Source organism: Buttiauxella sp. B2 (genome assembly GCF_006376615.1).
Taxonomy (GTDB): domain Bacteria; phylum Pseudomonadota; class Gammaproteobacteria; order Enterobacterales; family Enterobacteriaceae; genus Buttiauxella.
Genome location: NZ_VEXQ01000006.1, coordinates 1 through 115343 on the forward strand (window position 1 = coordinate 1; position 115343 = coordinate 115343).

Annotated in this window: 106 protein-coding genes, 1 other RNA gene, 1 pseudogene and 1 other annotated feature (1 of these 109 running past the window's edge); of the genes and pseudogenes, 56 read left to right on the plus strand and 52 right to left on the minus strand. The window is 48.9% G+C overall.

The window, feature by feature from the left end; all coding sequences use genetic code 11:
• Positions 1–1638 (plus strand): Ig-like domain-containing protein (locus FH968_RS08930; RefSeq protein WP_189389044.1); only part of this gene is annotated, 1638 nt, incomplete at its 5' end.
• 347 nt (positions 1639–1985) lie between these two features.
• Here the strand turns inward: FH968_RS08930 and FH968_RS08935 are convergent.
• The 4 genes from FH968_RS08935 to FH968_RS08955 form a co-directional block, all read right to left on the minus strand.
• Entirely contained in the window at positions 1986–2888 is a 903-nt protein-coding gene (locus FH968_RS08935; RefSeq protein ID WP_139878802.1) for a LysR family transcriptional regulator, read from the minus strand.
• 535 nt (positions 2889–3423) lie between these two features.
• Entirely contained in the window at positions 3424–4020 is a 597-nt protein-coding gene (locus FH968_RS08945) for a LuxR family transcriptional regulator (RefSeq protein ID WP_139878803.1), read from the minus strand.
• An 857-nt stretch (positions 4021–4877) separates the two neighbouring features.
• Positions 4878–5753 carry a LysR family transcriptional regulator gene (locus FH968_RS08950; protein WP_139878804.1) on the minus strand — a complete coding sequence of 292 codons (876 nt, stop codon included), beginning with the start codon at positions 5751–5753 and terminating at the stop codon, positions 4878–4880.
• Positions 5754–5798: 45 nt separating this feature from the next.
• The gene (locus FH968_RS08955) at positions 5799–6725 is read right to left on the minus strand and encodes a LysR family transcriptional regulator (protein ID WP_139878806.1); all 927 of its coding nucleotides are present in this window, start codon (positions 6723–6725) and stop codon (positions 5799–5801) included.
• A 740-nt stretch (positions 6726–7465) separates the two neighbouring features.
• Here FH968_RS08955 and FH968_RS23850 point away from each other — a divergent pair.
• Positions 7466–7591: pseudogene (locus FH968_RS23850) on the plus strand (hypothetical protein); the annotation flags it as partial.
• Positions 7592–7651: 60 nt separating this feature from the next.
• Here the strand turns inward: FH968_RS23850 and FH968_RS08965 are convergent.
• Positions 7652–8254 (minus strand): peroxiredoxin C, encoded by a 603-nt coding sequence (locus FH968_RS08965; RefSeq protein WP_139878810.1) that lies wholly within the window; start codon positions 8252–8254, stop codon positions 7652–7654.
• Between the two features lie 200 nt (positions 8255–8454).
• On the minus strand, positions 8455–9036 hold the full coding sequence (gene acpH, locus FH968_RS08970) for an ACP phosphodiesterase (protein WP_139878812.1): 582 nt from the start codon (positions 9034–9036) through the stop codon (positions 8455–8457).
• 103 nt (positions 9037–9139) lie between these two features.
• On the opposite strand from acpH, the gene queA reads away from it, so the two are divergent.
• The 7 genes from queA to FH968_RS09005 all read left to right on the plus strand — a co-directional run bounded on the left by queA (position 9140) and on the right by FH968_RS09005 (position 15929).
• Positions 9140–10210 carry a tRNA preQ1(34) S-adenosylmethionine ribosyltransferase-isomerase QueA gene (queA, locus tag FH968_RS08975; protein WP_139878814.1) on the plus strand — a complete coding sequence of 357 codons (1071 nt, stop codon included), beginning with the start codon at positions 9140–9142 and terminating at the stop codon, positions 10208–10210.
• A gap of 81 nt (positions 10211–10291) precedes the next feature.
• The gene (gene tgt / locus FH968_RS08980) at positions 10292–11419 is read left to right on the plus strand and encodes a tRNA guanosine(34) transglycosylase Tgt (protein ID WP_139878816.1); all 1128 of its coding nucleotides are present in this window, start codon (positions 10292–10294) and stop codon (positions 11417–11419) included.
• A gap of 21 nt (positions 11420–11440) precedes the next feature.
• Positions 11441–11773 carry a preprotein translocase subunit YajC gene (gene yajC, locus FH968_RS08985; RefSeq protein ID WP_064556985.1) on the plus strand — a complete coding sequence of 111 codons (333 nt, stop codon included), beginning with the start codon at positions 11441–11443 and terminating at the stop codon, positions 11771–11773.
• A gap of 27 nt (positions 11774–11800) precedes the next feature.
• Complete coding sequence (gene secD / locus FH968_RS08990) at positions 11801–13648, plus strand: protein translocase subunit SecD (protein WP_139878818.1); 1848 nt, start codon at positions 11801–11803, stop codon at positions 13646–13648.
• A 10-nt stretch (positions 13649–13658) separates the two neighbouring features.
• Positions 13659–14630, plus strand: a complete 972-nt coding sequence (gene secF / locus FH968_RS08995; RefSeq protein WP_139878820.1) for a protein translocase subunit SecF — start codon at positions 13659–13661, stop codon at positions 14628–14630.
• 141 nt (positions 14631–14771) lie between these two features.
• Positions 14772–15137, plus strand: coding sequence for a VOC family protein (locus FH968_RS09000; RefSeq protein ID WP_139879002.1), 366 nt, complete (start codon positions 14772–14774; stop codon positions 15135–15137).
• A gap of 72 nt (positions 15138–15209) precedes the next feature.
• Positions 15210–15929 carry a YafY family protein gene (locus FH968_RS09005; protein WP_139878821.1) on the plus strand — a complete coding sequence of 240 codons (720 nt, stop codon included), beginning with the start codon at positions 15210–15212 and terminating at the stop codon, positions 15927–15929.
• Positions 15930–15961: 32 nt separating this feature from the next.
• Here the strand turns inward: FH968_RS09005 and FH968_RS09010 are convergent, their stop codons facing one another.
• On the minus strand, positions 15962–16846 hold the full coding sequence (locus FH968_RS09010; protein ID WP_139878823.1) for a nucleoside-specific channel-forming protein Tsx: 885 nt from the start codon (positions 16844–16846) through the stop codon (positions 15962–15964).
• A 379-nt stretch (positions 16847–17225) separates the two neighbouring features.
• Positions 17226–17786, minus strand: coding sequence for a DUF3251 domain-containing protein (locus FH968_RS09015; RefSeq protein WP_139878825.1), 561 nt, complete (start codon positions 17784–17786; stop codon positions 17226–17228).
• Positions 17787–17937: 151 nt separating this feature from the next.
• On the opposite strand from FH968_RS09015, the gene nrdR reads away from it, so the two are divergent.
• The 6 genes from nrdR (at position 17938) to pgpA (ending at position 22023) form a co-directional block, all read left to right on the plus strand.
• A complete protein-coding gene (gene nrdR / locus FH968_RS09020; RefSeq protein ID WP_139878827.1) occupies positions 17938–18387 on the plus strand; it encodes a transcriptional regulator NrdR in 450 nt (149 codons plus the stop codon).
• A gap of 5 nt (positions 18388–18392) precedes the next feature.
• A complete protein-coding gene (gene ribD, locus FH968_RS09025; protein ID WP_139878829.1) occupies positions 18393–19508 on the plus strand; it encodes a bifunctional diaminohydroxyphosphoribosylaminopyrimidine deaminase/5-amino-6-(5-phosphoribosylamino)uracil reductase RibD in 1116 nt (371 codons plus the stop codon).
• Between the two features lie 79 nt (positions 19509–19587).
• Complete coding sequence (ribE, locus tag FH968_RS09030; protein ID WP_139878830.1) at positions 19588–20058, plus strand: 6,7-dimethyl-8-ribityllumazine synthase; 471 nt, start codon at positions 19588–19590, stop codon at positions 20056–20058.
• A gap of 20 nt (positions 20059–20078) precedes the next feature.
• Positions 20079–20498 carry a transcription antitermination factor NusB gene (gene nusB, locus FH968_RS09035; RefSeq protein WP_139878831.1) on the plus strand — a complete coding sequence of 140 codons (420 nt, stop codon included), beginning with the start codon at positions 20079–20081 and terminating at the stop codon, positions 20496–20498.
• A gap of 54 nt (positions 20499–20552) precedes the next feature.
• On the plus strand, positions 20553–21530 hold the full coding sequence (gene thiL / locus FH968_RS09040) for a thiamine-phosphate kinase (protein WP_139878832.1): 978 nt from the start codon (positions 20553–20555) through the stop codon (positions 21528–21530).
• Positions 21517–22023 (plus strand): phosphatidylglycerophosphatase A, encoded by a 507-nt coding sequence (pgpA, locus tag FH968_RS09045; protein WP_139878833.1) that lies wholly within the window; start codon positions 21517–21519, stop codon positions 22021–22023. The genes thiL and pgpA overlap by 14 nt, the downstream gene beginning before the upstream one ends.
• Positions 22024–22074: 51 nt before the next feature.
• Here pgpA and FH968_RS09050 read toward each other — a convergent pair whose 3' ends face one another.
• The 4 genes from FH968_RS09050 to xseB all read right to left on the minus strand — a co-directional run bounded on the left by FH968_RS09050 (position 22075) and on the right by xseB (position 26181).
• Positions 22075–23049: an aldo/keto reductase gene (locus tag FH968_RS09050; RefSeq protein ID WP_139878834.1), complete on the minus strand. Its 975-nt coding sequence runs from the start codon at positions 23047–23049 to the stop codon at positions 22075–22077.
• Between the two features lie 55 nt (positions 23050–23104).
• Positions 23105–24967: a 1-deoxy-D-xylulose-5-phosphate synthase gene (gene dxs / locus FH968_RS09055; protein ID WP_139879003.1), complete on the minus strand. Its 1863-nt coding sequence runs from the start codon at positions 24965–24967 to the stop codon at positions 23105–23107.
• A 71-nt stretch (positions 24968–25038) separates the two neighbouring features.
• Positions 25039–25938, minus strand: a complete 900-nt coding sequence (ispA, locus tag FH968_RS09060; protein WP_139878835.1) for a (2E,6E)-farnesyl diphosphate synthase — start codon at positions 25936–25938, stop codon at positions 25039–25041.
• On the minus strand, positions 25939–26181 hold the full coding sequence (gene xseB, locus FH968_RS09065; RefSeq protein ID WP_034493701.1) for an exodeoxyribonuclease VII small subunit: 243 nt from the start codon (positions 26179–26181) through the stop codon (positions 25939–25941).
• 191 nt (positions 26182–26372) lie between these two features.
• Between xseB and thiI the strand changes: the two genes are divergently transcribed.
• Both thiI and FH968_RS09075 read left to right on the plus strand, forming a co-directional pair.
• Positions 26373–27824 carry a tRNA uracil 4-sulfurtransferase ThiI gene (gene thiI, locus FH968_RS09070; protein WP_139878836.1) on the plus strand — a complete coding sequence of 484 codons (1452 nt, stop codon included), beginning with the start codon at positions 26373–26375 and terminating at the stop codon, positions 27822–27824.
• Between the two features lie 66 nt (positions 27825–27890).
• A complete protein-coding gene (locus FH968_RS09075) occupies positions 27891–28700 on the plus strand; it encodes a GntR family transcriptional regulator (protein WP_223271305.1) in 810 nt (269 codons plus the stop codon).
• A 26-nt stretch (positions 28701–28726) separates the two neighbouring features.
• On the opposite strand, the gene FH968_RS09080 is transcribed toward FH968_RS09075, so the two are convergent.
• The 5 genes from FH968_RS09080 to panE form a co-directional block, all read right to left on the minus strand.
• Positions 28727–29452: a glucosamine-6-phosphate deaminase gene (locus FH968_RS09080; protein WP_139878837.1), complete on the minus strand. Its 726-nt coding sequence runs from the start codon at positions 29450–29452 to the stop codon at positions 28727–28729.
• A gap of 9 nt (positions 29453–29461) precedes the next feature.
• Positions 29462–30778, minus strand: coding sequence for a 6-phospho-beta-glucosidase (locus tag FH968_RS09085; protein ID WP_139878838.1), 1317 nt, complete (start codon positions 30776–30778; stop codon positions 29462–29464).
• A 14-nt stretch (positions 30779–30792) separates the two neighbouring features.
• Positions 30793–32061: a PTS sugar transporter subunit IIC gene (locus FH968_RS09090; RefSeq protein WP_139878839.1), complete on the minus strand. Its 1269-nt coding sequence runs from the start codon at positions 32059–32061 to the stop codon at positions 30793–30795.
• A gap of 270 nt (positions 32062–32331) precedes the next feature.
• Positions 32332–32922, minus strand: coding sequence for a protein deglycase YajL (yajL, locus tag FH968_RS09095; RefSeq protein WP_139878840.1), 591 nt, complete (start codon positions 32920–32922; stop codon positions 32332–32334).
• Positions 32882–33796, minus strand: coding sequence for a 2-dehydropantoate 2-reductase (gene panE, locus FH968_RS09100; RefSeq protein WP_139878841.1), 915 nt, complete (start codon positions 33794–33796; stop codon positions 32882–32884). The genes yajL and panE overlap by 41 nt, the downstream gene beginning before the upstream one ends.
• A gap of 138 nt (positions 33797–33934) precedes the next feature.
• On the opposite strand from panE, the gene FH968_RS09105 reads away from it, so the two are divergent.
• Positions 33935–34426, plus strand: a complete 492-nt coding sequence (locus FH968_RS09105) for a YajQ family cyclic di-GMP-binding protein (protein WP_064516617.1) — start codon at positions 33935–33937, stop codon at positions 34424–34426.
• A gap of 14 nt (positions 34427–34440) precedes the next feature.
• On the opposite strand, the gene FH968_RS09110 is transcribed toward FH968_RS09105, so the two are convergent.
• The 8 genes from FH968_RS09110 to FH968_RS09145 form a co-directional block, all read right to left on the minus strand.
• On the minus strand, positions 34441–35805 hold the full coding sequence (locus FH968_RS09110) for an MFS transporter (RefSeq protein WP_139878842.1): 1365 nt from the start codon (positions 35803–35805) through the stop codon (positions 34441–34443).
• 147 nt (positions 35806–35952) lie between these two features.
• Positions 35953–36840, minus strand: coding sequence for a heme o synthase (gene cyoE, locus FH968_RS09115; RefSeq protein WP_139878843.1), 888 nt, complete (start codon positions 36838–36840; stop codon positions 35953–35955).
• An 11-nt stretch (positions 36841–36851) separates the two neighbouring features.
• Positions 36852–37181 carry a cytochrome o ubiquinol oxidase subunit IV gene (locus tag FH968_RS09120; RefSeq protein WP_139878844.1) on the minus strand — a complete coding sequence of 110 codons (330 nt, stop codon included), beginning with the start codon at positions 37179–37181 and terminating at the stop codon, positions 36852–36854.
• Entirely contained in the window at positions 37181–37795 is a 615-nt protein-coding gene (locus FH968_RS09125) for a cytochrome o ubiquinol oxidase subunit III (RefSeq protein WP_139878845.1), read from the minus strand. Before FH968_RS09125 ends, FH968_RS09120 begins: the two co-directional genes overlap by 1 nt.
• Positions 37785–39776, minus strand: a complete 1992-nt coding sequence (cyoB, locus tag FH968_RS09130; protein WP_139878846.1) for a cytochrome o ubiquinol oxidase subunit I — start codon at positions 39774–39776, stop codon at positions 37785–37787. Before cyoB ends, FH968_RS09125 begins: the two co-directional genes overlap by 11 nt.
• A gap of 19 nt (positions 39777–39795) precedes the next feature.
• The gene (gene cyoA / locus FH968_RS09135; protein ID WP_139878847.1) at positions 39796–40743 is read right to left on the minus strand and encodes a cytochrome o ubiquinol oxidase subunit II; all 948 of its coding nucleotides are present in this window, start codon (positions 40741–40743) and stop codon (positions 39796–39798) included.
• Between the two features lie 473 nt (positions 40744–41216).
• A complete protein-coding gene (ampG, locus tag FH968_RS09140; protein WP_139878848.1) occupies positions 41217–42692 on the minus strand; it encodes a muropeptide MFS transporter AmpG in 1476 nt (491 codons plus the stop codon).
• A 48-nt stretch (positions 42693–42740) separates the two neighbouring features.
• The gene (locus FH968_RS09145; RefSeq protein WP_139878849.1) at positions 42741–43319 is read right to left on the minus strand and encodes a lipoprotein; all 579 of its coding nucleotides are present in this window, start codon (positions 43317–43319) and stop codon (positions 42741–42743) included.
• Positions 43320–43629: 310 nt separating this feature from the next.
• On the opposite strand from FH968_RS09145, the gene bolA reads away from it, so the two are divergent.
• The 9 genes from bolA to FH968_RS09190 all read left to right on the plus strand — a co-directional run bounded on the left by bolA (position 43630) and on the right by FH968_RS09190 (position 54198).
• Positions 43630–43947, plus strand: a complete 318-nt coding sequence (gene bolA / locus FH968_RS09150; protein ID WP_139878850.1) for a transcriptional regulator BolA — start codon at positions 43630–43632, stop codon at positions 43945–43947.
• A 356-nt stretch (positions 43948–44303) separates the two neighbouring features.
• Positions 44304–45602, plus strand: a complete 1299-nt coding sequence (gene tig, locus FH968_RS09155; protein ID WP_139878851.1) for a trigger factor — start codon at positions 44304–44306, stop codon at positions 45600–45602.
• 321 nt (positions 45603–45923) lie between these two features.
• The gene (gene clpP / locus FH968_RS09160; RefSeq protein WP_064516635.1) at positions 45924–46547 is read left to right on the plus strand and encodes an ATP-dependent Clp endopeptidase proteolytic subunit ClpP; all 624 of its coding nucleotides are present in this window, start codon (positions 45924–45926) and stop codon (positions 46545–46547) included.
• 130 nt (positions 46548–46677) lie between these two features.
• A complete protein-coding gene (gene clpX, locus FH968_RS09165) occupies positions 46678–47952 on the plus strand; it encodes an ATP-dependent protease ATP-binding subunit ClpX (RefSeq protein WP_139878852.1) in 1275 nt (424 codons plus the stop codon).
• Between the two features lie 252 nt (positions 47953–48204).
• Positions 48205–50559 carry an endopeptidase La gene (lon, locus tag FH968_RS09170; RefSeq protein WP_139878853.1) on the plus strand — a complete coding sequence of 785 codons (2355 nt, stop codon included), beginning with the start codon at positions 48205–48207 and terminating at the stop codon, positions 50557–50559.
• A 210-nt stretch (positions 50560–50769) separates the two neighbouring features.
• On the plus strand, positions 50770–51042 hold the full coding sequence (gene hupB / locus FH968_RS09175) for a nucleoid-associated protein HU-beta (protein ID WP_034457998.1): 273 nt from the start codon (positions 50770–50772) through the stop codon (positions 51040–51042).
• 233 nt (positions 51043–51275) lie between these two features.
• The gene (ppiD, locus tag FH968_RS09180) at positions 51276–53147 is read left to right on the plus strand and encodes a peptidylprolyl isomerase (protein WP_139878854.1); all 1872 of its coding nucleotides are present in this window, start codon (positions 51276–51278) and stop codon (positions 53145–53147) included.
• Between the two features lie 163 nt (positions 53148–53310).
• A complete protein-coding gene (locus FH968_RS09185) occupies positions 53311–53676 on the plus strand; it encodes a helix-hairpin-helix domain-containing protein (protein ID WP_139879005.1) in 366 nt (121 codons plus the stop codon).
• A 123-nt stretch (positions 53677–53799) separates the two neighbouring features.
• The gene (locus FH968_RS09190; protein WP_139878855.1) at positions 53800–54198 is read left to right on the plus strand and encodes a YbgC/FadM family acyl-CoA thioesterase; all 399 of its coding nucleotides are present in this window, start codon (positions 53800–53802) and stop codon (positions 54196–54198) included.
• A gap of 54 nt (positions 54199–54252) precedes the next feature.
• On the opposite strand, the gene queC is transcribed toward FH968_RS09190, so the two are convergent.
• Positions 54253–54948 (minus strand): 7-cyano-7-deazaguanine synthase QueC, encoded by a 696-nt coding sequence (gene queC / locus FH968_RS09195; protein WP_139878856.1) that lies wholly within the window; start codon positions 54946–54948, stop codon positions 54253–54255.
• Positions 54949–55137: 189 nt separating this feature from the next.
• The gene (locus FH968_RS09200; RefSeq protein ID WP_139878857.1) at positions 55138–56841 is read right to left on the minus strand and encodes an SgrR family transcriptional regulator; all 1704 of its coding nucleotides are present in this window, start codon (positions 56839–56841) and stop codon (positions 55138–55140) included.
• Positions 56842–56942: 101 nt separating this feature from the next.
• Between FH968_RS09200 and cof the strand changes: the two genes are divergently transcribed.
• Positions 56943–57764: an HMP-PP phosphatase gene (cof, locus tag FH968_RS09205; RefSeq protein ID WP_139878858.1), complete on the plus strand. Its 822-nt coding sequence runs from the start codon at positions 56943–56945 to the stop codon at positions 57762–57764.
• A 39-nt stretch (positions 57765–57803) separates the two neighbouring features.
• Here cof and FH968_RS09210 read toward each other — a convergent pair whose 3' ends face one another.
• Complete coding sequence (locus FH968_RS09210) at positions 57804–58850, minus strand: PLP-dependent cysteine synthase family protein (protein WP_139878859.1); 1047 nt, start codon at positions 58848–58850, stop codon at positions 57804–57806.
• Between the two features lie 115 nt (positions 58851–58965).
• On the opposite strand from FH968_RS09210, the gene FH968_RS09215 reads away from it, so the two are divergent.
• From FH968_RS09215 to amtB, 5 genes are all read left to right on the plus strand, one after another.
• Positions 58966–59427, plus strand: coding sequence for an Lrp/AsnC family transcriptional regulator (locus FH968_RS09215; protein ID WP_189389047.1), 462 nt, complete (start codon positions 58966–58968; stop codon positions 59425–59427).
• A 75-nt stretch (positions 59428–59502) separates the two neighbouring features.
• Positions 59503–61281 carry a SmdA family multidrug ABC transporter permease/ATP-binding protein gene (locus tag FH968_RS09220; RefSeq protein ID WP_139878861.1) on the plus strand — a complete coding sequence of 593 codons (1779 nt, stop codon included), beginning with the start codon at positions 59503–59505 and terminating at the stop codon, positions 61279–61281.
• On the plus strand, positions 61274–63052 hold the full coding sequence (locus tag FH968_RS09225; protein WP_139878862.1) for a SmdB family multidrug efflux ABC transporter permease/ATP-binding protein: 1779 nt from the start codon (positions 61274–61276) through the stop codon (positions 63050–63052). Before FH968_RS09220 ends, FH968_RS09225 begins: the two co-directional genes overlap by 8 nt.
• Before the next feature lie 253 nt (positions 63053–63305).
• Positions 63306–63644, plus strand: a complete 339-nt coding sequence (gene glnK, locus FH968_RS09230) for a P-II family nitrogen regulator (protein ID WP_002891893.1) — start codon at positions 63306–63308, stop codon at positions 63642–63644.
• Positions 63645–63676: 32 nt separating this feature from the next.
• Positions 63677–64963: an ammonium transporter AmtB gene (gene amtB / locus FH968_RS09235; protein WP_139878863.1), complete on the plus strand. Its 1287-nt coding sequence runs from the start codon at positions 63677–63679 to the stop codon at positions 64961–64963.
• Between the two features lie 60 nt (positions 64964–65023).
• On the opposite strand, the gene tesB is transcribed toward amtB, so the two are convergent.
• The gene (gene tesB, locus FH968_RS09240) at positions 65024–65884 is read right to left on the minus strand and encodes an acyl-CoA thioesterase II (RefSeq protein ID WP_139878864.1); all 861 of its coding nucleotides are present in this window, start codon (positions 65882–65884) and stop codon (positions 65024–65026) included.
• A 216-nt stretch (positions 65885–66100) separates the two neighbouring features.
• On the opposite strand from tesB, the gene FH968_RS09245 reads away from it, so the two are divergent.
• Entirely contained in the window at positions 66101–66676 is a 576-nt protein-coding gene (locus tag FH968_RS09245) for a YbaY family lipoprotein (protein ID WP_139878865.1), read from the plus strand.
• Positions 66677–66703: 27 nt separating this feature from the next.
• Here FH968_RS09245 and FH968_RS09250 read toward each other — a convergent pair whose 3' ends face one another.
• A complete protein-coding gene (locus tag FH968_RS09250; RefSeq protein ID WP_139878866.1) occupies positions 66704–67015 on the minus strand; it encodes an MGMT family protein in 312 nt (103 codons plus the stop codon).
• Positions 67016–67187: 172 nt separating this feature from the next.
• On the opposite strand from FH968_RS09250, the gene ffs reads away from it, so the two are divergent.
• An RNA gene (ffs, locus tag FH968_RS09255) (signal recognition particle sRNA small type) lies at positions 67188–67284 on the plus strand.
• A gap of 198 nt (positions 67285–67482) precedes the next feature.
• Here the strand turns inward: ffs and FH968_RS09260 are convergent.
• On the minus strand, positions 67483–69459 hold the full coding sequence (locus tag FH968_RS09260; protein WP_139878867.1) for an alkyl/aryl-sulfatase: 1977 nt from the start codon (positions 69457–69459) through the stop codon (positions 67483–67485).
• 259 nt (positions 69460–69718) lie between these two features.
• Here FH968_RS09260 and FH968_RS09265 point away from each other — a divergent pair, with 259 nt between their 5' ends.
• A complete protein-coding gene (locus tag FH968_RS09265; RefSeq protein ID WP_139878868.1) occupies positions 69719–70357 on the plus strand; it encodes a helix-turn-helix domain-containing protein in 639 nt (212 codons plus the stop codon).
• 99 nt (positions 70358–70456) lie between these two features.
• On the opposite strand, the gene FH968_RS09270 is transcribed toward FH968_RS09265, so the two are convergent.
• Entirely contained in the window at positions 70457–71887 is a 1431-nt protein-coding gene (locus FH968_RS09270; protein ID WP_139878869.1) for a PLP-dependent aminotransferase family protein, read from the minus strand.
• 91 nt (positions 71888–71978) lie between these two features.
• On the opposite strand from FH968_RS09270, the gene FH968_RS09275 reads away from it, so the two are divergent.
• The 3 genes from FH968_RS09275 (at position 71979) to FH968_RS09285 (ending at position 73897) form a co-directional block, all read left to right on the plus strand.
• Positions 71979–72593, plus strand: coding sequence for a YitT family protein (locus FH968_RS09275; RefSeq protein WP_139879006.1), 615 nt, complete (start codon positions 71979–71981; stop codon positions 72591–72593).
• A 35-nt stretch (positions 72594–72628) separates the two neighbouring features.
• The gene (locus FH968_RS09280) at positions 72629–73447 is read left to right on the plus strand and encodes an N-acetyltransferase (protein WP_139878870.1); all 819 of its coding nucleotides are present in this window, start codon (positions 72629–72631) and stop codon (positions 73445–73447) included.
• A 96-nt stretch (positions 73448–73543) separates the two neighbouring features.
• Positions 73544–73897 carry a DUF1428 domain-containing protein gene (locus FH968_RS09285; RefSeq protein ID WP_139878871.1) on the plus strand — a complete coding sequence of 118 codons (354 nt, stop codon included), beginning with the start codon at positions 73544–73546 and terminating at the stop codon, positions 73895–73897.
• A gap of 68 nt (positions 73898–73965) precedes the next feature.
• Here FH968_RS09285 and norW read toward each other — a convergent pair whose 3' ends face one another.
• Together norW and norV are read right to left on the minus strand one after the other, a co-directional pair.
• Positions 73966–75099 carry an NADH:flavorubredoxin reductase NorW gene (norW, locus tag FH968_RS09290; protein ID WP_139878872.1) on the minus strand — a complete coding sequence of 378 codons (1134 nt, stop codon included), beginning with the start codon at positions 75097–75099 and terminating at the stop codon, positions 73966–73968.
• Entirely contained in the window at positions 75096–76535 is a 1440-nt protein-coding gene (norV, locus tag FH968_RS09295; protein ID WP_139878873.1) for an anaerobic nitric oxide reductase flavorubredoxin, read from the minus strand. Before norV ends, norW begins: the two co-directional genes overlap by 4 nt.
• A gap of 217 nt (positions 76536–76752) precedes the next feature.
• Between norV and norR the strand changes: the two genes are divergently transcribed.
• A complete protein-coding gene (gene norR / locus FH968_RS09300; protein ID WP_139878874.1) occupies positions 76753–78267 on the plus strand; it encodes a nitric oxide reductase transcriptional regulator NorR in 1515 nt (504 codons plus the stop codon).
• A gap of 1 nt (position 78268) precedes the next feature.
• On the opposite strand, the gene FH968_RS09305 is transcribed toward norR, so the two are convergent.
• Positions 78269–79840, minus strand: a complete 1572-nt coding sequence (locus FH968_RS09305; RefSeq protein ID WP_139878875.1) for an EAL domain-containing protein — start codon at positions 79838–79840, stop codon at positions 78269–78271.
• 129 nt (positions 79841–79969) lie between these two features.
• On the opposite strand from FH968_RS09305, the gene FH968_RS09310 reads away from it, so the two are divergent.
• Complete coding sequence (locus FH968_RS09310; protein ID WP_139878876.1) at positions 79970–80692, plus strand: GntR family transcriptional regulator; 723 nt, start codon at positions 79970–79972, stop codon at positions 80690–80692.
• Here the strand turns inward: FH968_RS09310 and FH968_RS09315 are convergent.
• Entirely contained in the window at positions 80680–81879 is a 1200-nt protein-coding gene (locus FH968_RS09315) for an enolase C-terminal domain-like protein (RefSeq protein WP_139878877.1), read from the minus strand. The genes FH968_RS09310 and FH968_RS09315 overlap by 13 nt on opposite strands.
• Positions 81880–82161: 282 nt before the next feature.
• Here FH968_RS09315 and FH968_RS09320 point away from each other — a divergent pair, with 282 nt between their 5' ends.
• Entirely contained in the window at positions 82162–83535 is a 1374-nt protein-coding gene (locus FH968_RS09320) for a PTS transporter subunit EIIC (RefSeq protein WP_139878878.1), read from the plus strand.
• A gap of 33 nt (positions 83536–83568) precedes the next feature.
• On the opposite strand, the gene FH968_RS09325 is transcribed toward FH968_RS09320, so the two are convergent.
• Genes FH968_RS09325 through FH968_RS09340 form a run of 4 tightly spaced genes read right to left on the minus strand, consistent with a single transcriptional unit; the run spans position 83569 to position 86878 of the window.
• Positions 83569–84240, minus strand: coding sequence for a methionine ABC transporter permease (locus tag FH968_RS09325; protein ID WP_139878879.1), 672 nt, complete (start codon positions 84238–84240; stop codon positions 83569–83571).
• The gene (locus FH968_RS09330) at positions 84225–85016 is read right to left on the minus strand and encodes a methionine ABC transporter ATP-binding protein (RefSeq protein ID WP_139878880.1); all 792 of its coding nucleotides are present in this window, start codon (positions 85014–85016) and stop codon (positions 84225–84227) included. Before FH968_RS09330 ends, FH968_RS09325 begins: the two co-directional genes overlap by 16 nt.
• A complete protein-coding gene (locus tag FH968_RS09335; RefSeq protein WP_139878881.1) occupies positions 85013–85822 on the minus strand; it encodes a MetQ/NlpA family ABC transporter substrate-binding protein in 810 nt (269 codons plus the stop codon). Before FH968_RS09335 ends, FH968_RS09330 begins: the two co-directional genes overlap by 4 nt.
• Positions 85823–85840: 18 nt before the next feature.
• Positions 85841–86878: an isopenicillin N synthase family oxygenase gene (locus FH968_RS09340; protein WP_139878882.1), complete on the minus strand. Its 1038-nt coding sequence runs from the start codon at positions 86876–86878 to the stop codon at positions 85841–85843.
• Between the two features lie 316 nt (positions 86879–87194).
• Between FH968_RS09340 and ykgO the strand changes: the two genes are divergently transcribed.
• The gene (ykgO, locus tag FH968_RS09345) at positions 87195–87335 is read left to right on the plus strand and encodes a type B 50S ribosomal protein L36 (RefSeq protein WP_120063973.1); all 141 of its coding nucleotides are present in this window, start codon (positions 87195–87197) and stop codon (positions 87333–87335) included.
• A 40-nt stretch (positions 87336–87375) separates the two neighbouring features.
• On the opposite strand, the gene FH968_RS09350 is transcribed toward ykgO, so the two are convergent.
• The 6 genes from FH968_RS09350 to acrA all read right to left on the minus strand — a co-directional run bounded on the left by FH968_RS09350 (position 87376) and on the right by acrA (position 94320).
• Positions 87376–87834: a YlaC family protein gene (locus FH968_RS09350; protein WP_139878883.1), complete on the minus strand. Its 459-nt coding sequence runs from the start codon at positions 87832–87834 to the stop codon at positions 87376–87378.
• Between the two features lie 102 nt (positions 87835–87936).
• Complete coding sequence (maa, locus tag FH968_RS09355) at positions 87937–88503, minus strand: maltose O-acetyltransferase (RefSeq protein WP_139878884.1); 567 nt, start codon at positions 88501–88503, stop codon at positions 87937–87939.
• A gap of 271 nt (positions 88504–88774) precedes the next feature.
• Positions 88775–88993, minus strand: a complete 219-nt coding sequence (locus FH968_RS09360; RefSeq protein WP_034493744.1) for an HHA domain-containing protein — start codon at positions 88991–88993, stop codon at positions 88775–88777.
• A 29-nt stretch (positions 88994–89022) separates the two neighbouring features.
• Complete coding sequence (tomB, locus tag FH968_RS09365) at positions 89023–89397, minus strand: Hha toxicity modulator TomB (protein WP_139878885.1); 375 nt, start codon at positions 89395–89397, stop codon at positions 89023–89025.
• 551 nt (positions 89398–89948) lie between these two features.
• Positions 89949–93098 (minus strand): multidrug efflux RND transporter permease subunit AcrB, encoded by a 3150-nt coding sequence (acrB, locus tag FH968_RS09370; protein ID WP_139878886.1) that lies wholly within the window; start codon positions 93096–93098, stop codon positions 89949–89951.
• A 22-nt stretch (positions 93099–93120) separates the two neighbouring features.
• Entirely contained in the window at positions 93121–94320 is a 1200-nt protein-coding gene (gene acrA, locus FH968_RS09375; RefSeq protein WP_139878887.1) for a multidrug efflux RND transporter periplasmic adaptor subunit AcrA, read from the minus strand.
• A 143-nt stretch (positions 94321–94463) separates the two neighbouring features.
• Here acrA and acrR point away from each other — a divergent pair, with 143 nt between their 5' ends.
• Together acrR and mscK are read left to right on the plus strand one after the other, a co-directional pair.
• Positions 94464–95102, plus strand: coding sequence for a multidrug efflux transporter transcriptional repressor AcrR (acrR, locus tag FH968_RS09380; protein ID WP_139878888.1), 639 nt, complete (start codon positions 94464–94466; stop codon positions 95100–95102).
• A gap of 132 nt (positions 95103–95234) precedes the next feature.
• Positions 95235–98615, plus strand: a complete 3381-nt coding sequence (mscK, locus tag FH968_RS09385; protein WP_139878889.1) for a mechanosensitive channel MscK — start codon at positions 95235–95237, stop codon at positions 98613–98615.
• A gap of 3 nt (positions 98616–98618) precedes the next feature.
• Here mscK and rsmS read toward each other — a convergent pair whose 3' ends face one another.
• Genes rsmS through priC form a run of 3 tightly spaced genes read right to left on the minus strand, consistent with a single transcriptional unit; the run spans position 98619 to position 99597 of the window.
• On the minus strand, positions 98619–98774 hold the full coding sequence (gene rsmS, locus FH968_RS09390) for a pleiotropic regulatory protein RsmS (protein WP_139878890.1): 156 nt from the start codon (positions 98772–98774) through the stop codon (positions 98619–98621).
• Positions 98775–99023, minus strand: coding sequence for a hypothetical protein (locus FH968_RS09395; protein WP_139878891.1), 249 nt, complete (start codon positions 99021–99023; stop codon positions 98775–98777).
• Positions 99024–99060: 37 nt separating this feature from the next.
• Positions 99061–99597, minus strand: a complete 537-nt coding sequence (gene priC / locus FH968_RS09400) for a primosomal replication protein PriC (protein WP_139878892.1) — start codon at positions 99595–99597, stop codon at positions 99061–99063.
• Between the two features lie 57 nt (positions 99598–99654).
• Here priC and FH968_RS09405 point away from each other — a divergent pair, with 57 nt between their 5' ends.
• The 4 genes from FH968_RS09405 (at position 99655) to FH968_RS09420 (ending at position 103166) form a co-directional block, all read left to right on the plus strand.
• The gene (locus FH968_RS09405) at positions 99655–100032 is read left to right on the plus strand and encodes a DUF454 family protein (RefSeq protein ID WP_139878893.1); all 378 of its coding nucleotides are present in this window, start codon (positions 99655–99657) and stop codon (positions 100030–100032) included.
• Positions 100033–100181: 149 nt separating this feature from the next.
• Positions 100182–100733, plus strand: a complete 552-nt coding sequence (gene apt / locus FH968_RS09410; protein ID WP_034458083.1) for an adenine phosphoribosyltransferase — start codon at positions 100182–100184, stop codon at positions 100731–100733.
• Between the two features lie 99 nt (positions 100734–100832).
• Entirely contained in the window at positions 100833–102749 is a 1917-nt protein-coding gene (dnaX, locus tag FH968_RS09415) for a DNA polymerase III subunit gamma/tau (RefSeq protein WP_139878894.1), read from the plus strand.
• Positions 102082–102146 (plus strand) — a sequence feature (DnaX frameshifting element). It overlaps the preceding gene by 65 nt.
• A gap of 87 nt (positions 102750–102836) precedes the next feature.
• Complete coding sequence (locus tag FH968_RS09420) at positions 102837–103166, plus strand: YbaB/EbfC family nucleoid-associated protein (RefSeq protein WP_034458087.1); 330 nt, start codon at positions 102837–102839, stop codon at positions 103164–103166.
• A gap of 39 nt (positions 103167–103205) precedes the next feature.
• Here FH968_RS09420 and FH968_RS09425 read toward each other — a convergent pair whose 3' ends face one another.
• On the minus strand, positions 103206–104111 hold the full coding sequence (locus FH968_RS09425; RefSeq protein ID WP_139878895.1) for a LysR family transcriptional regulator: 906 nt from the start codon (positions 104109–104111) through the stop codon (positions 103206–103208).
• A gap of 110 nt (positions 104112–104221) precedes the next feature.
• Here FH968_RS09425 and FH968_RS09430 point away from each other — a divergent pair, with 110 nt between their 5' ends.
• The 6 genes from FH968_RS09430 to FH968_RS09455 all read left to right on the plus strand — a co-directional run bounded on the left by FH968_RS09430 (position 104222) and on the right by FH968_RS09455 (position 111305).
• Positions 104222–105091 (plus strand): pirin family protein, encoded by an 870-nt coding sequence (locus FH968_RS09430; RefSeq protein ID WP_139878896.1) that lies wholly within the window; start codon positions 104222–104224, stop codon positions 105089–105091.
• 107 nt (positions 105092–105198) lie between these two features.
• Complete coding sequence (recR, locus tag FH968_RS09435; protein ID WP_139878897.1) at positions 105199–105804, plus strand: recombination mediator RecR; 606 nt, start codon at positions 105199–105201, stop codon at positions 105802–105804.
• 234 nt (positions 105805–106038) lie between these two features.
• Complete coding sequence (gene htpG / locus FH968_RS09440) at positions 106039–107913, plus strand: molecular chaperone HtpG (protein ID WP_139878898.1); 1875 nt, start codon at positions 106039–106041, stop codon at positions 107911–107913.
• Positions 107914–108079: 166 nt separating this feature from the next.
• On the plus strand, positions 108080–108724 hold the full coding sequence (gene adk / locus FH968_RS09445) for an adenylate kinase (RefSeq protein WP_139878899.1): 645 nt from the start codon (positions 108080–108082) through the stop codon (positions 108722–108724).
• A gap of 250 nt (positions 108725–108974) precedes the next feature.
• Positions 108975–109937: a ferrochelatase gene (hemH, locus tag FH968_RS09450; protein WP_139878900.1), complete on the plus strand. Its 963-nt coding sequence runs from the start codon at positions 108975–108977 to the stop codon at positions 109935–109937.
• Positions 109938–110000: 63 nt separating this feature from the next.
• Positions 110001–111305, plus strand: a complete 1305-nt coding sequence (locus tag FH968_RS09455) for an inosine/guanosine kinase (protein WP_139878901.1) — start codon at positions 110001–110003, stop codon at positions 111303–111305.
• A gap of 66 nt (positions 111306–111371) precedes the next feature.
• Here FH968_RS09455 and ybaL read toward each other — a convergent pair whose 3' ends face one another.
• Complete coding sequence (ybaL, locus tag FH968_RS09460; protein ID WP_139878902.1) at positions 111372–113048, minus strand: YbaL family putative K(+) efflux transporter; 1677 nt, start codon at positions 113046–113048, stop codon at positions 111372–111374.
• A 222-nt stretch (positions 113049–113270) separates the two neighbouring features.
• Positions 113271–114479, minus strand: a complete 1209-nt coding sequence (locus tag FH968_RS09465) for an MFS transporter (RefSeq protein WP_139878903.1) — start codon at positions 114477–114479, stop codon at positions 113271–113273.
• A gap of 189 nt (positions 114480–114668) precedes the next feature.
• Here FH968_RS09465 and ushA point away from each other — a divergent pair, with 189 nt between their 5' ends.
• On the plus strand, positions 114669–115343 hold the beginning of the coding sequence (gene ushA, locus FH968_RS09470; protein ID WP_139878904.1) for a bifunctional UDP-sugar hydrolase/5'-nucleotidase UshA. 978 nt of this gene lie beyond the right edge of the window; only the first 675 of its 1653 coding nucleotides appear in the window; its start codon is at positions 114669–114671; its stop codon lies off the right edge, out of view.

Consider the following 115343-nt stretch of genomic DNA (forward strand, 5'->3'; position numbering starts at 1 on the left):
ACCGATGCTCAGGGCGTGGCGAAAATGACGCTGACCAGCACAACGGCAGGCACCAGCACGGTGACGGCCAGCATAAACGGCAGCAGCCAGAGCGTGGCGGCGACCTTTGTGGCAGACGGCAGTACGGCGCAGATAGCCACCGGAAACCTGACGCTGACCACTGACGGCGCAGTCGCGAACGGCATGGACACGGATGAAGTGCAGGTGAAAATCACCGATGCGAACGGTAATCCGCTGGCAAATCAGACGGTGAGCTTTGCCGCCAGCAACGGTGCCACTGTGGGTGCCACACAAACGACCGATGCCGCCGGTATGGCAAAAATGACGCTGACTAGCACAACGGCGGGTACCAGTGATGTCACCGCCAGCATTAACGGCAGCAGCCAGAGCGTGACGGCGACCTTTGTGGCGGACAGCAGTACGGCGCTGATTACGGCTGGAAACATCGCGCTGACTATTGATGGTGCAGTCGCGAACGGTACGGCAACAGATGAAGTGCAGGTGACGGTAACGGATGCGAAAGGTAATCCGCTGGCAAATCAGACGGTGAACTTCAGTGCCAGTAACGGCGCGGTGATTGGCGCGACACAAACGACCGATGCTCAGGGCGTGGCGAAAATGACGCTGACCAGCACAGTGGCAGGCACCAGCACGGTGACCGCCAGCATTAACGGCAGCAGCCAGGGCGTGACGGCAAACTTTGTTGCGGATGTTTCTACCGCGACCATTGAGAACGGTGCGATGACAGTGGTGACCAACGATGCCATTACTGATGGTATCGCCACAAACAGTGTGAAAGTGATGGTGACAGATGCCAATGGCAACCCGCTGGCAGGCCAGACGGTGAGTTTAACCGCAGATAACGGCACTGTTGTAGGGACTATTGATCCAACCGCAGCAGATGGTTCAGTCACTGTATTGTTAACCAGCACTACCGCGGGCGGCGGAGCAAGCCAGATAACTGCGACCATCAATGGCCAAAGCCAGACGGCTCAGGTGGCATTTGTCGGGAATCCGGTGTTGCAGTCTGCAGGTTTTGATAACGGTCAAGTCTACTGGCCAGCCGGAGAAAATACCGGCAGCGTGACCCTGGTACTGACAGACAGCAATAATGGCAAACCTATACCAGACGCCGATGTGAGCCTGGCTGCGGATAACGGAGCAACCTTTATCTCCAGTGGATCCAGCGCCGCTTCAGCGACGACCGACATCGATGGTAAGGCAGTGATGACAGGTGTGTATCTCCCTAACACGGGACCAGCACAACTCAATACCTTTGCATTTAACCTGAACGCCACTTACCAGCAGGCTTCGGTTGATACAACGATTCAGGCAAGTGGGCTAATGTTGCTGACGAGTGCTGATGGGGCTACTGCGGGTAGTGGTCACGATGGGATGTGGATAATGTTGCGTGATGCTCAGGGTCATTTTGTGCCAAATACGAAGATGTATGTCTCAGTAGACGGTGGTGCGACCTGGGCGTATGGCGACAATGGAACCTCGGACCGCTCGACCACAAACAAAAACGGTACGGTATCGGCGAATATTTATTCCAGCACCGCGGGGGCAATTCATGTTCAGGCATCGATGAATGCCGATATGAGTAATGCGATTACGAGCACTGTAACCTTTAAGTAAATCTTTTACTGATTGACATTTTTCAATCTTAAAACGCCTGATAAATATCATCAGGCGTTTTTTCTTTTGCAATATTACAGTATTTACAATGTAAGTTAGGTGTTGTGAATAATGACCCGGAGATTCGAATTTCTTGGACTGGACCAGAATATGATCCATTTATCATCAGGAGTAACCGTCTTCAGGTCGGCTGCATTTTCTGGCAGTCGGCAGGTTTTTCTGGGTAATACCGGGTAACTGTGTATTGAGGGAATACTCGTTCGGTTTTACTAAGACGATAATTATGGAGCATCTGCCACAGCAGCATCGGTGGCATCATTCACGTTCAGGGATGCCGGTTTCATTATTTAATTATCCTCGCTAAATGATTTTTGAATAAATGAAACCAGGTTTTGGAATTTAGGGTTTCTGGCGTGAGAGTGGTGGTAATGCAGATAACACTCATAGCTCATTCTTAATTCAGATGGTGGTGTAATACATTTAACAGGGAAAATAGACTCTATTTTATGCCCTATCATCTTTGGCATAAATGCCAGGATGTCATTATAGGCACACAGTGTAATAATGCTTAAAGAACTATAGGATATAAGAGAGCACTTCTGTTCACGAAACATTTTCCCGAATGCCATCGACTGCTCGGCTTCATTCGTGAAAAAGTGCATGCCCCGGCCCCATATAACATGCCGCGCTTCGTTCCATTCATCTATTGTTATCGTATCTCTAATTGTCGGGTGGTCCTTTCTGACCATAATCCCAATATCACAGGAAAACAATTTCAGCTGATTTATTGAACGGTCGGAAGGTAGACGGGTACCGATATCAATATCCACTTCTTTATTCCGTAGGCTGATGAGTCTCTCTTCTTCTTTTGCCTCCTGCCGGACGAAATTTACTTTTGCGGGTAATTCAGGGCTGTTAAGTAAATCCATAGAAAGCAATAACTCAAGTAATGAGTAGGTCATGATAGAGAGAGTTCGTTCGTCTAGCGAACTCTCTGAGTCATTCATATTGAATTCATTAATAATATTCTGGTAACGCTGGCTGAGTTCCTGCGCAACAGTATCTGCTTCCATCCTACTACGGGTACGAATGAACAACGGCGATCCCGTCACTTTTCTTGCTTTATTAATCAGGTAGCTAATGGCTGCAGGTGTTACTTTGAGTATCTCTGCTGTCCGGGTGACACTACCACAGGTTATGAGAACATGAATGGCTCTGAGTACTTTGATATCCAGTTGGTTTATCGTCATCTTTTGTCCTTTAGGTTGTTATCCCTTATACACTTAATTCCGTTGCCTTGTTTCGCTCTGGTCGTGATAAAAGCCTGTCATAATACTACTGAAATAACCACAGGATTCTAAGCTGATCATTATTGCGTACCTGCACAGTATAGCGGGTTTCTTAACAATGTGTTCAGCGTGGCTCTCCTTGTGAATCATGGCATTAAGGCTGGATTTGTTAATTAATCTTTCGCGTTTTCTATATTGTTATATATCAGCCTGGGAATGACTATTGGTAACGGGCGGAGCAGGGGGAAACGTTGCTCGCAACCAGCCCGAATGACACGGCCATTGCCGGACATACGATAGCAACGGTGTCATTCTAGTGATCAATAATGTGAGGGAGTTTGAACGGGTGCAGGGACTGAGGCTGGGGGGAGAAAAATAACACTCGGGAGCAGGTCGCGTTACGCTAAATCTGCTGGGTTACCTACCTATAAATCCACCAGTTTTTGAGGATTATATTGGCAATGTATAAATTACTACGATAAGAAAAGTAATTTTGTTATATATTGAATGTTTCAAAAAGCCATATTTCTCTAATGAATTTCAATAAATTAACGTTGGTTGCTATACCAAGTTTTCGCATGACGTTGCGTTTATAAAGGCTGACTGTTTTTGTATTTACTTGAAAAGATTCTGCTATCTCATTTATTGGCATGCCTAACGCAATGCATGTCATGTACTGACGTTCACGCATAGAAAACTTCATGCCATTACTATATTTACATGCGTGAGGACTGCCTTGATTAATGTTCTTGGATATTACTTTTTCTATTTTATTTAACATGCCTTGCAAGCTTTCATCTTTGTCAAAAATACAGTGGTGATAATGAACGCACTCTTTGCAATGGAGTGGTTCATGATTAATATTCCTGGCGGCAATGTAAAATATTTTTTTGTGGCTATCCTTGGCTCTAAGTGAGATGTTTTTTTTAATGGCTAAAATAGAAAAATCTTGAATGATAACGTCTGCATCCTCTAATGAATCAATATACCTGTGATTTGTAGCATATCCAAATAGAGTGTCTAACCCAGTCTGGATCCCGAGAGTAAAAAACTCGTCATCATAGTCAATAGCGATAGATATCGATTTCTTCATAACATCCTCCAGAAAAAAGCTATGCAGTAATTATGATTTTTCGTTAAGTTTAAAAATCATAAGTAAAAGTTTAATGGTTGAGTTTAAATTTTCACATGTATCGTTTTTAATATATAAAACGAGGCGCATCTATAAAATAAAACACTTGCCTGCCTACTAATTTGTAGACTACTTTTAAGGAGAAATACAATCAAGTTGAATAATTAAAATATTCATTTTAATTTATTGAAATAATAGAGGTTTATTGGGAGTGAGCGGTGTTTTTACATGGTGGGTATATCGTATAAAATATTTACTCATGGTTTTTGTGAGTTACCATTTCATTCTTTCTGGAGTGTTGTCGTTAGCACTATGAACTCAGCGATAGTCAACGAAATCAATTTGTCGGTAGTATTGTTATGTTTAGGCATTCCTGTCATTTACCGGATTATGCTAATAACACATACCAATAGCTCAAGAGGACATATTTCATTCGCATTGAGCAAACACTTACTGGCCTGAACAAGGAGGCATTAAAAAATAGGGTGGCTTGTATAGAGTATATTTAAAAATTTATCTTGTTGCATTTAAATATAGTATAGAAATGCGCTCAAAGGCGCATAACATAAGATATTTACCAGATGATGGGTTGTTGTTTTAAGTGTTTTGTAAGATGTGTATAGAACGCCTGTAAAATAAGAGGTATGTAAATATAATCTATTGCATTTTATGTCGAAGGTAATACATTTAAGTTGAGTGTTTATTTTTAATGAATAAGGCGATAACAGAGTTAGTTAGAATGTCACAAAAAGAACCCGCTCAGGTGTTAATGACTAAACTGACTTCTCTTATCTATAGCGCCAGATACATAAGGTGAGTTATAAATTCTGTAGACGTTTTGAAATATCTTTCATTCCAAGGCGTTGTATTTTCCCCTGTAGCGATGGGTGATAATGAATATAACAGTTAAACTCCATTTCTAATCCATTTGGTAGATCAAAAGATTTGAGTGGAAAAATTGACGCCAGGGGTTTTATAAATATTTCGGGCATGATCATGATATGATCACTGGCTGAGCAAAGTTGCACAAGCGTCAAAAGATTGGCACTTTCACAAACTATATTTCTTTGTTTTAATAACATGTTTGCTGGCTCATACCCTTGAATATAATTATTCGTCGTACCAGAGTTTCTCTGCCAGAGAAGATGACTATTATTCTCCCAGTCACACTTCGTAAATTTATTTTTTATCGTCGAATGATCTTTTCTGGTCATTACACAAAATTTTGAATGAAGGAAGTGTGATCTATGGATTGATGCCCCTTCAGGAAGCATGCCCCCAATATCAATATCCACTTCACGCCTGCGTAACCGGGTTAAACGCCCATCTTCAGATAAATCCATCGTTTGGAAGTATGTGATAATATTATTAACGCCTTCAGGAAGGCTACTAAAGTACCATGACAAAAGCAATTCCAATGGTGAATATGTTGTCACCACCATTTTATCAAAACCACCACCTAGAGCACTAAGATTATGGTATCTTTCCTGAAGCACATAGGCATGTGGCTCGGGTATGAATCCTTTCCGAGTGAGGTTAAAGAGTTTATCTCCTGTCTTTAATCGAATTTTTTTGAGTATATAACTGATTGCAGAACTACTAATACCCAGACTTTCTGCTGCTAATGATGCCCTTTTTAGTTCAATAAGAGAGTTAACCACCTTCAGCTCTTTTACTGTTAAATCATCATTCATTTTTTAACCTTATTTTTAATACTCGATATGCCAGTAATATGAAATTTAGCTTTTATTTTCGTAATTATCTCTTGGATTTATTCGAGTCAATAAATTTGCCAATGTTTCAATTAATTCATGTTCTTCCCTTAGTTGCGAGTTGTAATTAAGAAAACAGTCATGAAGGATATCGAGTTCGGGTGGGGCGGGTACACATTTCACAGGGAAATGTTCTGTAAGCATTGGGATGAAATAGTCGGGTATCATCATAATATGATCAGTCTGCGAGCAGCACGCTATCATATTGATTAAACTGCATGAAACGATATTGGTGCTACCTTTTGCAATATGGTTATTTATCTCTACAGAATCAAGAATGCTCTTGCTGTAAAAGTCACAAATTTCTGACCACCGAATATGCTTCCCTTGGTACCAGTCGTCCAGGGTAAATTTATTACCAAATTGCGAATTGTTTTTCCCCATTAACACTGAAACACTTGAGGTGAATAGTCTGACGGATGTAATTTCTGGATCTGCTGGGAGCTTCGAGCCGATGTCTATATCGATACTACGATTTTTTAATTTATTCAATCGATGCTCAACATTTGACACAAAGGGTTTAAATTGATATCGCCAAGGTGGGGTAATTTCTCCGGGTCTAAAAAGAGTGTTTGTCAGCATCATTTGCATTACGGAAGTGGTATGACAATTGATGTGCTCTCTTATCTTTTCGACAGGTGCATCTGCTTTCATCTCGTAATTGTGTAAATATTCTTGATATCGTCGGCCTAGTTCAAGCGCTGTTGTATCTGGACGCATTCCAGACTTTGTTCTCGCAAAAAGATGCGATCCGCTAATTTTTCTCGCGATATTGAGATTGTAGCTTATTGTACCAGTAGACAGGCCTAGTTTCTTGGCCGTTTTGGTAACTGTTCCACAAGATATCAATGTATATATGATTCTCAGTACTTTCAATTCAATTTGAGTATGCATGTGCAGGTGTCGCTTATGTTCTATTCATTTGAGAGGCAATCTCTACCCAAACCATATACTGAAAACAGAAGTACTCCAGAGAGGGTTACCCTGGTGGATATAATGGGGGTTTGTTGTGTCTTATTATTGATATCAGTATGCTGCGCTAATAACAACTCTGAGCATTAAAGTTTAACGTCGCGCTATATAATAAATTCGAGTCAGAGCATACAGTTACGAATCAAATATAATTTTTTTAAAAACTAAAATTAAATTAATTAAAATTAACATTCTGGAAATTCAAAAAATGACAATTACGACTTCCCCTCTCATAAAATATATCAACATCTAAATGATTGAGAAATTATAAAAATAAAAAAAGAACTAAAGTCAAACTTTCTCATCAATACGCACGCTGCAAAGACTGATACCATGCCTGGGGTTATTCCTCATGAACCGGCAAGTGTGCGTTATTGTGAGTCCTGTGTTTGTGCTTGCGCGATAATGTGTCCCACTGATTTTTTGTCAGTGTGGCTCAGAACTCACTGTTTAATGACGCTGAAAACTCATCGCCAGAGTTGCTGGCAGCCTTGCTCCGCGAGCTGACCGGAAGGACCTGAAGTTACCCCCACTGGGTACTCGTGGACGACAATTTACTTGATGGCATCAGGGGTACTTAAAGCGGTATGCAATGTTTGGCGACAACACCAGTCTGTCGTGTGATGTTGCTCTGGAGTTGTGGACGGTTGGTGGCGCAGGGTCAACTGTGTCACGGGAGTTGTCACGTGCATGGGCACCAGCATGATGCGGCGCGTAAATCGGTTATTCCAGTTTCTGACGAAGGAGCATTCTGGGGTGTGATGGGGTGTTCTTGTTTTACTTTTTAACCGTAGGCCAAAAACAGAAAAGGCCGCTTTCGCGACCTTTTCTTCAAAACGTTTAAGCGATTACAGCTTAGAAACGTTTTCGCTCAGGTATTTAGCAACGCCGTCTGGAGACGCGTTCATACCTTCTTTACCTTTTTCCCACTGAGCTGGGCACACTTCGCCGTGCTCTTCGTGGAATTGCAGCGCATCAACCATACGCAGCATTTCATCAACGTTACGGCCCAGCGGCAGGTCGTTAACAACCTGGTGACGCACGATACCGGCTTTGTCGATCAGGAAAGAACCGCGCAGAGCAACGCCTGCATCTGGATGTTCGATGCCATAAGCTTTCTGAATTTCACGCTTAATGTCAGCAACCATCGCGTATTTCACTTCACCGATGCCGCCTTTATCAACAGGGGTCTTACGCCATGCGTTGTGAACGAATTCGGAGTCAAAAGATACGCCGACAACTTCTACGCCACGTTTCTGGAATTCTTCGTAACGCTTGTCGAACGCAATCAGTTCAGACGGGCACACGAAAGTGAAGTCCATTGGCCAGAAGAACACAACGGTGGTTTTACCATTGGTGTGTTCTTTGAAGTTGAAGTTATCAACGATTTCGCCACTGCCGAGTACGGCTGCAGCTGTAAAGTCAGGGGCTGGACGTGTAACCAGGACCATATGTACTCCTGTTAATTTTGTTAAAGTGAGTGTTAACGCAACGGGGGCAGTATAGGGGCGGAAATCCCTCTAACTCAAGCATGCTGCGCCGATTAATCAGATAGGATTTACCTATCAAAAAATGAATATTCACACAGCAGCGATCAAAAATAGCCCTTTTTTATAAAAGGGCAAGAATTTAATCGTCAGCCTGAGATCAGCTACAAATTCTTTTGTTCGGCCAACGTCATCATGCGTGGATAGAACTGCCAGAACAATACTTCAAGTGCGTCATAATGCGTATCAAGATCAATCCATGAGGCTCGCAAAGCATCGAGTTTTGGTCTACGGCTAGCCATGCCATTGAGAACATTAGCAATAAATGCCATGTCGCTATATCGCTCCAACCAGCGTTCATCCCACATGTATTGATTAAGGTTGATAAAGGGCTGTGGGGTATCCGGTATGAACGGTTCGATGTTCGCGCGTGCATGTGCCACAAATTCTGGAAGCGAGATGTTGGGGCTAAGAGTCTGCCAATGGCGTGAAACGAAGTGATCCCACATTACATCCAGCGTAATCGGTGCGACGCGACGAGTCTCTGGGCGAAACCACTGGCGTGCAATCGCCACTTCTGGCAAACCATCAGTCAGTACATCCACGCGACGGTGCATGCGAATACCCGCCACCACATCGCCAGAAAAGCTTTCATCCGGATTGCCACGGACAAAATCCGCCAACAAATTCCCCAGAAGTGAGCTGTCAGAAAGGCTTGCGAGATGTAAATGGGCGAGAAAATTCATAGTTACTTTGTCCGTTAATGGTTTTGCGGCGGCTTATTCCTTGCAGGGAAAGGCCCCTGGCACTAGACTGTAGCGCCTCTTTTTAAGTCTTGAGTTCTTTACCATGCGCGTTGCTGATTTCTCCTTTGAATTACCTGACTCCCTGATTGCTCACTATCCGCAGGCAAGCCGCAGTTCCTGCCGTTTGCTGTCGCTCGATGGGCCGACGGGCAAGCTTGCGCATGGCACTTTCACCGATTTGCTCGATAAGCTCAACCCTGGAGATTTGCTGGTCTTTAATAACACCCGAGTGATCCCAGCGCGCCTTTTTGGCCGTAAAGCAAGCGGTGGCAAGATTGAAGTGCTGGTCGAGCGCATGTTGGATGACAAACGCATCCTGGCCCATATCCGCGCTTCTAAAGCCCCGAAACCGGGTGCTGAATTATTGTTGGGCGATGATGAAAGCGTACATGCCACGATGGTTGCGCGCCACGATGCGCTGTTTGAAGTGCAGTTTGAAGATGAACGCAGCGTACTCGATATCTTAAATAGCATCGGCCATATGCCTCTGCCGCCGTATATCGACCGCCCTGATGAAGAGTCAGACCGCGAACTGTATCAAACAGTTTATAGCCAGAAGCCAGGTGCCGTTGCGGCTCCAACAGCGGGCCTGCATTTTGACGAGCCTCTGTTGGAAGCGCTACGCAACAAAGGAATTGAGCACGCGTTTGTTACGCTGCACGTTGGTGCAGGAACATTCCAGCCCGTGCGCGTAGATAGCATTGAAGACCACATCATGCATTCTGAATACGCGGAAGTGCCGCAAGAAGTAGTCGATGCAGTTTTAGCCTGTAAGGCGCGTGGTAATCGTGTTATTGCGGTGGGGACGACATCGGTTCGCTCGCTGGAAAGTGCAGCACAGGCAGCAAAAAATGACCTGATTGAACCTTTCTTTGGTGACACGCAGATCTTCATCTATCCAGGCTATCAGTACAAAGTGATTGATGCGTTGGTGACCAACTTCCACCTGCCAGAATCGACTCTGATCATGTTGGTATCTGCGTTTGCTGGTTATAAAAACACCATGAATGCTTATAAAGAAGCGGTAAGCTCCGAATATCGCTTTTTTAGTTACGGGGATGCGATGTATATCACGTACAATCCGCAGGCGATTAATGAGCGCCCAGGCGCGTAATCACTAAATTCTGCGCCGCCGGATAACCCGACGGCGTTTTTGTCTTAACCATCAGACTGTTTCTCTGATGCTGGAGGAAATGTGAAATTTGAATTAGATACCACTGACGGACGCGCTCGTCGTGGCCGCCTGGTGTTCGACCGCGGCGTAGTTGAAACGCCTGCTTTCATGCCTGTTGGCACTTACGGCACCGTAAAAGGGATGACGCCGGAAGAAGTTGAAGCCACTGGCGCGCAGATTATTCTGGGTAACACTTTCCATTTGTGGCTGCGTCCTGGTCAGGAAATCATGAAGCTGCATGGTGACTTACATGACTTCATGCAGTGGAAAGGCCCAATCCTGACCGACTCCGGCGGTTTCCAGGTATTCAGCCTCGGTGACATTCGTAAAATTACCGAAGCCGGTGTGCATTTCCGCAACCCAATCAATGGCGACGCGATTTTCCTCGATCCAGAAAAATCGATGGAAATTCAATACGATCTTGGCTCTGACATTGTGATGATCTTTGACGAATGTACGCCATATCCTGCTGACTGGGATTATGCGAAACGCTCAATGGAGATGTCTCTGCGTTGGGCTCAGCGTAGCCGCGATCGCTTTGATTCCCTTGAGAATAAAAATGCGCTGTTCGGCATTATTCAAGGTAGTGTTTACGAAGATTTACGTGATATCTCGGTAAAAGGTCTGGTAGATATTGGCTTTGATGGCTACGCTGTCGGCGGCCTGGCGGTAGGCGAACCGAAGGAAGACATGCACCGTATTCTGGAACATGTCTGCCCACAAATCCCGACCGACAAGCCTCGTTACCTGATGGGTGTAGGCAAACCGGAAGACCTGGTTGAAGGTGTTCGTCGCGGTATTGATATGTTCGACTGCGTTATGCCAACTCGTAATGCACGTAATGGTCACCTTTTCGTCACCGATGGCGTGGTGAAAATCCGTAATGCGAAGTATAAAGATGATACTTCTACGCTGGATTCTGAGTGTGATTGCTATACGTGTCGCAATTATTCACGTGCCTACTTGTATCATCTTGACCGTTGCAACGAAATACTCGGTGCGCGGCTCAACACTATTCATAACTTGCGCTATTACCAGCGTTTAATGGCAGGTTTACGCAAGGCCATTGAAGAGGGTAAATTAGAGCACTTCGTGAGTGATTTTTACGAGCGAATAGGTAAACCAGTTCCACCTTTGAATGTTGATTAATTTAATAATGAGGGATTTTTAATGAGCTTTATCATTTCTGATGCGGTTGCTGCAACAGGTGCTCCGTCGCAGGGTAGCCCGTATTCTTTGATTCTTATGCTGGTGGTTTTTGGTCTGATCTTCTATTTCATGATCTTGCGTCCACAGCAAAAACGTACCAAAGAACATAAAAAGCTGATGGACTCCATCTCTAAAGGGGATGAAGTGCTGACTACTGGTGGTCTGGTTGGTCGCGTAGTGAAAGTAGCTGAAACTGGCTACATCTCTATCGCGTTAAACGACACCACTGAAGTGGTTATCAAGCGTGATTTCGTAGCTGCCGTTCTGCCGAAAGGCACTATGAAGGCGCTGTAATATTCGTTTTTCCCTAAGGGAACTACCGTGCTAAACCGCTATCCTTTGTGGAAGTACATCATGCTGATCGTCGTGTTTATCGTCGGTCTGCTATACGCACTTCCCAACCTATATGGTGAGGATCCGGCAGTTCAGATCACTGGCGCGCGCGGCGTCGCCGCCAGTGAGCAAACGCTGATCCAGGTCCAGAACGTATTAAACGAAGATAAAATCACCGCTAAGTCTGTGGCCCTGGAAGAGGGTGCAATTCTTGCACGCTTTGACAGCACAGATACGCAACTGCGCGCTCGTGAAGCGCTGATGAGCGTGCTTGGCGACAAATATGTTGTGGCACTTAACCTTGCTCCGGCTACGCCTCGCTGGTTAACCGCTATTTCCGCACAGCCGATGAAACTCGGTCTTGATCTGCGTGGTGGCGTGCACTTCCTGATGGAAGTTGATATGGATACCGCTCTGGGTAAACTCCAGGAGCAGACCATTGATAACCTGCGTACCGACCTGCGCGATAAGGGCATTGTTTACACCAACGTACGTAAAGCTGATAACTATGGTGTAGACGTTGTCTTTCGTGACAGCAAAGCGCGTGATGACGCTATCTCTTATTTATCTCCACGCCATCGTGATCTGGTAATTTCCTCTCAGGGCAGCAACGCTATGCGTGCTGTAATGACGGATGCTCGCCTGAGCGAAGCGCGTGAATATGCTGTTCAACAGAACATCAATATCTTGCGTAACCGTGTAAACCAACTGGGTGTTGCTGAGCCTCTGGTACAGCGCCAGGGTGCGGATCGCATCGTCGTTGAACTGCCAGGTATTCAGGATACAGCGCGTGCAAAAGAGATTCTTGGCGCGACTGCAACACTTGAGTTCCGTTTGGTTAACACCAACGTTGATGCTTCTGCTGCGGCTTCCGGCCGTGTGCCAGGTGATTCCGAAGTGAAACAGACCCGTGAAGGTCAACCGGTTGTCCTGTACAAACGTGTGATTCTGACCGGTGACCATATCACTGACTCGACTTCCAGCACCGATGAATTCAACCAAGCTCAGGTGAACATTTCACTGGATAGCGCTGGCGGTAACATCATGTCTAACTTCACTAAGGACAATATCGGTAAACCGATGGCGACCTTGTTTGTGGAGTACAAAGACAGCGGTAAGAAAGATGCAACCGGTCGTGCAGTACTGATGAAAGAAGAAGAAGTTATCAACGTGGCAAACATTCAGTCACGCTTAGGTAACAGCTTCCGTATCACCGGTATCAGCAACCCAGCTGAAGCACGCCAGCTTTCTCTGCTGTTACGTGCAGGTGCATTGATTGCGCCAATTCAGATTGTTGAAGAACGTACTATCGGCCCAACTTTGGGTATGGAAAATATCCAGCAAGGTCTGGAAGCGTGTCTGGCAGGTCTGGCCGTTTCAATCCTGTTCATGCTGTTCTTCTATAAGAAGTTTGGTTTGATTGCGACTTCAGCATTGCTGGTTAACCTGGTAATGATTGTCGGGATTATGTCTCTGATACCAGGCGCGACATTGACCATGCCGGGGATTGCGGGGATCGTGCTAACCCTTGCCGTAGCCGTCGATGCCAACGTACTGATAAACGAACGTATTAAGGAAGAACTTAGTAACGGGCGTTCGGTGCAGCAGGCCATCCACGAAGGCTACCAGGGTGCGTTCAGCTCTATTTTCGATGCCAACATTACGACGCTTATCAAGGTCATCATCCTGTATGCCGTAGGCACCGGGGCAATTAAAGGCTTTGCGATCACGACCGGTATTGGTGTGGCGACGTCAATGTTTACCGCAATCGTCGGTACCCGTGCCATCGTAAACCTGTTGTACGGCGGCAAACGCATCAACAAGCTGTCTATCTGAGGAGTGCGTTGTGGCACAGGAATATACTGTTGAACAATTAAACCACGGCCGTAGAGTCTATGACTTTATGCGCTGGGACTTCTGGGCATTCGGTATTTCCGGACTCCTGTTGATCCTTTCCGTGATTATTATCGGTGTGAAAGGCTTCAACTGGGGTCTGGATTTCACCGGCGGTACGGTCATAGAAATCTCGCTGGAAAAACCAGCGGACTTGGACCAGATGCGTGAAGCATTGCAGAAAGCGGGTTTTGCTGATCCGCTGGTGCAAAACTTCGGTAGCAGCCGCGATATCATGGTGCGCATGCCACCTGCTCAAGGGGAAACCGGTGGGCAGGTTTTGGGTAGCAAAGTCGTTAGCGTGATTAACGACGCAACCCAGCAAAACGCGGCAGTAAAACGTATTGAATTTGTTGGCCCAAGTGTGGGTGCGGATTTGGCGCAGAATGGTGCGATGGCCTTGCTGGTCGCGCTGATTTCTATTCTGGTTTACGTCGGGTTCCGCTTTGAATGGCGTCTGGCTGCGGGTGTGGTTATCGCACTTGCGCACGACGTTATTATCACTATGGGCGTGCTGTCGTTGTTCCACATTGAAGTCGACTTAACTATCGTCGCCTCTTTGATGTCGGTTATCGGCTACTCGCTTAACGACAGTATCGTAGTATCTGACCGTATTCGTGAGAATTTCCGCAAGATTCGCCGCGGCACTCCTTACGAGATCTTCAACGTGTCGTTGACCCAGACGCTACACCGTACGTTGATCACTTCCGGTACCACTTTGGTTGTGATTCTGATGCTGTATCTGTTCGGTGGCGCGATGCTGAAAGGCTTCTCGTTGACGATGCTTATCGGTGTTTCCATCGGTACAGCTTCTTCTATCTACGTAGCGTCTGCATTGGCGCTGAAGCTGGGCATGAAGCGTGAGCACATGTTGCAGCAAAAAGTAGAAAAAGAAGGCGCGGATCAACCGTCAATTCTGCCTTAATAGTCAGGTCGTTTACTGATAATAAAAACCGCAGCCATGGTGCTGCGGTTTTTTTTCGTCTGAGGAAAAGTCTCCTGACAGTATGCTGTCAGGAGTGGCCAGGTAGACTCAATGATGAACATCACCATTGAGGCGTTAAACATGAACACTATCATCAATTGGTTTGAAATCCCGGTACAGGATCTGGAACGTGCGACGGCATTCTATGAGGCTGTTTTTACCACTAAATTTCATCGTGAAACGATGTCCGGCATGGAGATGGTAATCTTCCCACATGAAAAACCTCATCCTGGGGGAGCATTACTGAAAGCCGACACCTTTAAACCTTCTACGCAAGGTTCCGTGGTCTATCTGCATGCACCTGACTTGAACACCATGCTTGAGCGAGTGGTTAAAGCTGGCGGGGAATGTGTCTTTGGCCCGCAGGAACTTCCGGATGATATTGGTACTTTTGCACTTATCGTCGATAGTGAAGGGAACCGTGTTGGCTTACATCAACCTGCTTGAGTACGGATATATACTGAACGATAAACGCCTGCCGGTTAGTCCGGCAGGTAAAACTCCTGCGAAAATCATGCCATGAGCCGAAGAGCAGACCGCCTTTTTCAAATAGTACAGATCTTGCGTGGACGACGTTTGGCTACGGCAGCGCTGCTTGCCGAGCGGCTTGAAGTTTCTGAACGGACTATCTATCGCGATATTCGTGACCTTTCTCTCTCCGGTGTTCCCATTGAAGGGGAAGCGGGCTGCGGCTACCGTTTGTTGCCGGGTTACGATTTACCAGCCCTGATGTTTACGGCTGGCGAAGTTGAAGCGCTGGTGGCGGCGATACGCTTAGTACAGACATGGAGTGGTGAAACACTTGCGCAGGATGCCGGTACAGCTGAGGAAAAACTGATCGGAGTTTTGACTCCGCAGCGCCGTGCGGTGGCGGAGCGTTGCCGCATTCTTTCACCTGATTTTAATAAATATCCGCAGGTGAAAATTTGGTTTGATGTTTTTCACACCGCCATTGGCAAGCTTCAGGTACTTCATATCAGTTATGAAGATGAGAAGGGGCGAGTGTCGCGTAGGAACGTACATCCGTTAGGACTAACTTTTTGGGGCGAAGTTTGGTTGCTGGTGGCATGGTGTGAATCGCGTGAAGATTACCGCAGTTTTCGACTGGATCGTTGTTTGTCGGTGACTCCCACAGGGCAATATTTCTATGAACGGCCCGATCGTTCTCTGGCTGATTTCATTAAAGTGCAGAAAGATGAAGGCTGTTTACCTGAAACAAAAAAGCCGATCGGCAAATAGCAGATCGGCTTTTTTACTGATTCAGACGATTATCAGAAGTTGTAACCTACAACCAGATAACCACCCCAACCGGTAGAACGAACGCTGAAATCACCGTCACCGAAGTTCAGGCTAGCGTCGTCGGCCCACTGACCACCGTTGTGCCAGTAACGTGCAACCACTGCATAATGGAAGTGATCGTAGTTCAGAGACAGAATATGGCTGGAAGCGATGGAGTTGCTGGTGCGAGCATGTTTCCCGTTGTTATCGTAGAAATTGTCGTCGCCCAGATCTGAACCCCAGTCAAAGTTAGTGAAACCGATATAGCTCAGGTTACCGCCCCACAGGGAAGTAATTGGCACGAAGTATTTCACTTTGAAGCGGTAGCCATCCCACTCGTTTTCGTTGGATGCGCCATAGTTCTGCCACTGGTATTTCGCATACACGTTCATGGACAGGCTCATTGGCAGGCCAGTGTCGATGTCGGTACCCAGACCCATGTACCAGGTGCTCTGGCGGCCATCTTTGTTGTGACCCATATCGTAGATATAGTTGTTGGCAACATACCATTCTTTGAACGGACCGAAGGCCAGGCTGGTGTCGGTCAGTTTATCGATAGAGAAACGCGGTTCAATTTCCATAAACAATGGCGAACCGTTGTTCCAGATGCCTTTAGCGGTGCTGTTCCCACCGAAGAATACTGGCGCATCCATGTAACCATAGAAATCGAACCAGTCTTTCTTAGCAAATGCTTCGTATTCCAGGTAGGTATCGTTACGGATTTGTGGTCCGAAACGGGTGTGGTAGCTGCCCACAACGTTAACGCTTTGATGCCACCAATCAGAGAGGTATTCAGTATTTTTTACATCTTCGGCGTGAGCCGCGAAAGTGCCTGAAAGCGCCAGGACGGCGCTAGCCGCCAAAATAATTTTTTTCATATTTTATGCCACTGTTTTTACATGATTCCCGTGAGGGTAGGAGGTGAATGGTCACCTAACGTCATCAACCATTAAGTTGGTTTCTTATTGACGCGCCTATTATAGAAATCCTTGCTCACAAAAATATGTTTCATTTCACATTATCGCCAAGTGCGTAATCGATTGCGTTCACGTTTGCGCACATTAAAAACGGGCGAGATTCTACCTGCTTAATGAATTTAAGCAAATGGATGGTCAGTTGTTACAGATATATGTGATTAAGATCGCTAGATTTATTGGCTAGTAGAGTGTGTGTCCATCGCATTACATTCGATGAGTTGTAACAAAAATCGCAGATGTTACTGAGAGTTACCCCCGCAGGTGTGGGGGTAACTGGTTATTATCGGGCAGGTAATGCCTGAGAAGGGTCGACTGGTTGGATGTCGTGAATGCGCACAAAACCCAACTGCGTTGGCGAAAGAACTGAAAGTAGCAATGGAATGCTTATGTCACTCGGTGCTAATACACTCGCAGGGGCATTGAATTGCTGCGACTGTACGTTCACTTCTTGATAGTTATCTGTGGTGCCTTGAATTTGGCCCCATTCTACTTTGCCCGTGAAAGCTGGCAGCGGATCGTTGGACTCACCTTTGATAATTAGCATTGCGCGGCTACCATTCGCTTGCGCGGTAATACTACTCAAGGACATCTGTAAATTGCCAAGCTGGCTATTCAGTCGCGCTGGTGTTTTAGAACCGGGTAACAGATAAACACCGGTTGTTGATTTGGCGTTCAGCGCATTTTGCTGAGTCAGCTTGATGGTTTGGTCAGTGAGCTGTGTCATTTCTTTATTCAGTGAGCCCACTTCGCTACGCATTTGGTGCACCTCAGTTTGTTGGGCGCAGGCACTGAGGCTTACCAGGCTGGTAACCAGGAGAATTCTTAGGTAACTCTTTGTCATCGCTAATTTTTCCTTAAAGTATCTTCCTGATTTAAGCGTAGCTCTTCACTCATGAAAAGTCATATTTCTCGGGATGTGGTGGCGTTGCCTTTGTACTCCTGCCACTTCGCGGTAAACTATTGTTCAATTGAATAATCCTTCAGGACGCGCCATGCATTGCCCATTCTGTTTCGCAGTAGACACGAAAGTGATTGATTCCCGGCTTGTCGGCGAAGGATCATCCGTGCGTCGCCGCCGTCAGTGCCTGGTTTGTCATGAACGCTTCACGACTTTTGAAGTGGCTGAATTAGTTATGCCACGCGTAGTAAAAAGCAATGATGTTCGTGAACCGTTTAACGAAGACAAGATGCGTCGCGGTATTTTAAAAGCACTGGAAAAACGCCCGGTAAGTTCAGACGATGTAGAGATGGCGGTTAACCACATTAAATCCCAGCTACGTGGTACAGGTGAGCGCGAAGTACCCAGTAAAATGATCGGTAATTTGGTCATGGAACAGCTTAAAAAACTCGATAAAGTGGCTTATATCCGCTTTGCATCGGTGTATCGCAGCTTTGAAGATATCCGCGAATTTGGCGAAGAAATTGCCCGCTTACAGGACTAATGCCGATGACGCTTGATGAGAAATTTATGGCTCGCGCAATGCAACTGGCAAAGCGTGGCCGCTTCACTACCATGCCAAACCCGAATGTTGGCTGCGTAATTGCCAAAGATGGCGAAGTCGTCGGTGAAGGTTTTCACTTTCGTGCTGGAGAACCGCATGCGGAAGTACATGCTTTGCGCATGGCTGGGGAAAAAGCGCGTGGTGCAACGGCATATGTCACTCTGGAACCTTGCAGCCATCATGGACGTACGCCGCCTTGCTGTGATGCATTAATTGCCGCGGGTGTTACGCGTGTTGTTGCCGCAATGCAGGATCCGAATCCGCAAGTCGCAGGGCGTGGTTTGTACCGCCTGCAACAGGCTGGCCTTGAAGTAAGCCACGGCTTGATGATGAACGAAGCCGAGGCTATTAATCGCGGATTCCTGAAATGCATGCGCACCGCTTTCCCGTATATTCAGCTAAAGCTTGGGGCATCGCTGGATGGGCGAACCGCAATGGCGAGCGGCGAAAGCCAGTGGATTACTTCACCTGAATCACGACGTGATGTGCAGCGTTTGCGTGCGCAAAGTGCTGCGATTCTTAGCAGCAGCGCAACGGTTCTTGCAGATAACCCTTCATTAACTGTTCGTTGGAATGAATTAGACAGCCAGACTCAGACTGTTTACGCCGAAGAAAACTTACGTCAACCCACGCGCATTATTCTCGACCGCGAAAATCTGGTTACGCCGCAGCATAAAATTGTCGCGCAACCGGGGCAAACCTGGCTTGCACGCTGTAAGGCCGATGAGCAAACGTGGCCGGATGGTGTTGAGCAATTTATCGTGCCTGAACATAACGGACATCTTGATCTGGTCGTGATGATGATGTTGCTGGGTAAACGCCAGATAAACTCCATTTGGGTGGAAGCGGGCGCAACCCTTGGCGGCGCATTGCTTCAGGCGGGCCTGGTCGATGAACTGATTGTTTACGTAGCACCGAAATTATTGGGCAACGATGCGCGGGGTCTTTGTAACCTGCCAGGGCTTGAGAAATTAGCCGATGTGCCCGAATTTAGCTTTAGCGAAGTCCGCCAGGTAGGCCCGGATTTGTGCCTGCATTTGACGCCGCGATACGCCAGCTAGTAAAACGATCGCTGCCGCACAAAGATTATGATAAAATCCGCCCCCCTGCGGGGCTAAACAGAACCCGTAAAGGAAGATTATGAACATTATTGAAGCAGCCGTTGCTACTCCAGACGCTCGCGTCGCCATCACCATTGCGCGTTTTAACAACTTCATCAATGACAGCCTGCTCGACGGTGCGATTGACGCCCTGAAACGTATCGGCCAGGTTAAAGATGAAAACATCACCGTGGTCTGGGTTCCGGGTGCTTATGAACTGCCACTGGCGGCAGACGCACTGGCGAAAACCGGTAAGTATGACGCAGTGATTGCGCTGGGTACGGTTATCCGTGGCGGCACAGCTCACTTTGAATATGTTGCTGGCGGTGCTAGCAATGGCCTGGCACATGTTGCTCAGGAAAGTGGTATTCCGGTCGCCTTTGGCGTGCTGACCACTGAAAGTATTGAACAAGCCATCGAACGCGCTGGCACAAAAGCCGGTAACAAAGGTGCAGAAGCTGCACTGACCGCGCTTGAAATGATTAATGTATTGAAAGCCATCAAGGCCTGATTTTTTGTAAGGGGAAATCTGTGAAACCTGCTGCTCGTCGCCGTGCCCGTGAGTGTGCCGTTCAGGCGCTATACTCCTGGCAGTTATCTCGAAATGACATCGCTGATGTCGAATACCAGTTCCTGGCGGAACAGGACGTCAAAGACGTTGACGTTAACTACTTCCGCGAACTGTTGGTCGGGGTGGCTACTAACAGCGCGTATCTGGATGGGCTGATGAAGCCTTACCTGTCTCGCCAGCTCGAAGAGTTGGGTCAGGTAGAAAAAGCGGTTCTGCGTATCGCACTGTTTGAACTGTCTAAGCGTGATGACGTGCCATATAAAGTGGCGATTAACGAAGCCATCGATCTTGCGAAAACCTTCGGTGCCGAAGACAGTCACAAGTTCGTGAATGGTGTGCTTGATAAAGCTGCTCCGCAAATTCGTCCCCGCAAAAAGTAATCTTCTGGCCGGTTAATTCCGGCCTGTTCTTTATTTAATTCAGAGGCATAACGCATGGCATGCGGTGAGTTTTCCCTGATTGCCCGTTATTTTGATCGCGTAAGAAGTTCCCGTCGCGATGTGGAAACCGGAATTGGCGATGATTGTGCATTGCTGACGGTCGCCGAGAAGCAGCTATTAGCGATAAGTACCGATACGCTTGTTTCGGGCATCCACTTCCTGTCGGACATCGATCCTCGCGATCTGGGCTACAAAGCTCTGGCGGTGAATTTAAGTGATTTGGCTGCCATGGGTGCCGATCCTACCTGGCTGACGCTGGCCATTACCCTTCCTGAAGTCGATGAAAGCTGGCTTGAAGCTTTCAGCGATAGTCTGTTTGAACAACTCGACTATTACGATATGCAGCTGATTGGTGGCGACACAACGCGTGGCCCACTTTCCATGACGCTTGGCATTCATGGTCTGGTGCCTGTTGGTCGTGCGCTCAAACGCAGTGGTGCGCGTCCTGGTGACTGGATTTATGTGACAGGTACGCCTGGCGATAGCGCCGCTGGTCTGGCTATCTTGCAAGATAGTTTAACTGTTGAAGATCCCACGCAAGCTGCATATTTGAAAAAGCGCCATTTGCGACCAACACCGCGAATCTTGCATGGCCAGGCCTTGCGTGATTTGGCGAGCAGTGCAATTGATCTTTCTGACGGGCTAATTTCCGATTTGGGTCATATCCTTAAAGCAAGTGAGTGTGGTGCACGTGTTGATCTCGGCGCTTTACCATATTCTGAAGCCGTGAAAGCTAACGTCGACACTGATCGTGCGTTGCAATGGGCGCTTTCCGGTGGGGAAGATTACGAGCTGTGCTTCACCGTGCCCGAACTAAACCGTGGTGCGCTGGATGTTGCCATCGGTAATCTTGGTATTCCGTTTACCTGTATCGGCCAGATAGGGCCTGCGTCTGAAGGGCTACAGTTCATGCAGGATGGCAAACCGGTAACGCTGAATTTAAAAGGATACGACCACTTTGCTCCGCTCTAAAGATGTGGCTAAAAGCCGTCTAAAGCTCAGCAATCCCTGGCATTTACTCGCTACGGGTTTTGGTAGCGGATTAAGCCCGATTATGCCGGGAACAGTGGGATCGCTTGCTGCAATCCCATTCTGGTATGGCATGACGTTTTTGCCATGGCAGCTTTATTCACTGGTGATAATGGTCGGTATTTGCATCGGGGTTTATCTTTGCCACCAAACCGCACGCGACATGGGTGTTCATGACCATGGCAGTATCGTGTGGGATGAATTCATTGGCATGTGGATAACCCTGATGGCGCTGCCAACCAATGACTGGCGTTGGGTTGCCGCAGGTTTTGTTATTTTCCGTATTCTCGATATCTGGAAGCCGTGGCCGATTCGCTGGTTTGATCGCAACGTTCATGGTGGTATGGGCATTATGGTGGACGACATCATCGCGGGCGTTATCTCTGCGGGGATTATTTATCTGATTGGTCACCATTGGCCGATTGGAATTATTTGACCCTCACACCGACCCTCTCCTTGAAAGAGAGAGGGGCCGGTGTATGTTGCATTACTTAAATCCGACCTTTTCATGCGGCTGGTAAATCGTTTCCAGCTCGGCAATCTCTTCCGGTTTTAGTGTTAAATCCACCGCGCCCAGTAAATCATCCAGTTGATGTTCACGAGAAACGCCAATAATTGGTGCAGCAATGCCCGGTTTACTCAGTAACCATGCCAGTGCAACTTGTGCGCGGGTTACCCCTCTGTCATCTGCAACATTCGCCAGCCGCTCGGCAATCAGCGCATCGTTGTCTTTGCTTCCTTCGTACAAACCTTTGCCTACTTCATCGGATACTGAACGTGCCGTGGTCTCACCCCATGGGCGGGTCAGTTTACCACGGGCAAGCGGGCTCCATGGGATCACTGCAACCCCTTGCTCGTAGCACAGTGGCAGCATGTCGAGCTCTTCTTCTCGATAAAGTAAGTTGTAGTGATCCTGCATGGTGACGAATCGCGCCCAGCTATGTTGATCCTGTAATGCCAGTGCTTGTGCGAACTGTGCACTGTGCATTGACGATGCGCCGATATAGCGCGCTTTGCCCGCTTTCACCACGTCATTGAGCGCTTCAAGCGTTTCTTCAATTGGCGTGTTGTAGTCCCAACGGTGGATTTGCAGCAAATCGACATAGTCGGTTCCCAGGCGTCGCAGGCTGTCATCTATCGAACGCATAATTTGTGCCCGTGAAAGACCTTCGGGCAGGTCACCTACTTGAAAGTAAACCTTGGTGGCAAGGACAGCATCTTCGCGACGCATGAAGTCTTTGAGGGCGCGCCCGACAATCTCTTCGCTGCTACCGTCGGAGTAGCTATTGGCGGTATCAAAGAAATTAATGCCGTTATCGATGGCGTGTTTGATGATAAGGCGGCTGCTTTCTTCGGGAAGGGTCCAGGCATGATTGCCACGGTCTGGCTCACCAAAGGTCATGCAACCCAGGCAAAGGCGGGAAACCTTGAGGTCTGTTCTTCCTAACATGTTGTATTGCATGGTTCCACTCCTGCTAATTAAGGTTCTTTAAGCATAGCAGGAGTGGAGGAGTGGATTACTTGAGCCAGTCGCGGATCTTTGTTTCCATACCTTGTGCATCGAGGCCGATAGCTGCACGAGCTTCTTCCTGAGTACCTTGCGGAATAAAGTAATCCGGCAAACCGATATTCAGCACTGGAACCATTTTACGGTTTGCCATCAGAACTTCATTAACACCACTACCCGCACCACCGATTACGGCATTTTCTTCAATGGTGACCAACGATTCGTGGCTGGCAGCCAGCTCCAGAATCAACGCTTCATCAAGTGGTTTCACAAAACGCATATCGATCAGTGTAGCGTTAAGCGATTGCGCAACGGCTTCGGCTTCCGGCAACAATGTACCGAAGTTCAGCAGCGCGATTTTTTCACCGTCACGCTTCTTCACGCCTTTGCCGATTGGCAGAGATTCCAATGGCTGCAGTTCAGCGCCTGTACCATTACCACGCGGATAACGCACAGCAGATGGGCCTGCGTTGTAGTGATAACCCGTGTGTAGCATCTGGCGGCATTCGTTCTCATCACTTGGTGTCATGATGACCATTTCAGGAATGCAGCGCAGGAAGGAGATATCGAACGCACCTTGGTGGGTTTGCCCGTCGGCTCCAACAATGCCCGCACGGTCGATGGCAAATAACACGGGTAGCTTTTGGATAGCCACATCGTGAATCACTTGATCGTATGCACGTTGTAGGAAGGTCGAATAAATCGCGACAACGGGTTTGTATCCACCAATCGCCAGACCCGCTGCAAATGTGACAGCATGCTGTTCGGCGATAGCAACATCAAAATACTGCGTAGGGTATTGGCGTGAAAACTCCACCATGCCCGAACCTTCACGCATTGCAGGTGTAACTGCCATTAATTTATCGTCTTTTGCGGCGGTTTCGCATAACCAGTTACCGAAGATTTTCGAGTAGCTTGGCAGGCCACCAGCAGCTTTTGGCAGCGTGCCACTTTGTGGGTCAAACTTAGGCACCGCATGGAAGCTAATAGGGTCTTTTTCAGCTGGTGCGTAACCACGACCTTTCTTGGTCATGATGTGCAGGAACTGCGGGCCGTTCAGGTCACGCATATTCTTGAGCGTATTCACCAGACCGACGACATCATGCCCATCGACAGGACCAATGTAGTTAAAACCTAGCTCTTCAAACAGCGTTCCTGGCACTACCATGCCTTTCAGGTGTTCTTCGGTACGCTTTAGCAGTTCTTTAATTGGCGGCACACCGGAAAAGACTTTCTTCCCGCCTTCACGCAGCGAAGAATAGAGTTTGCCGGAAAGCAGCTGTGCAAGGTGGTTGTTTAGCGCGCCCACATTCTCTGAAATTGACATTTCATTGTCGTTGAGAATCACGAGCATATTTGGGCGGATATCACCGGCATGGTTCATGGCTTCAAACGCCATACCCGCAGTGATTGCGCCATCGCCAATCACACAGACTGTGCGTCTGTCTTTGCCTTCTTTTTCGGCGGCGACGGCAATACCAATTCCTGCGCTAATCGAGGTGGACGAGTGGCCCACACTCAATACGTCATATTCACTTTCTGCGCGCCATGGGAACGGGTGCAAACCGCCTTTCTGGCGGATAGTGCCAATTTTGTCACGACGGCCAGTAATGATTTTATGTGGGTAAGCCTGATGACCGACATCCCAGATTAGCTGGTCGAACGGGGTGTTATACACATAGTGAAGTGCCACGGTCAGTTCTACCGTGCCAAGACCAGAGGCAAAGTGCCCGCTGGAACGGCTTACGCTATCGAGCAAGTAGCGACGTAACTCGTCACAAAGTTTCGGTAAGCTCTCTTTTGGCAACAGGCGTAGCTCAGGGGCTGATTCCACCAGTGCGAGGGTCGGGTATTTGGCAATATCAAAACTCATTAGAAACTCATCGTGGTGTTTACCCTTCATCCTTCAAGCCTCTGCCTGAATGCCAAAGGGTAAGTTAATAATTATTTATCACGTTGGATTATATAACTCGCTAACGCTTCCAGTGCGGTAGTGTCTAGCGACTGGCTAGCCAAGCCTTCCAGCGCTCGGAGAGAATCCTGATAGAGATCCCACGCTTTGGTTTTGGCATTTTCTAGCCCCAACAGTGCTGGGTAGGTGCTTTTACCCAGTTGCTGATCGGCGCCCTGGCGTTTACCCAGTGTAGCGGTATCGCCAATAACGTCGAGAATATCGTCCTGAACCTGGAATGCGAGCCCGATGCTTTCAGCATAGCGGTCGAGCAATGGCAGGGCAGCGCGGCCTACATCACCTGCACTCAACGCGCCCAGACGAACAGCGCAACGAATTAGCGCCCCTGTTTTATGGCGATGAATGCGCTCAAGGTTTTGCAGATCAACATGCTTACCTTCCGCTTCTAGATCTAATGCCTGGCCGCCGCACATTCCGGCAACGCCACTGGCTGTAGCCAGTTCTTTCACCATCAATAGCCGGTCAGCAATGGCGACGCCAGCCATTGGAGCATCACTTAGTATAGAAAATGCCAACGTTTGTAGGGCGTCTCCGGCCAAAATAGCACTGGCTTCACCGAATTTAATATGACACGTCGGTTGCCCGCGACGAAGGTCATCGTCGTCCATGGCCGGTAAATCATCATGGATCAAGGAATAAGCATGGATGCATTCTACTGCCGCAGCAGGTGCATCCAGTGTTTCTTGCGCTATGCCGAACATTTCTCCGGTCGCGTAGACCAGGAATGGGCGCAGTCTCTTGCCACCAAATAGTGCGCCATAGTGCATGGCCTCAACCAGAGGAGTGTTCTGAAACGGTAGCGGCGCTAAACAACGCAGCAGCGCATCGTTGGCCCGCACGGCTCGGGCCTGCAACTGATGGTTAAAATCCATTTACTCGTTATCCGGGGTAAAAGGCTTGAGTGGGGCATCTTCGCTATCGTTTAGCAGGATTTGCACGCGTTGTTCCGCTTGTTGCAGTTTCACCTGACCCTGGCGTGCCAGTTGCACACCACGTTCAAATTCATTTAACGCTTCTTCGAGCGCTAAATCTCCGCTTTCAAGACGAGTAACAATCTGCTCAAGCTCCACAAGCGCAGTTTCAAAGCTGGCCGGGACTTCGGTTTTTTTCGGCATAGTGAATGTCTGACTCTAATAATTTTTGCGACTCTGCCATGGTAGCGGAGTCATTTGTGTAACGCTATGGCAAGCTGTTAGTGATATACTTTTGCGCCTCGGATGTAACGGCGCTATTGCCGCTGCAATTCTTTAAGTCTTTCAGCCCGCATGATTCATCATGCCTGGCTCACCAACGAATCATAGCCGCCATGAAGTTTATCATTAAATTGTTCCCGGAAATCACAATCAAGAGTCAATCTGTGCGCATACGCTTTATTAAGATGCTCACCGGGAACATTCGCAACGTTTTAAAACACTACGATGAAGATCTGGCGGTTGTTCGCCACTGGGACAACATTGAAGTTCGCGCCAAAGATGAAAATCAGCGTATCGCCATTCGTGAAGCGTTGACCCGTATTCCAGGTATTCACCATATTCTGGAAGTAGAAGATGTGCCGTATACCGATTTGCACAATATCTTCGAACAGGCGCTGGAGCTTTATCGCGAACAACTGGAAGGCAAAACCTTCTGCGTGCGTGTTAAACGTCGTGGTAAGCATGAATTCAGCTCGATTGAAGTTGAACGCTATGTGGGTGGCGGCCTGAATCAACACATTGAATCAGCGCGCGTAAAACTGACGAAGCCGGATGTTACTGTCAATCTGGAAATCGAAAACGACCGCCTGCTGTTGGTGAAAGGTCGCTACGAAGGTATCGGCGGCTTCCCTATTGGCACCCAGGAAGACGTGTTGTCGTTGATTTCAGGCGGTTTCGACTCGGGCGTTTCCAGCTATATGCTGATGCGCCGTGGTTGCCGCGTGCATTACTGTTTCTTTAACCTCGGTGGTGCGGCGCACGAAATCGGTGTTAAACAAGTTGCGCATTATTTATGGAACCGCTTTGGTAGCTCCCACCGTGTGCGTTTCGTTGCTATCAACTTTGAACCCGTCGTTGGCGAGATCCTTGAGAAAGTCGAAGACGGGCAGATGGGCGTGGTGCTCAAGCGTATGTTCGTACGTGCAGCTTCGCGTGTTGCGGAACGCTATGGCGTGCAAGCGCTGGTGACCGGTGAAGCGCTGGGCCAGGTTTCCAGCCAGACGCTGACCAACTTGCGTTTAATCGACAATGTTTCCGATACCCTGATTCTGCGCCCGCTCATCTCTCATGATAAAGAACACATCATCGATTTGGCGCGTGAAATTGGTACTGCTGACTTTGCCCGTACCATGCCGGAATACTGCGGTGTTATCTCAAAAAGCCCAACTGTGAAAGCGGTGAAGGTGAAGATTGAAGCAGAAGAAGCCAACTTTGACTTCTCGATTCTGGATCGCGTAATTGAAGAAGCGACCAACGTTGATATCCGCGAAATCGCCAATCAGACCAAAGAAGTGGTGACGGAAGTTGAAACTGTTGACGCATTTGGCCCAAATGACGTGCTGCTTGATATCCGTTCTATTGATGAGCAAGACGATAAGCCATTCAAACCAGAAGGTGTGGAAGTGGCATCAATACCATTCTATAAACTGAGCACCACATTTGGCGATTTGGATCAGAGCAAAAACTATTTGCTGTGGTGCGAACGTGGTGTGATGAGTCGTTTGCAAGCGCTGTATCTGTGTGAGCAAGGCTTCGCAAACGTGAAGGTTTATCGTCCCGAGTAAGCAATAAAACCTTCTCATAAATGAGAAGGTTTTATTTGTTCCCTCTCCTGCTGGGAGAGGGCTGGGATGAAGGCATCAGGCCGCCAGGTTTACTCCTTCTTCCTGCGGCATCCGGTCGCACAAAATCTCTGCGAGATAACGATGCAAAAAGTGCACAAGTACATTGAGATTAAGGAACGCATAAAAAGCGGTATCCTCAATCAAATCTACAAGAAGGGTGAAAGCATTCCCTCCGAGCGCGAGCTAGCAAGCCAATATGGCGTAACTCGTGTGACGGTGCAGAAAGCGGTGGATAGCCTGGTTCAGGAAGGGTTTATCGAGCGCATTCATGGCAAAGGGATGTTCGTGCTGAAAAACAGCGCCACCAACGTGTACCTTTTGAACAATGAGACCAGCGACAGCATTCTCGGTTTTTCCCGTGAGTTTCAGGGGCGAGTGAAAGTCAGCAGCCAGCTTTTGGCGTTCAACGTCATACAAGCTGATGCCACTTTGGCGCAACATCTGGAAATTTCAGTCGGGGAAAACGTCTGGTTTATCCGCCGTATTCGTTTGCTCGACGGTAACCCAGTGCTGGTGGAAGACTCTAATATTCCGCAAAGCGTGATTGCGACGATCCCGGAAGCTATCCTCAAAGAAAGCTCTTTGTACGGCTATATCGAAGAATACACCGGTAAGAAAATCAAAGACGCCGACTCGATTATTGAAGCCGCACTGTTTGATGAAGAGCTTGCGCCGCTGCTTAATGTAGCCTGCGGGCAGCCAATGCTGAAAATTACCGAAGTGACCCGCCTGGCTGATAAAACGGTGTTTAACTATTCCATCAGCTACAACCGGGCCGACATTTTCCGGGTCAAAAACCTGCGAATCGAACGCTAGCAGGCACTAAGGTGCCTGCCTGGTTTTCACTCTAGTGCGTTGGCCGCGGCTTTATCGACATACAAACTCGCCTGCGTTACTGTTTTCACCAGTGTCGACGGAATATCGCGACTCGCTGGGTGATTCACGGTTTGCGCGACAATCCCCGCTTTCTTCTCACCGCTCGCCATCAGCACAATCTTTTTCGCGGCCAGAATAGTTTTCAGTCCTAGCGAAATCCCCTGTTGCACGTTGCGTTGCGTGTCGAAATACTTCACTGAAACTGCCTGAGTGACCGCATCCAGATCAATCACATGACAGGTGTTGTCCAGCGAAGCACCTGGTTCGTTAAAACCGATATGCCCGTTCATGCCGATACCGAGCACGATACAGTCTATTGGCCCATGCTGGTCAATATAACGATCAACGCGCTGGCATTCTTCTTGTGGGTGAGTGGTTAACCCGTCGAAAAAGCAGATTTGCTTGTCACGCAGCGTCAGCTTATCGAAGAAATGGTGCCAGACCATCTCGCGACAACTCCCTTTATCCGCTTTACTGAGCCCTAACCATTCATCGAGGCCGAGAAACTGGGTGTGTGAAAAATCTACATGACCTTGTTTTTGCGCTTCGACCAATGCCGCAAATACTCCCAGCGGCGTATCACCACCCGCGATGCAGATAAGCGCGTTGGGTTTCGCGTTCACACAGTTAATGACGTTTTGTGCCACCGCCTGACACAATTGCGGGTAGTCTGGGAAAATATGGGTTTTCATGGCTACTCCTTAGCTTTTACGAGGGTATTGAGGCAAATAACGCTGATTCACTTCTAGATATTCATCGAGAATTTTCTCGGCCAGCGTCGCCGACGGTACCAACGGATTAATGGTCAGAGCCATTAGCGCAGTGTTGTAATCACCGGTTATTGCCGCTTCCACCGTTAACTCTTCATAGGCCTTCACGCTCTGGATCAACCCACGAATTTTGACCGGCAAACGTCCGTAAGCCAAAGGATGAGCACCATTACGATCGATAACCGCGTTGGTTTCCAGCGTTACGTGATCCGGCAGATCCGGTGTTGTGCCATTGTTCACGGTGTTCACAACGTGAATCTCTTTTTTATCATTGTAAATCGCGCTGATGATTGAACAGGCAGTATCGGAATACCAGGCCCCGCCGCGTTTTTCCAGCTCTTTCGGTTTATGAGAAAGGTGCTCGTCCTGATAGAGTTCAAAAAGACGGTGCTCAATCTCACGAGTTTGCTCGCCGCGGGTGCCTTTGGTACTGGCATCTTTCTGCGCGGCTTCGATCATTTCACGGGTCAGGAAGAAATACTTCAGATAGGAAATCGGATACATGTGCAGTGCTTTGGCAAAGCGCGAGGAGAAGCCGATATCCGGAATGTTTTTCAGCGAGTTGCTGGCACTGCCCTGAGCCAGTTTGGCCATGAAATCATCGGTGTAATCTTCACCCGTAATGAAAATTTTATCGGCGAAGATCAGATGGTTCAGCCCGATGATGCGTGCGTAAACGTCTTTTTTCTCTACCTCGTAGGCTTTCGCAATATCCATCAGCATGCTGTTGGCGCCGCTGCAAATGCCGATGCTTTTGATGTTCGAATGGCGAGTGATGGCTTCAGTCACGATTCCTGCCGGGTTGGTGAAGTTAATCAGCCAGGCGTCCGGGCAATATTTTTCCATATCGCGACAGATATCCATCAGAACCGGAATGGTGCGCTGGGCTTTCATAAACCCGCCCGGGCCGGTGGTTTCCTGGCCGAGCACGCCGTATTTCAGTGGGATTTTTTCATCGTTAATACGCGCATCAAGGAAGCCTACGCGCAGTTGTGTAGTGACAAAGTCGGCATCCTTCAGCGCTTGCGCGCGGTCGAGCGTCAGGTGAATGTTCATCGGGATGCCAGCTTCTTTCACCATCCGCTGCGCCAGCTTGCCGACGATTTCCAGTTTCTCTTTGCCTTCCTCAATATCCAGGAGGTAATAGTCGGTAACCGGGAGTTCATCGTAACGCTTAATAAAGCCGTCGATCAGCTCTGGGGTATAGCTTGAGCCACCGCCAATGGTGACAATTTTGAGCTTTTTCATCAGATATCCTCTTTTTACAATACAGAGTCAGTATTCAATACGGAGTCATTTGCGCTCTGTTCTTCATGGCGCTCTTTTATGAGCTGTTGGCGCTCAAGCAGTTTGAAGAACGGAAAGTAGATGGCGACAGAAATGGCGATGGTACAGGCGGACCAAATCACCGCTGGGATATTGCCGCCCGTCACAAACCAGGCAGCGAAAATCGGCGGCATAGTCCATGGGATTTGCAGAACCGGGCGACCAATAATATCGAAGTACATCAGGCTGTAGGTGGAAATGCACAGCAGCATCGGGGTGAGAGTGAACGGGATCATCAACAGCGGGTTGAATACAATTGGACAGCCAAAAATCACCGGCTCATTGATACAAAATACCCCTGACGGGAGCGACAGCTTGCCGACCGATTTATACAATTTGCTGCGCGAACGCAGCATCGCCAGCACCAGACCAAGAGTTGCACCCGTGCCACCGATGCACATAAAGACAATGTAAAATCCGTCAGCGGTAATATGCGGTATGGGTTGATGGTTTAAATAAGCCTGGGTGTTTTCGGCAATGTATTTCAGGAAAATCGGGCTGGTGATGCCGGACAAAACGTTATCGCCGTGAATGCCGCAGCACCACAGTAGCGAAATCAGGAAAATGAGTACCAGCATACCCGGCAGAGAACCAAGACCACTGACCAGCGGGCTGAGAACTTGGGTAAAGAATTCATTGATATCAAAGCCGAGCATCACTCTGACAAACCACACCAGCGTAATCGCCACTGCGGCGGGAATGAGGCTGGCAAAAGATTGCGCCACTGCGGGTGGAACACCATCCGGCAGCTTAATCACGATTTCATGGCCGATGAACCAGCGGATGATATGCACCGTCAGCACGGCCAGAATGATGGCGGAGAACAAACCCGCGGCACCAAGATTATCGACATTCAGCTGATATTTATCGTTAAGCTGTGCCAGCAAGAACACCACCAGGGTGACGGCGCTACAGGTTATCGCATTCAGCTTGTACTCTTTGGCCAGGTTATAGCTGATACCCACCGCGGAAATTAAGCCTATTGCGCCAAAGGTGACAGCAACGGGTGCGCTGATTTTATCGGCCCATGGGCCTAGCCATTCACTCCAGCCAGGAATGGGTAAATTGGCGATGATTAAGAAAAGACTGCCGGTGATGGTGAACGGTAGTGTCAGGGCTATCCCGTTACGTACCGCCACCAGAATTTTGTTTTCGCCAATCCGGATAAGGACAGGGATAATCTTGCTCTCAATAAAAGTAATCACGGATTACTCCTCTGTATGAGGTTTTTATTCCCCCGTGAGGTGCATTGCCGGGAGGTATTATTTTTTAGGTATAATTAACTGGTCTAGTCCAGTTTAAAATGAGTTTTCCACGGAATACTTTTTCTGTCAAGGCAGTGGTTTTGGTAGATGGATGAGTTAATTTATTGAAAATAAAGGTTTTACAGATCGAGGTGAGTCAGGGGGGAAGAAAATTAATAGCGGAAATGTGAGCGCCGCCACGGGCGTGGCGACGATAAAGTCACTTAAACGTTACTCGTAGTAATTGTAAATCCCGGGAGCCATCACTAACTGCGAGGCAACTTCATAGGCTTTTTCGCGGCCAACTAGCAGATCGATAATTTTCAAACTGAAGTCGATGCTGGTCCCCGGCCCTTGGCTGGTCAGCAGGTTAAATCTCGGGTCCCAGACGACGCGTTTATCTTGCCACTGTGTGTCAGGAATCGTGGCTTTCAGGCCTGGAAAACCCGTCATATTGGCGATGGGGAATAGCTCGTGTGGAACGAGTACCGTACCTGCTGCGGCACATATGGCAGCAACAATTCGGCCTGATAAGTGGAACTGACGAACAGTTTCAACTAACAACGGGCTATCGCGAAAACACTCCGCGCCTTTTAAGCCGCCAGGTAAAACGATGATATCGAACTCACCGTCTGCCACTTCAACCAGAGGGGCGTCCGCGAGTAGTTTTACCCCGCGTGAGCAGGTAATTACCAGGTTCCCGTCACTGGCAACACTGGCTGTAGTGACGCTGATTCCACCACGAACCAGAAGATCAATAGTAGTTACGGCTTCTGTTTCTTCAGTTCCAGGTGCCAGGCAAACCAGTGCTCGAGCGCTCATATTCATTCTCCTTACGTTTTATCTGCTCGTACAAACGGCTGTTTACAGGTAAAGAGAGACCGTGGGAACGCGCGCGTTGTAGTAAATAACCAGTAATGTAATCAATCTCGGTATGACGTTGAGCCCGTACGTCTTGTAGCATCGAGGATATGTTTGCGGCTGTACTTTCGATAACATCGCCAACATACAGGAGTAGCATTTCAGACGAGGTATGATGCCCTTCACGCTCCATGACTTGGGCAACCTCAAGGCAGATCTCGCTCACTTCATCATGATGATGACGTAACTCACCGTTCGGGCAATTGTAGAGAGCAGTGAGTGGGTTTATCACACAGTTTACCGCCAGCTTTTTCCAGTTTGCAGCCATAATGTTGTTGTGCCAGGCCATATCAGGCAGAGCGCGATGCAGTACATCGGCGAGGAAACTAAAATCGTTACCCGCCGCGTTAGCTGGCCCAATGTGTGTGGTGCCATTCGCGACATGAATAATAAGATTTCCATCGCGACGCGCCGCATGTGTAGTGACACCTGATAAAAGCGGTTGTCGTAACGAGAGCAATTCTTCAAGCGTGCCCATACCATTATGCAGTAGCAGAATCGGGCAGTTGGTCGGAAGTCTTGTTGCCAGCATTTTCACCGAACCAGAAACCTGCCAGGCTTTAAGTGTCACCAGTAATAATTCGCTACTGGCGAGAAAATCAGGGTCGTTAGCGGTAATGGTTTGATTGAACACACTACCATCGGTATCGACCACGTTGACATGGCAAAACGGCTGCGGCACTCGCAACCATCCCTGAACCTCATGTCCTTGCTTATAAAGCGATGCCAGCCAAAGTTGGCCGAGTGCACCGCAACCCAGCACGGTGATTTTCATTTTGCCTCCCCATCCGCGTAAAGCCGCAGATGTTTTGCTTAATCTATATTATACAGGGCTCTCTACTGCTTTAACGGGTTGTTTTGCGCGGCCCAGCAGGTATTATGCAACGCAACAAAAAGAGAGGGAGAAGAAAGCATGCCATCTTTTGACATTGTGTCTGAAATTGATATTCAGGAAGTGCGTAACGCGATTGAAAACGCGGAACGTGAGGTTGCTACTCGTTTTGACTTCCGTAATGTACCGGCAACGTTTGAACTGAATGAGAAAAATCAGTCCATTAAAGTTGCCAGTGAATCTGACTTCCAGGTCAACCAACTGTTGGATATTCTTCGTGCCAAGCTGCTCAAGCGTGGCATCGAAGGGGCTTCAATTGATGTGCCAGAGGAATTTGTGCACAGTGGTAAAACCTGGAGCGTGGAAGCGAAACTCAAGCAAGGTATTGAATCGACTATCGCCAAGAAAATTGTGAAGCTGATTAAAGACAGCAAGACCAAAGTTCAGGTGCAGATTCAGGGCGAAGAGCTGCGCGTAACTGGCAAATCCCGTGACGATTTACAGGCCGCGATGGCGCTGGTTCGTGGTGGGGATTTGGGGCAACCGTTCCAGTTTAAAAACTTCCGCGATTAAGTTTTAAGGGGCGTTTACGCCCCTTTCACCAACTGCTCAATCTCAAATCGATTGGTTAACTTACTGTCTATCTTCACGTAAGCGCTACGTTCCTGCGCAATAATATTGACGTCGCTCACACCATGTTGAGCAAGTAAACGCTGTTTCAGTGTTTCGTCGTTTGCCACATCTTCCGGTAACTCAATACGCAAGCTTGCCACATAAGGCGGTTCAGTCATGGTGCTGCTAACCAGTAACCACACCATTGCCAGTAAAGCACCGGCCAGGAAGACGGTCTGTGAATCAAATAAGCCGTCAATCCATCCGCCTAATGAACCGCCAATAGCCACACCTAAAAACTGGCTGGTGGAATAAATCCCCATCGCCGTACCTTTATAACCCGCTGGAGATTCTTTGCTGATAAGCGACGGTAAAATAGCTTCCATAAGGTTAAAGGCGAGGAAGAATAGCTGAACGCCCAATACTAGTTCCCAGAAATGTGGGCCAGAACCCCACAACACAATTTCTGCAATCAGCAACAGTGCAACGCAGCCAACAAACACACGCTTCATACGGCGTTTTACTTCCGCATAAATGATAAACGGCACGACTGAAGCAAAGGCGATAAGCATGGTACAAAGGTAGATTTTCCAGTGCTCAGCGGCCGGGAATCCTGCCTGTTCAAGCTGGCCGGGAAGGGCAACAAACGTCGACATCAGCATAATGTGCAAGCACATAATGCCGAAGTTCAGCTTCAGTAATTTCGGTTCTGCCAGAACTTTACTAAAGCAACCCTTCACCATGCCGGACTCGCGGTTTAGCACATGGCTTTTAGTATTTGGCACAACCCAAAGGGTGATTAAAATGCCACAGGCCGCCAGAATCGCAATCATCCAGAACAGCGCGTTTAAACCCAGGCTGTGCGTAATGATTGGACCAAGCACCATGGCGATGGCAAAGGTGATACCAAAACTTACACCAATAAATGCCATGGCTTTGGTGCGGTTTTGTTCCCGCGTTAAATCAGAAAGCAGTGCCATTACGGCTGCAGCAATCGCACCGGAACCTTGCAACGCACGGCCAAGAATTACACCCCAAATAGAATCAGAAAGAGCAGCAATCACGCTACCGAGTACGAAAATCAGTAAACCGCCAATGATAAGTGGCTTACGACCAATACGGTCGGAAAGCAGACCAAAGGGAATCTGGAAGATAGCCTGCGCCAGGCCGTAAATGCCGATGGCAATACCAATCAGTGCTTCGCTTGCGCCTTGTAGCGCCATGCCGTAAGTAGTAAGAACCGGCAGCACCATAAACATGCCGAGCATGCGCAGTGAAAATACCGTACCTAAACCCCACGTCGCACGTAATTCGACGGGCGTCATTTTGTAATCGTTCATTACCACCTCAGATAAAAAGCAGACCTTAGTGTAGTGCGTGGGCAGGGGAGGGTAAATGGTTGGTTGTTTAATAAATATTACAGTGTGGAATGGCTGATGACACTATTAAAAAAGGGCGCATTTGCGCCCTTTTGGAAGGTTCACGACTTACCAGACGTAAGTCAGCAGATTTTGCGAATTTGGTACCATGAAATCGACCGACATCATCACGCTTAATGACGTGATCGCGACAATGGAAAAGACGAACAATTTGCGCGCCCAGACTTTATCGTCTTCCACTTTATACCCACGTAATGCCATGCCCAACCACCAGACGCTAACTGCTGCGGCAACAACCAGATATTTATATCCAGCGTAACCACCCAGAGTCAGCATCAGCGTAGCGACGGCAAACGCGATGATATACAGCGTAATGTGGTTTTTCGCGACCGAAATCCCTTTAACTACTGGCAACACAGGAATGTTAGCCGCCTGGTAATCTTTAAAGCGGAAGATGGCAATCGCGTACGAATGCGGCATCTGCCACAGGCTAAAGATAGCCAGCAGGATCAAGGCACCGGTATCAAACTCACCGGTCACAGCACAGTAACCAATTACTGGAGGTGCTGCGCCTGAAAGGCTGCCAATTAGTGTGCCGTAAACGGATTTACGCTTCATGTACAGGCTATAAACGCCGACATAAACCACAAAGCCCATCACGCCTAACCACATGGCTAGCGGATTGGCACCAAACCACAACAGCATGAAGCCAGCAATACCCAACAAGGTGGCGTATACCAGCGAGGTTTTCGGCGCAATCAGGCCTTTGACCAGAACCCTGTTTTTGGTTCGCTCCATCTTGCGGTCGATATCGCGGTCGATGAAGTTGTTATAAACACAACCCGACGCCACGACCAACGACACCCCCACGAGAGTGGAGATAAACAGGGAATAATCAATGCTGCCCTTTGAGGCCAGTAAAAATCCCCCAATGACAGAAATTAAATTGCCGAAAATAATTCCTGGTTTCGTTACTTGCAGGTATTGCTTAATCATACACGCCGCTCTTAGTGAACCATCATGTTCTGGTTGAGGTTCCACATAATCCAGATAGAGCCGACCACCAGAATGGCAATTATCAGCGCGGTAAAGACAAAGGCTACCAGGTTCCAACGTTCCTCAGAAGAGGTGTTCATGTGCAAGAAGCACACCAGGTGAACCAGAATCTGTACCACTGCGCTAACCAGTACCACGCCAAGAATCACAGCGTGGGATGCCGTTCCTGTCATCACCATCCAGAACGGGATTGCCGTCAGGATGATCGACAGGATAAAGCCGGTCAGATATGTTTTAACGCTACCGTGGTGGGCGCCGCCATGTTCAGTTGAATGACTCATTACATCGCCCCCATCAGATAGACAACAGAGAATACACAGATCCATACCACATCCAGGAAGTGCCAGAACAAGCTCAAGCACATCAGACGAGTACGGTTAGCGCTGGTCAAGCCGCGACGATAGACATGGAACATCATCAGCGCCATCCAAACCAGACCAGAAGTTACGTGTAGACCGTGAGTCCCTACCAGTGCAAAGAAACCTGACAGGAAGCCGCTGCGATCCGGGCCGTAACCTTCAACAATCAGATGATGGAATTCATAGATTTCCATCCCGACGAAGCCCGCACCAAACAGGAAGGTCAGCGCCAGCCAGGAGATAACCTGGCTCTTGTTGCCTTTGTTCATGGCGATGATTGCCATGCCGTAAGTGATGGAGCTGAATAACAGCAGGGCAGTTTCAACCAGCACAAATGGCAGTTCGAAAATGTCTTTCCCTGCCGGGCCGCCGGCAGTGCCGTTCACCAGAACGGCATAGGTAGCAAACAAGCAACAGAACAGAATGCAGTCGCTCATCAGATAGATCCAGAATCCAAAGACCTTGTTGGATCCTGCATCGTGATGCCCATGCTCGCTTGCGTGGGCGTTAGCGTGAGTGAGAGTTTCAGTTGACATTTTTCAGCCCTGCTTTGGTAATTTCTTCGAAATGCTGGTTTTCCAGTTTTTCGACTTCCGCAACCGGAACGTAGTAATCCACATCTTCATCGAAGCTTTTCGCAATCCAGGTGATGATGATGCCAGCAAAGCCAACAATCGCCAGCCACCAGATGTGCCAGATCATTGCGAAACCAAACACGGTAGCAAATGCAGCAATAACGATGCCTGCAGCGCTGTTACGTGGCATATGAATTTCTTCATAATGCGTTGGCTGTTGGTACGCTTCGCCTTTCTCTTTCATTTCCCAGAACGCATCACGCTCGTGAACGTGTGGCAGATGGGCAAAGTTGTAGAACGGAGGAGGGGAAGAAGTTGCCCACTCCAGCGTACGGCCACCCCATGGGTCACCAGTCAGGTCACGGTTCTGCTCGCGGTCGCGAATAGAAACGTAGAACTGAATCAGCTGCGACAGAATGCCCAGTGCAATCAAGCCTGCACCACAAGCTGCAACAACCAGCAGAGTGTGGAACTGTGGATCAATTTGCTGGCTCAGACGACGGGTCATACCCATGAAACCCAACACGTACAGCGGCATAAATGCGACGAAGAAGCCGATGATCCAGAACCAGAAGGCGCGTTTGCCCCAGGTTTCGTTCAGCGTGAAGCCGAAAGCTTTTGGCCACCAGTAAGTCAGGCCAGCGAAGCAACCGAATACTACACCACCGATAATAACGTTATGGAAGTGAGCAATCAGGAACAAGCTGTTGTGCAGTACGAAGTCAGCACCCGGAACGGCCAGCAGAACACCGGTCATGCCACCAATAGAGAAGGTGACAACGAAGCCAATGGTCCAAAGCATTGCGGAGTTGAATACAATACGGCCCTGATACATGGTGAACAGCCAGTTGAAGATCTTCACCCCAGTTGGGATGGCGATAATCATGGTGGCGATACCAAAGAAGGCGTTTACGTTCGCGCCGCTACCCATCGTGAAGAAGTGGTGCAGCCAAACGATGAACGACAGTACGGTAATCGCGATGGTCGCCCACACCAGAGAGGTGTAACCGAACAGGCGTTTTTTCGAGAATGTCGCAACCACTTCTGAGAACACACCAAACACCGGTAGCACCAGGATATAAACTTCCGGGTGGCCCCATGCCCAGATGAGGTTGATGTACATCATCATGTTGCCACCCATATCATTGGTAAAGAAATGGGTGCCAAGGTAGCGGTCAAGGGTTAACAGTGCGACGGTCACAGTAAAGATTGGGAATGCCGCGATAATCAGTACGTTGGTACACAGCGAAGCCCAGGTAAATACCGGCATTTTGAACATTGTCATGCCAGGCGTACGCATATTCAGGATAGTAACGAAGAAGTTAATACCCGTTAATGTCGTACCGATACCCGAGAGCTGTAGTGCCCATATCCAGTAGTCGACGCCGACCCCCGGACTATACTCAATACCCGACAATGGCGGATAAGCTACCCAACCAGTCTGTGCGAATTCACCTACCCCAAGAGACAGGTTAACCAGCACCACACCGACAACGGTGAACCAGAAGCTCAAGTTGTTCAGGAACGGGAAGGCAACGTCACGCGCACCAATCTGTAACGGCACGACAATGTTCATCAGGCCGATAACAAATGGCATCGCCACGAAGAAGATCATGATTACGCCGTGGGCGGTAAAGATCTGGTCGTAGTGATGAGGTGGCAAGAAGCCTGCTTCTCCGGCGGAGGCCAGAACTTGCTGGCTACGCATCATGATGGCATCGGCAAAGCCACGCAACAGCATGACGATGGCAAGAATCACATACATAACGCCGAGGCGTTTGTGGTCAACCGAAGTGAACCACTCTTTCCATAAATATTCCCACTTACCGAAGTAAGTGATAGCTGCAACTAGCGCCAGTCCCCCGACGATAATTGCGGCCACCGTAACCATGACAATGGGTTCATGGTATGGGACTGCATCCAGTGTAAGTTTTCCGAACATCGTATTATTCCTCGGCCCCTTAGTGAGAGGTTTCCGCGTGACTCATGTCCATGCCTTCCATTCCTTCATGTGCTGCGTGCTCACCTTCAGGTTGGGCCATGTCCATGCTCTTTCCGTGCCCCATGAATTTGTTAATAACATCTTTAAACAAATCAGGTTTAACAGCGGAGAAGTATTCGACTTTGTTGTATTCGCTAGGTAGCGCCAGCTTCTCGTAAGTTGCCATATCGTTCATGACTTCAGGAGATTGTTTCGCTTTGGCAACCCATTGGTTAAAGGTGTCCATATCTGGGGTGGCAATAGCCTTGAATTTCATCCCAGAGAAACCTTTACCGCTGTAGTTAGACGAAATACCGTCGTAGGTGCCTGCTTCATCAGCAATCAGGTGCAATTTAGTTTGCATACCTGCCATTGCGTAGATTTGGCTACCCAGGCGCGGAATAAAGAAGGAGTTCATCACCGAGTTAGAGGTGATTTTGAATTCCACCGGGGTGTTGGCCGGGAAGGCAATTTCATTAACCGTAGCGATACCTTGCTCTGGGTAGATGAAGAACCATTTCCAGTCCATAGCGATAACTTCGATGGTCACCGGCTTCGCATCGTGAACCAGCGGTTTGCTAGGCTCAAGAGCGTGAGTGGTTTTCCAGGTTAGTACCGCGAGGAAGATAACGATAAGGATAGGAATCGTCCAGACCACAGCTTCAACTTTGTTCGAGTGCGACCAGTTGGGGCTGTATTTGGCGTTTGTGTTTGAAGCACGATACTTCCAGGCAAAACCGATAGCCATTGCGATGGCGGGGATAACGACTATCAACATCAGCCCGATAGCTGTCAGTATCAATGAACGTTGTTCCAGTCCAATTTGTCCTTTGGGGTCCAGAAGGGCAGAATCACAGCCACTAAGTAAAAATGTGCCTGTAATTAATGCCAACCATCCCAAACTTTTATTGTATTTCCTGAGTCTCATTTAACGACCTCAATTCCGGGGAGCTCTAATTGTCGTTTAAAGTGTGGAGGCATTTTACGGGAAGGTTACATTACTGTAAACATGAATGGCGTAGTGTCAGTGTGGTGTTACTGGGTTCTGCCAACAATGTCACATAGAATGCAACAAACTGTAAAATCTCGAGATAGCCCGCAGGCTGGCTGGGTTATAACGAAAACCCATGTTGCTATAAATAGTGCAGGATAATTGGTATAACCAATCATTTTGCTAAACATATATTTAACAAATTAGCATCAATTGATAAACCAATTGGTATACAAATTAAATTAATAAAAGGCTGAATCGGTTAAGGGTAAGGTGAAAATAATTTTCCTGCTAATAATGTAAAAAAAGAGTCCTCGTCTCGGTAAATAATTCACAGTAAAAATAACTGTGTGGTAATTGAACAATATAGTTACGCAGCGCAACTTATTATTCTTATTTATCTGGCTCGTTTACACCAAAGCTGTTTTCCGCAGCGCCAGATAATCAAGCAATCCACCGAACATAATTCCACCAATTGCAAACAATGCGCCCCATTCCAGGAACTGGATATTGAATGCCCAGTTTGTCAGACCTATGGCATTTGTAATCAGTACAATCAACCACACGGCGAGAAGTGCGCAACCTAACATTAATGCCCGAAGGGCAATGCGATAGGCCGATGAAAATTCGCTTCGTGGAATAAAACTGTCGTTATTCTGGGTGTATTCCAGCGTCGTTTTGCATACCAACAGCAACAAGATGCCGGGAACGGCAGCAACAACGGAGAATAAGTAAAACGTCGGCCAACCTTGCGCTTCAACAAACCAACCGGCAATTGGACCCACATAAACGCGGCCAACTGCGGATAACGCCGAGAGCAATGCAAATTGGGTGGCGGAAAATGATTTATTACACAGTGTCATCAGCAAAGCGACGAACGCAGCAGTACCCATACCACCACAGAGATTTTCAAAGAAAACGGCAGTTGCCATGCTGAACATATGCTTATCGGTTACCGAGATAATCCAATAACCCGCATTGGATACACCCTGTAAAATGCCAAAAATAAGCAATGCGCGGAACAGTGACAGGCGCTGCATGAGAATGCCACCATAGAGTGCGCCAATAATTGTCGCAATCAGCCCCAGCGTTTTGTTCACTACGCCCACTTCGCCAGCATCAAAACCTACGCCGCGAATCAAAAACGTGGTCGTCAAACTCATGGCAAATGCATCACCGAGTTTGTACAGCACGATAAGCAACAAGATTAGCCACGCATTGTTTCGGCCAAAGAAATCACGCAGTGGGGCAACGACGGCTTGCTCAAGACTTTTGGGTGCTGGTATTGCGTCTGTGGGTTCAGGGGCAAATAAAGTCGCGATAATACAAGGCAGCATTAATGCGGCCATTAACCAGTACATGCCTTGCCAGCCGAGATATCTGTCTGCCAGCCAAAGCGCGAGACCTCCAGATACTAGCATCGCCAGGCGGTAGCCCAGCACGCTGATAGCAGCTCCCGTTCCGCGTTCTTCTGCGGGTAAAATATCGGTTTTCCAGGCATCAAAAACGATATCTTGCGAAGCAGAGCAAAAAGCAATGATTACCGCGAGTGCTGCCATCCAACGCAGTTGCGAGCCAGGTTCAAGAAAACCCATGCCAGCAATGGCTATCAGCAACAAAATCTGGGTGATCAGTAGCCAACCACGACGGCGCCCCAGCAACGGCGGCGTGTATCTGTCCATCACAGGCGACCACAGGAACTTAAACACATAGGCCTGCCCAACAAGCGAGAAGAAGCCAATGGTCTTAAGATCGATGTTCTCAACCGTCATCCAGGCTTGTAGTGTGCCGGAGGTGAGGGCGAGAGGAAGGCCGGAGGCAAAGCCTAAAATCAAAAGGATGGCTGATTTAGGCTGCTGAAAAAGACGTAGATAGTGGTTGGACATACTCTGCTCTACAGCCAGCCCGCCTGACGCGGGCTGGTGGGGTATTGATTAACGCGCGTTCGCTTTAATAAAGTCGTGAACGCTGGTGTCCTGAGCCATATCAGCAATTGTATCGGTCAGTACGGAGTTCACCGCATTGGCAATATTCTTGTTGGTGGCCTGGAACGCACCTTCTACGTTGTAGTTGGAACGGTAGTTTTTGGTCATCTTGTTACCGTTTTTCGCCGTCGCAATAATCACGATATCTGCTTTGGTGGCGATGTTGTAACGCACGCTGCCTTGAGACACGTCAGCATACAACTGGTTTACGATGATTTGCAGGTCAACCGGGCTGTTTGGCCCAACCATATAGCCACGGGCGGTCATCTGCTTTTCCAGCACTTCTTGCAATAAGAAGCGCAAATCGCGAGATGGAGTCAGTGTAACTAGTTGGTTATCACGAGTGACTTTAGCCAGAGCCTGGTCTGTACGTTGGTCAGCACCGTTGATGCTAACAGTCACACCCATCAGGCTTGGGTCTTGCTGTGGCAAGCTGATAGTTGGTGAAACATCAATGGTCGTTGGTGGTGTTGCACAGCTGGCCAGCATAAAAATGGCGACCAACGGGAAGATTAATTTTTTTAACATGTTCGCTATCTCAATGTACTCAAAGGGCAGGCAGATAAAAAATCACGCCATCATAACACTGCGGTTGCCCAGGGGAAGTAGTTAACGCACGTAATTTCATCGCGTTGCGCTTTTCCTGAGCAGTTGCAACGCTATCTGACCATTTTGTTCTCAATAAGTGCAGTAATCACATTAAGCTACAGAGGCTTGGGTAAGAAATCAGGACGAAAGCTAAATTATTGTTGGAATTCCGTTATTAAAACGGCTAAAAGCGGCTAACATTTAAAGGGATGAGTGGCATCTCTACTCTACGCAGTCGAGGAGAAAGTTCATGATGATGCGCGAGCAAATAGAATCAAAATTAAGGGCAGCGTTTGAACCCGTGTTCCTGGAAGTCGTGGATGAAAGCTATCGTCACAATGTCCCGGCGGGTTCAGAGAGCCATTTCAAAGTGGTTCTGGTCAGCGATCGTTTTGCGGGTGAGCGTTTCTTAAATCGTCATCGTATGATTTACGGTAATTTAAGTGCGGAACTCTCTACCACAGTACATGCGCTGGCTCTCCATACCTACACCATAAAGGAATGGGAAGGGCTGCAGGATACGATTTTCGCCTCCCCACCTTGCCGTGGAGCAGGGTCAATCGCCTGAAGTTAACGTTCAGGCTTGCAACAGAGGGAGCTTTTCCTTTATGTTGCGGTATATGAATCGTGTTTTATAAAACGGCCTGCGGGCCGTTTTGTTTTGTCTGAAATAGCCCTCGTTGTCCCAGGGCTTGGGCAATAAATCCAAAAGAACTGTGAAAAGGGCCGCAGCAACACTATGTTGCCGTTCTCGACTCACCTTTGTGATGCCGCTATAATGCTGCGTCTTATTTTTCGGAATGTCTTCGGGACGATTCTGACGACAGGGAATGTGATTCTGATTCAGAAGGCATCCCGGTTCTGTGGAGCACAAATGAGTGCTTCCAGAGTTGACCGAGCACTGTGATTTTTTGAGGTAACAAGATGCAAGTTTCAGTTGAAACCACTCAGGGCCTTGGCCGCCGTCTCACGATTACTATCGCTGCAGACAGCATCGAAAACGCTGTAAAAAGCGAGCTGGTCAACGTGGCAAAAAAAGCCCGTATCGACGGTTTCCGTAAAGGAAAAGTGCCGATGACTGTAATCGCACAACGCTATGGCGCATCTGTTCGCCAGGACGTGTTGGGCGAATTGATGAGCCGCAACTTTGTTGACGCGATCATCAAAGAAAAAATCAATCCAGCTGGCGCACCAAACTACGTTCCAGGCGAATACAAACTGGGCGAAGACTTCACCTACGCGGTTGAGTTTGAAGTGTACCCGGAAGTTGAGCTGCAAGGTCTGGAAGCAATCGAAGTTGAAAAACCGGTTGTTGAAGTGACTGACGAAGACGTTGATGCAATGCTGGACACCCTGCGTAAACAGCAGGCGACCTGGAAAGACTCAGACGCTGCTGCAACTGCAGAAGACCGCGTAACCATCGACTTCACTGGTTCTGTAGACGGCGAAGTATTCGAAGGCGGCAAAGCGTCTGATTTCGTACTGGCAATGGGCCAGGGCCGCATGATCCCAGGTTTTGAAGACGGTCTGGTTGGTCACAAAGCTGGCGAAGAGTTCACTATCGAAGTGACCTTCCCGGAAGATTACCACGCTGAAAACCTGAAAGGTAAAGCGGCTAAGTTCGATATCGTTCTGAAGAAAGTTGAAGAACGTGAACTGCCAGAATTTACTGAAGAATTCATCAAACGTTTCGGCGTTGAAGATGGTTCTGTTGCGGGTCTGCGTACCGAAGTTCGTAAAAACATGGATCGTGAGCTGAAAGGCGCTGTGCGTAACCGCATCAAGTCTCAAGCTATCGACGGTCTGGTTAACGCGAACAATATCGACGTTCCTGCTGCACTGATTGACAGCGAAATCGACGTTCTGCGTCGTCAGGCTGCTCAACGTTTTGGTGGCAACGAGAAACAAGCGCTGGAACTGCCACGTGAGCTGTTCGAAGAACAAGCTAAACGTCGTGTAGTTGTTGGCCTGCTGCTGGGCGAAGTGATTCGTACCCATGAGCTGAAAGCTGACGAAGAACGCGTTAAAGGCCTGATCGAAGAAATGGCTTCTGCCTATGAAGATCCGGCTGAAGTTGTTGAGTTCTACGGCAAAAACAACGAACTGATGGACAATATGCGTAATGTTGCCCTGGAAGAACAAGCTGTTGAAGCTGTTCTGGCTAAAGCGAAAGTGTCTGAAAAAGCCACTACCTTTAGCGAACTGATGAATCAACAAGCGTAAGCATAATTTTTGGCATCATCGCCAAAATATTGCTGCATCAAGCCCGACACCTACAGGTGGCGGGCTTTTTTTATCAGTGACCCTATGAAAACCCATCAATAAAACGCAGTTTCAGGGTTAGCGTATCAAGAAAAGGTTGTTATGCTTGAAACAGGGAAAGCTCATCCCCATAAATACGGGTATGACTTGAAATTAGGATCCCTGACTGATAATCCGTCCAATTAAGGTTGCGGGGCGCGCGAGGAGCGTAGTCTTCTTTTAGCGTCTCAAGTAGAATCAGTGCATCAGGTATCGAAGGCTTAATTATTCCAGGAGACGGAAATGTCATACAGTGGCGAAAGAGATCAATTTGCACCCCATATGGCCCTGGTGCCGATGGTTGTTGAACAGACATCGCGTGGCGAGCGTTCATACGATATCTATTCCCGTCTGCTCAAGGAACGTGTCATTTTTATGACAGGCCAGGTCGAAGACCATATGGCTAATCTGATCGTAGCGCAGATGCTGTTTCTGGAAGCAGAAAACCCAGAAAAAGACATCTATCTCTACATCAACTCACCGGGTGGCGTGATTACCGCCGGTATGTCTATCTACGATACGATGCAATTTATTAAACCAGATGTCAGCACTATCTGTATGGGGCAGGCCTGTTCAATGGGTGCCTTCTTGCTGACTGCTGGAGCTAAAGGTAAGCGTTTCTGCTTGCCAAACTCACGAGTAATGATTCACCAGCCACTGGGTGGCTACCAAGGACAAGCAACGGATATCGAAATCCATGCTCGCGAAATCCTAAAAGTGAAAGCTCGTATGAACGAACTCATGGCGCAACACACGGGCAAATCTCTTGAAGAAATAGAGAGAGACACCGAGCGTGACCGTTTCCTCGCAGCAAACGAGGCGGTAGAGTATGGCTTAGTTGACTCAATCCTGACTCACCGTAGCTAACTCCCGATAACAGTGGGCTGTATACTATAGTTGTAGTTGCGGCTTATAGCGCGCTTACGATTGGCTGCGCCGTAGAATGGCATTTGTGCCGTCCTGTAGGGTGCAAAGAAACAGAAAAGAGGTTTTACTGATGACAGAAAAGCGCAAAGACGGTTCAGGCAAACTGCTGTACTGCTCTTTTTGCGGCAAAAGCCAGCATGAAGTGCGTAAACTGATTGCCGGGCCGTCAGTGTATATCTGCGATGAGTGTGTCGACTTATGTAACGACATTATTCGCGAAGAGATTAAAGAAGTCGCACCGCACCGCGAACGTAGTGCGCTACCGACTCCGCACGAAATCCGTCACCATCTTGATGATTACGTCATTGGTCAGGAACAGGCTAAAAAAGTCCTGGCGGTTGCGGTTTACAACCATTACAAACGTCTGCGTAACGGCGATAGCACCAACGGTATCGAACTGGGCAAAAGTAACATTCTGCTCATTGGGCCGACGGGCAGCGGGAAAACCCTGTTAGCTGAAACCCTGGCGCGTTTGCTGGATGTTCCCTTCACTATGGCTGATGCCACAACGTTAACTGAAGCGGGTTACGTGGGTGAAGACGTAGAAAACATCATCCAGAAACTGCTACAAAAATGTGATTACGATGTGCAAAAAGCACAGCGCGGAATCGTGTATATCGATGAGATCGACAAAATCTCCCGCAAATCTGATAACCCGTCCATCACTCGTGATGTATCTGGTGAAGGTGTGCAGCAGGCGTTGCTGAAACTTATCGAAGGTACAGTTGCTGCGGTTCCACCTCAAGGTGGTCGTAAACATCCACAGCAAGAGTTCTTACAGGTTGATACCTCTAAGATTCTGTTTATCTGTGGTGGCGCATTCGCAGGCCTTGATAAAGTTATCGCTAATCGCGTCGAAACCGGTTCTGGTATCGGTTTTGGTGCGACTGTAAAAGGCAAATCTCAGAAAGCGACCGAAGGGCAGTTGTTAGGCCAGGTAGAGCCGGAAGATTTGATTAAATTTGGTTTGATCCCAGAGTTTATTGGCCGTTTACCAGTCGTTGCTACTCTGACTGAACTGAGCGAAGACGCACTGATTCAAATCCTGAAAGAGCCGAAAAACGCCCTGACCAAACAATACCAAGCGTTGTTCAATCTGGAAGGTGTTGATCTGGAATTCCGCGACGAAGCGTTGGATGCGATTGCTAAGAAAGCCATGGCTCGTAAAACCGGTGCTCGTGGCCTGCGTTCTATCGTTGAAGGCGCCTTGCTGGATACGATGTACGACCTTCCATCTATGGAAGATGTCGAGAAAGTGGTGATTGACGAATCCGTCATTGATGGTCAAAGCAAACCATTATTAATTTATGGTAAGCCGGAAGCGCAACAAGCATCCGGTGAATAATTCGCCAAAATAACCAGTCGGTTAGTATAAAAAGGGGGATTTATATCCCCCTTTTGTTTTTCCTTCATTCCTGGCATTGAATGCTCGGGAAACATCCCCATATACTGAATTACTTGTTGGTGATGCCATGATTCCTGTCATCCTTCAAGCTCAGGTGCGTGAGTTTATCTCCCCTGGGAACTTAGAGAATGAAGGGTATAAACAGAGGACGTCGCCCCATCACCAGGCGGACCTTAACTAAGAGAGAGCTCTATGAATCCTGAGCGTTCTGAACGCATTGAAATCCCCGTATTGCCATTGCGCGATGTGGTGGTTTATCCGCACATGGTAATTCCACTGTTTGTCGGGCGAGAAAAATCCATTCGTTGCCTGGAAGCGGCCATGGATCATGATAAACAAATCATGCTGGTGGCACAGAAAGAAGCCTCGACAGATGAGCCAGGTGTAAATGACCTGTTCTCAGTGGGAACCGTCGCATCCATATTGCAAATGCTGAAACTGCCAGACGGCACCGTAAAAGTGCTGGTTGAAGGGTTACAGCGTGCGCGTATCACCACGCTTTCTGATAACGGTGACCATTTCTCAGCTCAAGCTGAGTACCTGAATTCGCCGGCTATCGAAGAGCGCGAACAGGAAGTGCTGGTACGCACCGCGATTAATCAGTTTGAAGGCTACATCAAACTGAACAAAAAAATCCCGCCAGAAGTGCTGACATCGTTGAACAGCATCGACGATCCTGCTCGTCTGGCTGACACAATCGCTGCACATATGCCATTGAAACTGAATGACAAACAGTCCGTTCTTGAGATGTCCGATATTAACGAACGTCTTGAATATCTGATGGCAATGATGGAGTCCGAAATCGATCTGCTGCAGGTTGAGAAGCGTATTCGCAACCGCGTTAAAAAGCAGATGGAAAAAAGTCAGCGTGAGTACTATCTGAATGAGCAAATGAAAGCGATTCAGAAAGAACTCGGCGAAATGGACGACACGCCAGATGAAAACGAAGCGCTAAAACGCAAAATCGACGCGGCTAAAATGCCGAAAGAAGCGCGTGAAAAAACCGAAGCTGAACTGCAAAAACTGAAAATGATGTCGCCAATGTCTGCGGAAGCAACCGTGGTACGTGGTTACATTGATTGGATGGTGCAGGTTCCATGGAATGCGCGCAGTAAAGTGAAAAAAGATCTGCGCCAGGCTCAGGAAATTCTGGATACCGATCACTACGGCCTTGAGCGAGTGAAAGATCGTATCCTGGAATACCTCGCAGTCCAGAGTCGTGTGAACAAGCTCAAAGGGCCAATTTTGTGCCTGGTTGGGCCTCCTGGTGTGGGTAAAACCTCGCTGGGCCAGTCCATCGCTCGAGCGACTGGACGTAAATACGTGCGTATGGCATTAGGTGGCGTGCGTGATGAAGCTGAAATTCGTGGTCACCGTCGTACTTATATCGGTTCCATGCCCGGCAAGTTGATTCAGAAAATGGCGAAAGTGGGCGTTAAAAACCCATTGTTCCTGTTGGATGAAATCGACAAAATGTCTTCTGACATGCGAGGCGATCCGGCTTCTGCACTTCTGGAAGTTCTTGATCCAGAACAGAACGTGGCGTTTAACGACCACTATCTGGAAGTCGATTACGATCTAAGTGATGTGATGTTTGTGGCTACGTCTAACTCCATGAATATTCCAGCACCACTGCTGGATCGTATGGAAGTCATTCGTCTGTCCGGTTACACCGAAGATGAGAAGCTGAACATCGCCAAACAGCACCTGTTGACCAAACAGATTGAGCGTAACGCGCTGAAAAAAGGTGAGATCACGGTACACGATAGTGCAATTAGCGGCATTATTCGTTACTACACCCGTGAAGCTGGCGTACGTAGTCTGGAACGTGAAATTTCCAAACTGTGTCGAAAAGCGGTTAAACAGCTGCTGCTAGATAAAACGCTCAAGCACATCGAAATTGACGGCGATAACCTGAAAGATTTCCTTGGTGTGCAACGTTTTGACTATGGTCGCGCAGACAGCGAAAACCGTGTGGGTCAGGTGACTGGCCTTGCGTGGACAGAAGTAGGTGGTGACCTGCTGACTATCGAAACCGCTTGTGTGCCGGGTAAAGGCAAGCTGACTTACACCGGTTCTTTGGGTGAAGTTATGCAGGAATCTATCCAGGCAGCGTTGACCGTGGTGCGTGCGCGTGCAGAGAAATTGGGCATTAATGCCGATTTCTACGAAAAACGCGACATCCACGTTCACGTACCGGAAGGTGCGACACCGAAAGACGGTCCAAGTGCCGGTATTGCGATGTGCACCGCGCTGGTATCTTGCCTGACAGGTAACCCTGTTCGTGCAGATGTGGCAATGACTGGTGAAATCACATTGCGTGGCCAGGTTCTGCCAATCGGTGGTTTGAAAGAAAAACTGCTAGCGGCACACCGTGGCGGCATTAAGACTGTTCTGATTCCTGATGAAAATAAGCGTGATTTGGAAGAAATTCCGGACAACGTTCTCGCCGACCTGGATATCCATCCGGTGAAGCGCATCGAGGAAGTTTTGGCTCTTGCCTTACAGAATGAGCCTTACGGAATGCAGGTTGTAACCGCAAAATAGTGACCTGACGCATATTCGGTTAATAAAATCAGAGCTGGCTAGTGAATTGTCACTTGCCAGCTTTTTTTTGTATCGCTACTTTAGATCGCTGGCGATGCGTGTCATTCACATCGGATGTTGTAAGGGCATGACAGGCCTGATATAACTGCTGCGCGGTCGCACTTTGAAGGATACTGGTGCGATATAAATTATAAAGAGAGGAAGAGAAGAGTGAATAAATCTCAACTGATAGACAAAATTGCCGCAGGTGCTGATATTTCTAAAGCCGCGGCTGGACGTGCATTAGACGCTGTGATTGCTTCTGTTACTGAATCTCTGCAATCCGGGGAAGATGTGGCACTGGTTGGCTTTGGAACCTTTGCTGTTCGTGAACGTGCTGCCCGTACCGGTCGTAACCCACAAACAGGTAAAGAAATCACCATCGCTGCTGCAAAAGTACCAGGTTTCCGTGCTGGTAAAGCGCTGAAAGAAGCTGTTAACTGATTTAGCGTCCGTTTTTTAGGGCAAGGCAAGTAAAGTTAGGTCAGGGCGCATCGTTAGATGTGCCTTTTTTTATGGCTGATGGCTAATTTTGCGCATGTTTGATGCTTTGAACCCATTTTCTTGTCACAATACCCGCTTGCGCGCAGCGGCACAGCAGTACGCGTTTTCAGGGATGCCCATATAGCGACTGCGCAGGGTTTACCATTCACACTACAGTGGAGTGTTGTTACACCATGATGGACAATTTACGTACGGCGGCAAACAGCCTCGTAATCAAGATAATTTTCGGGATCATTATCGTGTCATTCATTTTGACTGGCGTGAGTGGTTACCTGATTGGCGGTAGTGCCAACTACGCCGCAAAAGTGAATGGTCAGGAAATCAGCCGCGGTCAGTTTGAAAATGCCGTTGCAAGTGAGCGTAATCGCCAGCAGCAGCAACTTGGCGAGCAGTTCTCGGTACTGGCTGGTAATGAAGGCTACATGAAGCAGATGCGCCAGCAAGTGCTGTCACGCATGGTTGATGAAGCGTTAATGGACCAATATGCCAAACATCTTGGCCTTGGCATTAGCGACGAACAAATCAAACAAGCCATCTTTAAAGAACCCGCATTCCAGAACAACGGCAAATTTGATAACGCGCGTTATACCTCTATTCTCAACAATATGGGTATGACTCCCGATCAGTACGCACAGGCACTGCGCAATCAACTGACCACACAGCAACTGATTAATGCCGTTGTGGGTACTGATTTCATGCTGACCGGTGAAACTGATGAACTGGCAGCCCTGGTATCACAGCAGCGAGTGGTTCGTGAAGCCACAATTGATGTGAATGCTCTGGCCGCGAAGCAAGAAGCTTCCGAGCAGGAAATCAACTCAAGCTACGAGCAAAACAAAAACAACTACATTGCGCCTGAGCAATTCAAAGTCAGCTACATCATGCTTGATGCAGCTTCCCAGAAGGTTGAAGTGGCGGATACTGATATCCAGGCATACTACGACCAGCATCAGGACGAGTTCACTCAGCCGCAGCGTAACCGCTACAGCGTGATTCAGACCAAAACTGAAGCCGAAGCTAAAGCGATTCTTGATGAGCTGAACAAAAACGGTGATTTTGCTGCACTGGCAAAAGAAAAATCTGCTGACATCATTTCCGCCCGCAAAGGTGGTGATATGGGTTGGTTGGAGCCAGGTACGACTCCTGACGAGCTGAAAAACGCCGGTCTGAAAGACAAAGGTCAGCTGTCTGGCGTTATCAAATCTTCTGTTGGATTCTTAGTGGTACGTCTCGACGACATTCAGCCAGCGCAAACCAAGCCGCTGTCGGAAGTGAAAGACGCCATTGCTGCGAAAGTGAAACAAGAAAAAGCGGTCGATGCATATTATGCGCTGCAACAGAAAGTCAGCGACGCGGCAAGCAACGACAACCAGTCTCTGGCTAGTGCAGAGCAGGTAGCCGGTGTTAAAGCGGTTGAGACTGGCTGGTTTGGTCACGATAACTTACCTGCTGAGCTGAACTTCAAACCTGTTTCAGATGCCATTTTCAATGGTGGACTGGTTGGTGTTGGTGGTACTCCGGGTAGCAACTCTGACATCATCACCGTTGATGGCGACCGTGCGTTTATCATACGTATTGCTGAGCATAAAGCTGAAGCTGTTAAGCCTTTAGCTGAAGTTCGTGACCAGGTTATCGCACAGGTGAAACGCCAGAAAGCTGAGCAACAAGCGAAGCTGGATGCTGACAAACTACTGAACGCACTGAAGTTGGGCAAAGGTGTTGATGAAATGAAAGCGGCTGGTTTGAGCTTCGGTGAAGCGAAAACGCTGACCCGTACAGGTCAGGACCCAATCAGCCAGGCTGCGTTCAATCTGCCATTACCAGCTAAAGACAAACCAGTCTACGGTGTGGCTAATGACATGCAGGGCAACGTTGTATTGTTAGCGCTGGATGAAGTTAAGCCTGGTGATATGCCAGCAGAACAGAAAAAAGCAATGGTTCAGGGGATCACCCAGAACAACGCCCAAATTTCTTTCGAAGCGTTGATGGCTAATCTGCGCAAAGAAGCAAAAATTAAGATGGGCGATAGCATCGACCAGCAGTAACAATCTTCGGCGTTTCTCGCAGTTCACTGTAACGCTATGCAACATTCAAAGGCCGCTTTCGCGGCCTTTTCCACATTTGAAGTTTGCTATTTGTTCCTGTTTTTTTCTCCCGTTACGGTGGCTTCGCTGTCAACACACAAGGAGGAACAGCATGAACATAGGAATCAAAAGTGGATTAAAAGCAATGTGCATCGCCGTATCACTAATCGCAACAAGCGCTTGTATCCCAGCAACTGCCGCCCCTGCCGTTGTCAAAAACGATACGGCACAACAGCACAATGATAAAACCCCAGTAACCCCGGTGACTGCCGCCAAACCAAGCGATGCTGATGATGGCGTGGTGAGTATTAACACCGGCAGCGCAGAAGCATTGGCACAAGCAATGAATGGTGTTGGCTTGAAAAAGGCACAGTCGATTGTGAGCTATCGGGAAGAATACGGCCCATTCAAAGCGTTGGAACAGTTGCAGGAGGTGCCAGGGATTGGCAGTGCGTTGGTAGAACGCAATTTGCCTCACATTAAGCTTTAACGCTTGATGCTCATGGCTCGCGTAGTCTAAAAAGTTTGCTATGCTGAATGACAGGTCATACCAGTTTGGTGTGGCCTGCTTACCTCACCTGAATATTAAAACTAAAGATAGGGTTTTAGCGCTATGCAAACACAAATCAAAGTTCGGGGTTATCATCTTGATTTTTATCAGCATGTTAACAATGCTCGCTACCTTGAATTTCTCGAAGAAGCCCGCTGGGAAGGGCTGGAAAATGCGGCTGGTTTCCAATGGATGACGGTAAATAACATCGCGTTTATTGTCGTGAATATCAATATTAACTATCGCCGTCCGGCGGTGCTGGGCGATGTCCTACGCATTGACAGTTCTTTGCAGCAACTTAATGGGAAAAGTGGCGTATTAAGCCAGGTTGTGAAACTTGAACCGGAAGGTGAGATCGTAGCAGATGCGCTGTTAACCTTCGTTTGCATTGATTTAAAGACACAGAAATCAGTTCCTCTGGAAGGGGAACTACGTGAGAAGTTAGTACAGATGATGGAATGATTGAAGTGATATGGAAGAAAGGGGCGTGGCAGTCATAGACACCACGCCGCTGGATTACTTCAGGCCAGTTTTCTTTTTCATTGCTGCCATTACCGCAGGTTGATCCGCGAGATAATGATTTAGGCCGTTAGAACGCAGGTTGCAGGCAGCACATTCTCCACAACCGTCCCCCTGAATACCGTTGTAGCAGGTTAGGGTTTCCTTGCGGATCAGATCCAGTTGCTGCCAGTAGTCAGCCAGCGCCCACGTCTCTGCTTTATCAAGCCACATCAGGGGTGTCTCAAAACGGACATTTCGGCCCATACCGAGGCTTACAGCGTGATTCAGCGCTTTTACAAATTCATCGCGGCAGTCCGGGTAACCAGAGAAGTCAGTTTCACAAACGCCAGTGATAACCGCCTCAGCTTCAACCTGATACGCATAGATAGCCGTCAGAGTCAGGAACAGAATGTTGCGCCCAGGAACGAAAGTGCTTGGTATGCCATTTTCTTTTGGGTCGTAGTCAGGCACTGGAATGTTATCGCGAGTCAGGCTGCTGACAGCAAGCTCATTCAACAATGTCACATCCAGGACTTTATGCGCACGTGCACCCAGTTTCAGTGCCAGTTCACGGGCGACATCAATCTCAGCACGGTGGCGTTGGCCATAATCAAACGTCACACAGTGAACTTCATCATACTGCTGTAATGCCTGAATCAGGCAGGTTGTGGAATCCTGACCACCACTAAAGACGACAACTGCACGTTTCATGAGTAATCCTGTTATACCCATCGCCCTTCATGATGCAGGGTTTTTGGCTGTTCTCGTTCACCCGAATCACTTACTTGAGTAAGCTCATCGGGATTTACTCGATTGCCGCCTACCTGCGTCTCGAAGCAACTCGGGTCAAATAAATAAAAATATATGTTAACGCTTGGAGTATGTGGCTGCCCAGTTTCTTCATACCATTGTCGGTGGTGGTAGCCATGCTTGCGTAAAATCAAACCAGCCCCAGGCATTAAGCTCAATACCATTTACCCCCGGTGGTGCGCTGATTTGGTAACGATAGTTAAACAGCGGCGATACTATTGCATCGCGCATTAACGCGCTGAACACTTCCCGCAACCCGTTATTGCGTGCATTCTCATCCGGGTAGATTTGTACATTATCAAGTGTTGCCTGCAATTGCGTGTACCGACTTTCTGTGAGTACTGCGGGCCATAGAATATCGCTGCGCAACCACTGCTCCAGCGTATAAGCCGGCGCTTCGCCAATCAATCTGTCACCCATCATCAAATCGGCCTGCGCTAATGCTTCGCATCCCACCCAATTTTTTGCATCATGAAACACAAGTGTGAGCTCGCAACCTAAAGCAGCAAGATGTGTTTTAAGCTGCTGTGCCATAACGTGTAACTCAACTGGCAAATGATAAACCAGCGTTAGTTGCGGCGGCAGTGTTACCGCTTCTTGTGATGCCCACTCTGGCATCTTCCAGCCTGGGATCATCTCGTGGCTTTGTGTGATCAGAGACTCGTCGACGGGTAGGCTCGCGATCAACTGATGTTGGTGGATGATCTGCATCAGAAAGCGAGCTTGCTCAGGCATTAAATTACAGTTCTGTTTTACTGCCAGATAACAAAAGCCGAGGCTGATGCTATTGCTGACAGGCCGCAAATGCACCAGTTCATCTTGCTGACCAATGGCGATTTGTACCGGATGCAGGCAACTGGTTCCCAGCTCGGTATCGAATAATTGCGGGGTTATCCAGTACTCCACGGCTTTGAGCAGCGGATGGCTGAGATGATATGACTCGAAACTTTCTATGCGTACCAGATTCTCTTTAAAGCTACTGATGCGAAATGGCCCGCAGCCGACTTGGGTATCTTCGGGATGCGCAATGCGGCTGCAATAACTCGCCAGCCGATGAGCCAGCCAATAATCCGGTGTATGCAATACAAAACGGATGCACTGTGTATGGGCAAGCTCAATGCTTTTTACGCTGATAAACAAACGGTGCATTGCTGGTATCGCCAACAGCATCATCAATCGCTGCTGTAGCTGTGCAGTTTCAACCGGTTCGCCATTATGCCAGTGAAGCGTGGAACGGATAAAAAAGGACCAGCTCAGACCATCTTCGGAGATTTGCCAGTGGTGAGCGAGGTCGGGCTGTGGAGCTGCACTGTTCGAGACAAAACGGGTGAGGCCAGAAAAAATCTGCCCTGCCAAATGCTGTTCAGCTCGGCCTGGCAGGAAGCCGGGTTGTAGTGGTTCCAGCGGGCGATAATAGGGGATACGTAAAGTAGGCGTATCGTTCTGCCATTGACCGCCGAGGAATGGTTGTAGCAGATGGCGCAGTTGTTCCGGTGCCAGTTGCGCCAGTTCAAGCGCATTCTGATGCTGCCCTTTGTGCAGCACCTGTTCCATCATCCCCGATCTAACGCTTTCCGGAGTGACCAAAAAGGTCAGCGTACCGCGTTTCCCACGCCCCGACTGTGCATGCCAGGTCAACCAACCCGCATCTTGCAGCTGATTGAGTAAAGTCCGCACATGGCGTTCACTGCAAAAACAGCGGGCAGCCAACTCTGCAACAGTAACGAGTTGTACTTCCCCCGCTGAAGGCTGCCATAAACGCTGAAATTGGTTGAGTCGATTTAGAAGCCGCATATATAAACCCGGAACAATTTTCGAAAAGTATTCACTATTAGTTCCGTATATGCCAGGTGATACTCTCAGCTGTGTTTTAGTTGTCACAAATCGGAGTGAATATGGCTCGTCTGGCTGCATTTGATATGGATGGGACGTTGTTATTGCCCAATCACCATCTTGGTGAAGAAACGCTGCGTACCCTTAACCGCCTGCGCGAAGAACGCCAGATAACACTAGCTTTTGCCACAGGGCGCCATGTTCTGGAAATGCGCCATATTCTGGGTGCGCTGTCGCTGGAAGCTTTTTTGATAACCGGCAACGGGACGCGTATTCACTCAACGGAAGGGACGTTGCTGCATCGGCAGGATCTCACTTCGGAAGCAGCGGAAATAGTGATTCACGGGCAGTGGGATACTCAAGCCAGTCTGCATGTGTTTAATGATACCGGCTGGCTAACGCAATACGACGTCGGAGACATGCTTGAAGCTCACGTTTACAGTGGCTTTAGCCCGAAAATTGTCGATGTTAAACGTATACCTTCAGATGAAGTGACCAAGATTTGCTTTTGTGGTCCCCACGATGATCTTCTGCGTTTGAAAGTTCAACTGGAAGAGGCTTTGGGCGATCGCGCGTTTCTATGTTTCTCGGCGATAGATTGTCTGGAAGTATTACCGACAGGCTGTAATAAAGGTTCAGCACTTAATGCATTAAGCCAACACCTTGGTTTTACGATGCAAGATTGTATGGCATTTGGCGATGCGATGAATGACCGCGAAATGCTCTCAAGCGTGGGCCATGGTTTGATCATGGGTAATGCGATGGCACAGCTTAAAGCAGATTTACCGCATTTACCTGTTATTGGACATTGCAGTAAACAGGCTGTTTCTCATTATTTGACGCATTGGCTAGATACACCAAACCTCACTTATTCCCCCGAATGATAAGGCCTTAAGCCAGCCGGGCTTTTGCCCGGCATTTTTTTACTTCAACAAATCCTGAATCTCAGCTCGCCACGGCTGCAAATCACCAATATTCGCTTTAACCCATTCTTCGTTGTAATAAGTTTCCAGATAACGTTCACCGCTATCACAAAGCAGCGTCACAATAGAGCCTGTACGGCCTTCGGCACGCATACGAGCAGCAAGTTGTAAGACACCATACATATTCGTGCCGGTAGATGCACCCACTTTGCGGCCTAGCATTGTTTCTAACCACTGCATCGTGGCAATACTTGCCGCATCAGGAACTCGCATCATCTCGTCAATTACATCAGGGATAAACGAAGGCTCGCAGCGTGGGCGACCAATTCCTTCAATTTTACTGCCTACCGCGCTGCGTAAACTGCAATCGCGTTTCTGCCAATAATCAAAAAACACTGAATTTTGCGGATCGACAACCGCCAGTTGTGTCGGGTGACCCTGGTAACGCAAATAACGCCCGATAGTGGCAGATGTACCACCAGTGCCTGCACTCATGACGATGTAATCCGGAACCGGATGTGGTTCGTGTTCCATCTGGCGGAAAATGCTGTCGGCAATATTGTTGTTACCGCGCCAGTCGGTTGCACGTTCGGCATAAGTGAATTGGTCCATATAGTGGCCATTTAGCTCGCGCTCCAGCATTTCAGATGCGGCGTAGATTTCACACGCACTCTCCACGAAATGGCAGCGGCCACCGTAAAACTCAATTTGCTCCACTTTACGCTTAGCCGTGCAGGCAGGCATTACGGCGATAAACGGCAGACCCAGCAGACGAGCAAAGTATGCTTCTGAAACGGCGGTTGAACCCGAAGAGGCCTCAATAATCGTGGTGCCTTCTTTAATCCAGCCGTTACACAAACCATAAAGGAACAATGAACGCGCCAGGCGATGTTTAAGGCTGCCGGTTGGGTGCGTACTTTCATCTTTTAGATACAGCTGAATACCGGGGAAACCAGGTAGCGACAGACGAATCAAATGCGTATCGGCAGAGCGTTGGTAATCGGCGTTAATTTCGCTAATGGCGTGGTTTACCCAGGTGCTGGTCATGATGGTGTCCGGTTTGTCTATTTGTGCTTAGAATAATGCAAAAGGAAGATAAAAAAGTTGCCTTTTGACCTTCGTAAGGCATTCAATGGAGAAAATATTTCTCCCTGAGGTCGCCATGTTAGATAAAATTGACCGCAAGCTGTTATCCTTATTACAAAATGACTGCACCCTCTCTTTGCAGGCTCTCGCTGATGCCGTTAATCTGACCACCACACCCTGCTGGAAACGTCTAAAACGTCTTGAAGACGACGGGATTATTCGAGCGAAAGTGGCATTATTAGACCCGGAAAAACTCGGGCTTGGGTTGACGGCTTTCGTGCTCATCAAAACCCAGCATCACAGCAGCGAGTGGTACTGTAAATTCGTTTCTGTCGTTGAAGAAATGCCTGAAGTGCTCGGCTTTTGGCGAATGGCCGGGGAGTACGATTACCTGATGCGTGTGCAGGTCGAAGACATGAAACGGTATGATGATTTTTACAAACGGTTGGTCAACGGCATTCCTGGTTTAACCGATGTCACTTCGAGTTTTGCTATGGAACAGATAAAATACACCACGGCTTTGCCATTAGAGCGCTGATTGACGCGCGCTGGCCTCCAATAGAATTTCATTTTTCTGCCAGACCGGCAGACAATACTTCAGGAATCTGACTGCGTGCGATTATTTGCTCAATTAAGCTGGTACTTCACCCGAGAGTGGCGACGCTATCTCGGGGCAGTCGTCTTGCTTATTATCATTGCCATCTTGCAACTTGTGCCGCCGAAGGTCGTGGGCATTATTGTCGATGGTGTCACCCAACAGCGCCTCTCAGGAAAAGACGTGCTGATGTGGATTGGCTTGATGATTGTGATTGCAGTGGTGGTTTACATGCTGCGCTATGTCTGGCGCGTGTTGTTATTCGGGGCAAGTTACCAGCTTGCAGTTGAATTACGCGAAGACTACTACCGCCAACTGAGCCGCCACCATCCAGAGTTTTATCTACGTCACCGCACAGGCGATTTAATGGCCCGTGCGACAAACGATGTCGATCGCGTGGTATTTGCTGCAGGCGAGGGCGTATTAACGCTGGTAGATTCATTAGTGATGGGCTGCGCGGTGCTAATTGTGATGTCGACGCAAATCAGTTGGGAACTGACGCTGCTCGCGTTGCTGCCAATGCCAGTGATGGCGATAGTTATCAAACGTTATGGCGACCAGTTACATCAACGCTTTAAACTCGCGCAAGCCGCGTTCTCAACGCTCAATGACCGCACCCAGGAAAGTTTATCCAGCATTCGCATGATCAAAGCATTCGGCCTTGAAGACCGTCAATCAGCACTGTTTGCTGCCGAAGCCAAAGATGCCGGAGCAAAGAACATGAAGGTTGCGCGAATTGATGCGCGTTTTGATCCGACGATTTATATCACCATCGGTACGGCAAACCTGCTCGCTATTGGCGGTGGCAGTTGGATGGTGATTCAGGGCACGCTGACACTTGGGCAACTTACCAGCTTTGTGATGTATCTCGGTCTGATGATTTGGCCAATGCTGGCGCTGGCGTGGATGTTTAACATTGTTGAGCGCGGTAGCGCGGCGTACAGCCGTATCCGCAGCATGTTAGCCGAAGCGCCGTCGGTGACCGATGGCGATAAAGAAGCTCCGACAGGTCGTGGCACAATAGACGCTAATATTAAGGCGTTCCATTATCCACAAACTGCACGCCCAACGCTTGAGGATGTTTCGTTTACCCTAAAGCCGGGTGAAATGCTGGGGCTGTGTGGGCCTACGGGTGCCGGGAAAAGTACCCTTTTGTCTCTAATTCAGCGGCATTTTGATATCGACCAGGGGGAGATTTGCTTCCACGGTATTCCGCTGGTGCAGATGCAGCTCGACTCATGGCGCAGTCGCCTGGCTATAGTCAACCAAACACCGTTCCTGTTCTCAGACACAGTGGCCAGTAATATTGCCCTGGGTAAACCAGGGGCAACACAGCAAGAAATTGAGCATGTCGCCAGGCTTGCCAGCGTGCATGAAGATATTTTGCGTCTGCCGCAAGGCTACGAAACCGAAGTCGGTGAGCGCGGTGTGATGCTCTCCGGCGGCCAGAAACAGCGTATTTCTATAGCTCGTGCGTTGCTGCTCGATGCGGAAATCTTGATTCTCGATGATGCGCTTTCTGCCGTTGACGGGCGTACTGAACACCAGATCCTTCATAACCTGCGTCAGTGGGGTGAAAACCGCACCGTTATCATCAGCGCACACCGTTTGTCGGCGTTGACAGAAGCCAGTGAAATTCTGGTTATGCAGCATGGCCATGTCGTGCAGCGCGGATCGCACGATGCGCTGGTGGGGATGTCAGGCTGGTATCGCGACATGTATCGTTATCAACAGCTGGAAGCGGCGCTGGATGATGTGCCAGAAACAACGGTAGACGAGGAACCCGCCAATGCGTAAGTCAATACAGCAATGGCCAACCATAAAACGCCTGCTGGCTTATGGCTCACCGTGGCGTAAACCGCTCGCGGGTGCGGTCGTGATGCTGTGGATTGCTGCTGCTGCTGAAGTCAGTGGCCCGATTCTGGTGAGTTATTTCATTGATAATATGGTGTCTGAACACCGGCTGCCGATCGCGGCAGTTGCAGGGTTGGCAACGGCCTATCTGCTGTTGTCTATTTCGGCGGCGGGGCTGCATTACTGGCAAGCGCTGTTGTTTAACCAGGCCGCAGTTGGCGTAGTGCAAAAATTACGGACTGACGTAATGGATGCGGCGCTGCGCCAGCCACTGAGCACGTTTGATACCCAACCCGTTGGGCAGCTAATTTCCCGCGTCACTAACGATACCGAAGTTATTCGCGATCTCTATGTGACGGTGGTTGCCACAGTTTTGCGAAGTGCGGCGTTGATTGGTGCCATGCTGGTGGCGATGTTTAGTCTCGACTGGCGCATGGCGCTGGTGGCTATTTGTATCTTCCCTGCGGTCATCATCGTGATGTTTATCTACCAGCGTTACAGCACGCCAATTGTTCGTCGTGTGCGTAGCTACCTTGCGGATATCAACGATGGCTTTAACGAAGTCATTAATGGCATGAGCGTTATCCAGCAGTTCCGCCAGCAGGCTCGATTTGGCGAACGCATGGGGGCGGCGAGCCGTTCCCATTATCTGGCGCGTATGCAAACCCTGCGCCTCGATGGTTTTTTGCTGCGTCCATTGCTGAGTTTGTTTTCTGCAATGGTGCTGTGCGGGATGCTGATGCTGTTCGGTTTTACCTCAGTTGGCACTATCGAAGTGGGTGTACTTTATGCGTTTATCAATTATCTGGGCCGTTTGAATGAGCCGTTGATTGAACTCACTACCCAACAGTCGATGCTGCAACAAGCGGTAGTAGCCGGGGAGCGGGTGTTCGAGTTGATGGACGGAAAACGCCAGGATTACGGTAACGACTATCGCCCGCTGGAAAGTGGCCATATTGAAGTTGATAACGTCTCGTTTGCCTATCGCGGTGACCGCCTGGTGCTGCAAGACATTAATCTGGATGTCCCGGCGCGCAGTTTCGTTGCGCTGGTGGGGCATACCGGAAGTGGGAAAAGTACGCTCGCTAACTTGTTGATGGGCTATTACCCTCTGACTAGCGGGGAAATCCGCCTTGATGGCCGCCCGCTGGATACCCTGAGCCATAGCGTGCTGCGTCAGGGGGTTGCCATGGTTCAGCAAGACCCGGTGGTTCTGGCAGAGTCATTTTTCGCTAATGTCACTCTTGGACGAGACATCAGCGAAGATGCTGTCTGGCAGGCACTGGAAACGGTGCAGCTTGCGGAACTGGCACGCACCATGAGCGAGGGGATTTATACTCGCCTGGGTGAGCAGGGCAATAACTTATCCGTCGGCCAAAAACAGTTACTGGCGTTAGCGCGGGTATTGGTGGATGCGCCGCAGATTCTTATTCTTGATGAAGCGACGGCCAATATAGACTCGGGTACCGAGCAGGCAATCCAGCAAGCGCTAGTTGCTGTACGTGAGCACACGACGCTGGTGGTCATTGCGCACCGGTTATCAACTATCACCGATGCAGATACGATTCTGGTACTGCATCGTGGGCAGGCTGTTGAACGTGGTACGCACAGCGAATTGCTGGCGGCTCAAGGTCGTTACTGGCAAATGTACCAACTACAACTAGCGGGTGAAGAATTGGCTGCGGCTACTCGTGAAGAGTCAGCTACGGCTTGATGCACCAAAATCACGCATAAAACCAATGGGTATCACCATTGGTGCAGAAGTGAAACGCACCATGCACTGAAATGGTGCGTTTTTATTATCTAAGAACTTTCTTAATCCCAGTCATCGTTATTCCTCCCCTATGGATCCCCACTCCATATGGATTAACAGCCTGAAAATGGCTGTTTTTCATTTTTGGCACGACCTTTGCTTTATCTAATTCGTGTTGTTGAGGCAATTACCCATTTCTGACTGGAGGGGATCTATGAAGCTGGTTACCGTGGTAATCAAACCGTTCAAACTCGAAGACGTTCGCGAAGCGCTGTCTTCTATCGGTATTCAAGGGCTGACTGTCACCGAAGTTAAAGGCTTTGGTCGCCAAAAAGGTCATGCAGAGTTGTACCGCGGTGCTGAGTACAGCGTCAATTTCCTTCCTAAAGTGAAAATTGATGTGGCAATTGCCGATGATCAACTCGATGAAGTTATTGATGTCATTAGCAAAGCTGCCTACACCGGCAAGATTGGCGATGGCAAAATTTTCGTTGCTGAGTTGCAACGAGTCATCCGCATTCGTACCGGCGAAGCCGACGAAGCTGCACTGTAATCGTCTTGCCACTCGTGAAAGGGATGGAAAAAATGAAGAAATTAGCCTCTATCTTAGGCGTTGTAGCCCTGGCACTTGCGCCATCAATTGCTCTGGCGGCACCGGCTGTGGCCGATAAAGCAGACAACGCCTTTATGATGATTAGCACCGCATTGGTGCTGTTTATGACAATTCCTGGCCTGGCGCTGTTCTACGGTGGCCTGATTCGCTCCAAAAACGTGCTGTCGATGTTGACGCAGGTTTCTGTGACGTTTGCATTGGTTTGTGTGCTGTGGGTAGTTTACGGCTACTCGCTGGCATTCGGTGCGGGCGGTAACTTCTTCGGTAACTTCGACTGGGTGATGTTGAAAAATATCCAACTCACGGCATTAATGGGTTCTTTCTACCAATATATTCACGTCGCGTTCCAGGGGTCTTTCGCCTGCATCACGGTAGGGCTTATTGTTGGTGCGTTGGCTGAACGTATTCGCTTCTCAGCTGTATTGATCTTCGTGGTTATTTGGCTGACGCTCTCCTATGTGCCGATTGCGCACATGGTGTGGGGTGGCGGTTTGCTGGCAACACACGGCGCAATGGACTTCGCAGGCGGTACAGTGGTTCACATTAACGCCGCAGTTGCTGGCCTGGTAGGTGCTTATTTGATTGGCAAACGTGTTGGCTACGGTAAAGAAGCATTCAAGCCTCACAACTTGCCGATGGTGTTTACGGGGACAGCAATCCTTTACTTCGGCTGGTTTGGTTTCAACGCCGGCTCAGCCAGTTCCGCTAACGAAATCGCGGCACTGGCCTTTGTAAACACCGTTGTTGCAACGGCTGCCGCAGTGCTTGGCTGGGTATTTGGCGAGTGGGCATTACGTGGCAAACCGTCTTTGCTGGGGGCGTGTTCCGGTGCTATCGCAGGCCTGGTTGGTATCACTCCAGCGTGTGGTTATGTCGGTGTCGGCGGTGCATTACTTATCGGTATTGTTGCTGGTTTGGCAGGCTTGTGGGGCGTAACCCTGCTGAAAAAATGGCTGCGTGTTGATGACCCTTGTGATGTGTTCGGTGTCCACGGGGTGTGCGGTATTATTGGCTGTATCATGACTGGCATCTTCGCAGCACCTGGTCTTGGCGGTGTGGGCTATGCAGAAGGCGTAACCATGGGCCATCAAGTGCTGGTACAGCTAGAAAGCATTGGCGTAACAATTCTGTGGTCTGCGGTGGTTGCGTTTATCGGTTTCAAGGTTGCCGACCTGACAGTGGGTCTGCGTGTACCCGAAGAGCATGAACGCGAAGGCCTGGATGTTAACAGCCACGGCGAAAACGCGTACAACGCATAAGTTATTCAGTGATAAAAAAGGCGGAGCATATGCTCCGCCTTTTTGCATGTAAACTGCGGGTTAGCTGCGCTTACGCATCACACCTTCCTGCACTGTTGATGCAACCAACACACCGTCACGCGAATAAAACTCACCACGAACAAAACCACGCGCACTGGAAGCGGAAGTGCTTTCCACGCTATAAAGTAGCCAGTCATTCATATCGAACGGACGGTGGAACCACATCGAGTGATCGATGGTAGCCACTTGCATGCCCGGCTCAAGGAAACCGATGCCGTGCGGCTGTAACGCCGTTGGCAGGAAGTTAAAGTCCGAAGCATAACCCAGCAAATATTGGTGAACGCGCAAATCGGCTGGCATTTTGCCATTAGCACGCATCCATACCTGGCGTACGGGCTCATCGACATGTCCCTGCATTGGGTTGTGAAATACTACCGGACGAATCTCCAGCGGTTTTTCACAGAGAAATTTCTCTTTTAATGTCTGAGGCAGAAGCTTTTCAAACGCCATGGCGATTTCTGTTTCCGACTTCAAATTTTCTGGGGCAGGGGCCGAAGGCATGGCTTTTTGATGCTCAAAACCTGGTTCTGGTGCCTGGAAAGAAGCCGTCATGTAGAAAATAGGTTTGCCGTTTTGGATAGCCGCAACTCGGCGGGCGCTAAAACTATTTCCGTCGCGTAGTGTTTCAACATCATAAACAATCGGTTTTTGGCTATCGCCGGGGCGCAAAAAATAGCTGTGGAATGAGTGCACCAGACGCTCAACCGGCACGGTTTCTTTGGCGGCATATAACGCCTGGCCAACCACTTGCCCGCCGAATACCTGTCGTAAACCTAAGTCCTCGCTCTGGCCACGAAAAATACCTTCTTCAATTTTTTCCAGATTGAGTAATGCCAACAAATTGCTGAGCGCCTGACTCATAAAAGGTCCTCAAAAAAATAAGTAAAAATGGTGCAATTGGCCTGATTATAACAGGTTTTCAACAATCGCCACTCAGTGGCCCGACCTGACGATATGTTTCACTTTTGGGCAAAAATCAGTGATATGTGCCACACTTAGCATGATAAGTATGTTTAACCACTCATTACTCGTGGGCTTGTAGCCTGCTGGTGCATTGATGATAAGGAGAACAGATCAATGAAACTTGTGCACACGTTAAGTGGTTTAGCCATTGCCGTTGCGATGGCGGGATGCGCACATAAAAGTGCTGATGTCCCAACGCCTGCACCTGCTGCAACTACGTCTTCGGCAGGAGCTACTGCACAGTCTGATATTGCGCAGCCTAACGTTTCCGGTACGGTATGGATTCGCCAGCGCATCGCGTTGCCGCCAGATGCAGTACTCACCGTGACGTTGTCTGATGCATCTTTGGCGGATGCTCCGTCAAAAGTGCTGTCGCAGAAAGCCGTTCGTACAGAAGGGAAGCAATCACCGTTCAGCTTTGTGCTGCCGTATAACCCTGCGGATATTCAACCTAATGCACGAATCATCCTGAGTGCGGCCATTACGGTGAACAACCAACTGATGTTTATCACCGATACCATCCAGCCGGTGATTAACGGAGGGGGGGCAAAAGCGGATCTGACATTGGTACCTGTTCAGCAAACAGCAGTTCCAGTCCAGGCCAATGGTGGTGCGGCATCAACCGTTCCATCAACATCACCGACTCAGGTGAATCCTTCCTCAGCAGTCCCTGCGCCAACGCAGTTCTGATGATAAGCGCCTCTACGGAGGCGCTTTTTAGTAATTCCAGCGATAACGTTCCATTTCAATATATCCATCGCCAGAAACCATAATGCCTTCTGAAAGTAATGCTTGCCGCTGGCGTTGCAGATCTGGTCCGGTCAAAGAAATCTGCCCATGACGATTTACCACGCGATGCCACGGTAGTTTGCTTCCTTCGGGTAAGCGCTTGAGTACGCCGCCCACTTGCCTTGCCGCTCGCGGTGAACCCGCCAGCCGCGCTACGTCGCCATAGGTCGTAACAAACCCTTCAGGAATAGCGGCAACTATCTGGTAAACGCGTTGTGGGAATGAGTCAATGTTATCCATAGAAAACTCCATAACAGCCTATAACTTAGGATAATCGGCGGATATCAAACAAGGAAGAAAAACAGGGGGTGCGCAAGAAAGCAACACCTGACCGCTCCTTGCTTGCAATTGCCTGGGGCAACATGGATAATGCGCCAGCGCGTTAGGTAACTAGCGCTCTCAATGGGGGCCCTGTTGGTTCTCCCGCAACACTAATTTGTGAATTCGGTCAGGTCCGGAAGGAAGCAGCCGCAGCAGACGACGTGTGTGCCGGGATGTAGCTGGCAGGGCCCCCACCCAATTCTGGCGCATGCAAAATTCCAGCATGTTTAAGCCTATCTCTGCATTACTCTGTTTTTACTTCGCACATGATCAAAGCATAAACAATAAAGCTGTCTGGACGATTTTTTGAGATCGGAAGGAGGGATGTACAAACAGAATGATGCCCTGCAACTGGCGTCACAGGGCATCAAGATATGGCGTGATTTTTAAGGCGTAACTATGTTGAACCAGAAGTTAAACTTGTCCATATAACTAAGAACCTCATCCAGTTTACCTGCGTCACCAGTGATTTTTACGTCACCTTTGTCCTTCGCCTGCTGCAATGTTTCTTCTTTCAGCACAATGCGGTTAAGCGTATCGCGTGAAAGGTTAAGGGTTGCATCAGCGTTGCTGGCTTCTGAGTTTGGCGTGTGGTTAAGAACACCATTTTCTAGTTCCAGTTTGTATTTACCGCCCTGGTCGCCGAAGTTAAAGTTCAGCACCACGTGGGCATTTGCTGCTTTCTCACCGTTGATGTGCACCGCCATATAATCGAAGAACATTTCTGGCGTCATGGCGCGAACGGTATCCGGGCTTGCGGTGTTTGGCGTTGCAGCTTTGACAACACCATTACGCAGCTCTTGTGCCCCTGACAGATAGAAGTTACGCCATGGGCCGGATTCCGCCTGATACCCCATTTGCTCCAGTGCATCAGCTTCCAGCTCACGAGCTGCCTTGTTATTGGGATCGGCAAATACCACTTTACTCACGACCTGAGCCACCCAACGGTAATTACCCTGGCTGTAATCAGACTTCGCTTTTTGCAGAATACTGTCCGCACCGCCCATATATTCCACGAATTTCTTCGCCGATTGCACTGGCGGCAATTCATCAAGAGTTGCCGGATTACCATTGAACCAGCCGAGGTAGAACACATAGGTGGCTTTCACATCGTGGCTGACGGAACCATAATAGCCACGGCTTGCCCAGGTTTTCGCAAGGTTCGGTGGGAGTTTGAAGTTTGCTGCGATTTCATCGCGGGTTAAGCCTTCGTTCGCCATGCGCAACGTTTGGTCATTGATGTAACGATACATATCGCGCTGACCTTTCATCAAGTTGACGACATTATCTTTACCCCAGGTCGGCCAGTGGTGCTGGGCAATGATGATTTCGGCATCGCTGCCCCAGCGATCGATTGCGGCATTAATATATTTAGACCATGCCAGCGGATCGCGAATTTTCGCGCCGCGCAGGGAATAAGTGTTGTGCAGCGTATGGGTTACGTCTTCCGCCGCTTCGATCATCTTCTTCTCTTTGACATACCACAGCATTTCTGACGGAGCTTCCGAACCAGGCGCCATCATAAAGTCATAGGTCAGACCATCGATCACTTCTTCCTGACCGGTGTGGGTAATGTAGTTGGTTGGTGCCAGTAATGTCACCGTACCTGCAGAAGTCGTCGTACCGAGGCCCGCACCCACCTGACCTTTGGCATCCGCAGGTAACAGGTTCCCGTACATATAGCTTGCGCGACGACTCATGGCGTTGCCCGCCATAATGTTCTCGTCGACGGCAGCACCCATAAAGCCTTGCGGGGCATAAAGTTTAACTTTGCCCGCTTTGACGTCGGCTTCGTCAACCACACCGCGCACACCACCGTAGTGGTCAACGTGGCTGTGGGTGAAGATAACCGCCACGACGGTTTTTTTACCGCGGTTTTTGTAATACAGATCCAAACCGGCCTTAGCCGTTTCAGCAGAAACCAGCGGGTCGACAATGGTAATCCCGGTTTTACCTTCAATGATTGTCATATTGGAAAGGTCGAGATTACGGATCTGGTAAACACCGTCGGTCACTTGAAATAGGCCGCTGATATTAATTAGCTGGGACTGACGCCACAGGCTTGGATTAACTGTTGCTGGCGCTTTGTCTCCCTCTTTAATAAAAGCGTATTGCTGCGGGTTCCAGATAACATTACCTTTCTCGCCCTTTATGACATCCTGGGGGAGGGCTGCGACAAAACCTTTATGCGCATTGGCAAAATCAGTTTTATCAGAGAAAGGCAGTTGATCGTAAAGTGCGTCATTCGCTTGTTTAGTTGCAGCCGTTGCATCCTTGGCAGACGTTGGGGTTGCAGCCGTAACTGACAGTGTTGTCAGTAAGCCCGCAGCAATTAGGCTTTTGGCTATTAGATTCAGTCTCATTAATTCAACCTCTAAGCTTAATAAAGTCTAAAAGATACAAAATATCTTTTAAACCTCACTTTATTTTGAATAAACTGCGTTGAAAAACAGGTGTATTTACCACGCCGTCAACTTTAATCGATGACCTAATGATGAAGTAGTCCCATATGGGACTGCGGTTTTATTGATATTTTAAGGGGGTTGCTATTTTTATTATGTACAGACATTTCGATTTGATGGCACTATACTATAATGAATGATGATATATACTGGGTGTGTTATGGAGTCTGGTTTCGAAAATATTCACCGTTATTATAAATCTCTGAACATAGAGAATCAGATTAACGAAATCTGCAAAAGTGGCGAAGAGTTGATTTTTGCAACGAACAGAAAGTTAAATATAACACCAGGCTTTATTTATGTTCCTGTTGAAGGTTCTATTGCTATTTTACATGCGGAACGTGAACTTACTATTGGCAATGTGATTGACTTCATGCCAATTGGTTTGATGGAGCGGCATTGTCCGATAGTGAGCTTTGAATATAAATGCATGACGCCGGTGAGAGTCGTTAAAATTTCTTATGAGAAGTTTGATGATATTTTCTTTAAAAATAATGAGAACATGCATGCTTTATCAAGTATATTGATTTTTATGACCATTTTCTCGCTAGATCTTCACTCGGAAAGAAAGCAGCTCACCAGTTATCAAACAATTAAACCCATGCTTTATCGTTATCTCTATAGAGCCAAGACCTATCCGAAAGAAAGTGAAGGCCTGGCGAATTTTATTATACGGCGCACTAAATTATCTCGTACTCATGTATTCAGAGTGTTGGCTGATTTAAAAGAAGGTGGATATATTACTATGAAAAATGGAAGGCTAATTTCAATTGATAAAGTCTTGCCTGACGGTTATTAAAAGTGTTTTACATGGGGTGTAATAAAATAAAAGTGTGTCAGTGCCGCTCAGGTAAATAAGGTTCACATTTTAATATTGTAAACCGTTAATTCACCACTGCTAAACCACCGTTCTTCTAATATACTCACTTCTCGTCTGTACCAGGTTATCCCAAATCGGTTTTAAGCGTTCCAGAGCAATACGCGTTTGCGTGGGTTCAAGCGTAAACGGTAATCTCAAATATCGCTCAAATGCCCCTTCAGTCCCAAAACGTGGGCCTGCACCAATGCGAATGCCAATAGATTCAGCGCTTGCAGCAAATACTGTCGCTAGCGGCTTTGGTAGTTCAATCCACCAGGATAAACCGCCTTGTGGTACCACGGAAATTTTCCAGTCCGGGAATAATTCTTTGATTGCTTCGCCGCAGGCATCTCTACGCAGACGTAGCATTTCGCGACGTTCTGGCAAAAAGTTGTCGGCATCGTTTATCAAATTGATGGCCGCAAGCTGCTCAAGAATTGGCGAGCCCAAATCTAATGAGTCACGGATTTGAATTAGTGATGCAATCGTGCGTGCGCTGGCGCGAATCCAACCTAGCCGCAAACCACCCCAGAAGCTTTTCCCGGCAGAGCCCAGCGTGATTATCCTGTCGGCATCATCGAAAGCGGCAAGCGGAGGTGGTGGTGGGACGTCGTACCACAGGTCTACCATGGTTTCATCCACCACGATGGTCGTGCGTGTTCGTGCGGCGATTTCAGCGATAAGAGCGCGTGTTGCAACATCCATGCAGCGCCCACTAGGGTTATGAAAATCGGCAAGTAAATAGGCCAGGCGTGGTGAAGTTTGTGCAATGGTTGCTGCAAGTCCGTCGGTATCCCAGCCCTCTTCTGTCAAGCTTACGGGCACGGCACGGCAAGAAGCACCTTTGATTGCCGTGAGTGCCATTGGGTAAGTTGGATTATCCAGCACAACGCGATCGCCAGGGCCAGTCAGCAGGCGCAGAATCAGGCCAAAACCACTCTGGGCACCATTAACGATCATAATCTGATCGGCATTAGTCGACAGTCCTCTGTCGGCATAACGTTGCGCGATAACACGACGCAGTTCAGGCAAACCTTGCTGATCGTAACCGGTGCTACCCAGATGTTCTGGCAGTGCAATCAGCGCATTTGCATAGGCTTGATGTATTTCTGGTCCGGCGACGAGTGCGGCGGTTGAAAGATCAAGAGTCGCGGCAAGGCCCGGCAAGGGTGAAACGGTTTGCCCACCTTCCGGCAGCATAGTGACAGAACCGGAACCTTGTCGACTTGCCAGATAACCCTCTTCACGCAGTTGTGCCAGCGCCGTAGCCACCGTTGTGCGGCTGATTCCCAATGCAGTTGCCAGTTCGCGCTCACCTGGCAGACGGCTATCTAGCGGCAAACGGCCATCCAAAATCAGTAATCGCAGTCCATCCGCCAGTTGCCGATAAACCGGAGTACGCGGTAAATCCTGATGCCAGTTTCCCAGCAGTTTTATCAGAGATGATGAACCCGTTCTGCGCTGTGACATTTCAATCCACTTTGTAATAACTGGACCTTAATTTAAAGGCCATTCCAGGTGAAAGTATAGCCACAAAAGATCTCTGAGGTGAACACTAATGATCGTTCGTCGCTTGCTACAACTTTATACCGGGCTGGTGCTGTATGGTGTGTCCACGGCTATGTTCGTACGTGCCAATTTAGGTGCTGATCCGTGGAATGTGTTCCATCTCGGTGTGGCAAGGATCTTTTCTATCAACATTGGCATGGTGATGATCGTAGTCGGTGCGCTGGTACTGTTGCTGTGGATCCCTCTGCGTCAGAAACCAGGGTTGGGGACAATTAGCAACGTGATTGTTCTGGGCCTTGCCGCCGATGCGGCATTAGCGTTAATACCGCCATTAGAGTCGGTTGTGGTGCGCAGTATTTTGCTACTGAGCGCTATTTTGGTAAATGCCATCGCCACTGGAATGTACATCGGTGCAGGATTTGGTTCCGGCCCGCGTGATGGTTTAATGACGGGAATTAACACCCGCACCGGTTGGTCGGTGCGCACAGTACGTACGGCGATTGAGCTGACGGTTTTACTGGCAGGTTGGTTGATGGGCGGTACATTTGGTGTTGGTACAGTATTGTACGCGCTGGCGATTGGCCCGTTAATCCAACTTTGTTTGCCATGGTTTCGCCTTCGCGCCCAGCCACATAAAAAACTGGTTGTACCGACGGTCGTACCCTAATGTTGTAGCCAAAACCCCCAATGGAAGAGGTCTCGATGCACAGAAAAGTCACTAGTAAAGCGGCGGCATACTGGAATAGTCATCAGTTGGCAGATATTTTGTCCCACTGTTTTGAAGGATACCTGGTCCCTTTTACCATTGATGGCGAAACCTTTTCTTCGCGTTTTGGCGCCGAGGATATCAGTCTTAACGACAGCAAAGTCTGGATGCAGGATGGTGAGCCAAAAGCACTGGCGGTGATCGCCCGCCGGGGGCAAACCTGCCGCCTTGCAGCATTCGCGATCCGCCCTGAATTACGTGGTCAGGGACTCGGCAAACAGTTTATGCAACAATTAATTGATGAAGCGCGTGCGCGTGGTGACCGAAACATGTGGCTGGAAGTCATAGTCGGTAACGATAGCGGATTGGCGTTGTATGAACGTATGGGCTTTGTTTGTCAGCAGAAATTAGCCGGGTTTAACGCCACGGGAGTTACACGTTTAGTTGTGACAGACGAATTGCTGGAAATCGACCCGATGGAAATGGCAAAAAAAATAATGGTCGATTCCCGTCTGCGAATGCCCTGGTTAAGTGCACCTGAAACGCTCTACAAATTGCCCGGAAAGGCATTTATTCTCAACGATGTGGCTTATGCAATGGTTGTCACGACGCCACAACCCAGACTGCGCATGCTTTATGTTGACCCTGCTGAGCGTGGCAAAGGGCAGGCGAAAAAACTGCTCACATTACTACACGAGCGTTTTCCAGGGCTTTCAACCGCGGCAACAACTCCCGAACAAATCGCGCCACTTTTCTTGAGTTGTGGCTACCATCAAGACCCCGTTATGCAATATGAAATGCTGCTTAAATTATGAGCAAGCAGTATTCATTCTTAACGACTAAACTTATCAATCGCAATCATCACGGGTGGAAAATATCTGCCCGTATTCCTCACACCGTGGAGGTTCACAATGAGTTATGTTGATGGTTTTGTCGTTGCTGTACCTGTAGCAAATAAAGAGGCGTATAAGCAAATGGCCGGGAAGGCGGCACCGTTGTTCAAAGAGTTTGGTGCGTTACGCATCGTGGAATGTTGGGCTGACGATGTGCCCGACGGCAAGCTCACCGACTTCCGGATGGCGGTGAAAGCTGAAGAGAACGAAGACGTTGTTTTTAGCTGGATTGAATATCCGTCAAAAGAAGTGCGTGACGCGGCTAATGCTAAAATGATGTCAGACCCACGGATGAAAGAGTTTGGTGAGTCAATGCCATTTGATGGCAAACGTATGATTTATGGTGGCTTTGCGCCGCTGCTGGACGAATAAGTCCGGCGGGTGACGCGAATGCTAACCCGCTAAATAGCTGGGCGTTTGCGTCACCCACTTAATAAAATTTAAATCTGTAATTCTCGTAGCAACCCAAAAGCCAGTTTCATATGAGCTTCACTGACGATAAATGCCCGTAGCTGTTGCGCTTCATCATAGCCTTTGGCTATTAAACCTTGTGATTCGGCTGCAATCTGCCATTGCAAATCAGTGCGATGAGTTTCACCCGCAAGATGTATTGGCAGCTCAGGCGTTTTTATTTTCACCAGCATTGTAGGTAGCGTCAGCTCATTGTTTTCACCAAGCAAATTTTTGGCAAGTGTCATGGCGCTAAACTGGGTCGGCTGTAGGAACGGTAGCACTTTACCGTCAATTTCAGCGCAGTCTCCCAGCGCGTAAATATTTGCATCCGACGTCTGCAACTGGCGATTAACCTTGATACCTCGGTTCACCGCTAACCCGGCATGCTGTGCTAGCCCGATGTTTGGACGTAGGCCAATTGCGGCCACAACGGCATCCACGCCAATCATTCGCCCGTTGCTTAACGCGGCATTTATTCCCCGCGGTGTTTTGCTCAGTGCATCCAGACGTTGATTAAACAACAACTCGACACCCATTTGGTTCAGGCAATGTTGAAGCCGAGCGCTGACTTGCGCAGGCATCAGCGAAGCGAGCAGGCTAGAAGCGTTATCCACCAGAATGACCTGTTTCCCGGCCCGGCAAAAATCCATTGCCAGCTCAGTGCCAATTAAACCTCCCCCTAAAATCATCACCCGACGCGCATCCCGCAGCGACGTTTCACAAGCCAGGAACTCCTGCTGGCTATTGAGAGTCAGCATCAGCTCTTTTCCCGGAATGGGGGGCCGTAGGGCACTTGAACCGATAGCCAGCACGAGTTTGTCATACGGCCATTGTTGGCTGCCGCATTTCACCAAACATGCACGGGGGTCGATTTCAGACACCCAACTGTTGGTATTCAACGTTAGATTAAATTGCTCAGCAAATTCCCCAGCGCGTTGCCGGGTGATGCTGTCTGCCTGCTGGTTAAGGCTGATGACATGGCTGAGATCTGGCTTGTTGTATTCATCGATACTGTCGGCGGCAATCAGGCGCACAGGCACCTGAAAATCATGCTTGCGGATGTTTTTTACGAGCTGACGAGCGGCGAAACCTGAGCCGATAATTGCGATGCCGTGATTCATTTTGCCTCCGTTGACAGTACATCAAATACGTCTTTTCCAAGAGCGCATTCAGGGCACAGGAAGGTATCGGGTACATCGGCCCATGGTGTTCTGGCTTCAATGTCTTGCATCGGTTCGCCATTTTCAGGGTCGTAAGTCCACTGACAAACACTGCATTGCATACGTGGGCCTAAATCAGCGCAAGTTTTTGCTTCGACACTACTTTTTTGTGGTGCGGAAACGGGGGCTTGAGTTAGTGGTGTGAGTGCCCACTGGCGGGCAATTTCACGGCCATGCTCGCGGCAGACCTCCAGCGCGTCGATATCCGGACGCCATTTTGCTTTCAGGCTCAGCGACATTTCAAAACCAGCATCCTGCAAGCGAGTAGAAAGACGGTCAACCGCACCGCCGCTCCAACCGTGGGAGCCGAATGCGCTGCCACGTTTGGAGCGAAAACGAAGTCCCGTCATCTCTTCAACCAGGCCCGCAATTTTTGGCATCATCACGTTGTTCATGGTAGATGTGCCCACCAGAACACCTTTGGAGCGGAACACGTTGGTCAGAATTTCGTTTTTATCATGGCGGGCCACGTTAAAGATTTTCACCCCAACGCGAGGATCGATTTCGTTAATGCCCTGAGCAATGGCGTCCGCCATCATGCGGGTGTTGTTGGACATGGTGTCGTAGAAAATGGTGATGCGATCTTCCTGGTAATCTGCGGCCCATTTCAGATACAGCTCGACTATCTGCGTTGGATTTTCCCGCCAGACCACGCCGTGGGAGGTAGCAATCATATCCACCGGCAAATTGAAGCCGAGAATTTCGGTGATTTTTGGTGTGACAAGTCGGCTGAACGGCGTAAGAATATTGGCGTAATAGCGCAGACATTGTTCGAACAGTTCAGTCTGATCAACTTCATCGTTAAACAGATGTTCATCGCAATAATGTTGGCCGAAAGCATCGTTACTGAACAACACTGCGTCGCCTGTCATGTAAGTCATCATGCTGTCTGGCCAGTGCAGCATTGGCGTTTCAACGAAGATAAGCTGCTTGTCATTGCCAATATCCAGGCTGTCGCCAGTTTTCACCACATGGAAATTCCATTCCGGATGATGATGGTGGCCGTTAATGGAATCTACACCATTGGCGGTGCAGTAAATCGGCGTATTGGGAATGTGTGACATCAACTCGGTCAGCGCACCGGCATGGTCTTCTTCTGCATGGTTGATGATGATGTAATCGAGCGTGTTCAGGTCAATTTCGCTTGCCAGGTTTTGAACAAATTCTCGGCTGAATTTGTGGTCAACAGTATCGATCAGCACCGTTTTTTCTTCACGTATCAGGTAACTGTTATAGCTGCTGCCTTTCAGCGTTTTATATTCTGTGCCATGAAAATCACGTACTTCCCAGTCACGTTGTCCAACCCATTGAATATTGTTTTTAACCTGGATAGCCATTTGTCAGTACCTCAAAAAGTATAAAAAATAATGCTCGTATTTGATGTATTACAAACGACATGCCAACTTTTTATTGCTTTGATTTTTAAGTATTTTAACTAAATCAGGTTAAATTTTATTGTCATAATGACAGTCTTAATGAATGTCTTTTTGACAATAATATTGTCTTTTTGACAATCAAGGGGTAAGTTGGCGAAATCGTTTAATGGAGCCGCTTATGAGCCTGTCTATTACTTCTCTCGCCAATATTGCCATTGACCTGCAAAGCGGCATTTCTCATCAGGATCGTTTTGCTCGTTTGATTCGAACACTGCGCCAGCTTTTAGGTGGTGATGCCACTGCGTTACTGCGATATGAAGCGCGGCAGTTTCGCCCGCTGGCGATTGATGGTTTGGCGCAAGATGTGCTCGGGAGGCGTTTCGATTTAGATGCACATCCACGGCTGGAAGCCATTGCGCGCGCAGGTGATGTGGTACGGTTTCCGGCGGAAAGCGAATTACCCGATCCATATGATGGCCTTATTCCCGATCACACTGATTTAAAAGTGCATGCCTGTCTCGGTCTGCCGTTGTTTGCCGATCAAAATCTGATTGGTGCGTTAACCGTGGATGGTATGGACCCTTTGCAGTTCGATCATTTCAGCGATGAAGAGTTACGTTTAATCAGCGTGCTGGCAGCAGGCGCGCTAAATAACGCCTTGCTGATAGAACAACTTGAAAACCAAACATCTGCTGTGGCAATGGTTCCTATTGCTACCAAAACCAATAGCGCTGAAATGGTGGGGTTGTCTGCGGGAATTATGCAGCTTAAGAAAGAGATTGAGATTGTCGCGGGCTCTGATCTGAATGTGCTGATTACCGGGGAAACAGGTGTTGGCAAAGAATTGGTCGCGCGTGCGATTCACAGTGGGTCGGCGCGGGCGGCGAATCCATTGGTTTATCTAAATTGTGCGGCGTTGCCGGAAAGTGTGGCGGAAAGTGAACTGTTTGGCCACGTCAAAGGGGCGTTTACAGGTGCCATTCACCATCGCACCGGCAAGTTTGAAATGGCAGACAATGGCACGCTTTTCCTTGACGAAATAGGGGAGCTGCCATTAACGCTACAGGCAAAATTACTGCGGGTTTTGCAGTATGGTGATATTCAGCGCGTGGGTGATGACAGCAGTCATCGCGTGAATGTGCGGGTCCTGGCGGCGACCAACCGTGACCTCAAACAGCATGTGCTGGCTGGGGAGTTTCGGGCTGATCTTTTTCACCGTTTAAGCGTCTTTCCGCTGCATGTCCCGCCACTGCGCGAACGGGGTGATGACATCACGTTATTGGCGGGTTTTTTCTGCGAGCAAAGCCGCGTAAAAATGGGGTTAAAGCAGGTTGCGTTAAGCGATGCTACCCGTGAGTTACTGCGTCGTTACGACTGGCCAGGGAATATTCGCGAGCTGGAACACGCACTGTATCGCGCCACTGTGCTGGCGCGTTCTGGAAAACCAGAGGGTGAAGTCTGGCTTCAACCACAGCATTTTCAGTTAGCGGATGCAGAAGTGAAATCTGTTAATACGCCAGCTGCATCCATGCTTGTCGTCGATAATTTGCGTGCTGCGACGGATGATTACCAGCGCCAGATTATTATCAGCACATTGGACGCCAACGCAGGTAATTGGGCTGCCTGCGCCCGTCAATTACAACTGGATGTTGGTAATTTACACCGCCTTGCGAAGCGCCTTGGTGTGAAATAAATCATGGCGCTTTCGTTATTTTTGCCTGATGTTTCTCGACCCAGTCGATAAACTTATCTTTCGGCAAGGCTTTACTGAACAGCCAGCCCTGGCCGTACTGAACACCTTGTTTGCGTAACCAGGCCGCCTGGCCGGGGGTTTCAATACCTTCGGCTACCATCAGAATATTTAGAGCCTTCGCCATTTCAATAATATGCGGTGTGACGTTTTTATATTCGAGAGCATCGACAAAAGATTTGTCTATTTTTAGAATATCGACATCGAGATCCTGTAAATAACTCAGACTTGAATAACCGGTGCCAAAATCATCAATGTAGATTGCATGCCCGGCTTCGCGATATTGCGCAATAATGGGGGCGGTAATTTTAGGATCAGCAAAACCACGTTCGGTAATTTCAAATGCGATTTGTCCTGGCTTGACCAAATAATGGGCAAGATACGGGCGAATGACTTCAAGAATATGCAGGTTACGCACATCATTTACCCCCATATTAACTGAAATATGGTGGTGTGGATGTTTATGAAGCCAGCCACCAAGCTCCTGAAAAATTATCTCAATGACCTGTTCAGTTAATTGCGTGACCAGCCCTGTCTGCTCCGCCAGAGGAATAAACGCATCCGGGTTTAGCATTGAACCATCTTGTTGTTGCCAACGAATTAGCGCTTCAGCACCAACGCTTTCACCGCTTTGAAGATGAACAATAGGTTGATATACCACGCTAATTTCACGGTTTTTAATCGCATCCATCAACCGATATCGTGGTGATAATAACCGACGCAGAACACTAATTAAGAAGCCACCCGCAGCCAGACTGACGATAAGACCAACAGGTAGCCAGATGAATAATTGCTGATACCAGGCTGTTGCCAATGGTTCCATTGATGCCCAGACAATCATCGCCAGACCGAGGCCTTCATCCCGGCGAATGACATAAAAATTGTTCTCACTTTGAAACTCTTCCGCTCCATGTTCCAGAGGGGGACGCCACGCTCCGGGAACATATCGGCTATTGCTGGCGATCAGCTGGTTATTACGCAGACCAACCATGGCAATATTTAGTGTGTAATTACCAAATGGTAAAACATCAATAAAGGACATTGGATCGACTAACGCGAGATGTGGCTGTTTGCCGATATATATCATCTTGCGCTGAAAACCAGGTGTGGAAGGAATGGTATACCATGCGCTAAAGCCATCCATTCCTTCACGATCGGGCTTGCCTAACGTTTCACCATGAGTGAATGATTCCAGCGAACTACATAGAATTTGGCTATTGTTCTGGAACATGACTTCTTGCACGTAGCGATATTCAAGCGCGACACGGCGCATGGTTTCAGTGTGTACTTGCGTACATGTATTGCCTTTAAAGCGGTTAATATCATCAACGGCGGAAATAGCCTGATCGATGACCTTGCTAGTACGAAGCAGTGCATGATCGGCAAATTCCACCAAATCATCGTGAAAATTCTGTTCGGCATTGCGATGAGCGATATAAACGCTTGATAAAATGGGTATCAAAACCGCCAGAATTAATACACCGCTTACGAGGCTGATGAGCTTTCGGGATGTCATTCTTTTAGACCTGGTTAAGAGGTTAGTTTTTCTAATGTTTTTCCATAGACAAGGTTAGTCTATCCCAGCTTAATGTAGGATGTTATGTTTTACTTCAAGAACTAGCGGGATAAGGTCTGTGGGCCAAAAATGAAGAAAAAAGAGTTCGTTATCCAGGATCTGTTAAGCAAGATTTATCAGCATAACGATTTTAAAAGACGAAAATTACCCCCTGAACGCCAGCTTGCTGTGGAATATGATGTATCGCGCTTCACTATTCGTAAGGCACTGGAAAAACTGGTGAGTATCGGGGTCATTGAGATTATTCAGGGATCTGGGATTTGGATTAACCCGCAGGCGCGTAATAACCCACTCGTTTATAACTCTATTACCGAAAAGCGTTTTGATCAGATGGCTTTTCGCATGGTGAACCTGCATAAAAAATTACCGAACAAAGAAGAGCAGCAGGTATTTGGTCTGGGTGAGGATGACTATATTTGGCAATTTTGTCGCCTGCGATATGTTGATAATCAAAAGGTCCAGATTGAGATTTCACGGATGCCGGTGCAGGATTTCCCCGATCTGAATCAGCACGTTATTGAGCAGTCGATTCAACAATATGTGCTCAGTAAAGGGTTCCGTATTTCTCACTTGTTAACCAGCTACCAGGCAGTGGCGATTAATAAGGAGCAGGCAGCTTTGCTGGAGTGTAAAAAAGGCACCCCAGCGATGCGCATCATCAACCGGGGGATTCTCGAAGGGGGGCGAGTTTTTGAAATAAGTGATATCGTCGATATCAATTATTCCTGCACCTACGTCACCCCTTATAACCACGATAATCTGGCCTACCGACAGGGTACTCAGGGAGTGTGAATCGCCCCGTTTGGCAAACGGCTTTGCGTCCACTCGTGTGGGCGATATTCCACTGGGAAAGCTTCGGCTTTTTGTTGATCAAATTTTACGCCAATACCTGGTTTTTCAAGCGGATAAATATATCCAAGCTCCGCAACTGGCGCGCCGGGGAATACCGATTCGGTATTTGGTTTATTCGGGATGAATTCCTGAATCGCGGCGTTGTGCAGATGAATGTTCAAATGTGTATTCACCGCCACGCCAATGGGCGTCATATCGCCGGGACCATGCCAGGCAAGACGAACGCCAAAAGCCTGGCAAAGAATGGCGAGTTTTAGCGCGGGCGTTATTCCACCAATTTGTGAAACGTGGCAGCGGATAAAATCGATGCGTCGATTCACAATCAAATCATGCCATTCAGCCGGATTATTAAAGAGTTCACCCATTGCAAGTGGGACCGACGAGTGCGCGCGCACCTGCTCTAACCAGGCGCTTTGCTGTGGTGGCAAAATATCTTCGATAAACCACGGTTGGTACGGTTCAAGCGCTTTTGCTAACTGCACGGCTTGCTGCGGGAATAAGCGTTCATGCACATCGTGGAGAATATGGAACTGGTTGCCGTACTTCTCGCGCAGCGCCTTAAACATCGCCACGGTATTGGCCATATATTCGTCCTGGTCATAATAAGCTCCCGGCGTTGGTGTTTTGGTGGCGTGTAATCCCTGAGGCGTGCCACCGTAAAAACCTAATTGGCAACGAATGTAGCGATACCCTTGTGCAAGAAGTTTGTCGACTTCCAGATACAACCCTTCCAGTGTTTCACTGGCGGCGTGGCTGTAAGCGGCGATAGCATCTTTCGATTTGCCCCCGAAGAGCTGATACAGAGGCATATCCGCAAGCTGGCCTTTAATATCCCAAAGCGCCATGTCGACACCGGCAATGGCATTGTTGATTACCGGGCCGTTACGCCAGTAAGCATTGACCGTCATCATCTGCCACAGGTCTTCAATGTTGTTCGCATCGCGGCCAATTAACAGCGGTTTGAGATATTCATCGACCATGGTTTTTACCGCCAAAGGGCGCTGTTGGAAAGTCGCGCAACCATGACCTGTCACACCCTTATCGGTGGTGACTCGCACGGTAATAAGATTGTGACGGTCGGGACGAGTAATAAAGCATTCAATATTTTCAATAATTGTTGGTTTCACGAGATAACTCCACAGACCGTGAGATAACAGGCTTATGTTATTTACTATCACCTTATTTTTTAGTTCGGGTAAATCATTTTTTTTGCTTATTTTTATTGGTCAGGAAAAGATGCTCGGTAAGCATAAAAACCATACCAATTTGTATCTTTATGGTGTTTTGTGGCCTTTGTGATGGCTAATTGTGACGGTGTTCAAAGTTTATTGGTTTGTTTTAGTGGTTTCGATTCCCTACCATCAGTGGCATTCAACGCATAACAATAAGCAATTCTTTGGGAGTGACAGATGGGGACTCGTGATGCCATTAATAATATTATTCACCTTATAGGTGGTGCGGATAATATTAGTAAAGCCTGGCACTGTATGACGCGCTTGCGCTTCTCTCTGATTGACGAAAATAAAATTGATCAGTCGGCAATTAAAAAAATACCGGGTGTATTAGGTGCTCAAATTCAGAGTGATCAATTCCAGATTATCATTGGCCCACAGGTGAATAGTTGGTATGAGCAGCTAACCAACGTGCTGGGTTCAGCATCAGAACAAAGCACAGCACCGGCCAGCCAGAAGAAAGCGCGAAAAAGCCTGGTATCGATGTTTATGGATACGGTGTCGGGCGTATTTGGGCCGATTGTTCCTGCTATTGCTGGTGCCGGGATGATCAAAGGCTTGCTGGCGGGGTTGATCGCGCTGAAAGTGGTTTCAGCGAAAAGTGACACAGTTATCGTCATCGATTTGATTGCCAGTGGCGTGTTCTACTTTTTACCGTTCTTCCTCGCAATCTCTGCTGCTCGTATCTTTAAAACCAATGAATATCTGGCAGCTGCGGTTGCCGCCTGTTTCATGTATCCATCGCTGATTGAAGCGGCAAAAATGCTGGCAAGCCATTCGCCGGATGCGGTCGATGCGTTCTATTTTCTGAACGTGATACCAGTGTCGGTGTTTAATTACGCTTCAAGCGTAATCCCAGTAATTTTCTCTGTACTGGCTTTGAGTTACATCCATCGCTGGGTGGATAAATTTATGCCGGACGTGTTGAAAACCGTATTCACGCCAACGCTCACTTTGTTCCTTGCGGCACTAGTTGCACTTGTGGTTATTGGGCCGTTGGGGATTTATTTGGGTAAAGCGCTGGCATGGTTTATCGAAGGGTTGTTTGGTGTGTCGGCAAGTTTTGCCGGGTTGGTAGTAGGTGCGATTCGCCCAGTAGCGATTTTGACCGGTATGCACCACGCGATGACACCTATCGCACTGCAAAACTTTACCGACCGTGGATATGACATGCTAATGCCGATGATGTTTATGGCGAACATGGCCATTGCTGGTTCCACCTTTGCCATCTGGAAACAGAGCAAATCGCGTGAAGAAAGGGCTGTGGTTTTGCCTGCGGCAATTTCTGCTCTGCTCGGGATTACGGAACCTGCACTGTTTGGTGTTCTAACGCGCTACAAGAAAGCGTTTATTGCGGCGACTATCGCAAGTTCCATCGCCTCAGCCTTTATCGCCTTCTTTGGTGTGCGTTTGTATGGCTATATTTTGTCGAGCATTTTTAGCTTGCCTGCGTATATCGGCCCGTATTTTATCTTTGCATTGATGGGTGTAGCGCTGGCATTAGGGTTGTCGTTTACGTTGACCACTGTTCTGGTGCGTGAAAAGGCCTGATAACAAAAGGTGGATGATGAATCCACCTTTTAATTAGCGTCGGTGCGCCAGGCGGCGTACCAGATGATTGCCAACACTTTGAACCAATTGCACCATCGCGACCAGAATCACTACGGTACCGACCATCACTTGGTTGTTAAATCGCTGATAACCGTAGCGAATCGCCAGGTCGCCTAACCCACCACCGCCAATTACGCCCGCCATCGACGAAAATCCAATCAGCATCACAATGGTCAATGTGATACCCGCCAGAAGGGCAGGCAGCGCTTCGGGTAGTAACACTTTTCCGATGATATGCCAGACGTTTCCACCCATAGAAAGAATGGCTTCGATACGACCTTTGTCCACTTCATCTAACGCGCTTTCTACTACTCGGGCAAAGAATGGGAAAGCGCCGATGGTTATCGGAACCACTGCCGCGGTGCTGCCAAGCGTGGTGCCGACGATAATACGGGTGAATGGTATCAGGGCAATCAGCAGCACGATAAACGGCAGCGAACGTCCGACGTTTACTATGCCACCCATAATCTGATTCATCTTCGGTGCGGGCAGCACGCCATCGCGACGGGTGAGAAATAACAATACGCCCAGCGGTAAACCAATAATGATGGTAAACAGCGCCGCAAGACCGACCATATAAAGAGTATCCAGCGTGCCATCAAGCAGTAATGGCCACAAATCTTCCCACGCTAAGCGACTTCGCATAACACTCTCCCTGACGCGGCGATACGGCGTAAAAATGCCTGCTCAGCTGCATCTCCCGGGAGTAACACCTGGCGCAGGCGGGAATAGGGGGTCGCCAGTAATTCGGACAGCGAACCGCTTTCTATCAGCTTGCCATTTTCTAATAGCGCCGCGTGATCGCAGATAGCTTTCACGACTTCTAGCTGGTGGGTAATCAGCACAATGGTGACGTCCAGTTTACGGTTGATGTCCATCAGCAGCGCCAGCACCGATGTTGTTGTTTCGCTGTCTAATGCGCTGGTGGCTTCATCACACAGCAGAATATCAGGATGTACCGCAAGCGCACGGGCGATGCCTACGCGTTGCTTTTGCCCACCGGAAAGCTGAGAGGGAAACGCCTGTGCTTTATCGCTCAGGCCAACCAGTTGCAGCAATTCTGCGATACGTTGTTGGCGCATTTCACGCGAATGCCCGGCGATTTCCAGCGGCACGGCTATATTGTCGGCCACATTGCGAGCGTGAATAAGATTGAAATGCTGGAACACCATTCCAGTGCGCTGGCGATGTGCTCGCAACTCACGATTAGTGAGCGTAGTGATATCCACGCCCTTCATCAAAATACGGCCCGATGTGGGCCGCTCCAGTAAATTGAGACAGCGAACCAAGGTACTTTTCCCCGCTCCGCTGCGCCCAAGAATGCCGTAGATTGCGCCCTTTGGCACAGTCAGCGAGACATTATCCAGAACCGGTTGGCCTCCTCCGGCATACACTTTGCTCAGCCGCTCAAGGGTTATCATGATTGCGGTGCGGCGACAGGGATCACTGAGCCGTTAAACTGCTTACGAATAAATTCAGCAACCTGTGGTGATTGCAGATCTTTCGCCAGCTCTTTGATTCGTGGATCGTTTGCCAGATTTGGGTTGGTGACCAAAATATTGGCGTAAGGATTATGACTGGCGCTTTCCAACCCTAACGCATCTTTCGACGGGGTTAATCCGGCCTCCAGCGCGTAGTTGCCATTAATAACAGCCAGATCCACGTCATCCAATGAGCGCGGTAATTGTGGCGCTTCTATCTCAACAATCTTCAGCTTCTTCGGATTGCTGGCGATGTCACGCGGAGTGGCCAGATTTTGTGCCGCGTCTTTAAATTCAGGCTTAAGGGTAATCAACCCGTTGTCCTGTAAAAGGTACAGCGCACGGCTCAGGTTGGTAACGTTGTTTGGAATCGCGATAGTGGCATTTTCGGGAATCGATTTTAGGTCTTTGTATTTGTGTGAATAAATTCCCAATGGCTCGATATGAACGGTAGCGGCAACGGTGAATTTTTTACCCAGCGCTTTTTCCTGATCGCGCAAATAAGGCACATGCTGGAAATAGTTGGCATCAACGTCGCCATTCGCCAGCAGTTCGTTCGCGTTTACACCATTGCTAAGCTCTATGATTTTTAATTTCAGGTTCGGATCGAGTTTTTGCACGAATGCGAGGATCTCTGCGTGTGGAACGGGATCGGCGGCGATGCGCAAAGTTTCTGTAGCTTGAGTACTAAAAGCCAGGGTCAAAGACAGCGCTAACCCTGCCAGTTTAAAAGAGGCATTTTTCATGTTGTGTTCCTTTAATGTTTAAGCGATAAGTTCAGTGCTGTTACGCAAGACATCCGGGTAATAACGTTCCGCCACATCGGGGTGAGAACGCAGGCGACCTTTTAGATAATTCCATCCGACATCACGCAGCAACGGGTTATGCGGGTCGCTTTCCGGCCCGAGAGCTTGTTGTGCAAGCGCTGGCGGCAGAGCATAAACTGGCACAATGGCATCTAATTGTGCGCCGAGAAAAAATGCGATGGACTGGCGTTCATGTCCCTGCGGCGGGGAAATCACCCGATGTACCGTGGCCCGCAAATAGCCATTGGTTGCCAGCTCAAGCAATTCACCAATATTCACCACAAAACTGCCAGGTAAGGGGGATGCATCTATCCAGTTATCCGGCGTAACCTCTACCTGTAAACCTTGCTGCTGGTCTTGCAATAGAAAGCTCAGGAATCCTGAGTCCTTATGAGCACCTACTCCCTGATTCCCATCCGTTGCCTTTTGGCCGGGATAGCGGATAAGTTTGATGTGCTCATTCGGTTTATTGCCATAAAGGCTATCAAAACTGTTTGCCGGGAGTTCCAGCGCTTGAGCAAAAGTGCGCAGCAGTTTCAACGCTACAGCGGTCATTTCGCTCTGAAATTGCAAGAGGGTAGGTTTGAGTGTCGGTAATGATTCAGGCCAGAGATTTGGCCCTTGCAGGCGAAGCCAGCCAGGTTGCGTTTCATTGACTGAAAGAGCAGGGCGTTCGGCGCCAATATCGAACTGTTCGCGCCAGTCAGGTTTACCACGGGTTAATTCACTGGCAGCACGGTTATAACCGCGAAAATGGGGCGAGTGAATCATGGCGACTTTTTGTTTTTCAGCGTCTGGCAAAGCAAAAAACAGCTGTGCTTCATCCTGAACCGCCTGTTGTAGTTCCGGGCTGATACCATGGTTAATCAGGTAGAAGAAACCGATATCACGAGCGGCATGGCGCAGTTGTTCAAGAAACGCAACGCGGTCAGTCGCTGTACCATCAAGGGCTAAAAGATCGAGTATTGGCAATGCCTGGGTCGTTGTTCTGCTCATTCTGGACTCCGCTTAATTCAGATGTTTTTCCGACACGTTTTGATTTTTTTGCCCAACAACAACAGCGCTGATCCATGGTTTTATCCTTTCTTGATTGATGTAGAGTTCGTAGAAATTACATTGCCGCAAGTGATACATGCCGCCCAATATTGTTATCTTCTAAGTTATGGTCGGGCAGGGTTCTATGCATTTGCAAATTCTGGCTAACAGGAATTGCACAGGAAGAGTTTCTATAAACAGGCTTGCTTTTTTTTCATCCATCTTTTATTTTATTGATATGTTATAACGTAATAATAAAATACTAAAGGAATAAACCATGAAGGTTCTGAATTCATTACGTAGTGCGAAACAACGTCATCCGGATTGTCAGATAGTGAAACGCAAAGGGCGGCTATATGTGATTTGCAAAAGCAACCCGCGTTTTAAAGCGGTGCAGGGCGGGAAGAAACGGCGATGAAATAAGGGGCTGTGGCCCCTTATTTTGTCATTGGCATGCGTTATGCGCGGCCTAAAGAGAAGATATCGTAAAAGGAGAGATCACCTTTAGTGGTCATCATTTTATGCAGCAGAGATTTCTGTTGTTCATCCACGCCAGGGGAATGCAGTATTTTATCGATGAGTGTCGGGGGAACATTGCGGGTGTTGTACCACTCGCCGTTATAGCAAACACGCAAATCCAGCACATCAATGTCATCGTAGTGATAGCGTGGGTTCACGTCGAAAAAGAAAAAAGCATTCAGTAGCGCAAATAGCACTACAAGCAACCAAACCGAACCTGCCAGAGTGTCCGACTCCAGCATCACCCATAGCGTGGCAAACCAACCTACCCACATACCGATAAATAACCCGGGATGTTTGCGGATAAAGCTGATGCTAAAACGCGGACGATTATCGCGTTTTTCTTCGGCATTGAGTTGTTCGATAGTATCGGTGAGGAGGCGCTGAATTTCAGTCATGATGAGCCTTTTGAACTTGAACGCTACAGGCAGAGAACTGTTATTTTAAGAAGCCCTGTGAGGGTAAAAAAGTAACAGTTCTGCCAAAAAAAACCATAACAGTTACTGGCGGGCCACCGGAACCATTTTTATCAATCGCGCTGGGTTTCCTACAACAACCGAGTTTGCCGGAATATCTTTGGTGACAACAGAGCCTGCACCAATCACGACATTATCACCAATGTGAACACCAGGGTTGATAATAGCGCGCCCGCCAATCCAGACATTGTTGCCAATCGTCACGGGTTTTCCGAATTCAACGCCACTATTGCGTGTTTCGGCATCCAGCGGATGTGTCGCAGTATAAATATGAACGCCGGGCGCTAGCATGCAATTATCACCGATGTGAACTGGACAAACATCGAGAATCACACAGTCAAAATTAGCGTAGAAGTTTTTTCCGAGGTAAATATTGTAACCGTAATCACAACGAAACGACGGTTCAATGTAAGCGTCCCCACTTTGGCCTAAAAGTTGTCCAAGCAATTGCGCGCGAACAGCTTTTTCATCTGGGGCTGTGTGATTAAATCGATGAATTAAATGACGAGCGTAGATACGATCATCTCGAAGTTGTTGATCATCAGGGCGATAAAGCTCACCCGCTATCATTTTCTGTTTTTCTTCACTCATGGCGATGCCTTTTATAAATAGACCGGACACCTGATACCGTAAGCGATTAGTTTGTTATTAATGAGAGCGCTCTTTACTTCTGTGACGCTAATCGCATAGTTAAATGCAGCTATTGTCAGGAGCATCGCTTGTCACACACAACTATACAGCCCATGAATTGTGGCCATTTAGTCACAAGGTTAGTGACTCAACGAGGGATGATGTTCATTCCCTGAAGGTACAACAACATGTCAGCTTGAACCCCATAAAACTTAATAACGATTAAGCGTTATTAACGGATAAATGACCATACAGAAGGAGGTATTTTATCGTAAAGCTTATTCATGGTCAGTTCAGCCAGACGGTGGTCCGCAGCAGAATAGAATACTGCCAATTCATTATCTGATAATTCGTATTTATTTTTTTCAATTACACGTTCTAAGGTATCAATTGTTTGGCAGCGTCGCAGACGCATCAAATAATCGGTCTTAGTTAATGGTTTTGTTGTCATAAAATCACCTTATACATCTTGTAATAGTTCTAAAAGGAGAGGCTTACAGGGTTAGCACGGCTCTCTGTGACGAAACATCGGAATAATCGATTTCCCGACTTGCGCCATTTCTGCAAGTCTTGCGCATTGATGCCATAGTTACTGAACAGCATAAATGTATCGTCCAAATATTCATCAATTTGTTCAATCAATTTACTCCCATCATCATACTTAATTTTGTAATTAAGTGCGAAGGCAGCAATGTGTTCAATCAATTCATTCAGCTGCAAGTTAATGGCCGAAGTAGGATCATTAACCCAACCATGATTACTCTCGCCGAGGTTGGCTAAGCAGTCATGATACAGATTTTCGCAGAGAAATTTAAGCTGCGCAATATCATGCCGTTTTGGTGAGTATTCGTCCATAATGCAGCCCCTTTTATCGAAGAAATTTGATAAACACAACACGTTGGGGTGGACACACCTGGATGAGGTGGGGATCAATTACAACGATTATTCCATATACGTTTACTATAAATCAATCCGCATGAGATTTCCTTTCACTATTACGAAAAATTACATTTACAGTAAAGCCGTTTACTCTAACATAATGTTTATTAAGACTTTCACGATTTTTAAAAGCTTTTTCTGATAAATTAACTTAAGTAATGCTTAAGGAAAATAGTTTATTTTCAATAAGTTAATTTTTTGTTGTTGTAATGAATCTGCAACGGGCCATAAATTAATAATTGTTTAGGATTAGTCCTAATAAATAAGTATGAATCTTTCTTAACTTTTTCTCCCGTGAATTTAAGAAATATCCTGTCTTAAAATTTAAGGGTAATCGCTGTGTTATTGCAACATTTTGAAACCTTTCGTTGAAAAAGGCAGCAGCTATCATTATTAATTAATATGATAAATCAGACGACAGATATAAAAAAGGCCGCTTGCGCGGCCTTTTAATTGCAGTACAAATCTTACTTGTGCTGCTCAACTGCGTGAGTGTGCTCAATGTCTTCAGACTTACGGCTGAAGCGACGGCGAACCACCACGAAGAACACAGGTACGAAGAAGATAGCCAGTACGGTTGCAGTAACCATCCCGCCCATTACTCCAGTACCTACTGCGTTCTGTGCGCCGGAGCCTGCACCGGAGCTGATTACCAGTGGCATTACCCCGAGGATAAACGCCAGGGATGTCATCAGAATCGGACGCAGACGCATACGAACGGCTTCCAGTGTGGATTCAATCAGGCCTTTACCTTCTTTATCCATCAGGTCTTTGGCGAATTCTACGATAAGTATCGCGTTCTTCGCCGACAGGCCAATGGTTGTCAGCAGGCCTACCTGGAAGTACACATCGTTCGTTAGCCCACGGAATGTCGCAGCAAGTAGCGCACCGACAACACCGAGTGGAACAACCAGCATAACCGAGAATGGAATCGACCAGCTCTCGTACAGTGCTGCCAGACACAGGAATACCACTATCAGAGAAATGGCATACAAGGCAGGAGCCTGATTACCTGACAGACGTTCCTGATAGGACATACCGGTCCAATCATAACCCACGCCGGTTGGCAGTTTGCCCGCCAGCTCTTCCATCAACAGCATGGCTTCGCCGGTACTCTTACCCGGAGCTGCCTGGCCCAGGATCTCCATGGATGGCAGACCGTTATAGCGTTCCAGACGCGGTGAACCGTATTCCCAGCGCGAGGTGGAGAAGGCGGAGAACGGTACCATCTGCCCGTCGCTGCCACGTACGTACCAGTTACCAATATCACTCGGCAGCATGCGGTACGGGGCTTCAGACATCAGATAAACTTTTTTCACACGTCCACGGTCAACGAAGTCATTGACGTAGCTCCCACCCCAGGCGGCACCCAGCGTGGTATTGATGTCGCTAATGGACACCCCCAGCGCCTGTGCTTTTTCCTGATCGATATCGACCTTGAACTGCGGCGTATCTTCCAGACCGTTAGGACGTACGCCGACCAGCATATCCGGATGTTTTGCCACTTCGCCAAACAGCTGGTTACGCGCCTGAGTCAATTTTTCGTGACCAAGGCCTGCCTGATCGATCAGCTGGAAATCGAAGCCGGTTGCAGTACCCAGTTCAACAATCGCGGGCAGGTTAAAGGCAAAGACCATTGCATCTTTAATCTGCGAGAAGTGAGCCATTGCCCGACCAGTAATCGCCTCAACTTTGTTCTCTGAGCCTGGACGTTGGCTCCAGTCTTTCAGAGAAACGAACGCGATACCGGTGTTCTGCCCACGACCGGCGAAGCCGAAGCCGTTAACCGCAAACACCGACTCAACGTTGGCTTTCTCTTTGTTGAGGTAATAATCGGTCACTTCATCGAGCACTTTCTGCGTACGTTCCTGGGTCGCCCCTGCTGGCAGTTGCGCCATAGTCAGGAATACGCCCTGGTCTTCGTCTGGCAAGAATGAACTTGGCAGGCGAACGAACAGATAGGCCATGCCGACGACGATGATGATATAGAGCAGCAAGTAACGACCGGTGCTGCGCAGAATGTTACCTACGCTGTCGGTGTAGTGGTGCGTGCTCTTATCAAACATGCGGTTAAACCAGCCGAAGAACCCTTTGTGCGTGCCATGACCGCCTTTCTGAATCGGCTTCAGCATGGTGGCACACAGGGCAGGAGTCAGAATCAACGCCACGAGTACCGAGAGCGCCATCGCCGAAACGATGGTGATGGAAAACTGACGATAGATTGCCCCGGTGGAACCCCCGAAGAACGCCATCGGAATAAATACGGCTGACAGCACCATGGCGATACCGACCAGTGCGCCTTGAATCTGGCTCATTGATTTACGGGTCGCTTCTTTCGGCGGCAGGCCTTCCTCGGCCATTACACGCTCGACGTTTTCCACCACCACGATGGCGTCATCCACCAGCAGGCCGATGGCGAGCACCATCCCGAACATCGTTAGGGTGTTTATCGAGTAGCCGAAGATGGAAAGCACCGCAAAGGTGCCTAATAATACAACCGGTACGGCGATGGTCGGGATAAGCGTGGCTCGGAAGTTCTGCAGGAACAGATACATGACGAGGAACACCAGGATTATCGCTTCAACCAGCGTTTTCACCACTTCATGAATCGAGATTTTCACGAATGGAGTGGTGTCGTACGGGTAGACGATTTTCATCCCTGCGGGGAAGAACGGTTCCATGCGTTTCAGTTCTTCACGGATCGCATCGGCGGTGTTCAACGCGTTCGCGCCGGTCGCCAGTTTGATCCCCAGACCGGACGCCGGCTGGCCGTTAAACTTGGCGATAACATCATAGTTCTCACCCCCGAGCTCAACTTTTGCGACGTCACGTAAACGAACCTGCGAACCGTCCGGGTTCACTTTCAGCAGAATTTTGCTGAATTCGTCCGCGTTGGTCAGTCGGGTCTGTGCCACGATAGACGCGTTTAGCTGCTGGCCTTTCACCGGTGGTGTGCCGCCTAACTGACCGGCTGCCACCTGGGCGTTCTGAGCTTTCAGCGCGCTGATAACGTCAACAGGCGTCAACTGGAAGTTATTCAGTTTATTCGGATCCATCCAGATACGCATGGCGTACTGAGAACCGAACAGCTGAACGTCACCCACGCCGGAAGTACGGCTGATAGGATCCTTCATGTTGGCGGAAACGTAGTCGGAAATATCGTCCTGCGTCATGGTGCCGTTGGTATTGATAACACCGACAACCATCAGGAAGCTACTGGACGCTTTCTCAACGCTCACGCCCTGCTGCTGAACTTCCTGCGGCAGAAGCGGCATCGCCAGCTGCAGTTTGTTCTGTACCTGCACCTGCGCGATATCCGGATCGGTACCGGACTGGAACGTCAGGGTAATGGTTGCCGTACCCGTGGAGTCACCGTTCGAAGACATGTACATCAGGTTATCGATACCGTTCATGTTCTGTTCGATAACCTGCGTCACGGTATTCTGGACGGTTTCAGCATCTGCGCCGGGATATACGGCGGTGATGGCGATAGCCGGTGGCGCAATCGTGGGATATTGCGCAATCGGCAGTTTGAGGATCGCAAGTCCCCCTGCCAGCATGATAATGATGGCGATCACCCAAGCGAAAATGGGGCGATCGATAAAGAAATTAGACATGTCTTAACGTCTCCTGTTTAAGTTAAGACTTCGATTGTTCAGACTGTGCACCAGCGGCTGGTTGATCCTGGCCTTTATTTTCTGCCGCTACTTCCTGCACTTTCACCTGAACACCGGGTTTCACTTTCTGCAAACCGGTTACAATAACGCGATCGCCATCCTTCAACCCGCTGGTTACCAGCCACTTATCACCGATAGCTTGAGCTGCGGTAATATTGCGCACTTCTACTTTGTCATCTTGTCCAACGACCAGTGCAGATGCCTCACCACGTGGTGTACGAGTCACACCTTGTTGTGGTACCAGCAGCGCACTTGGATTGGTGCCTTCTTCCAGTTTCGCGCGGACAAACATGCCCGGTAACAGGGTTTTATCTGGATTAGGGAAGATAGCTCGCAGAGTGATAGAACCGGTGGTCTGGTCAACAGTCACATCAGAGAATTCTAAAGTGCCTTCTTGTGGGAAGGTGATACCGTCGTTAGTCACTAACTGGACTTTAGCTTTGCCGTTTTCTTGTTTCAGTTTGCCATCTGTCAGCTCTTGCTTAAGGCGCAAGAAATCATTGCTGGATTGGGTAACATCAACATAAATCGGGTCGAGTTGCTGAACAGTCGCCAACGCAGTCGCCTGGCCGCTGGTCACCAGCGCACCTTCTGTGACAGAAGATTTACCAATGCGCCCACCGATAGGTGAAGTCACTTTGGTATATGCGAGGTTAATGCGAGCGGATTCAACAGCGGCTTTAGCTGCAACAACAGTAGCGTTTGCCTGTTGAGAGTCGGCAAGTGCTGTGTCGTAGTCTTGTTGACTGATGTACTTAGTACCCAAAAGTTTCTGATAACGCTTTAGCGTCAGCTGAGCAATGTTGGCACTTGCCTGTGCTTTGGCGAGGTCGCCTTTAGCACTGTCATACGCAGCCTGGTAAGTTGCAGGATCGATTTGGTACAGCGAAACGCCGGCCTGAATTTCACTTCCTTCTACGAAGTTACGTTTCAGAATAATGCCACTTACTTGCGGGCGGACTTCTGCAATACGATAAGCACTGGTACGGCCAGGAAGCTCTGTGGTTATCTGCAAAGGAGCACTTTTCAAAGTCACCACGCCCACTTCTGGGGTATGCGGCGCACTCTGTTTTGTCTCTTTGTCATTACATCCTGTAAGCACTAAGCTGCCTGAGAGCATCAGAACGGCCGCCAGAGGCGTAAACCCTCTGTTTTTGTTCATATGTAAACCTCGAGTGTCCGATTTCAAAGTTGTTCAATGGAAAAAATGTCCACAAACCCATTGCTGCGTTTATATTATCGTCGTGCTATGGTACATACATTCACAAATGTATGTAAATCTAACTACCTTATTTTCACCTACTTATGGCACGAAAAACCAAACAACAAGCACTTGAGACTCGCCAACATCTATTGGATGTTGCAATCCGCTTGTTTTCCCAACACGGTGTTTCTGCAACTTCGCTGGGGGATATCGCAAAGGCGGCTGGTGTCACCCGTGGTGCAATCTACTGGCATTTCAAAAATAAGTCGGATTTGTTTAATGAAATCTGGGAGCTAACTGAATCCAGTATTGGTGACTTAGAGACTGAGTATCGGGCAAAATTTCCTGACGATCCACTTTCTGTTGTCAGAGAGTTGTTAATTTACATATTACAGGCAACCGTCACGGATGAGCGGCGTCGCTTAATGACAGAAATTATCCTCCATAAATGTGAATTCGTTGGAGAGTTGGCGGTTTTACGGCAGGCCAGACGTGAGCTTTATATGGAAGGAAACGAGAGAATTGAGAGCAATTTGCAGCGTTGCATTGATGCTGAAATGCTACCGAAAAACCTACGCCTTCCTTACGCGGTCATCTTACTTCGCAGTTACATTACCGGCTTAATCGAAAACTGGCTGGTCGCTCCAGATAGCTTTGACCTTCATGGATTGGCTGAAGACTACGTCGCTATTTTGCTGGAAATGTTCCAAACCTGCCCAACTCTGCGAGCGAACCCTTAATAAAAATGTGCTTATTCGGGTGAATCTGAACATAGTTGACCAAGGCTTTTCCGAAAAGACGTGCTAATCTGACGGCACGTATTTCGTCTTTAACTCGCCATCCTTCGGCCTGTTCTCAAACACAGTCAAACTATGCCACAACTCTTGTGTTCATTGTATTCACGCCGCGTATCTGCCCGGTTATTGCTTATTGCATTCGTCAGCCTGTTTTGTGTATTGGTGCAGCCTGTTTGGGCGCAGAAAAACAGTGGCGACCTCCCGAGCCGCGATGAAATTCAAAACCAGTTGTCTGCGCTCAATAAGCAAAAGACGCTGTCTCCAAATGATAAGCTCACTCAACAAGATCTCAGTGAAACTATTGAAGTTTTAGATAAGATTGACCGGGTCAAGGATGAGACGGCAAAACTCCATCAGCAAGTTACTGAAGCACCGAAGGTGCTACGTAAAGCGACTGATGCATTGAACGAGCTTAAAAACCGGCAAAACGATCCTGCTAATGAAGAAGCGGAAATCGAAGCGATGAGTTTGCGTCAGCTCGAATCCCGCTTAAGTGATTTGCTGACTGAACTACAGAATTCGCAAAGCGATTTAGCCACCTGGAACAGCCAGCTGATATCACTGCAAACGCAGCCAGAGCGCGTGCAGAATGCTATGACCGCGGCATCAACCCAGCTTGAAGCGATACGTAATCGCTTGAATGGCGTAACACCTGGTGCTGCGGACATGCGCCCGAGCCAGCAAACATTGTTGTTAGCCAAGCAGGCCTTGCTGAACGCGCAACTGGATCAACAGCGCGATAGCCTCAAAGGCAACACCATTTTGCAAGATGCGCTGCAAAAGCAACGTGACTACACCAACGCGCATATCAATCAATTAGAGGCCACCCTCCAGATCATGCAGAAAGTGGCTAGTAGCAAGCGTTTAACCCTGACGCAGCAGACTGCACAAGACGCAATAGACTCTGAAGATACCGTTAAAATCCAGCAAAACCCGTTGGTGAAACAGGAACTGGATATCAACCATCAGTTGAGCCAGCGTCTGATTGACGCAACTCAGCATGCCAATGAAATGATGCCGTCGAGTATCCGCATTAAAAACACGCTGGATCGTGCGCTGCAATCTGAACGTAACCTGAAAGAGCAGATCGCCGTATTGAAAGGCAGCTTGCTGCTGTCACGCATTCTTTACCAACAGCAGCAACAAAACTTGCCGTCTGCGGAAGATACTGAAGATCTGACCAATCGTATTGCGGATATTCGTCTCGAACAGTTTGATGTGAACCAGCAACGTGACGCGCTATTCCAGCCAGACGAACTGGTTGCGAAAATTGAAGATAACCATAAAGCTGATGTCACTCCTGAAGCTCATGATGCATTGTTACAAATTCTGGATACTCGCCGCGAATTGCTCGACAAGTTGAATACACAGCTCGGCATACAGTTAATGCTGGCAATCAATTTGCAAAACAACCAGCAGCAACTGCAAAACGTAACGAAATCGCTCGACCAAATACTGACGGAGCAAATTTTCTGGGTGACCAGTAATAAACCGATGGATTGGGACTGGCTGAAATCACTGCCCTCTTCGTTACGCGATCAGTTTAAAAGCTCACATATCACCTTTAAATGGCCCGATAACTCACTAAAAATTCTCGCGATTCTATTATTGATGATTCCAGCTCTGTTACTCGCAGGAATCATCCGCTGGCGCTTCAAAGCGATAGACCGCTATCTGGAGAAGCAGGCGAGCCGCGTTGGGCAATTGCGTAATGACAGCCAATTACTGACGCCAAAGGCCATCGCGCTGACATTTGTTAAAGTGCTCCCCGGCGCGTTGATCATCTACTCCATCGGACTGGCGTTTGCTGGTATGGACATGAACATCAGCGAAACCATGCTGGCGTTCTGTAAGCAGCTTTCGTTGTCATGGTTAGTCTTTGGTCTAACCTACCAGGTGCTTTCGCCCGGTGGTGTTGCCGTTAGGCACTTTAATATGCAGCCACAGTTGTGCAGCCATTATCGCCGCCAATTGGTGCGCTTTGGTTGTGCATTATTGCCGCTGTTATTCTGGTCGGTACTTGGTGAACGTTCTCCACTGCATCTGGTTGAAGATGCGTTAGGCCAACTGATTATTTTCTTCAACTTGTTGCTTATCACCGGACTGGTCTTCCCAATGTGCCGTGAAAACTGGCGCAACAAAAACAACCATACCATGCAGTTGTTTACCGTCACGATTATGGGCGTGGTGCCTGTGGTGCTAATCGTGCTGACAGCAATGGGGTATTTCTATACCACCTTGCGCCTTGCGGGACGCTGGATTGAAACCATCTATCTGATTCTTATCTGGAACCTTGTTTACCAGACCGTTTTGCGCGGGTTAAGTGTTGCGGCACGTCGTATGGCTTATCGTCGTGCGGTTGCGCGCCGTGAACATCTAGTGAAAGAGGGCGCTGAAGGCGGTGAGCCGGTGGAAGAGCCTCCGTTGGCGCTCGACCAAATCAACCAGCAAACCATGCGTCTGGCAATCATTGCGTTGTTCGCTCTGTTTGCCCTCGTGTTCTACACCATTTGGTCAGATTTGTTCGGGGTCTTTGGTTATCTCGATAGCATCCAGCTGTGGAACTATAACGGTTCTGAAGCCGGTGTCGCAGTGGTGAAAAATGTCACCATGGGCAGCCTGTTGTTTGCCTTAATTGCATTTGCTGTAGCCTGGGTGTTGATTCGCAACTTACCGGGTTTGCTGGAAGTGCTGGTGCTTTCGCGCCTGCAAATGCGCCAGGGTGCTTCTTACGCCATCACCACCATTCTTAACTATGTCATTATTGCTGTCGGTGCGATGACCATCTTCGGCTCGCTCGGCGTATCGTGGGATAAATTACAGTGGCTAGCGGCGGCTTTGTCGGTTGGTTTAGGCTTTGGTTTACAGGAGATATTCGGTAACTTCGTTTCCGGTCTTATTATTCTGTTCGAACGCCCGGTGCGTATCGGCGATACGGTGACTATCGGTACCTTCTCCGGTAGCGTTAGCAAAATTCGCATCCGTGCCACGACGATTACTGACTTTGATCGCAAAGAAGTGATCATCCCGAACAAAGCGTTTGTGACGGAACGCCTGATCAACTGGTCACTGACTGACACCATTACCCGCGTGGTGATCCGCCTGGGTGTGGCTTACGGATCTGATCTTGATAAAGTGCGAGAGATCTTACTGAAAGCGGCGCATGAGCATCCGAAAGTGATGCATGATCCTGAACCGACAGTGTTCTTTACCACTTTCGGCGCAAGTACTCTGGATCATGAGTTACGTCTGTATGTGCGTGAGTTGCGCGATCGCAGTTACACCGTTGATGAGCTGAACCGGACTATCGATCGTTTGTGTCGTGAAAATGACATTAATATCGCCTTCAACCAACTGGAAGTGCATCTGCGCAATGATAAAGGCGATGAACTGACAGAAGTAAAACGCGATAACAATGGCAAATCAAATGGCGGCGACATTCTTCCTGCGCAGTAAAAATTAGCGGGACGTGTTTTCTTCCCGCTTACGCAAAAAATCCTGGCGGACAATCTCAAGTGCTGCGAGTACGGTTTCTGCCGGGATTTCATGTTGTTCCAGCAGCATTATCAAATCGACAGCCAATTTCACTTCCTCTGGTGCGTTATCGAGCGACATTTAGTTAATCCGTAATTTGCGAAATAAAAAAAGAAATAACAGCGATCCTACAAGGGCAGCTAACAGTGCGCGTGGCTCAAGCGTTGTCAGAGTGCCAATGCTAAAAATGGCACATACATAACCGCCGATAAGAGCGCCTGCAATTGCAATAACAGCGGCAATTGAAAATGCCCCGCTACTTGCTGGGCGCAGCATCTTCACGGCTCCGGCTACCAGGATACCAATAATTAACCAGGCAAACAGTCCCATTGCTTTCCTCCCTGTAGTAAACCCGCATTCATTCTAGTTAGCTTAGCCCACGTTCCCGACGTTCGATGGCGCGCTCAATTCGCGCCACAGCCTGGCGGCAGCGTTGCAGGCGACCTTCAAGTGCAGCAATTTCCTTCTGGATTTTTTGTTGCCCGGCCAGTGTGGTTTGAATCGAAAGCTGGCTTTCACGATCACCGATCATGCTCTGGAGGCGGCGCTCATAATCCTGATGAGTCGAGAGCTTCTCATACAGGTTTTCGGCAACCGGCGGCTGCGGATCGTTTTTACGCATCTGCCAGGTCGCAAGTTCACGCTGTAAAGCCGCGATTTGTGCCACCAGTTTTTCTGCAAGATAAGCAACTTGCTCTGTTTTACCGACTTTCACGCTAAGCTGTAATTGTGCGAGATTTGCCTGAACTTCGATCAGATAATCTTTTAGTTGCGTGCTGTGAGTAGAAAATAGCTTACGATCAAAGCGTGCTTGCGAGGCGCGTTGCAACGAGATTGGTGCAATGGCTTTCGCGAGTTCCGCGACGCGAGCATCCAAAGCTTGTAACAGCGAGGCGGTTTTCACAAAATGACTCTCCAGTATTGCACGTGTTCAAGTGCCGGATTATTGACGGAATAGGGAATGAAACGGACTATTTTAATCATCATTGGTTGGTTGGCGGTAGTCCTTGCGACCGTAGGTGTTGTTTTGCCTTTACTTCCTACAACCCCGTTTTTGCTGCTGGCGGCCTGGTGTTTCGCTCGTTCTTCGCCGCGCTTTCACCACTGGTTATTGTACCGCTCATGGTTTGGCGGTTATATCCGCCACTGGCAGGACCATCGTGCACTGCCACCGGGAGCTAAGCCAAGGGCTTTGATTTTCATCGTAATAACCTTTGCTGTGTCCCTTTACCTGGTCAACATTCTTTGGGTCAGACTACTATTATTAATGATGATGTGCGCGCTGCTGTTCTTTATGTGGCGTATGCCGGTAATTGACGAAAAGCAACAAAAGCCATAAACCGCATTTGCAGTGGTTGCAATTGTTGGTGCCAGCCAGTAAATTCGACCGTTTTCGAGCACGGTATGACTGATTAATGAATCATCAATGGTTCACTTATTAACCTGTCACGTGCTTTGTTAGAATCATGTTTTTAGCAGGCATTAATTATGACCGCGACTGCGCAGCAGCTTGAATATCTGAAAAACAGCATCAAAAGCATTCCAGACTACCCAAAGCCTGGGATCTTATTCCGTGACGTTACCAGCTTGCTTGAAGATCCGAAAGCCTACGCCACCAGCATCGAATTATTAGTTTCACGCTTTAAAGACGCCGGTATCACTAAAGTGGTGGGGACTGAAGCGCGTGGATTTTTATTTGGTGCACCGGTTGCGCTGGAATTAGGCGTTGGCTTTGTGCCAGTACGCAAGCCGGGCAAACTTCCACGCGAAACTATCGCTGAAAATTACGAACTGGAATACGGCACTGATCAACTGGAAATCCACGTTGATGCTATTGAGCCTGGTGACAAAGTTCTGGTTGTGGACGATCTGCTGGCAACTGGCGGCACCATTGAAGCGACAGTGAAACTGATCCGCCGTCTTGGTGGTGAAGTGACTGATGCTGCGTTTATCATCAATCTGTTTGATATTGGTGGTGAACAGCGTCTGGAAAAAATGGGCGTGAAAAGCTACAGCCTCGTACTTTTCCCTGGTCACTGAGTTCAGCTGACCCTCATCAATGAGAAGCCTCGCCCATCGGGTGGGGCTTATGTTAGCATTACCCCCCAATTCACACCCGCGATGTAGAGCCTATCTCGAATGAGCTACCAGGTCTTAGCCCGCAAATGGCGGCCACAAACTTTTGCTGATGTCGTCGGCCAGCAACACGTGCTGACTGCCCTGGCTAATGGCTTATCCATGGGCCGAATCCACCACGCCTATCTCTTTTCCGGGACGCGCGGCGTGGGTAAAACATCCATCGCTCGCCTGCTGGCGAAAGGGCTAAATTGTGAAACCGGCATCACCGCCACCCCTTGCGGCGTGTGCGATAACTGCCGCGAAATCGAACAAGGTCGCTTTGTCGATCTGATTGAAATCGACGCCGCCTCGCGTACCAAAGTAGAAGATACCCGTGACTTGCTGGACAACGTTCAGTACGCACCGGCGCGTGGTCGCTTCAAAGTCTATCTTATCGACGAAGTGCACATGCTTTCCCGCCACAGCTTCAACGCATTGTTGAAGACGCTGGAAGAGCCACCTTCGCACGTCAAATTCTTGCTGGCGACGACTGATCCACAAAAGCTGCCAGTCACTATTCTTTCTCGTTGTCTGCAATTCCACCTGAAAGCGCTGGATGTTGAACAAATCCGCCATCAGTTGGAACACATTCTTGGCGAAGAAAAAATCCCCAGCGAAATGCGTGCGCTGCAACTGTTGGCCCGCGCCGCAGACGGCAGCCTGCGAGATGCGTTAAGCCTCACCGACCAGGCCATTGCCAGCGGTGATGGGCAAGTAACAACCGCCGCCGTCAGCACTATGCTCGGTACACTCGACGACGATCAGGCGCTTTCGCTAATAGAAGCGATGGTGCAGGCCGATGGCGAACGCGTGATGAGCTTGCTCAATGAAGCCGCCGGGCGGGGTGTTGAGTGGGAAGCTCTGCTGGTGGAAATGCTGAGCTTGCTGCATCGCGTGGCGATGGTGCAATTGACTCCTGCCGCTCTAGGCAGCGACATGGCCGCCATTGAACAACGTATGCGTGAACTGGCGCGCGTTGTGCCACCAGCTGAAGTCCAACTTTATTACCAAACCTTATTAATTGGCCGCAAAGAGCTGTCCTGGGCACCCGATCGCCGTATGGGCATTGAGATGACTTTGCTGCGTGCTCTGGCATTCCACCCGCGTAAACCATTGCCGGAACCTGAGCTGCCACGACAGGTGCCGAGTATTCCGGTGGTTAATCCGGTTTCGGAACGCCTGCAAACTGCACCGCCACAACGGCAAAGCGAAACACCGTTGCCGGACACTACTAGCCAGGTGCTGCAAGCGCGAACACAGCTCATACGCCAGCAGGGAACCCATAAAGCAAAAAAGAATGAGCCGGCAGCGCCAAATCTAGCGCGGCCGGCAAAAAATACTACCGCTCTGGAACGTTTAGCCTCGGTGACCGAGCGCATTCAGTCCCGGCCTGCAGCAACAGAAGAAAAACCAGCGCAGAAGCCAGAGGCCTATCGCTGGAAGTCGCAAATCGTTTCTGATGTCGTTGAAGAACCGGTCGCGACACCCAAAGCATTAAAGCTTGCGCTGGAGCATGAGAAAACGCCTGAGCTGGCGCAGAAACTTGCCCTGGAAGCTATTGAACGCGATAGTTGGGCGGCTGAAATTAGCCAACTGGTGTTACCGAAATTAGTGCAGCAACTGGCGCTAAATGCCTGGAAAGAACAAGACGGCAATCGGGTTTGTTTACACCTTCGTCCGGCGTTACGGCATTTGAATTCACCGTCAGCGCAGAAAACGCTGGTGGATGCGATGAGTACTTTTAGTGGCGAAACTGTTGAGCTGACTATTATTGAAGATGATAATCTCGCACAACGTACCCCGCTTGAGTGGCGTCAGGCTATTTATGAAGAAAAGCTGGCGCAAGCGCGGGAAGCTATAACTACTGATAACAACATCCAGACACTGCGCCGTTACTTCGACGCGGAACTGGATGAAGACAGTATTCGACCTATTTGATAAGCCGGTTACACCGGTTTGTTGTAAACCCTGATAGCCGTTAATCGTAACGTGCGATTAGTCGGCCCGAGCAAAAGAGAGAAGACTATGTTTGGAAAAGGCGGTCTGGGCAACATCATGAAGCAAGCCCAGCAGATGCAGGAAAAAATGGCCCAGGTTCAGGAAGAAATCGCCCAAATGGAAGTCACTGGCGAATCTGGCGCGGGTCTGGTCAAAGTCACTATCAACGGCGCACACAACTGCCGTCGCGTGGAAATCGATCCAAGCTTGATGGAAGACGATAAAGAAATGGTTGAAGACTTGGTTGCTGCGGCCTTCAACGACGCTGCTCGTCGTATTGGCGAAGCGCAGAAAGAGAAAATGGCTGGTGTTTCCAGTGGCATGCAATTGCCACCAGGCTTCAAAATGCCATTCTAATGCACGACAAAATGGCGATACTTTGTGTCGCCATTTTTTTTACTCCTCATCAAACGCCGCATAACTCTCTACCAGAAAATCAATCAGCGCCCTGACTGCCGGTAACTGGCCGCGCCGCGAAGGGAATACCAGATGAATGACTTCCCGCCTCGCTCGCCATTCCGGTAATAAATGCACCAGACTCCCATCTTGTATTTGTTTGTTAATCATCAATATTGGCAGTTGAACAATCCCTACGCCTGCGAGTGCTGCTGCCCGTAGTGCAGTCATATCGGTGGTGACAAAGCGTGGTTTGTGGTGCAGCGTCACTTCTTGATTATCCGGCCCAAACAGGCACCAGCGATAAACCTGCTGTGGTTTAGATAGCGCCAGACTCGGCCAGTGCTGAAGATCGGCAGGTGACGTTGGTTGTGAAAAGCATTTAACCAATGCGGGGCTGGCGACCAGACACATACCGCGATCGGCCAGTTTACGCATCACCAGGTCACTATCTTCCAGTGGCAGTGGGCGAACTCGCACCGCGAGATCGACGTTTTCGTTCAACACATCGACTTGACGATTTGTCTCCTCGAGCTGCACCGTAACCTGTGGGTATAGCGACATAAACCGTGCCAGCATGTCTCCAATGTGCACATGCAGTAGAGCAATCGGGCATGTCAGGCGGATCAGCCCGCGTGGTTCGGCACGCAGCGTGTTAATTGCTTCCTGCGCAGCTTCGGCTTCAATAATCATCGCTTTACAATGGCGATAAAAAATCTGCCCGGCTTCTGTTACGGTAAAGCTGCGTGTTGAACGCTGAATGAGTCGAGTCTCCAGGTTTTCTTCCAGCAGAGTGATGCGGCGGCTTAGGCGAGATTTAGGAATGCCTATTGCGCGGCTAGCCGGAGAAAATCCCCCGTTATCTACCACTTGCACGAAATACCACTGGTCGTTGAGATCTTGCATTGTAATTGTCCTGTATATGGAACACTGAGTTCATTTACAGAGTCTACTGGGCATTTCGTCTTATGAGTAAGCTTTATCCCAACAGAAATCGACACTCAATGGAGATAACGATGAAATCAATTCTTGGCGTTTATTCAGCACCGGCTTCCCACTGGGTGGGCGATGGCTTCCCGGTTCGCTCACTGTTTTCTTATTCGAAGTTTGAAAAACAGCTCAGCCCATTCCTGCTGTTGGATTACGCAGGGCCAGCTGATTTTAAACCAAGCAACAAAGGGCAACGTGGCGTTGATGTGCATCCGCACCGCGGTTTTGAAACGGTCACCATCGTCTATAAAGGCGAAGTCGCGCACCGCGACTCAACGGGTAGCGGCGGGGTGATTGGCCCGGGTGATGTGCAGTGGATGACGGCAGGTAGTGGCATTTTGCACGAAGAGTTCCACTCACCGGCTTTTAGTGAGAAGGGCGGCACCCTGGAAATGGTGCAACTGTGGGTCAACTTGCCGGCAAAAGACAAATCAACGCCGCCTAACTATCAGTCCATCACTGATGCAGATATTCCGGTCGTTGATTTGCCGGATAACGCCGGGCAGACACGTGTGATTGCAGGTGAGTTCCTTGGGCACAAAGGCCCGGCACAAACCCATTCACCCATGAGCATTCTGGATATGCGTCTGAATGCGCATGGCGTTGCTCAGTTGACACTACCAGATGGCTGGAACACCGCTCTGGTGGTACTCAAAGGCACCGTAGAGGTTAATGGGCAGGAAGTGGTTCGTGAGGCGCAATTGGTCGTGTTGGATGCGAAAGGTGAGGGCGTGATGCTTGAAACCAATAACGACGCCGTGGTACTGGTGCTGAGCGGTGCGCCGCTCAATGAACCTGTCGTCGGTTACGGGCCATTTGTCATGAATACCCGTGAAGAAATCAAAGAAGCTATCGATGATTTTAATCAGGGGAATTTTGGCCAGAAATTAGCGTAATAAAATCCCCTTTGTGCGAGGCATCGCGCAGGGGGATATCTTTTTCTATACCCGCCCGCGGGGCTAATGTTAGGCTATGGCCCACTCTTTTTTCAGAAGTCTGAGCGATGCAAACCAGCCCTTTACTTACCGCCCTTATGGAATCCCTACGCTGCCTGCCAGGTGTTGGCCCGAAGTCAGCCCAACGTATGGCGTTTGCACTTTTGCAACGCGATCGCAGCGGCGGAATGCGCCTTGCTCAGGCGCTGACCCGCGCCATGTCTGAAATCGGCCACTGCGCTGATTGCCGTACTTTTACCGAACAAGAAATTTGCGCCATTTGCGCGAACCCTCGCCGGCAGGAAAATGGCCAGATTTGTGTAGTGGAAACGCCTGCGGATATCCACGCTATCGAAGCGACTGGCCAGTTCTCTGGGCGTTACTTTGTGCTGATGGGACACCTTTCGCCACTTGATGGCATTGGCCCGGACGACATCGGTTTAGGACGGCTTGAAGAGCGCCTGGCGACGGAAACCATTAAAGAACTGATTCTTGCCACCAACCCAACCGTTGAAGGTGAAGCCACCGCTAACTACATTGGCGAACTGTGTGGGCAATATGGCGTTGAGGCCAGCCGTATCGCGCATGGCGTGCCGGTAGGTGGTGAGTTGGAAATGGTTGATGGCACTACGCTTTCGCATTCCCTCGCTGGTCGCCACAAGATTACTTTCTAATTTACCCGTCATACTTGAAGCTGCATCTGCGTTGGCTGCACTCCCTCACCCCAGTCACTTACTTGAGTAAGCTCCTGGGGCTTCACTCCCTTGCCGCCTTGATGCAACTCCAATTATTTAGGGTAAAGAAAGGAAGAATCTCTTTTCCCGCTTGAAAATCTCATTTCCATCCTCATATCTCCCTCAACGTTTTCATCACCCCTGTATTTTGATTTTGTTGAGGTATCAATGACCATGAAAGGACAAGAGACTCGTGGCTTCCAGTCTGAAGTGAAACAACTTCTGCACCTGATGATCCACTCCCTCTACTCAAATAAAGAAATTTTCTTGCGTGAACTGATCTCCAACGCCTCTGATGCGGCAGACAAATTGCGCTTTCGCGCGTTGTCTCAGGCTGACTTATACGAAGGTGATGGCGAACTGCGCGTCCGCGTCTCTTTTGATAAAGAAAAACGTACCCTGACGATCGCCGATAACGGCATCGGTATGACTCGCGACGAAGCGATTGATCACCTCGGTACCATTGCAAAATCCGGGACCAAAGCGTTCCTGGAATCTATGGGTTCTGACCAGGCGAAAGACAGCCAACTTATCGGCCAGTTCGGTGTGGGCTTCTACTCTGCGTTTATCGTGGCAGACAAAGTAACCGTACGCACTCGTGCAGCTGGTGTACCGGCTGACCAGGCGGTGTTCTGGGAATCTGAAGGCGCTGGCGAATATACCATTGCGGATATCACCAAAGCCGACCGCGGTACTGAAATTACATTGCACCTGCGTGAAGGTGAAGACGAGTTCTTAGACGACTGGCGTGTGCGCTCCGTCATCGGTAAATATTCCGACCACATCGCGCTGCCGGTAGAAATCGAAACCCGCGAAGAGAAAGATGGCGAAACCATCCTCGGCTGGGAAAAAATTAACAAAGCGCAGGCTCTGTGGACGCGTAGCAAGTCTGAAATTAAAGACGAAGAGTACAACGAGTTCTACAAGCATGTGGCTCATGACTTCACTGACCCGCTGGCGTACAGCCATAATCGCGTTGAAGGGAAGCAAGAATACACCAGCTTGCTGTACATCCCGTCTCAGGCGCCTTGGGATATGTGGAACCGTGACCATAAACATGGCCTGAAATTGTACGTGCAGCGCGTGTTTATCATGGATGATGCTGAACAGTTCATGCCGAACTACCTGCGTTTCGTGCGCGGTCTGATAGATTCCAACGACCTGCCGCTGAACGTATCGCGTGAGATTCTGCAAGACAGCCGTGTGACGCAAAACCTGCGTAGTGCGCTGACCAAACGCGTATTGCAGATGCTTGAGAAACTGGCGAAAGATGACAGCGAAAAATACCAGACCTTCTGGAAAAACTTCGGTCTGGTACTGAAAGAAGGGCCAGCTGAAGACTCAGCTAACCAGGAAACTATCGCTAAACTGCTGCGCTTTGCGAGCACACATGTTGATTCCTCAGCACAAACAGTGTCGCTGGAAGAGTACGTGTCGCGCATGAAAGAAGGGCAGGAGAAGATTTACTACATCACCGCAGACAGCTATGCCGCTGCGAAAAGCAGCCCGCATCTGGAATTGCTGCGTAAGAAAGGCATCGAAGTCCTGCTGCTTTCTGACCGCATCGATGAGTGGATGATGAGCTACCTGACTGAGTTCGACGGTAAAGCGTTCCAGTCCGTGAGCAAAACGGACGAATCACTGGAAAAGCTGGCCGACGAAGAAACACCAGAAGCGAAAGAAGCTGAAAAAGCACTTGAGCCGTTTGTTGACCGTGTGAAAAACCTGCTCGGTGAGCGTGTGAAGGAAGTGCGTCTGACGCACCGTTTGACCGACACGCCAGCTATCGTTACCACCGACAGTAACGACATGAGCACGCAAATGGCGAAACTGTTTGCCGCTGCGGGCCAGGAAGTGCCAGAAGTGAAGTATATCTTCGAGTTGAACCCGGATCACGGGCTGGTGAAACGTGTTGCGGATACTCAGGACGAAGCGCAGTTTGGTGAGTGGGTAGAATTGCTGCTCGATCAGGCTCTGCTGGCTGAACGTGGCACACTGGAAGATCCAAACCAGTTTATTCGCCGTATGAACCAGTTGCTGGCTTCCTGATTTTCCCTCAAACCCTCTCCAGCAGTGGAGAGGGGCGTGTGAGCGTTCTTAAACAACTAAGAGCGCTTACACCGTCTGGCTTTCTTGAGGTCAATACGCCTTTAATGGTAAGGTCATCGCCTCAAAACTAAATACACAAAAATCCAAACGAATGGGGAATTACGCAATGCGTATTATTCTGCTTGGCGCTCCGGGCGCAGGTAAAGGAACTCAGGCTCAGTTCATCATGGAGAAATATGGCATTCCGCAAATCTCCACCGGTGACATGCTGCGCGCCGCAGTAAAATCTGGTTCAGAACTGGGTAAACAAGCAAAAGACATCATGGACGCCGGAAAACTGGTTACAGATGAACTGGTTATTGCTCTGGTTAAAGAACGTATTACCCAGGAAGATTGCCGTAACGGTTTCCTGTTAGATGGTTTCCCTCGCACCATTCCACAAGCTGATGCGATGAAAGAAGCAGGCATCAAAGTGGACGTCGTTCTGGAATTCGCTGTACCTGATGAACTGATTATCGACCGTATCGTTGGCCGTCGCGTACACGCACCGTCTGGCCGCGTTTATCACGTCACCTTCAATCCACCAGTCGTTGCAGGCAAAGACGACGTGACTGGCGAAGAGCTGACTACTCGTAAAGATGATCAGGAAGAAACTGTGCGTAAGCGTCTGGTGGAATACCATCAGATGACTGCTCCGCTTATCTCTTACTACAGTAAAGAAGCTGAAGCGGGTAACACCAAATACGCAAAAATCGACGGCACCCGTAAAGTGACTGAAGTTAGCGCGGAGCTGGCTAAAATCCTCGGCTAATCATACCCGTCATCTTTCAAGTTGCAGGTGTGTTAGCTGCTCTCGTTCACCCCAGTCACTTACTTTAGTAAGCTCCTGGGGATTCACTCGATTGCTGCCTTCCTGCACCTCGAAATCTTTTGGGTATATAAAAATACCAGGACACGTTCCTGGTATTTTTTTTGCCCATTTTTTGCCCTTTCGCTGTAATCGGTTCTCCTCCCGCGCTTTTACGTTACAATTATCAGCAATTTGTTGATAAGGAGTGGAAATGAATCAGGAAAAAGTGGGCATATTACTGGCGAACCTTGGCACACCTGATGCCCCCACTCCGGCTGCGGTAAACCGTTATTTACGCCAGTTTCTTAGTGACAAACGGGTTGTTGATACCCCGCGTTTGTTGTGGTGGCCGCTGTTACGCGGTGTGATTTTGCCGCTGCGTTCCCCGCGTGTAGCAAAGCTTTACCAATCGGTATGGATGGACGAAGGTTCTCCGCTGTTAGTTTATAGCCGCCGTCAGCAGGCAGCGCTTGCCGCACAATTACCGGGTACGCCTGTCGCTCTTGGAATGAGCTACGGTTCACCTTCTCTAAAAAGTGCTGTGGAAGAACTGATTTCATATGACGTAGACCACATCGTCGTGCTGCCGTTATACCCGCAATTTTCCTGCTCAACGGTTGCTGCCGTTTGGGATGAGTTAGGGCGCATTTTTGCCAACTACCGCTCGCTGCCGTCGATTTCACTGATTCGTGACTATGCCGATGACACTTCGTACATCAACGCGCTGGTGGCCTCGGTAAAACACTCTTTTGCTCAGCATGGCGAGCCGGATGTGTTGCTGCTTTCCTACCACGGTATTCCGCAGCGTTATGCCAACGAAGGCGACGATTACCCACAGCGCTGCCGCGACACCACGCGCGAGCTGCTTTCAGCTCTCGAACTGCCGCCTGAAAAAGTGATGATGACTTACCAGTCGCGCTTTGGCCGCGAGCCATGGCTAATGCCTTATACCGACGAAACGCTAAAAATGCTGGCTGAAAAAGGGGTGAAACACATCCAGGTGATGTGCCCAGGTTTTTCAGCCGATTGCCTCGAAACGCTCGAAGAGATGGCGGTACAAAACCGTGAAGTATTCCTCGAAGCCGGTGGTACCAAATATGAATATATTCCCGCTCTCAATGACGACCCGGCTCACATCGCAATGATGATGAATCTGGTGCAGAAATATCGCTGATCTCCCTTGAGGCCGTTAATGTGCTACCATTTCCGGCCTGATTAGCTACTTCCGAACAACATCATGAAATTTCCCGGCAAACGAAAATCCAAACATTATTTCCCTGTTAGCGCGCGCGATCCTTTACTGCAACAGGTTCAGCCAGAAACCGAAACCGGCACTTCGTGGATTGTCGGGATTGACCAGACGCTGGTGGATATCGAAGCCAAAGTTGATGATGATTTTGTTCATCGTTACGGTTTGAGTTTCGGTCATTCGTTGGTCATAGAAGATGATGTTGCAGAAGCGCTGTATCAGGAACTGGTGAAAAAAGATCTAATTACTCACCAGTTTGCCGGTGGCACTATCGGCAATACCATGCACAACTATTCGGTATTAGCAGATGACCGCTCCGTCTTGCTGGGCGTTATGTGCAGCAACATAGAAATTGGCAGCTACGCCTACCGCTACTTGTGTAATACCTCCAGCCGTACTGATCTCAATTACCTGCAAGGCGTGAATGGCCCGATTGGCCGTTGCTTTACGCTGATTAACGAACAGGGTGAGCGTACCTTTGCTATTAGCCCGGGCCATATGAATCAGCTGCGCTCAGACAGTATTCCTGAAGACGTTATCGCTGGTGCTTCTGCGTTGGTGCTGACTTCCTATCTGGTTCGCTGTAAAGATGGCGAGCCGATGCCTGAGGCTACGATGCAGGCTATCGCCTATGCGAAAAAGCACAACGTACCAGTAGTGCTGACGCTGGGTACAAAATACGTTATCGCAGAAGCCCCAGAATGGTGGCAGGCGTTTCTCAAAGAACACGTCTCTATTCTGGCGATGAACGAAGAAGAAGGGTTGGCGCTGACCGGGGAAAGTGACCCGCTGCTGGCCGCTAATAAGGCCCTGGACTGGGTTGATTTAGTACTGTGTACTGCCGGGCCGATAGGTCTGTACATGGCAGGCTTTACTGAGGAATCAGCTAAACGTACCACGCAACATCCGCTGCTGCCGGGTGCGATTGCAGAATTTAACCAATATGAATTTAGCCGTGCGCTGCGCCATAAAGACTGCCAGAATCCGATGCGTATTTTCTCGCATATTGCACCGTACATGGGCGGGCCGGAAAAAATCATGAATACCAACGGTGCTGGAGATGGCGCACTTGCGGCGTTGTTGCACGATATTACGGCGAATAATTACCACCGTTCTAATGTGCCGAATTCCAGCAAACACCAGTCCACATGGTTGACCTATTCGTCATTGGCGCAAGTGTGCAAATACGCGAACCGCGTTAGCTACCAGGTGCTGAACCAGCACTCTCCACGATTGACGCGCGGTTTGCCAGAGCGTGAAGACAGTCTCGAAGAGTCTTACTGGGATCGTTAATAAATTTACCCTCACCTCGACCCTTTCCCAAAATGAGAGGGTCTGGTGAGGGGATAAAGTTAACAACTAACCCGTCACCGTTTCCTTAACCACCGGTATATCCAGCAATCCCATCATGGTATTCGCGATTTCTCTCTCACCCATTACCACCTGATTGGCACCACGTTCAGTGATGTAATCCACTTCATCGTCATAATGGGCGCGGGCAATAATCTCAATGTCTGGGTGTTTTGTTCGTGCTGTCGCGACTATTTCACCTGCTTCGTAGCCGTTGGGTATCGTCAGTAATAACCAACGCGCGCAATCGAGGTGGGCGATATTCATGATTTCTTCATTGGCGGCATTCCCCAGCACCGCGCGAATCCCACGTTCACGTAGTTCATCCACCCGGCTGCGAGACGTTTCAATTACCACCAGTGGAATGCCCTGAGCCATCAATTTCTCGCCCAGTAAACTTCCCACGCGCCCAAAGCCTACCAGCAAAGCATGATTGCAAATATCGACCGGTATTTGCTTCTCGTCTTCGATAGCTTCTTCCAGTGTTTGTTCTTCCAGGGTTTCGGTTTTTTCGAGGTAGCGCTCAAGAACCGCGAATAAAATCGGATTGAGCATAATCGACAGAATTGCCCCAGCCAGCACCAAATTTTGCCCGGTTTGTGGCAGCAAATTCAGCGCCATTCCTAAGCCTGCGAGAATAAAGGCGAACTCACCAATTTGCGCAAGGCTTGTGGCAATCGTTAATGCAGTACGTTGAGAGTGGCCAAACAGGCGCACCAGGAAGAAGGCGGCCAACGATTTACCGAAGATGATAATTGCCACCGTACCCAGTACGGCCAGCGGTTCCTGAATCAGAATCATCGGGTCGAACAACATGCCAACCGAGACAAAAAACAGGACTGCGAAGGCGTCTCGTAGCGGCAGTGTGTCGTGTGCGGCGCGGTGGCTGAGTTCAGATTCATTGAGCACCATGCCGGCAAAGAACGCACCCAACGCAAAGGAAACATCAAACAATTCGACGGCACCAAAGGCAATACCCAGCGCCAGCGCGAGAACGGCAAGCGTAAACAGTTCACGTGAACCCGTTGCCGCGCTGCGTGCCAGAATCCACGGCACCAGACGGCGGCCTACTATTAGCATGATGGCGATAAACGCAACGACCTTGCCGATGGTAAAGCCCATATCCAGCGACAGCGATGCAAGGCCGACATCCCCTTTTTCAAGCATTCCGGCAACCGCAGGTAGTAGGACCAGCGTTAATACCATTACCAGGTCTTCAACAATCAACCAGCCAATCGCAATTTGTCCACGCTGGCTGTCTATTAACTGCCGTTCTTCAAGCGCCCGCAGCAGCACCACGGTACTGGCGGTGGAAAGGCACAGACCAAAGACGATGCCGGTCATCAATGGCCAACCCATCAACGATGAAAGCGCCATTCCCAGAAGCGTTGCCACAGCAATTTGGGCAATCGCTCCGGGGATGGCGATGGCCTTTACCGCCATCAAATCCTTCAAAGAGAAATGCAGACCAACACCAAACATCAGCAGGATCACACCCAGCTCCGCCAACTCGGGAGCGAGTTTAGTATCTGCGACAAAGCCAGGCGTAAAAGGGCCGGCTAAAACCCCAGCTAACAAATAGCCCACCAACGGTGATATGCGCAGTTTATTGGCGAGCATGCCGAGTAAAAAGGCCAGTACAAGGCCACCGACAATGGTGGTGATAAGCGGGGTGGCGTGATGCATTCCGTCTCCTTTCGTAATTAATGAGATCCAAAACTCCAATAATCTACTTTTAGTTTATGACAATTTTTTAAGCGATGTGTGTGTTAAATATGTAGTTTTTCATGAAAAGGCGCATTTAGACAAAAATTGGCATCTGACGGGGGTTTTATACACTTAATTTAAGAAAGTGTTGGCAATATGTGGGGGAAGATAGAGGCCAGGTGTGTTCTCTGGCCCTTATAACTATGACTTATGGCGATTATCAGGCAGGAATATAGTCAATATGCCGAGAAGTGGTAGGAAAGCACATATTTTATAGACTAATTCGATACTGGTATGGTCGGCGACCAGGCCTAGTATTGCAGCACCCAAACCGCCCATCCCAAAGGCAAATCCAAAGAACAGACCGGAAACCATGCCGATACGCCCTGGCATCAGTTCTTGTGCATAGACCAGAATTGCTGAAAACGCGGAGGCGAGAATAAAGCCGATGATGACCGTCAGGATGCCTGTCCAGTACAGCGATACATAAGGCAGGAACAGGGTAAATGGTGCGACGCCGAGGATTGATCCCCATATGACATATTTTCGCCCAATCTTGTCACCAACTGGGCCGCCAATCACCGTCCCTGCGGCGACTGCAAATAAGAACGCGAATAGGTGGAATTGGGCATTTTGCACTGACAAACCAAACTTGTGCATCAAATAGAAGGTGTAATAGCTGCTGATGCTCGCCATATAGAAATATTTAGAGAAAATCAGCACCAGCAAAACAGACACCGCCTGAATCACTTGTTTACGGGGTAAAGGGTTAACCACTGGAGCGGCAGCTTTACCTTTTGCCATACGGTGTTGTGCGGCATACCAGCGGCTGATTTGCAGCAAAACAATGATTGCCAACAGTGCAGCCAGCACGAACCAGCCGACGTTGCCTTTGCCGTAAGGGGCAATAATTAACGCTGCCAATAAAGGGCCTAAAGAGCTACCAAAGTTGCCCCCGACCTGGAATAGTGATTGCGCAAGACCATGACGTCCACCCGATGCCATTCGGGCCACGCGGGAGGATTCTGGGTGGAATACCGAAGACCCCGTACCGACAAGCCCGGCGGCCAATAACACCATCGGGAAACTGCCGGCCAGCGCCAGAATAACTAACCCGCAAAGTGTGAAACACATACCAATCGGCAACGACCATGGCATCGGGTATTTATCGGTGTAGTATCCTACCACCGGCTGGAGTAACGATGAGGTGACCTGGAAGGTCAACGTTATCATCCCGATCTGCACAAAGCTCAGCGAGAACTCACTCTGTAATAGCGGATAAAGCGCCAGAATAAGTGACTGAATCATATCGTTGAGCAAATGAGAGAGGCTGATGGCCCCAAGAATACCAAATGCAGTACGCGCCTTTTTAGGTTCAGGCGACGCGAGAGTTTGTTCCGAGATTGCCATAAGTACCTGTAATTAATAAATTGATTGTTTTTTAGCCCAGTTCACTGATGGAACCGTAGGAAATCATTACCCAGCTAACATACCTGCAGCACTGAGTTGAAGAAAGTCACAATCATGAAAAGTTACTTGTCTATGCTAGTAGCTGTCTGCTATTGGTGCGGAAGTATTTATTGAATATGGAGATTTGCGATGAAGTTCGTAGTGAAAGGGGTGACCACAGCACTGCTTATGGCAGTCAGTTTGACCAGTGCATCTGCGCTGGCCTGGGAAAAAGATAAAACCTATAACATCACCATTTTGCATACCAACGATCACCATGGTCATTTCTGGCGTAACGAGCATGCTGAATATGGGCTTGCGGCACAAAAAACTCTGGTGGATAGCATTCGTAAAGAGGTTGCGCAGAAGGGCGGGAGCGTTCTGCTGCTTTCTGGTGGCGACATCAATACAGGCGTTCCTGAGTCCGATTTGCAGGATGCAGAACCCGATTTCCGTGGTATGAACCTGATTGGCTACGATGCGATGGCTATCGGCAACCATGAATTCGACAATCCTTTGTCTGTGTTACGCCAGCAAGAGAAATGGGCCAAATTCCCGCTGCTGTCGGCTAACATTTACCAGAAAAGCACCGGCGAACGCCTATTTAAGCCATGGGCCATCTTCAAGCCTCAGGGCATTAAAATCGCGGTTATCGGTTTAACCACTGACGATACGGCGAAAATTGGCAATCCAGAAAACTTTACCGATATCGAATTCCGCAAACCTGCAGATGAAGCAAAACTGGTGATTCAGGAACTGCAATCCACTGAAAAACCGGATGTGCTTATCGCCGCAACTCATATGGGTCACTACGACAACGGTCAA

Coding starts and splice junctions, on each gene's coding strand:
- recR (WP_139878897.1), top strand. CDS start 105,199: ATGCAAACCAGCCCTTTACTTACCGCCCTTATGGAATCCCTACGCTGC.
- maa (WP_139878884.1), bottom strand. CDS start 88,503: ATGAGTGAAGAAAAACAGAAAATGATAGCGGGTGAGCTTTATCGCCCT.
- FH968_RS09125 (WP_139878845.1), bottom strand. CDS start 37,795: ATGTCAACTGAAACTCTCACTCACGCTAACGCCCACGCAAGCGAGCAT.
- FH968_RS09455 (WP_139878901.1), top strand. CDS start 110,001: ATGAAATTTCCCGGCAAACGAAAATCCAAACATTATTTCCCTGTTAGC.
- FH968_RS09310 (WP_139878876.1), top strand. CDS start 79,970: ATGAAGAAAAAAGAGTTCGTTATCCAGGATCTGTTAAGCAAGATTTAT.
- FH968_RS09405 (WP_139878893.1), top strand. CDS start 99,655: ATGAAACGGACTATTTTAATCATCATTGGTTGGTTGGCGGTAGTCCTT.
- FH968_RS09425 (WP_139878895.1), bottom strand. CDS start 104,111: ATGCAAGATCTCAACGACCAGTGGTATTTCGTGCAAGTGGTAGATAAC.
- FH968_RS09340 (WP_139878882.1), bottom strand. CDS start 86,878: ATGAGCAGAACAACGACCCAGGCATTGCCAATACTCGATCTTTTAGCC.
- ribD (WP_139878829.1), top strand. CDS start 18,393: ATGACGCTTGATGAGAAATTTATGGCTCGCGCAATGCAACTGGCAAAG.
- dxs (WP_139879003.1), bottom strand. CDS start 24,967: ATGAGTTTTGATATTGCCAAATACCCGACCCTCGCACTGGTGGAATCA.
- FH968_RS09050 (WP_139878834.1), bottom strand. CDS start 23,049: ATGCAATACAACATGTTAGGAAGAACAGACCTCAAGGTTTCCCGCCTT.
- FH968_RS08945 (WP_139878803.1), bottom strand. CDS start 4,020: ATGAAGAAATCGATATCTATCGCTATTGACTATGATGACGAGTTTTTT.
- FH968_RS09010 (WP_139878823.1), bottom strand. CDS start 16,846: ATGAAAAAAATTATTTTGGCGGCTAGCGCCGTCCTGGCGCTTTCAGGC.
- FH968_RS09360 (WP_034493744.1), bottom strand. CDS start 88,993: ATGACAACAAAACCATTAACTAAGACCGATTATTTGATGCGTCTGCGA.
- lon (WP_139878853.1), top strand. CDS start 48,205: ATGAATCCTGAGCGTTCTGAACGCATTGAAATCCCCGTATTGCCATTG.
- cof (WP_139878858.1), top strand. CDS start 56,943: ATGGCTCGTCTGGCTGCATTTGATATGGATGGGACGTTGTTATTGCCC.
- hemH (WP_139878900.1), top strand. CDS start 108,975: ATGAATCAGGAAAAAGTGGGCATATTACTGGCGAACCTTGGCACACCT.
- yajC (WP_064556985.1), top strand. CDS start 11,441: ATGAGCTTTATCATTTCTGATGCGGTTGCTGCAACAGGTGCTCCGTCG.
- FH968_RS09420 (WP_034458087.1), top strand. CDS start 102,837: ATGTTTGGAAAAGGCGGTCTGGGCAACATCATGAAGCAAGCCCAGCAG.
- FH968_RS08950 (WP_139878804.1), bottom strand. CDS start 5,753: ATGAATGATGATTTAACAGTAAAAGAGCTGAAGGTGGTTAACTCTCTT.
- FH968_RS08955 (WP_139878806.1), bottom strand. CDS start 6,725: ATGCATACTCAAATTGAATTGAAAGTACTGAGAATCATATATACATTG.
- FH968_RS09250 (WP_139878866.1), bottom strand. CDS start 67,015: ATGGATAACATTGACTCATTCCCACAACGCGTTTACCAGATAGTTGCC.
- FH968_RS09000 (WP_139879002.1), top strand. CDS start 14,772: ATGAACACTATCATCAATTGGTTTGAAATCCCGGTACAGGATCTGGAA.
- bolA (WP_139878850.1), top strand. CDS start 43,630: ATGATGATGCGCGAGCAAATAGAATCAAAATTAAGGGCAGCGTTTGAA.
- FH968_RS09085 (WP_139878838.1), bottom strand. CDS start 30,778: ATGAAAAAGCTCAAAATTGTCACCATTGGCGGTGGCTCAAGCTATACC.
- FH968_RS09105 (WP_064516617.1), top strand. CDS start 33,935: ATGCCATCTTTTGACATTGTGTCTGAAATTGATATTCAGGAAGTGCGT.
- clpP (WP_064516635.1), top strand. CDS start 45,924: ATGTCATACAGTGGCGAAAGAGATCAATTTGCACCCCATATGGCCCTG.
- FH968_RS09075 (WP_223271305.1), top strand. CDS start 27,891: ATGAAGGCATCAGGCCGCCAGGTTTACTCCTTCTTCCTGCGGCATCCG.
- htpG (WP_139878898.1), top strand. CDS start 106,039: ATGAAAGGACAAGAGACTCGTGGCTTCCAGTCTGAAGTGAAACAACTT.
- FH968_RS09430 (WP_139878896.1), top strand. CDS start 104,222: ATGAAATCAATTCTTGGCGTTTATTCAGCACCGGCTTCCCACTGGGTG.
- queA (WP_139878814.1), top strand. CDS start 9,140: ATGCGCGTTGCTGATTTCTCCTTTGAATTACCTGACTCCCTGATTGCT.
- FH968_RS09110 (WP_139878842.1), bottom strand. CDS start 35,805: ATGAACGATTACAAAATGACGCCCGTCGAATTACGTGCGACGTGGGGT.
- FH968_RS09280 (WP_139878870.1), top strand. CDS start 72,629: ATGCACAGAAAAGTCACTAGTAAAGCGGCGGCATACTGGAATAGTCAT.
- FH968_RS09015 (WP_139878825.1), bottom strand. CDS start 17,786: ATGACAAAGAGTTACCTAAGAATTCTCCTGGTTACCAGCCTGGTAAGC.
- acrB (WP_139878886.1), bottom strand. CDS start 93,098: ATGTCTAATTTCTTTATCGATCGCCCCATTTTCGCTTGGGTGATCGCC.
- FH968_RS09190 (WP_139878855.1), top strand. CDS start 53,800: ATGCAAACACAAATCAAAGTTCGGGGTTATCATCTTGATTTTTATCAG.
- FH968_RS09335 (WP_139878881.1), bottom strand. CDS start 85,822: ATGAAAAATGCCTCTTTTAAACTGGCAGGGTTAGCGCTGTCTTTGACC.
- ppiD (WP_139878854.1), top strand. CDS start 51,276: ATGATGGACAATTTACGTACGGCGGCAAACAGCCTCGTAATCAAGATA.
- norV (WP_139878873.1), bottom strand. CDS start 76,535: ATGGCTATCCAGGTTAAAAACAATATTCAATGGGTTGGACAACGTGAC.
- FH968_RS09200 (WP_139878857.1), bottom strand. CDS start 56,841: ATGCGGCTTCTAAATCGACTCAACCAATTTCAGCGTTTATGGCAGCCT.
- FH968_RS09225 (WP_139878862.1), top strand. CDS start 61,274: ATGCGTAAGTCAATACAGCAATGGCCAACCATAAAACGCCTGCTGGCT.
- FH968_RS09210 (WP_139878859.1), bottom strand. CDS start 58,850: ATGACCAGCACCTGGGTAAACCACGCCATTAGCGAAATTAACGCCGAT.
- ybaL (WP_139878902.1), bottom strand. CDS start 113,048: ATGCATCACGCCACCCCGCTTATCACCACCATTGTCGGTGGCCTTGTA.
- rsmS (WP_139878890.1), bottom strand. CDS start 98,774: ATGTCGCTCGATAACGCACCAGAGGAAGTGAAATTGGCTGTCGATTTG.
- FH968_RS09080 (WP_139878837.1), bottom strand. CDS start 29,452: ATGAAAACCCATATTTTCCCAGACTACCCGCAATTGTGTCAGGCGGTG.
- clpX (WP_139878852.1), top strand. CDS start 46,678: ATGACAGAAAAGCGCAAAGACGGTTCAGGCAAACTGCTGTACTGCTCT.
- FH968_RS09245 (WP_139878865.1), top strand. CDS start 66,101: ATGAAACTTGTGCACACGTTAAGTGGTTTAGCCATTGCCGTTGCGATG.
- queC (WP_139878856.1), bottom strand. CDS start 54,948: ATGAAACGTGCAGTTGTCGTCTTTAGTGGTGGTCAGGATTCCACAACC.
- ribE (WP_139878830.1), top strand. CDS start 19,588: ATGAACATTATTGAAGCAGCCGTTGCTACTCCAGACGCTCGCGTCGCC.
- FH968_RS09215 (WP_189389047.1), top strand. CDS start 58,966: ATGTTAGATAAAATTGACCGCAAGCTGTTATCCTTATTACAAAATGAC.
- tig (WP_139878851.1), top strand. CDS start 44,304: ATGCAAGTTTCAGTTGAAACCACTCAGGGCCTTGGCCGCCGTCTCACG.
- glnK (WP_002891893.1), top strand. CDS start 63,306: ATGAAGCTGGTTACCGTGGTAATCAAACCGTTCAAACTCGAAGACGTT.
- FH968_RS09260 (WP_139878867.1), bottom strand. CDS start 69,459: ATGAGACTGAATCTAATAGCCAAAAGCCTAATTGCTGCGGGCTTACTG.
- FH968_RS09395 (WP_139878891.1), bottom strand. CDS start 99,023: ATGGGACTGTTTGCCTGGTTAATTATTGGTATCCTGGTAGCCGGAGCC.
- panE (WP_139878841.1), bottom strand. CDS start 33,796: ATGAAAATCACCGTGCTGGGTTGCGGTGCACTCGGCCAACTTTGGCTG.
- FH968_RS09330 (WP_139878880.1), bottom strand. CDS start 85,016: ATGATAACCCTTGAGCGGCTGAGCAAAGTGTATGCCGGAGGAGGCCAA.
- acrR (WP_139878888.1), top strand. CDS start 94,464: ATGGCACGAAAAACCAAACAACAAGCACTTGAGACTCGCCAACATCTA.
- apt (WP_034458083.1), top strand. CDS start 100,182: ATGACCGCGACTGCGCAGCAGCTTGAATATCTGAAAAACAGCATCAAA.
- FH968_RS08965 (WP_139878810.1), bottom strand. CDS start 8,254: ATGGTCCTGGTTACACGTCCAGCCCCTGACTTTACAGCTGCAGCCGTA.
- FH968_RS08935 (WP_139878802.1), bottom strand. CDS start 2,888: ATGACGATAAACCAACTGGATATCAAAGTACTCAGAGCCATTCATGTT.
- FH968_RS09465 (WP_139878903.1), bottom strand. CDS start 114,479: ATGGCAATCTCGGAACAAACTCTCGCGTCGCCTGAACCTAAAAAGGCG.
- xseB (WP_034493701.1), bottom strand. CDS start 26,181: ATGCCGAAAAAAACCGAAGTCCCGGCCAGCTTTGAAACTGCGCTTGTG.
- FH968_RS09285 (WP_139878871.1), top strand. CDS start 73,544: ATGAGTTATGTTGATGGTTTTGTCGTTGCTGTACCTGTAGCAAATAAA.
- acrA (WP_139878887.1), bottom strand. CDS start 94,320: ATGAACAAAAACAGAGGGTTTACGCCTCTGGCGGCCGTTCTGATGCTC.
- acpH (WP_139878812.1), bottom strand. CDS start 9,036: ATGAATTTTCTCGCCCATTTACATCTCGCAAGCCTTTCTGACAGCTCA.
- FH968_RS09320 (WP_139878878.1), top strand. CDS start 82,162: ATGGGGACTCGTGATGCCATTAATAATATTATTCACCTTATAGGTGGT.
- cyoA (WP_139878847.1), bottom strand. CDS start 40,743: ATGAGACTCAGGAAATACAATAAAAGTTTGGGATGGTTGGCATTAATT.
- thiL (WP_139878832.1), top strand. CDS start 20,553: ATGGCATGCGGTGAGTTTTCCCTGATTGCCCGTTATTTTGATCGCGTA.
- yajL (WP_139878840.1), bottom strand. CDS start 32,922: ATGAGCGCTCGAGCACTGGTTTGCCTGGCACCTGGAACTGAAGAAACA.
- FH968_RS09305 (WP_139878875.1), bottom strand. CDS start 79,840: ATGACATCCCGAAAGCTCATCAGCCTCGTAAGCGGTGTATTAATTCTG.
- FH968_RS09005 (WP_139878821.1), top strand. CDS start 15,210: ATGAGCCGAAGAGCAGACCGCCTTTTTCAAATAGTACAGATCTTGCGT.
- tesB (WP_139878864.1), bottom strand. CDS start 65,884: ATGAGTCAGGCGCTCAGCAATTTGTTGGCATTACTCAATCTGGAAAAA.
- norR (WP_139878874.1), top strand. CDS start 76,753: ATGAGCCTGTCTATTACTTCTCTCGCCAATATTGCCATTGACCTGCAA.
- FH968_RS09265 (WP_139878868.1), top strand. CDS start 69,719: ATGGAGTCTGGTTTCGAAAATATTCACCGTTATTATAAATCTCTGAAC.
- nrdR (WP_139878827.1), top strand. CDS start 17,938: ATGCATTGCCCATTCTGTTTCGCAGTAGACACGAAAGTGATTGATTCC.
- mscK (WP_139878889.1), top strand. CDS start 95,235: ATGCCACAACTCTTGTGTTCATTGTATTCACGCCGCGTATCTGCCCGG.
- norW (WP_139878872.1), bottom strand. CDS start 75,099: ATGAATCACGGCATCGCAATTATCGGCTCAGGTTTCGCCGCTCGTCAG.
- dnaX (WP_139878894.1), top strand. CDS start 100,833: ATGAGCTACCAGGTCTTAGCCCGCAAATGGCGGCCACAAACTTTTGCT.
- FH968_RS09325 (WP_139878879.1), bottom strand. CDS start 84,240: ATGCGAAGTCGCTTAGCGTGGGAAGATTTGTGGCCATTACTGCTTGAT.
- FH968_RS09120 (WP_139878844.1), bottom strand. CDS start 37,181: ATGAGTCATTCAACTGAACATGGCGGCGCCCACCACGGTAGCGTTAAA.
- FH968_RS09270 (WP_139878869.1), bottom strand. CDS start 71,887: ATGTCACAGCGCAGAACGGGTTCATCATCTCTGATAAAACTGCTGGGA.
- ykgO (WP_120063973.1), top strand. CDS start 87,195: ATGAAGGTTCTGAATTCATTACGTAGTGCGAAACAACGTCATCCGGAT.
- cyoE (WP_139878843.1), bottom strand. CDS start 36,840: ATGATTAAGCAATACCTGCAAGTAACGAAACCAGGAATTATTTTCGGC.
- FH968_RS09145 (WP_139878849.1), bottom strand. CDS start 43,319: ATGTTAAAAAAATTAATCTTCCCGTTGGTCGCCATTTTTATGCTGGCC.
- amtB (WP_139878863.1), top strand. CDS start 63,677: ATGAAGAAATTAGCCTCTATCTTAGGCGTTGTAGCCCTGGCACTTGCG.
- adk (WP_139878899.1), top strand. CDS start 108,080: ATGCGTATTATTCTGCTTGGCGCTCCGGGCGCAGGTAAAGGAACTCAG.
- cyoB (WP_139878846.1), bottom strand. CDS start 39,776: ATGTTCGGAAAACTTACACTGGATGCAGTCCCATACCATGAACCCATT.
- FH968_RS09350 (WP_139878883.1), bottom strand. CDS start 87,834: ATGACTGAAATTCAGCGCCTCCTCACCGATACTATCGAACAACTCAAT.
- ispA (WP_139878835.1), bottom strand. CDS start 25,938: ATGGATTTTAACCATCAGTTGCAGGCCCGAGCCGTGCGGGCCAACGAT.
- tomB (WP_139878885.1), bottom strand. CDS start 89,397: ATGGACGAATACTCACCAAAACGGCATGATATTGCGCAGCTTAAATTT.
- ampG (WP_139878848.1), bottom strand. CDS start 42,692: ATGTCCAACCACTATCTACGTCTTTTTCAGCAGCCTAAATCAGCCATC.
- thiI (WP_139878836.1), top strand. CDS start 26,373: ATGAAGTTTATCATTAAATTGTTCCCGGAAATCACAATCAAGAGTCAA.